The organism is Paenibacillus sp. 01T47, assembly GCF_056398245.1.
This window is the reverse complement of the sequence record NZ_JBFTPA010000001.1, coordinates 57,672-173,014: the sequence shown is the minus strand read 5'-3', so window position 1 is coordinate 173,014 and position 115,343 is coordinate 57,672. Positions and strand designations below refer to the sequence as shown.

Below are 115,343 nucleotides of genomic sequence, written 5' to 3'. Positions count from 1 at the left end.
ACCGGCTTATCCTTGTCCTCGGTTCTTACTGCAATAATATTTACCCAAGGAGAATCCTTTGGCTCAATAAAAATGGCATCCTTCGTTGGCACAAAACCCGCTTCTACCGCATAGTTGGTGTTGATTACTGCCGCCGTCAGATCGCCAAGCGCTTTCGGTATGAATGCTGCATCCAGCTCCTCAAATTTCAATTTGAGCTTGTTTTCTGCGATGTCGCGAACAGTCGCTTTAATGCCAACGCCTTCTTTTAACTTGATCAGTCCAGCGTTTTCAAATAGAATCAACGCGCGTGCGCCATTCGTCGGATCATTAGGCAGGCCGATGACATCGCCTTCCTTTATTTCAGAAACGTCTTTGATTTTTTTGGAGTAGAAGCCGATTGGAAAATTAAGCGTGTTTGCGATCTTCACCAAATCAAGGTTGTTATCCTTCTTGAATTGATCGAGATACGGCTCATGCTGGAATGCATTGGCATCAAGCTCGCCTTCCGCCAGCACTTTATTCGGCTGTACATAGTCATTGAATACAACAAGCTCAATATCGAGGTTATCCTTAGCCGCAACTTCCTGCACCTGTTTCCAAATCTCTTCCTCAACGCCTGCCGAAATGCCTACCTTAAGCTTCGCTTTCTCTCCTTCTCCCTCTGCACCGCTCAATTCTGATTTGTTGCCGCACGCGGCAAGCACAGCGGTTAATACCAGTGTCAGCATAATCAATACGATCTTTTGTTTCATATGATCTCCCCTGCTTCCTATTTGTTTTTCAAGCTGATTACATGTCTAGAAAAACAGAAAAGCTCTTATTCCACGATGCCGGCTGTTTGCGCCGTTCCGTGAAATAAGAGCTTTTAGTCGTCTAATCAGCTCGATTTCTTATAATTCCGATGAGCTTACTATAGATTTTATTTATTGCTTCTGTCAACGATTTTATTTGTCATTCAAGCGCTAGCTCTTCCATGGATGACCAATTCCAACGTGGAACGGCTGCCGCTCCGTTATTGCACCATGCTGCAGCCGCGCTAGCCATCTTACGATTTAGCCTGCACCTCATCCTTAATCCGCTGTACAACCTCAGCAATCGCTAGTGATCCGAGATCACCTTCGCCTCTTTTCCTGATGGCAACGCTGCCCGCGTTTTTCTCACTTTCACCGAGTACCAATGTGTAAGGCACCTTTTCAAGGCCAGCCTCGCGAATTTTATAACCCAGCTTCTCATTCCGTGTATCCACTTTAGTGCGAATGCCCGCTTCAGCGAGTGCTTCCTTCACCTGCAAGGCATAATCGATATATTTCTCCGAGACAGGCAGCAGCTTAACCTGAACAGGTGCGAGCCATAATGGGAATGCTCCTGAATAATGCTCTGTCAATATACCGATAAAACGATCAATCGATCCATATACCGCACGATGAATAACGACAGGGCGATGCTTCTGGTTGTCTTCGCCAATATAGGACAAATCAAATTTCTCAGGCATTTGGAAATCAAGCTGAATCGTGCCGCATTGCCAGCTCCGCTTCAAAGCATCGAGGATATGAAAGTCGATTTTTGGCCCATAAAATGCACCGTCGCCCTCATTTACGCGATATTGAATATTGCGGCTGTCCAGTACGCTGCGCAGTGATTGCTCCGCTTGATCCCATAGCTCCTCGGAACCCATTGAGTCCTCTGGTCTAGTCGACAGCTCAATTTTGAAATCAAAACCGAATACGCCGTAGATATGGTCGATCAATGCGATCGCATGGCTGATCTCTGCTTCAATCTGATCAGGCCGCACGAATATATGAGCATCATCCTGGCAAAACGTACGCACCCGCATCATGCCGTTCAGAGCACCCGAGTACTCATGGCGATGAACCTGGCCAAATTCCGACATCCGAATCGGAAGCTCTCTATACGAATGCAGACTGTTTTTGAAAATCAGCATATGCCCCGGGCAGTTCATCGGTTTTAGCGCATAAGCCGTGTCATCCACATTTGTAAAATACATATTGTCCTTATAATGATCCCAGTGACCCGATTGCTCCCACATCCGCTGGTTCATCATAAATGGCGTGCGTACTTCCTCATAATCCCGCTGCCACTGCTTCTCGCGAATCAGGCTCTCCAGCTCCGTACGAATTGTCATGCCGTTCGGCAGGTAGAACGGCATGCCCGGCGCCTCTTCTGAGAACATGAACAGCTCCAATTCCTTGCCCAGCTTGCGGTGATCACGCTTCTTCGCTTCCTCCAGCAGGTGCAAATGCTCATCAAGCTGCGCCTTTTTCGGGAACGACGTGCCATATATGCGCTGCAGCATTTTGTTGTCCGAATTGCCACGCCAGTAAGCGCCTGCTACACTTAGCAGCTTGAACGCCTTGATGCGTCCTGTGGAAGGTAAATGAGGACCGCGGCAAAGGTCAACAAACTCGCCTTGCTCATACAGCGAAATAATGGAATCGTCCGGCAAATCACGAATTAACTCCAGCTTGAGCGGCTCTTCCTCCTGTGCGAATAAAGCTGTCGCTTCCTCGCGACTCACTTCACGACGCGTAATAGGCAGGTTTTCTTGAATAACCTTGCTCATCTCCGCTTCTATCGCAGCAAGATCATCTGTAGACAACGGCTTCTCGATATCAATGTCATAGTAGAAGCCATCCTCAATAACAGGACCAATCCCAAGCTTCACAGTCTTTTCCCCATAGATACGCTTTATGGCTTGTGCCATCACATGCGCTGTACTGTGACGGTAAATCGCTAAACCATCAGCACCATCAAGCGTTATAATTTCAACGCTGCTGCTTGCTAGGATGGGCTCGTTCAGATCGACGAGCCTGCCATCGACTTTTCCCGCGACTGCATTTTTGCCAAGGCCAGTACTGATTGATTCCGCCAATTGCGCGGCGGTTGTCCCCCGTGGATACTCCTTAACTGTTCCATCCGGTAATGTAATTGCAATACTCATCATGCAGCCTCCGATCGAATGTAGTTGAACGCAAAAAAAACACATCTCTCCCACCAAGGGACGAGTGCGTTCAGCTCGTGGTTCCACCCTCATTCGATCTGCTGCTTTATATGACTGGCTATCCGCCAGACTTAAAGTTACAGCAAGATCCTTATTGAGCACCCGGTAACGAGGATGAATCGGTGTTATTTACAATCGCTTTGTGCAAACAGCGGGTTCAATAACACGGCTACAAAGGGGTAATTACACAATCGGTTGCTGGAGAAGCTCTCAGCCTTAGCCTCTCTCTCTGGACAGCTCGTATAAGGTAATCATGTCTTTGGTCAAAGCCTATTTATGGGTAAATTGTAATTCGAATGTTCCAATAAGTCAACTGCAGCCAAGTATTCATGGAAATAAGCATAATTTTTAGCATTTTTATTCGATCATTTTAGACGTGCCCAGTCACTTCCACATGCACCATCGGACAAAATATGCTTTAATATACCAAAGGAGCGTGATTCAATGGACATCAAATCGTTTCTATTTCCAAAAAACGAGGTCTCATACCTCATGACATCCTCTAATATGAAAGAAGCCATAGATAAATTAGAGGCTAGCCACTATACAGCCATTCCGATCTTGGACGACAATGGCTTATATTTCGGAACACTTTCCGAAGGGGATTTGTTATGGAAGTTGAAAGCCACACCCGGCCTCACCTTCGATACAATGCACGAAATTCCTGTCGTCTCCATCAAAAAACGGATGAAAGTCGAATGTGTCGCGATCAACGCCGATTTGGACGATATGCTGGCGCTGGCGGCCGATCAGAACTTCGTTCCCGTCGTAGACATCGATCGTGTCTTTCTTGGTATTATTCGCCGCAAAGATATCATCGAATACTATACCCGAAATATTTCTGATTAATTGGAAAAGCCAGATCATGCAAATCAAGAAGGCTGCCGTCGCCGGCAGCCTTTTATGATGAATTAGTGGTGAACACGCTTAAATGCTTTGTTTGGATAACGCTTCAAAATACGCTGCAACGACCTCACGAAATTCCAGAGCAGCTCGCGAAATATACCGATTCCTATGCCATAATAGCGCTATCTCCCGTACTAATTCGTGATTCTCTATTTGGAGATAATGGATTTGTTCCCGCGAATTCCTTGCCGTGCTGGGTATGAAGGCTATACCTATTTCGGCCTCTACAAGCATGCTAAGCCTTGCAGGTTCATCCCCCTCATACACATATTTTGGTACAAATCCAATCGATTCGCATAAAGAGTCAACTAAATCGCGCGTACCGTAACCTTTTTTCACTCCGACAAACCATTCATCCCTTAGCTCTGCCAAAGATACGCTGCTTCGATCTGCCAGCCGATGCCCCTTTGGAACAGCTACAAGGATCGGGTCGATAAACACGATTTGACATTCGATATCATCCCCTTCTATAGGAGGCGAGGACAAGCAAAAATCCACTTCTCCTCTATCCAGAAGCGTAACCATTTCCTGTGTGGTGAGCATTTGCACATGAAATTGAATATCAGGACGTTTTTTCCGAAACTCACGAAGGATATTGGGCAATTTGCTTGCAGTGGTCACTGCTAATTTGAGCGTGCTATGTTCCGGGCTGGATAAATCGCTAAGCTCCTGCTTCCCCTGCTCCAATTCAAACAATGCCCTTTCTGCACGGCGGAGGAATAGGCTGCCATACTCATTCAATCGCAAATTCCTCCCTATTCGATCGAATAAGGGAACCCCTAAATCCTCCTCCAAGCGCCCAATCGTTTTGCTTAGTGAAGACTGAGTAACGTGCAGATTGCGTGCAGCTTCGGTCATATGCTCCAAACGAGCTACCGTAAGAAAATATTGCAGTTGAAGAAGTTCCATTTTGCGCCCCCATTCATTCCCTCAAGTCAATGAGATTATAGCATCAAATGCGTTGGAATGAATAAATGATTTCAAGTACGATGACATTAATACGATTTGGGGGCGATTCAAAAATGAGTGTTCGCAGCAGGTGGTTAATGATCTCCGTTGGTCTAGGAATACTATTGAACCCATTAAATTCTTCGATGGTTTCAGTTGCTATTCCACGTCTGCAGCATGTATTCCAACTTGATTTTACAAGTGTTTCTTGGATTATTTTTTCCTTTTACATTGCAAGCAGCATCGCTCAGCCTATTATGGGAAAGGCCAGCGATTTATTCGGGCGCAGGAAGATCTTTCTTGCCGGCCTTGTTGTAGCCTTCGTTGCGTCATTACTAGCTCCGCTGTCACCAAACTTCGGATGGCTCATAGTGTTCCGCATTGTGCAAGCCATTGGAACAAGCATGATGGTTGCCGTTGGAATGGCTATTGTACGCATTCATATTACAGAGAAACAAGCGACTGCGCTGTCTGTTTTGTCCATCTTTCTATCGGGAGCGGCAGCCATAGGACCCTTTATTGGCGGGATCTTGATTCATTCGTGGGATTGGACGGCTATCTTTTTCGTCAATATTCCATTTGCGATAGCTAGCTTTCTATTAGCATGGAGAACTATTCCTATCGATGAACCGCAAATGCACGCTGCAAAGGACATGTCTTTTCGTATGTGGTTTGATTTGATAGATGCGTCAGGAATCCTGCTCTTTACAGTAGGTCTGGTTGCCCTGCTCGCTTCATTGCTCTCAGCCAAATCATCTGGACATGTCTCATTCAGAAATGTCGTTGCCTTGCTGGTCGGACTTGCTGCACTTGGGGCATTCGTTCGACATGAGTTAAAAGCGGCGTCACCTTTTATTCCACTGCGCACATTCGCCAAATATCCTGCGATGACTTGGGTTAATGTAGAATTCATGCTCGTTAACGTATTATATTACTCGCTCTTTTTCGGGCTACCATCCTATTTGCAAATGGTACGCCATGTCAGTGAGTTCCAAACCGGGATTCTCATGCTAAGCTTAGGCTTATGCTCGCTAGTTACTTCTCCAATCGCAGGACGATGGATCGATAAATCAGGACCAAGACCAGCATTGCTGGTATCTGCCATACTCATGACACTTGGGTCAGTGTGGCTCGTCACATTGAATCAAAATTCACCGGTTATTAGCGTATGTCTAGCTTTGGCTGCATTCGGTATTAGCAACGGGCTGAACAATGTAGGGATGCAAGCATCCTTGTTCCAAAGCTCTCCAAAAGAAATAATCGGTGTAGCATCCGGATTATTTAATACATCCAGATACTTTGGAACCATCCTCTCCTCATTGTTGATAGGTATCGTTATGGGCGATACGTTCAGCTTCGAGGGATTTCATGTGCTTGGAATTATCCTCACGGTCATTGCGTTGTCTTTGGTATTCCTGAACCGGCGGCGCCGGGACTCAATTCGATACGGAATCCATTAATTCGAAGAAATATTTTGATTCATGAGTCTGATAAAGCTTAAACCAAGCCTGTAATGTATTTGGCGCAAAAACATCCAACAACTGCAGTACATGCATCGTAAATTCCAGCGGGGCTATACCTGATGCAGTAACTAAGTTTCCATCTGTTACTGCAGGCTCCGTTTCATAATATTTTTCTCCCGTATAATTAGGACAAACCATTTTCAAATATTCGAGATCGTTGCTTGTATGTCTTCTTGAGTCGAGCGCTCCCATCTTTGCAAGTCCCATTGTAGCGCCACAAATCGCTGCAACTACTGTTCCTTCTTCTAATGCTTTTGAAGCTTTTTTCAATATAGGCTCGTGAATGGGTTCCATCCAAGTATCTCCGCCTGGAAGAACGAGTACATCCATACTTTCCAAACTACACTCTTCAATAGAAATAGCAGGCAGTATTTTCAATCCTCCCATTGTAGTAATAGGATTTTTATCAGCACCTACTGCAATGACCTCTAAAGACGCTAACTCCTTTTTAAAATATCTCCCTGAGTTAAGCTCAGCAGTTAAATAACCTACTTCCCAATCTGCCATCGTATCAAAAACATAAAGATATACTTTTTTTGTCTGCATAATAAACACTCCTTTTGTAATATCTGAATACCCCTATTATAAAAAAACTTCACTGACATCCTCCGTCAGTGAAGTTTTTTAAATTTGATAGAAATCAATTAAACGGTTGAAGAGCGCTCATGCAGGAAATCAGATGGAGAGCTGCCAACAATGCGCTTGAATATACGGTAAAAATACGAAACATCGTTATATCCTAAATAGTCGGCGATTTCACTAATCATCAGCTGCGATTCGGTCAGCATGTAGATCGCCGTCTTCATTCGCTGATTGTGTACATATTCGCTGATCGTCTGGTTCGTAACCGCCTTAAATAAAGTAGCCGCATAATTCGGTGTCGTATTAATGACATCCCCCAGCTCCTCCTTCGTCACCCTCTCGCGATAATGCGTCGAAATATATTGCTTCATGCTGTCAACACGCCGATGCTTGTCCGAGGAAATCATTCCGCGATCCTTCTCTTGATTGAGATAGACCAGCGCTTCCGTAAGCAGCGCCTCTGCCATGAGTTCATAATAAGGCGGTTTCTCCTTGTATTGTGTCCAAACTCCCCGCAGCCTCTCTTGTATCACTTCAAAGCGCCCGAGCCGTTGCTTTAACGGCTCCTCCAGCTGAAGCAGAGGGAGGCTGCACTCGGAAACGATTTTGCAAAAATTGACCACATACTTCGTGTGGACGACCGTTGGAATGCTTTTCCCATAGTATGGAATATGCCCCGGTATAAGGAGCAAATCTCCTTTTTCCAAAATCACCTTCTCCTCGTTCACCCAATATACACATTTCCCATAAGTCACTAACGAGAGATGAAAGGATAACATGCGCCCCTCACCTTCCTCGTACCAATCCGCCCCGTTGTCCTGATGCACATCCATAATTGCCAGCATAATGAACGCTCCTTAGAACCGTACTATTGTACATTCATTGTACTATAGTTCTTATCTCCTTTCGACTTTTCACGTTACAATGAAAAAAATAAGGAGGCCTACAACATGCTAAAAACAAAAATTATTTGTACAATGGGGCCCGCTTGCGACTCCGTTTCGACGATTAAAGAAATGATCCAAGCAGGGATGACTGTTGGTAGACTGAATATGGCTCACGGCGAATTAGAAGATCACGTTATGCGAATGAACAATATACGGCAGGCTGCACGCGAGCTGAACACTTTTGTTCCCATTATGATGGATATTAAAGGTCCTGAGGTGCGGATCGGCAAGCTGAAGGAAGCGTCCTGCGAGCTGGTTATCGGTGAAGATTTGATTCTCACGACGGAGGATGTACTCGGCGATGCAACTCGTCTTCCTGTAAACTATTCCGAGCTTCCGCTTGTCGTAAAAACAGGCGACCGGATTCTCATTGATGATGGACTTGTTGATCTGACGGTATTGTCGGTTGAAGGTAACGATATTCGTTGCAAAATCGTGAGCGGCGGCATATTGAAACCTCGCAAAGGCGTTAACCTGCCAGGCATCAAAACGACGCTGCCAGGCGTAACGGAGCGCGATGTCGTGCATATTCATTTTGGCATCAAACATAATGTTGAGATCATTGCTGCTTCCTTTGTAAGAAAAGCAGAGGACATCTTGGAAATCCGCAACATTCTTGAAGAAGCAAATGCAAGCCATGTACAAATCATTTCCAAAATTGAGAACGCTGAGGGCATGCAAAACCTTGATGCAATTATCGAAGCATCCGATGGCATTATGGTCGCGCGTGGTGATCTAGGCGTTGAGGTACCGATCGAAGACGTGCCGATGATGCAGCGTGAGATGATCAACAAATGTAATCTTGTAGGCAAGCCGGTTATTGTTGCTACACATATGCTCGAATCGATGCAGGTTAACCCGCGTCCAACTCGGGCTGAAGTAAGCGACGTAGCCAATGCGGTTATTCAAGGCGCTGACGTCGTGATGCTCTCCGGCGAGACAGCTGCTGGAAAATACCCTATCCCATCCGTACGGACAATGGCTTCCATCGCAAGAAAAGCGGAATCCATGATCGATTATAAAGAGCAATTCGATAAAAAGAGATCGCAGCAAAGCACGAACATTACGGAGGTAATTAGCCAAGGTGTCGTTAGCTCCTCGCTTGAGCTGAGCGCCAAAGCAATCCTTACTTCAACGGAAAGCGGCTTTACTGCTCGCATGGTATCCAAGTACCGTCCGATGTCACCAATTATCGCAATTACGCAGCATGATCATGTGCTTCCAAAAATTTGCTTGCTCTCCGGCGTTATTCCGGTTAAAGGCGATGCAGTAACAACAACAGACGAAATGTTCGAGTCCGCTATCCGCAATGCCAAGCTGACTGGACTTATTGATACAGGCGATATTATCGTGCTTTCCGCTGGCGTGCCAATCGGCCAAGCCGGGGCGACCAATCTTATCAAAGTAGCACAAGTATAAGTAAGTATTTCGCCAAAAATGGCATGATATCAAAAAGCTGCGCCGTCCGAGGACGATGCAGCTTTTTACTCATATAAATGCAGCCCGAATGACTCAACATAATGATCTTTCATGAAGCTTTACTTTCCTATGCCTTTTGGAGCATATTATAATAATAACAACACATCGTTTCTACACTTAGGAGGGAATGGGTATGAAAAAAGAACATACCGTTCATTTCAAAATTATGCATGGCTCGGCAACCAAAACGCTAACCGGACTCATGTACCTAGAAGAAAACACAAAACCAACTGTTCAAGATTATCAAGAAGTCCTGAAACAATGCGGACATGATGTACATATCGAGAATGAAGAGCAGTTTATTTTCCGCTCCAACAACCCAGCAGACGATTATTTGATCGACGTTCTTGAAAACTATAAGAAAAACGACAAAGATCTACATGCTGACCATCTCGCACAAAGCTTTGTAAAAAAGACGCCATTCCTATAGAAATATTACTAGAATAGGAGCAGAAAGGCTGTTTCGGGTCAAATGACCTCATGAAACAGCCTTTTTTTATCGTACAAAATAAACTGTTTACGACTTTGACAGCTGCTAAAGTACCTATTCCTTAATAAGCCTTTGGAAATATTTTCATGTTGAATTGGTTGTGTTATGCTTCTTCTAGGATTATAAAAGCTTAGAGTCAGCATGAAGCTATACCGTTCATGATCCATGAAAGTTGGTGATTCGTGAGTACAAATGAAAGTATCACCTTAGTTGTCATTACCCTCATTTCCGTGCCGCTTTTCCTGCTTGCCTTCATCGTCATTCGGCAATCGTTTAAGGATACTCGGGAAACTAAATTTATTTTGAAACATGGCGAATCCTTTGACGCGACTGTGAGTTCCATACAAAAAACCAATACGGAGATTAACGGTCATCCTGAGGTTTTTATCGGATTAACGATTCCAAGAGAGCATGCAGATCCCTATCGCGCCATCATTAAAACCGCCATTTATATGGTTAATATTCCTCAGTATCAGCCTGGCCACAAAGTAAAGGTGAAGGTGCTGGAGACTAACGGCAAAATTAAGGTCGCCTTGGAAGGCGCACATGTATTTTAACTTCCATGAAATAAGAAAGAGCGCCGCAATCGGCGCTCTTTCTTATTGTACTGCTGCTGCCTTTCGTTTCCGCAGCAATAGCGTAAGTGGGATAGAGCAGATAATAATAATCGTCCCCAGATGGAAAACATCCTGAACGCTTAGCGACAGCGCGATGGTTTTGGACGATACTCCGTCCTCCAAATGAGCAATCGTCTGCGCAGAGAGGATCGTGCTGAATAAACTAATCGATAACGCTGATGTCCCCTGCCTGATCCAGTTCATCACCGCAGAGGCATGACCGGAATTGACGCTTGGTACGGCAGACATCGCAGCGTTCGTCACGGGCATGTTGCTGAAGCCAATCCCCATATAACGAATAGCCACCCATACCGTAATAAATGCCGCGCTTGTCGCCACATTTGCATGGCTAAGCTCCCATGTGGCTAATCCCATTAGCAGCAAACCGATGAAGATTAGCCTCGATGGTCCTATTTTGCCATAAAGCCTGCCTACTGCAAGCGAGATTAATACCATCGCAAGTGTACCTGGAAGCATGACCATGCCGGTAGTAAAGCTCGACTCCCCTTTAATATTTTGCATGAAGATCGGAACGAGTAACGTACCTGCATATAAGGAAATCGTTATACAGCAGTTTAGTATGACTCCGTAAGTAAACCTCGGTATCTTCAGTACCCGCAAATTTAATAAAGGATTGCTGACTCGCAGTGTCCGCACCACAAAATAAGCAAGCACGACTAAACCAGCAGCGATCATTCCGAGAGTTTGCCAGCCCGCCCAGCCCCAATTATGCGCCTCGCTAAATGCGACCAGCAATGCGCTTGTTCCGATGAGAACTGCGCCAAACCCGATCCAATCCAGCTTAATCCCGGTGCTTAATCGATAATTAGGAATGTACTTCGCGGCAATAAGCACAGCAATAATGCCAATCGGAATGTTCATTAGAAATAATGATTTCCAGCCATAAATTTCAGCAAGCCATCCGCCTATCGTCGGCCCAAGCGCAGGAGCAAGCATCGCTGATACGCTCCAGAAGCTGACGGCAACAGCCTGTTTTGATTTCTCAATGGTCTGGTAAATGATTGTCATCGTAGTGGGCATAATAATTCCGCTGAAGAATCCTTGCAAAATCCGAAATGCAATAAGAGATTCAATACTCCAAGCGAAGGTACAAAGCGCAGACGTTAAAGTAAAACCGGCTAGTGCAATCACATATAATTTTTTGTAGCTCCACTTATCACCCATAAAACCGATAATCGGAGCAATAATACCTGTTGCCATCATAAAACCGGATAACATCCATTGCACCGTGTTTAAACTGGCATGAAAATCATCCATAAAGATAGGCAACGCCACATTTATCGTAGTTGTACTCAAAGAGGCCATGAAGTTACCGAAAAAAACGGCAATCATAATGGTCCAAAATGACGAAGCTGCTTTTTGCGAGGTATCCACATTCATGCTCCTATTCCTGTAATTGATCCAAAGCCTTCTGTACACGCTTCTCTGTTTCGGTAAGTTCATCTTTAAACTGCTCCATACGTTTAATTTTCATGTCGATCATCGTTTTTTCCTTATGGAGCACCTGTGATATTTCGAAAAGCTTCAATTTTCGCGCTTCGCGATCCTCACTCGTACGATATTCACTTTTCTGCTGCTCAATGAGCGATTGAAACTCCATATACTGCTGAAGCTCTGCAAGCGAGAAGCCGAGTACCTCTTTTACGAGCAGTATTTTGTTGATTTTCTCTATATTTTCCTCTGAATATAACCGAATACCGCCTTGCGTCCGCTCCGGTGCAGAGATTAGACCAAAATCCTCATAATACCGAATGGCGCGTTTCGTTAATCCAGTACGCTTGGCTACTTCTTCAATTTTTAACAAATCCAATGTCGAGCACCTCCGAATTTTCTACAATAAGCATACCCCTAGTAACAGTTAACGTCAACGTTAACTTTTGGAGAGCAATAGTGATGGAGCAGCAGTTGTGCAAATAACTTGCCGTTCATAAGCAAAAAAAACAATCTGAAACATAACTGCATGTTCCAAATTGTTTTTTGATCCCAGCTATATCGATGACTTGAACGCGCCATGCGGTAAGCAAGCGTGAACGCCTTTAATGCCATTCACAATTTGAGTAATCTTTAAGTCAACAACCGAGCTTCCAAGTGCGATCGCTTCCACTCGGTTTAAACCATATAATTCACCCATAAGATCAAGCATCCCATCCAGCGCCTCTACGGTGGCTTCATTTAAGTCTTCATGAAAGCCAAACGTAATCCAGCCTGAAGGTGTATTCGCTCTAGGATTCGTCAAAACGATGTTTTCCTTCACCGTTATCGTTACGTCAACCAAATCCATTGTAGACTCAATCGCCTGACAACTAATCTCCCCATCGCCTTGACGAGCGTGGCCATCTCCTATGGATAAATAACCTCCGTCTACAGAGATCGGCAAATATAGTTTGCTTCCTTTGACAAGCTCCTTGCAATCAATATTGCCGCCGCAGGCGCGAGGAGGAAAAGTGGAATGAATACCTGGACTATCAGGGGGCATCCCAATCACGCCCATAAAGGGTTGTAGCTCTACCGTAAACGATTTGTCATTAATGAGACAGGTTCCCCTCATCCATTCCTTGTCTAGCTTCCAATCGAGGGAAATCTCTTTATATTCGGTTAGCTTTAGCTTTTGATTTTGCCAATTTGGATATTGGCCTGCTGCTGTAAAGCCGTATGATCCTGGAATGATATCATTAAATCTAATCTCAAGGGTCATTCCTTTTTTTGCTTCTTTAATAAATAAGGGGCCAATTAATGCATGACCACTATCGATATCCTGTCTTCTTGAAAAAGGTTTATATCTATCTTGATTGCTTGTACCTGTACCCCAGCCTGCATCCAGCGTTTGAAAACGAATGGAATCACCTGATTCGATCGTAAGCAGCGGAGTCACTTCTGTTGTAAACGAGCCAATTAGGGAGCCTTGCGCCAATTCAATTTCGTGAACGGTCATGAATGATCCCTCCAAAAAAGCTAAATTGCCTTTCAAATTTATATTACCATAATTGGAAAATTAATAGTTATATGAAGTGAGTCCATCTCAATTTAGCTCATTGTTTGTCCTAACGGTTGGAACCTCCCCCATGGACTACATACAGTAAGATAGTATTATAAAATCGTTCTTTATCATAAGAAGAACGATTTTTTTTATTTTACAATAGAAGTAAGGCTAAGCGGGATGAAGATCATGCGCTTGCCAATATCTTTTTGATTTGAATAGGAGTGTGAACCAAAATACAGATATAGATTAATGATGTGTATGTTTTAGTGTTACAACCATTTAGGAAGTCCAAACCATGACGGAGCAGAAAAAAAGGGTTGAAAATAGCGGTTATTGGAGGCGGTTCCTCATACATTCCTGAGATTATTGAGGTTTTTATTAATAAATATGATGAAATGCCCATTCGTGGGCTGTGACTAGTTGATAGTGAAGAAGGCCGCCATGGGCTGGATATTTTTATGGTAGATGAATAAAAAGGATGGAATCTATTGAATATATTGTTGGCCTTTTGCGCTGTTCTGATGTTCATTATTCAGACGTTAGCTTTGAAACAAATGAGAAGCACGAATAACAATGAGGGATTATCCTCCTTTTTCAAACGGAGTTCGGCTTATACGGCGATAATTGCTATTGGCTTTTTTGTATCATGGCTCATGTCAGATTTGAATGGCATCCATACCGCTACGCTTGTGCTTGGAGTGTTTTATGGGCTTGTTTTTGTACTTACTGTTTTGTTCTATTCCTGCGCTATGAATACGGGACCGTTATCTTACTCTGCTTTTTATTTCTCAGCAAGCCTGCTTCTGCCTGTTGTTGCAAGTGTTGTACTTTGGAATGAGCCGATGACCGGCATGAAATTTATGGGTATTGCTCTTTTTATCCTATCCTTCTATTTCATCAATGTGTTTGGAAGCAAAGGGCAAGAAGCAGCAGGAATGAAATGGTTAGTTTATTGTCTTCTTGCCTTTATTTTAAATGGTACCTTGCCAATCATCATGAAATGGCAGCAGACGTTACTTGAGGGGCATGAGCTGATTCCCTTTATGTGTGTAGGATTTGGATCGGCGTTCTTATTTTCACTTAGCGGTATTCTTTTCACTGGGGGATTCCAAAGACAAAGCAAGGCAATTCCTACTGTACGACAGCTTCGTATTTTGACACTGTACATTGTAGCCATAGCAGGATCAACCGGTACTGGAAATGCGATAATAACGTATTTGTCAGGACGAATGTCAGGTCTTCATTTGTTTCCGCTCGTCAATGGAAGTATGATTGTGCTTCTAACGATACTCTCCGCTGTTTTATTTAAAGAGAAAATATCTCGTGGCGGCATCATCGGAATAGGCATTGGCTTGCTCGCCATCGTGTTTGTGAATATGTAAATAATAGTTATTGACAATCATAATGGCAAATCTTATTATTTAATTAAGTTTATTTATTAATCAATTTTAGAAGAGAGGTTGTCGTTTGTCCAAAGTATCAGCAAAGCAGAAACATGTAAGAATCATGAATCAAAATTTAATCATAGATGCGATTAGAAGAGATGAAAGCGCTACAAGAAGTGAGCTGTCAAAGCTGTTGAAGCTGAGTGTACCTAGCGTTTGCACGAACGCAGATCAATTGGTTAGGTTAGGCATTCTAAGGGAAACAGAGGATGGCTTCACAGGTGTGGGAAGAAAAGCAAGCCGTTTGCGGTTGAATGACAACTTTGGCTATATCATCTCCGTTGATCTAAGCAATCCTTGTATTACGGTGGGCATTTCAAATCTAAATCCAATCATTATTCAAGAAGTGAAATTCGATATTGAACAATATGACATCAACCAGTTAATGGAACTAATAATAAGCAAGATTGATGAACTTCTTGTTAAGAGCAGTGTATTAGTAAATCAATTGCTTGCTATATCTATCTCTATACCAGGTCAAGTGGATAATGATTTAGGTATCGTAAAGTGCGGATCGTATCTGGAGCGACTCGGCACTGTGAATTTCAGAGAACCGCTTCTAAATAAATTCGGTGTTAGAGTACTGGTACAAAAGGATATCAATTCTGCTGTTCTAGGTGAGATAAAATTTGGAGCTGCACAGGGACACGCAAATGCTGTGTTTGTAAGCGTTGACGTGGGTGTGGGTCTTGGTATTGTGCTTGGAGGATCGTTGTATCCGGGGAAATTTCATCTTGCAGGTGAAATAGAAAATTACATCGTGAACGTAGAGGCAGAGAATACGGAACGACAAGATGGGATATTTGAGAGCTCTCGGTTGCGCGATTTGGTTACAATAGAAGCTTTGGTCAGATCGGTTAGAGCAGAGCTGGAGGCTGGGGGCGAAAGCAGACTGCTTAAAGCTGTGAATGGCGACATTGCTAAGGTCGATTTTAATGACATTATAAAGGCGACATTAGAAGGAGATGCCCTTAGCGTTAAGCATGTGAAGCGCTGTGCAAAGATTATGGCTGCCTTCATAGCAAACATGCTATTTTTACTTGATTTGGATACCGTTATATTGGGTGGTGGGTTCGTCACCCTCGGTTCGGCTTACACCGATACAATACGGGATGAAGTTAGGCGTTTAGGGCTAGAAAATACGGCTATCGTGGATACGGCGCTCAAGACGAAAGCTGTTTTGATCGGCGGGATTGCCATTGGATTGGAGACTATGTTTAGTGAACTGCTGGAGGAGCAGGAGGCTTAAAGCCTCCTATCCCTTCAATTAGTTAATTAAGTTTATTAATCAATGATAAATTAGATTGTTCCTTGGGCGTTTAAAATGAACGCGTTCAAGTTTCAATATATGAATTCATTTTAAAAGGAGAGTTGAGTAATGAGGAAAAAGGTGGCAAGCAAGACAACAGCACTAGTACTTATCTTCGTAGTATTTGCAGCACTGATGGCAGCATGCGGGGGATCCAAACAAGAAGAGAATGGAGCATCCGAGAGTAAAACAAAAGAGATAACGCTTCGGGTAGCGACATCATTCGCTGGATCTGATCCATGGGTTCCAGCTTGGACGGAAGCTATTAAACAGTTTCAAGAGGAAAACAAGGGCATCAAAATTACGGATGAGTCAACGCCGGTCAATCAAGAAGCATTGCGTACGAAAGTGAAAGCGGATGCAGCAACTGGCAATCTAGCCGATGTCATGTTTTATTTCAATGGCAGCGAGACAGCTATTCTAACCGAATCGAAAGAAATTGTTTCCTGGGAAGATGAATTTGCTAAAGATCCAGATTGGGCGAAGCAATTCAATAGCGGGATCATCGAGAAGGTCAAGTATGAAGGCAAACTCTATTCTCTCCCCTATATCGGCTTCTATGAAGGCTTGTTCTGGAATAAAGAGTTATTCGACCAGTATCAACTCGAAGCTCCAACAACCTATGATGCTTTTATAAAAGCGATAGATACGTTTGCAGCTAATAATATTGTACCATTCGCTACATCGCTCACAACTCCATATCTGCAAGAAGCTTTGGTTCTTTCACAGGTTGGGCCAGAGGGACAACAAAAGGCTTACGATCCATCATGGGCGCCAGCTCTTACGATCTTCAAAGAGTTGAATGATAAGAAAGCGTTTCCTAAAGATGCACTCACGCTGGATGATGAAAAAGCGCAATCTTTATTTGCAGGCGGGAAAGCGGGAATGATGTTCAACGGTTCATGGACAGCTGCTGGTCTGAGTACAAATCCTGCTTTTCAAATTACACCATTTCCACTCGTACCGGGTGGTAAGGGTGAGAATATGATTGTATCTGGATTTGGTTCTGGTTGGTATATGAAGAAAAATACCGATCAAGCTAAATATGATGCAGCTCTAGCTTTTGTGAAATTCATGACATCTCCTGAAACGGCTGGCAAATTTGCAGCAATAGGTGGAACTTATGCAGTCGATACACAACAATCCAGCAGCACCGCACAGCTTCTCATTGACGGCAACAAGATGGTGAGTGAGGCAAAGGATTTCGTTATGCCAATCGATTCTTACGTTTCTAGGGAATCGTATACCGAGTTCTTAAAAGGTATTGCTTATGTGTCAGCAGGAAGAAAAACAGCCGAGGAAATTCTAGATGAAGCCACAAAATTAAACAACAGAAACAAGTAGTTCTTTCAACATGCCCCGGGATATCGGATTGCCGGCTCCCGGGCAAATGGCAGTATGTAATCCAAGCTATTGCTTATGAAGAGGAGGCGTTCAGTTGTGATATTCAGGGACAAGAGGTACATTGTGCTTTTCCTGGCGCCAACGATGCTATTATTATTCACCTTTCTTTTATATCCACTCGTACAATCCGTTTATTATAGCTTCACCGAATGGTATAACTTCTCAAATACGAAGAAGTTCATAGGATTCGGCAATTACAACCAGCTCATTCATGACCCCGTTGTTTGGATAGCGCTAAAAAACACGTTTATATTGGTGATCGGTGCCGTATTCCTGCAGGCTGGAGGAGGTTTGGTCCTTGCGCTGCTAACCGACAGCATCAAAAGAGGATTTAAATTTTTTAGAACGGTCTTTTTCTTTCCGATTGTTATCTCAGGTACGGCGATTGGCCTCATGTTCTCGCTCATTTACAACTACGACTATGGTCTCTTAAATGCCATTATGAGAGGGCTCGGTCTGTCTGAGCAAATATGGCTAACGGAGAAAAGCGCGATCTATTTGGTACTCATACCGATTCTATGGCAGTATGTTGGATTTTATTTTGTTATATTCCTGACCGGAATGTCGAAGATTCCAGAGGATATTTATGAATCAGCTATGCTGGACGGTATTACAGGAATAAGAAAATCCATCTATATTACACTTCCATTATTACGAGATGTCATTGCTTCTTGTCTTACGCTCGCCACGGCTGGAGCATTGAAGGTATTTGATGTCGTATATATCGTGACCAAGGGTGGTCCATTGAATTCCAGTGAGCTGCTCAGTACTTACATGTACACGAAGGCATTCAATGGGCAAAACGCAGGTTATGCCAGCACAATCGTCATTGCGATGATGATACTCGGTATTGTCATAACCGTTGTGTTAAATAAATTAGTTAAAAAAGAGGCTGTCAGCTACTGATGATAGACAACAAACAGCCCAATTGAGAAGGTGATATTTTAGATGGTTAACAGACTAGTAAAGCCTGGTGCGGTCAAGTTCGGCGTATATGCACTCCTGCTTTTATGGGCATGCACAACGATCATCCCACTATTATGGGTGCTGCTCAATAGCTTCAAAACGTCCGAAGAAATTTTAACGCAATCATTCGCTCTCCCACAAAGCTACTCTTTATTTAACTTTTTGAAGTTGAACGAATATGGCAACATTAACGTCGTTAAAGGCTTTATGAACAGTATGATCATTTCGGGATCCGTTGTATTAGGTGTTTCCCTTTTTGGCGGGTTGGCTTCTTTTGTACTAGCGAGATTTCAATTTTCATTTAAAGGGTATTTCACGTCTATATTTGTTATCTGTATGCTGCTGCCGCAGTTCGCTGTTATTATTCCGAATTTCGTTATCATCGAGAAGCTGGGTTTGAATGGAACCTATTTATCTGTTATTCTCCCACAAGTAGCTGGCAATTTGAGCTTTGCTATTCTAATGATAACAGGCTTCATGGCTTCTTTGCCTGGAGAACTAGAGGAAGCGGCGGTCATGGATGGGGCAACCATTTGGAAAATATATTATAAAATAACGCTGCCGCTTTGCTTCCCTATTTTCGCAACGGTGTCTATTATGGTCTTTCTTTGGTCATACAACGAGCTTTTGTTACCACTCGTCTACCTGCCAATAAGAGAGATGCAGCCTATATCTGTCCTCTTGTCGCTCGTATCGAATGCGTATGGTACAGATTATGGCGCTATGATGGCAGCCATCACGATTTCAATTGTACCACTACTTGTTTTGTACATGTTCTCACAAGAAACGGTTATTAAAGGGCTGACAGCAGGTGCAGTAAAGGGATAATGGTTTTGGGTTACCATACAGGAGGAGAGAGAAAAAATGTCTACACAACAACAAAAAAATATAATTGTCATTGCTGCACATCCGGATGAAGCGGAAATTTATGCGGGAGGAACCTCTGCTTTATTCGCAGAAATGGGGCACCGAGTGAAATTCGTTTCCTTAACCAATGGAGATTGCGGACACTACTCAATTAGCGGACAAGAGCTCGTGGATAGAAGAACGCAGGAGGCCTATGAGGCTGCTAGACGATTGGGTGTTCTTGACTATAGCATATTGAATATATCTGATGGCCGTCTGACGAATAGCTTTGAAGTGAGAGAAGAAGTTATTCGCCAAATTCGCAATTGGAAGGCCGATGTCGTCATTACCTTCCATCCTGAAGGTGCAGGACATGTAGATAATCGCAATGCAGGAAGAATTGTGAGAGATGCTGCGGATTTTATAGCGAAGGTACCTAATTCTGTGCCAGATGCCCCATATTTAGAGCAATCCCCTCTTTTCTTACTTATGCCGGACTACGGAAAGAGGCATGCTTACTCACCCGATCTGGTCGTCGATATTGGTTCTGTTATTGAGAAGAAGCTGCTTGGCTGTGATGCGCACGCTTCCCAATTCTATGAGTTTGCGCCATGGCAGCGTAATCTGCTAGATCAGGTTCCACAGACGTGGGATGCTAGGAAGGATTATATTTTGCAATATTGGAGCAGCTTTATTGAGGTTTCATCGGAGATGCTTCCGACGCTGGATCGACTATACGAAGATGGGAAGTCAGAAAAGACAAAGTATGCAGAGCCATTCGAGATTGCAGATTATGGCAGAAGACCGAGTGATACAGAGCTGAAGCAGTTGTTTCCCATGCTGAGTCAGTAAGAGGAAATACCTTGATATACCCCATGAACAGATCGTTGTTGCAGGGCAGCTGCAATACACGTAAATAGCATAAGCCAGCACCTATGAACTGCACCCCCATTGTTAGACACCATCTAACATTAGAGGTGCAGCTTTTCTATTTGGTTTCAATAGGATTCCAGCTTCTTTTGCCGTCATCCTCTAAGATCCCTAATGTCACATCTGCAATATCCTTGTCTTCAAGCAGCTTGGCGCGAACGAGGAACTTAATATCATCAGCTACCGCAAGCGTTAAACCAGGCTGCAGCTCCAAGTACGCCTCAACGTGGTAATAACGGCCCTCTTGCAGAATGCGCATTTGATAAATATCGGTTACGCTCTGTTCGGAAAAAATAATACGGGACACCTTGTCTGCTACTTCCTTCGGGGCAGAAACACCAATGAGTCCGATCATATTGTCGTATCCCACACGATAAGCAACACCAACCATTAACAGACCAATCAACAGGGTTGCAACGCCATCAACCGTTTTAAACGAGGTAAATGCAGCAATAATGACCGCGATCATCGCCAAGGCAGCTCCCGAAACGGCGACAAGATCCTCATAGAAAACTAATCGTGTAGCAGGAGCGGAACGCCCTACATTTTTGAAGGCAGCTGAGAAAATATCGAGACCTTTCCCCTCCGCTCCCGCTTCGTGTATAATTTCCTTCATTGCTTTGACTAATATAAGCCCGTCAATAACTAGATTAACAACCAGAACCCCAATGTTTAGCCAAAAACCTTCACTTGCAACTGGATGCAAAATGAGATGCCAGCCTTCACGAATCGTTTCATAAGCCATAATGGTAACCACGATGACGGCAATCATACAAAAAATATTGATGACACGCCCAAAGCCGGTTGGAAACCTCGGCGTCGGTTTTTTCTCGGCAAGAATGCTTCCGGCAAAAACAAACCCTTGGTTTATCGCATCTGCCAATGAATGCATGGCGGAAGCAAACATCGCGCCGCTGCCGCTGAAGGCCGCTGCGAACCCTTTTATGGCGGCGATAAACGCATTGCCGATCATCGCTACAGCGGAAGATTTATTCCCTTTCTTTATAAGCTGCATAAAACTCTGACGTTCTGCTTTAGGCTCCATTTTCTCCCCCGCTACATTTTATTTACCATTACCTTTCCACTATTGCCTGCTTTCAATCCCAGCACTGCTATTTTATGCTTACCCAATCAGGCAATAGGATAAACGGACAAAAGCTTTTCATTGTGTCAGAGACAACTTTCTTCTTGCGTTATCGATGTCCTTAAAATAATACCGTGCTTTCATTGGCGTACTTTAGGCCAGCGCTCTTGAAATCTTTTTTGCTCAAGCCGCTTCTCATAAATGGCGATTCGATCCTCGTATTCCAAGTAAAAAGGTGATGGTCTAACAATCATTTCTAGAACATCTTCTATCCCACAAGGAGCAGTTAACACGAGTTTGTCATGCTGATCTATTTTCAATCCTAGAGCTGTTACGGTCTCTGGAAATTTGGAAATGGCATCTGTGGAGCTGGAATACGGAGGATTGTTATTGATTACATGCATTCGAGCTTGGTTCTTAACGGACCAAGGTACGTGAGGGTTCATCTGATTTAATGTGTTTTCCAGCTGTTTCTCTATCTGCTCGTCTATGTTGGAAGGATCGAAATAAACGACATCAACATCGGCCAGCGGCGTTCGTTCCGTAAATCCGTGAAGGGTATCCCAAATTTTGCTGCGAACGAAACCTGCACATACCCACCAATCTGGAAGCTGGAGCGTGCTAACCTCTCGTAAGATGTTCATCATCCACTCATCTCTATACACAAGCTGTATAATATCCTCTTCACTGTTTATCAACATTGATCCACTCTCCTGATTTGTTCATTTCTTGTTCAATATGTATGTCCAAGCCTGCTATAGGCGAATAGCCGTCTACACTTGTCTCATCCGTCCTCACCATGAATGACCACTTAAAGCCCTCTCTCGGAAAGGTGAGCATGACATAGACGTTTTCGTTCTTATACTTTTTTTCTAATGCATGCTGCAATTGCAGCTTCGAGAACGACAACCCTCCAAGATACAAAGCAACAAGAATTAGTCCTGATAAAAATATACGCCTTCTTCTCCCAGTAGATGCCCCGATAATGAGAGCAGTGGTCAGCGTAATTAAAAGAACAGCGTCGTTTCTATTTACAATAAAGAAATCAGACTCCGTTTTAATAAAGGGATAAAAGGGAGCTACGCCATTGCCGATGAAATCTATAAATAAATGGCTAAAAACGCAGATAGACAATATCAGCCAAGCCTTTTTAAACGAAATTTTCTTCTGGAATGCATGATAACATGCAGCAAAAAACAAACCAATCACAGGTACGAGCCAAATGGAGTGGCCAAGCAGGTCTCCGTAAAGCTTCGAAATATCAGGAGAAATAGCAGCTGCACCGCCGAAAATCAAGAGAACCTTGCGATTCGCAGTGGATGCAGCCGCTTTCCCGCAAAATAAATAGGCCAAGCTGGCGCCTACAACAAAATGTAAAAAGACGTGTATGATATGACCTGAAATATTCTCCATATTCACCTTTCAATCAAATTATAAAATTTGATATATGATTCTCGAAGAAGCAGCCTACACTATCGGCAGTTCATAATGCTTGCACAACTCCCGAATGACCTCACCGACCAACGACTCGTTTTGAGGTTTACCTGGCTCTGCATTCATCATTACTGCAATACCGCTTTCTTGGCGCGGGTATCCAACCAGCTTGCTTTGAGAACCAACTCCCCAGCCTTGAGAAACGAAGCAGAGCTGCTCTCCAGCATCAGGAAGAAATACGCCTAAGCCTGCACCTTTGTCGCTCGCATAACCCGTAAGCATTATTCTAGCCATCGCTGGCCGCAAAATACCATTAGGATCGCCATTCCAAGCCTTCACGACCTCGCTTGCCATTACTATCAATTCAGAAGGCGTTGTCCATAAGCCTGCTCCCGATAAATTGGGATAGTACGCTCTCTTCCCTTCAACCACCTGTCCCCGTTTATCATGACCCATGGATGTGTTCAGTAACTCGTTTGCAATACCATCCCAGAAAATAGTTCGTTTTAAGCCAAGCGGCTTCATAACAAGCCGCTCCATAGCAGCAGAAAAGGCTTCTCCTGACACATCCTCAAGGATTTGCTCCAACACAGAATAACCTGCATCCGAGTAAGAGAATCGACTCTCTGGCAGGTGAGCAACCTCAACTGGTTTGGAATGATATTTCGTTGCTCCTAAGAGCAGCTCTCTAGGCGTAGGGAAAGGGTCTTGCTTCTGATAAGGTTCATAGCTCCCCCGTGCATCCACAATTCCCGATTGATGTGCCAGCAAACTGCGCAGCGTTACTTTCCTCTGCTGAGTGAACTGGTTTTCGGGCACCTGCCAGGAAACTAAGTAACGATTAACATCCTCCTCCAAGCTAAGCACGCCCTCTTGGACTAAACGAAGTACACCAATAGCTGTTACCATCTTGCTAATGGAGCAGGCAGGAAACAAAGTTTCCTCTGTCACCTTCTGCTGCATGCTCGCTTCAAGTACGCCATAGCTTCCTTGCCACACCATTTGTCCATGCTGAAGAACGGCAATTCCTAATCCCGGTATACCATTCAACTTCATTTTTTCTTCTATTTCCAAACTTATCATTGCCTCTTGGCACATAAGATCAGCTCCGTCACCAAACAAATTAGAATAATTTTTACCTCATTATTCCATTTCACTCTGTATGACGGGAAAAAGCAACAGCCAGTTGCAACATTTTTATGGCAGCCTATTATTTCTTCGATATCCGTCTAAAGAAATAAACACCCTCAACAATCAGCCCTGCCATAAAACCTCCTGCTACTGCTTCTAAAAATACGAGGAAACTAATTAGGTCCTCCCATCCAGTCAAACCTTTGGAATACATAGCCATCAGTATAAGACCAATTAGCATCCCAAGATTGGAGAACAGCCATAGCTTTCTCGCTCCAAGCCAGCCGATAAAACCGAATAAAAAAGATAATATGGCTGCGAGCAGCATAAATCGGAAAGCGTGCATGCCTGTGAAAGGCTGGCCTAATATAACAAAACGAATCAACCATAATAACAGGCTAACAAGCAAGGTGGATGCTCCAGCTAGTAGCCACCACCTGCCGCTTCTGTCAGCGGGAATCCAGTGCATCAACCATTGCCCCCTCTTGAATAAATGTTCTTTTTTACTTAAACGCATGAAGCGCTTACTTTGTTTCGTTCATTCTGGTTTGCCCAGCATGAATTCAGCAATAACTGCTCGCAGCAAAAAAGGAGTACCGTTCGCCGCTGCTATGAATTCATAGAGACGAGCTGTACTCCTTTTTGATCATGCGATTTGCTTGCTAAATGGCTGCGGTTTGAAGAGTCGTTTCCTTAGGAAGCTGAAAAACTACATTTTTTGCAAGCAGCTTATCCATTAATGCTTGAAAAGGAGCAACCGAGATCCAGTCGTGTATCATAATAATTTGTCCGCTTGTTGCTTGTAAATCATGATGTTGGTCCATAACGTCTGCCGGCTCAAAATCGAACGTATCCCAAGTACAATCCACATGCAGTCCGTTTTTTGGGGTGCCATTCTCGAAGGACGGCTGCTGATAGCCCAGCTCATCCAGTACACGCTGAATACCTTCGAAATGATCATCCTTCATTTCGTCTAACAAATGCTGCATAAATGGAAAACGAAACAGCTTGGAAGGCCTGATCGTTTCTGCTTTATTGTACAGCTCATCTATAATACGGTCGGTTCGCTCGATCTGCCCTCTTACGTCTTGTAAGCCGATAACAGAGAAATCTGCATGATCATAACCGCGATTCCCAATGATATGGCCTGCTTTAATCGCAGCTATCGCTTCCTCAGAACAGCTTTCCAATGCTTCGCCCACACAAAACCAAATCGCCCGAATCTCTTTTGCGTTCAGAAAATTTACCTTTTGCATAAAATCTTCAGCAGGACCTTCATCTATTGTGAGGTACACTGCTTTTTCAACCGCCAACATAGCAAGAAACCCCCGTTTAATTATTGCTGCCAACCTTTATCATCTATGTAGTATACCATAAGCATTCCTTTTCCTTTACTCTTCATTCCTAAAAGAACTTCATTTGTAGCTATATACAAAAATTACACACAGCAAACCGAATGTCAGAATGACACCCGGCTTTTTTTGCAAGTCATGTAATTTCAATAATTACCGATCAACTAAGAATGTTTTCTAGCTGAATTCAATTCATTGGCATTTTGATGCCATTCCTTGAGCATGCTTTGGTAAAAATGACTTTCCTGCGTGCTGAGTCCCTGCTTGTTGTCTTTAATAATTAAATTGCCGATATTCCGCTTCAAAATGATGCTCCGACGTCCTAACATGTCCATATAAGTCAAGTAAAATCACCCTCCAGATAATGTTTTCCAATCGGTCGTTTTAAGTATAACGAATACGACTCCTATTGAAAAACAGCAACCAGTGGCGTTATTTCTAATAAAGCTGACTAAGGCGGACTGAGCGGAAACGAGCAGCAGTCATTCGAAAACATCCTGCCATATCCTCCATATAACGTCCTGACCTCCTCAGATGGGATGTAAACACAACAAAAAACCACAGCCCATATTTGGCTGTGGTTTATCGCAATTATTAGGCTTTACCTAGGATCTCATCTATTTCGCTTTTCAGTAATAGATATCTGTGGACGCTGCGATTAATCGCAACCTTAGTGAGGTTATGCTTAAGCACATAAACCTTCATCTGGTCCTTAGTCAGGCCTAACAGGTCACCGGCCTCGGTAACGGTTAATACAACCTGCTTGCTCGTTGCGTTAAATGTTTTTTTTACTTTTTGATCCCAGTCTTCAAATACTACCTGCATATTTCCGACTCCTTTATCATAGTCAATGGTCTTTATTGACTGCACCTCTCAATTATAACACGAACAGCACTATAATCTTCGCCTGATAAAAATTTTATAGTAAATAAAAATATATTTCGGCCGTTCTACGGAGAAATCATCCCCATTAATCCATGTTCTTCATAAGTTTATACAAATAATCAACTGAACGCATCGCATATTCAAACTGATAAGGTTCTCCGTTCTTCAATAAAACAAGGCAAGGCACACTCGTAATTTTCCAAGCATTTCGCAGCTGGGGGGCGTAATTTATATTTATTTTATACAAGGTCGTCGGAACCTCAGCCGCTTCCACAATTTCCAGCATCCGCTCGGCGACCTTACAGGTTCCGCAAAACGGTGATGAAAAAAGCAGCGCATCCTTACCATTCCCTATCCGATTAAGCTTTAGCCAGTCTTCTTCTTGGATTTCTTGAATTGCCATCTGTCATCTTTCCTTTCTGCCGATAAAGACAGTCGTTCATTTGTTGCCGTATTTATATTGTAAAATGTTTTGGTGCTTTAGGAAAGACAAACTGAAGCGTACATGCACTTTATACTCCAAGCCATAAGCGAAATAAATGGTATAATTAGCTGATTCGTAAAATGATTTTATTCGTTAGGGAGACCACTTCGTCATGAAACCAATTGAACAAATGAACGTCGCAGAGTGGCACGCACTGTTTAAATCTCGTACCGAGTCTCTGTCTGACCTTACTCGAAATGCCGCATATGTACATCATGCAATTACAGCAATTAATCAGATAAAGCCTAAGCTTTCTTCTGCACAAAATAATCTATTTGAGCTGCATGCTCATCTTCATATTCTAATGCTGCTGCTTAATCTTATTCCCGATCAAAAGGGACATTCCGGCTCCTTTATCGGCTTCCATACACATGCTGCTATTTCAGATGTACAGCTTGCTATTGCTGAGCTCATGCAAAAAAAATCCGATCCTGCCGAAGGACCCGACTATTGGCAGTGCCTAGAAGAAACATTAATCTTTTTACGCAAGCTTATGCTCGCGGAATCAGGATCAAAGACATATTTCTCCGATCCTTATTTTTGGTTATGGCAATACTGGATTATCCCTAACCAGAACGATACGAGCCTCTGTCTAGAAGAGCTGGAGCAATTGGATACCGCACCTTCAAAGCTCGGCTCAGCGCTCTCCCGCTACCCTTTGCTGCTTGCCGAGGTGTGGATGAACTTCTTCTTACAACGCGACGAAGAGGCGTGGAGCAAACTAAATGAAATAAGCAGCGGTAACGAGCTTCGTCCAAGTGACTTATTCCATGTCTTATCCATGATGTCTGAAAAAGAGCAATGGCAGCGGTTATCGAATTGGTTAGTGGAAACGAAGCCATATGTAGAGAAAAGCCGAATTAACGCCTTGGAAATCTTTTATAGCTACTGGGACGGGGTAATTGAACATTATCCAGATGCGGAGCAGCTGATGTGGACGCCTCTCATTCAATCGCTTCCCTATGCTAGTTCTATTTACGAAGGAAAATTGCTCCGTCATGCCAAATGGCAGCAATGGATCGATTATCAGCTCAGCACGGGAACCGAGCCGCTTGACTATCGCGTTGGTGTGTTCGCCCCTATTGAGAAACATGCGCCGGAGCTGCTGCTGCCCTTTTATCATCAGGCTGTGGAAAGATATGTGCTGCTCAAAAATAGGCCTGGCTACAAAACCGCTGTGAAACTGCTCAAACGGCTGGCTAAGCTGTACAAGAAAAGGAAAGACGAGGAGCGCTGGGAAACGTTTATTGCAGCGTTCGCTTCTAGCCATAGCCGCCTTCGTGCGCTTCAGGAAGAGCTTCGGAAAGGAAAACTTATACCATGAGCAAGTTTACAAAAACAATTACGGTATACGCTAGTTTAACGACACATGGCGATGCTCTCTTATACGGAATGAGCGGCATGAGCGACTTCCTGCCCGGCGTAAGCTTGAAGCACAGCTTGTTCGCCTGGCATACGCCTTCCTTTTACGGCACAGAACTCGAAGTACAGCAGGTTGAAGGACTAGAGCTTGTATTGCTTCCAGCCGAGCAGGTTATTCCTTTTTTTGCGGAAAACACGGTGCTTGAGCACGTGGAATGGATATGGGAAGAGCAAGCCGGAATGCTTGTTGCGCTCGCCCCCTTGTTAGCAGCTGAAATAACAGCACATCGCTACATACCAAGTTTCTCGGCCTTCCGTTCTGGAAAGCTCCAATGGAGCTGGGATAGTGCTGTAATAAACGAACAAATTCAGAGCATGATCAGGAAAACTCAATCAGACGATAGCTTTAAGACGGGATTGCTTGCTGCTTTTTCTGCTGCTGTATTTGACGCTTACTATGGCACAGAAACGACTGCTGCTGATTTGCGCAGGGAATACCCGCTCCTCTTTGCCAAGGATGGCATAACCGCCGGACTGGATGCACAGGCATGGCTGATCGCCATTGGCTGGAAAGCCGATCAAGCTCCATTTCGGCCAATGCTTCAGCTTATCGAGCCCGTTGATGTGTATGACCCGTGGCAGCTCAAGCTTATTTTGCAGGACAAGCTCGATCAGGCGGTTATTGTACCCGTTAAATTGTCTGATACAGGCGAAGCTTACGGCTCGTGGCCTGCTTCTTGGTCTCCTTCTATTCGTGAGCGTTCCTCAGGCTGGCTGGAGCGTCTGCGTGCTTGCCTGCCAACAAACCTGCTTGCGGGCAAGCACGACGATATTTTAAACGTCCCCTTGAAAAATGATGCCGCTTGGCGGTTCCTTGCCGTAGATAGCCCCCGTTTATTAGACGCGGGCTGGCAGGTACTGCTTCCCGCTTGGTGGGAAACCGCCAGCCGTAAGAAACCACGCCTTCGCGCTAAGGTCAGCACAAGCAAACGAGAAGAGGGCTCTGGTGAATCTTTATTTGGACTGGATACACTAATCGAATTCGATTGGCGCATTGCCATTGGAGACACCGACCTGACTGAATCCGAGTTTAATGAGCTTGTTGCCCGGAATGAGCGGCTTGTTCGCTTCCGAGGACAGTGGGTATCGCTTGATCCCGCCTTGCTCGCGCAAATTCGCAAAGCGATGTCGGGCATTGACCGCGCCGAAGGTTTATCGTTTCAAGATGTTCTTCAGCTGCATCTTCTGGGAAGCGGCAACGAGCAAGGGGATGATCAGCCTGAGCAGGAAAACGAAGCAGAGCAAGAGCATCGTATTCAGCTGGAAGTTGAGCTGAACGAGCATTTGCTGACGCTGGTCAGCCAGCTAAACCAACGAACCGAGTGGCCTATGCTTGCTGTTCCTGCCGGGCTGCGTGCCGAGCTTCGACCTTATCAGCAGGAAGGCTACGCTTGGTTGTCCTTCTTACGTCGATTCGGACTTGGCGCATGCTTGGCCGATGACATGGGTCTTGGCAAAACGGTTCAGCTTATCGCCTATTTGCTCAATCTCAAAGAGAGCACAGCAGAGTCGGAGCAACAAATGCCATCGCTCATCATCTGCCCAACCTCTGTTCTGGGCAACTGGCAGAAGGAGATTAGCCGCTTTGCACCCTCGCTGCGCGTTATGCTTCATTACGGAAGCAAACGCCTCGTAGGAGAACATTTCCTTGAGGAAATGCGAAACGCCGATGTCATACTAACTTCATTCGCAACCGCTACTCTTGATCAGGACATGCTGAAGGATATTACTTTTGCAGCGATTTGCTTGGATGAGGCACAAAATATAAAGAACGCTCAAACGAAACAATCCGCAGCCGTTCGCAGCTTTACTGCGAAGCATCGTATCGCTTTGACGGGCACGCCGATCGAGAATCGTTTATCGGAGCTGTGGTCCATCTATGATTTCATGAATCCGGGGTTTCTGGGGAGCGCACACGGTTTTCAGCAGCGCTTCAGCAATCCTATTGAAAAGGAACGCAATGTTCAGCGCACCGCAGATTTGCAAAAGCTCGTTAAGCCATTCATGCTGCGGCGCAAGAAGAAGGACCCCGCGATCCAGCTTGATTTGCCGGACAAAAATGAAATGAAAACGTATATTCATCTCACAGCCGAGCAAGGCGCGCTTTATAATCAAACCGTTAATCAGCTTATGGATCGCATGCAAAAGCTTGAAGGCATCGAACGTAAAGGCACCATTTTATCGTCCATTATGCAGCTGAAGCAGCTATGCGACCATCCGATGCTGCTAACGAAAGAACCTTTGGTGGACAGCTCTGCGCCCGCTGGCGAGCAAATGGATACAGAGCGGATCATAAGCCGATCGGCTAAGCTTGAGCGGCTGCTCGCCATGGTGAGAGAACTGCGAGACGAAGGCGAACGCTGCCTTATTTTCACGCAATACCTCGGTATGGGGGAAATGCTTCAAAGCGTGCTGCAGCAGGAGCTGCAGGAGCCGATATTATATTTGAATGGCAGCACCTCCAAGCTGGCGCGTGACCGCATGATTGAGCGGTTCCAGTCGCAACAATTGCCGCCGGAAGAGCAGCCTAATGTGTTCATTCTGTCGATTAAGGCTGGCGGAGTTGGGCTAAACCTGACCGCTGCTAACCATGTATTCCATTTCGACCGTTGGTGGAATCCTGCTGTGGAGAACCAAGCAACCGACCGCGCGTACCGCATGGGCCAAACTCGCGACGTTCAGGTTCATAAATTCATCTCGCTTGGCACGCTGGAGGAACGCATCGATGAGATGCTCGAAAATAAGCAGCAGCTCAGTGAAAATGTCATCTCCAGTTCAGAGGGCTGGATCACGGAGCTATCAACTGATGAGCTGAAGGAGCTCTTCACTTTGCGTCAGGATTGGAGCGATTCATAAGGGACTCTTTTCCTTTTGACTTGCCGTGAAATAGCCCTTTGTGCTACACTGATGCTAATTTAAATGAACGGAGGGTTACGTGTGATAGACTATATCCGAGTTAGGTCTTTGCGCAGCTGCTAATTGAATAGCGCCAAAGCTCTGCCTGTGTGCAGGGGACTCAGGATAGGTCTGCCCATTTTGAAGGTAACCCATATAAACAGAATACGTCGACTATTGTAGGGAGCATCCCGACTCGCGTATTCGCCTTTAGAGCGGAATTTCCATACGTTTATTTCAGCGTATATGGAAGGCCATCAATCCATATTGATAAGGAATATTGGATTCCTTATGGATATTTTTACTGATACCCTCTTACCAATAACGGTGAACACAGGCAGAGCTGCCTGTGTTTTTTTATTTTTTAAATAACCGTTAAAAGGATGATGAATAATGGAACAACCAAAACAAAAGGCGATTATCGTCGGAGTTCAGCTTCAAAATCAAACCGACTTTGAATACTCCATGGAGGAGCTTCGCAATCTAGCTTCCGCTTGTTATATCGAGGTCGTTGATGAACTAAGCCAAAAAGCAGCACGCATTAACCCGTCTCACTATATTGGGACTGGAAAGATCCAAGAGCTGCTGGCCCTGCTCGAAGCGCATGACGCGCATGTCGTTATTTTCAATGATGAGCTCTCCCACTCTCAAATTCGTAATTTGGAAGCCGCTTTGGAGCGGACGGTCATTGACCGAACGATTCTCATTCTGGATATTTTTGCGGAGCGCGCCAAAACAAGAGAAGCCCAGCTGCAAGTCGAAGTCGCTCGGCTTCAATATATGCTTCCTAGGCTTGTCGGACTTCGCGCATCCTTGGGGCGGCAAGGCGGCGGAGCTGGTCTCAAGAACAGAGGCGCCGGTGAAACGAAGCTGGAGCTGGATCGCAGACGTATCGAAGAGCGGATCACCGCTTTGCAAGCCGAGCTTGAGAAGCTGGTAGCCCGCCGTCAAATTCAGCGGAAGCAGCGGCAGAAGAACGAGGTGCCTGTCGTCTGTCTCGTCGGTTATACGAATACGGGGAAATCCAGCTTGATGAATGCTTTGCTTGAGAAATACAATCCAGAGACAACCAAACAGGTATTTGCCAAGGATATGCTTTTTGCAACGCTGGAGACCTCGGTTCGCAGTATTGATTTGCCTGACAACAAATCATTCTTGCTCACAGATACGGTCGGCTTCGTAAGCCAGCTTCCCCATCACCTGGTGAAGGCCTTCCGCTCAACTTTAGAGGAAGTAACTGAAGCTGATTTGCTCGTACATGTCGTCGACTACGCCCATGACGATTATGAGCAGCTTGTTGCGGTTACGAATGAGACGTTAAAGGAGCTGGGGGCTTACAATCTCCCAACGATTTATGCATACAATAAATGTGATCTGACGGAGCATCCATATCCGGAAGTACGTGATAACAACGTCTACCTATCCGCCAAAAAGAATATTGGACTAAATGAGCTAATTCAGCTTATTCGCGATCATGTCTTCGACGACTATATGGAATGCGAGCTGTTGATTCCGTTCAACCAAGGGCGCTTGGTTGCTTACTTTAACGAGCATGCGCATGTGCATGCAACGGACTACGAAGCAGAAGGCACTCGGATGAAGCTGGAATGCCGGGTATCCGATTTTGAAAGGTACCGTAATGAAGTAACAGTGCTTTAAGAAAAAAGGAGGCTGTCCAAAAGGATAATAACCTTTTGCGACAGCCTCTTCTTATGTCGAAAATATCTAGTTGCTGCGATCCTGCGGGTGCGGCTCGACTGCAAGCATTGCCGCCTTTGCGTTCGCTTCAACCTGAGCCGGGTCCTTGCAGCCCGGAATGACAGCCGTTACGGCTGGGTGCTTCAAGCACCAAGCAAGCGCCCAGCTCGCCATATCGACACCTTGCGGTACCTCTTCACGCTGAATGTGTTCTACTTCCAGCAGCTTAAGCCGTGTGTTCTCTTTATCATGCCTGTGGCGTACATCGGTATCACCGAACACGGCACCCGGCTTATATTTGCCGCTCAAATAGCCGCTCGCCAGCGGAACACGTGCAAGCACGCCCAAATCCTGCTGCTCGCATGCTGGAAATACTCTTTCCTCCGGCTGACGGTCGAGACGATTATATACGACCTGAATGACGCGAGAATTCACCTTTGTTGAGGCTTCTGTCTGATGCAAATTGTCATTGCTGCCGATAGACGTCCCAAGAAAACGGATTTTCCCGGCTGCAATTTGCTTATCCAGAGTGGTCCACAGCACATCATTATCAAATGCTTGGTCTGGTCCTGAGTGGAACTGGTACAGGTCAATATAGTCCGTCTTTAGCGCCTTCAGTGAAGCATCAAGCTGAGCTACAACACCTTCAGCGTCAAATACGTCGGTACGCGTGAAGCGCTCGTGGAAATGATGGCCAAACTTTGTTGCTATGATCCAATCCTCGCGGTTGCGGCGGCTGATATAATCTCCAATGAGTGACTCTGAGAGGTGGTCACCGTAACATTCAGCGGTATCAATCAGATTGATGCCAAGCTCACGCCCTTTATCGAGAATCAAATCGACTTCGTTCTGCGAATACTCCCGGCCCCATTCTCCTCCAAACTGCCAGGTTCCGATGCCGATTACCGACACATTTAGTTCTGTGCTTCCGAGTCTTCTATACTTCAAGATCAACACTCCTTCTAAATGATGTAGCCTGTCCTTTTCATTTTAACATTTTAAACCATGAGTAAGAAATAGCATGCTTCCGTATTCTGTGCTACAATACTGAAATTGCTATGGCAATTTTATTAGGGAGGTTTACTGAATCACCATGCTTATTATTGGTATCGCTGGCGGCACCGGCTCGGGAAAAACTACGGTTGCACGCTCTGTCATTGAACGTCTTGGATCGGAAAAAGTAACTTTCATATCTCAGGATAACTACTATAAAACCTATTCGCATCTCAGCATGGCTGAACGTGAATTGATTAATTATGATCACCCTCTCTCTTTTGATATCGAGCTGCTCGCTCAAGATCTGCTGCTTCTAAAAGAAGGGAAAACCGTTTACGCGCCAGTCTATGACTTTGCCGCTTATGCTCCATCCACAACAGAAACGGTAGAGCTTAAGCCGAACAATATCGTAATATTGGAAGGACTTCATGTGCTCGCGGAAGAGAGCATTCGGAAGCTGCTCGACATCAAAGTATTCGTCGATACGGATCCCGATGTACGTATTCTCCGTCGTGTGCTTCGGGATATTGAGGAGCGCGGCCGGACGATCCAGTCCGTTCATGACCAGTACTTGAAGACGGTCAAGCCGATGCACGAGGCTTTTATCGAACCATCCAAAAAATATGCCGATCTAATCATTCCCGAAGGCGGACACAATGAGGTCGGTATTCAGTTGCTGTCCATACTGACTGAAAAATATATGACAGATCACGAGCCGCCGATTCTCGGCTAATTGCGCTCTAAACATAGGAAAGGGGCAGTCCCTCCGGTCATTTCAGACCATGAGGGACTGCCCCTTTTTTAGCAAATGTAAGTTTAAAGTGCCACTCGGCAGCTTCTCAGCAACAATAAGACTACTTTCTAGATCTATTTCAGCAAAATGAGCTAATTCGAAGATAATAAGACTATTTTCTAGATCTATTTTTTCGAGCAACCATTAAACAATCGAGTTTGTTTGGTTTCCGCGCTCATGATGCTTGTTTGCGAAAAACAGTACCGAAGCCGTCAGACATAAACAAAACAGAATCAAATAAAGGAATGGCGCGCCAAAATAATCGACAACCGCGCCGCCCATCGCATTGCCGACAATGCCGCCAAGTCCCCAGGTTACAGCCGCATATACCGTTTGCAGAGTCGCTTTCGTGCCCTCAGTCGCATAGCTTTGTACGATTTCAACAGCTGTGCCCGCGACAAAAGCGAACGCGATCCCATTTAACAGTTGAACCGCCAGCGTCAATGAAACGTTATCGAAGAAAAACATCGCGAAATATTGGATGCCATAGATCAAAGCCGCGACGCACAGCAGCTGATATCTGCCTATTCGCTTGCTTAGCTTCGTCGCCACCCAGAACATCGGCACCTCAATAATAGCGGCTATCGCAAATGCACTGCCGATCCAGCTCTTATCAAAGCCCATTTCCTTAAAGTATAATGGCAAAAAATTCATATTAATCGATGCAGACATCATCATCAGCATGCTAGTAGCGACAAAGATCATAAATGGTTTATTGCGAACAACCTCGCCCATTTGGCCGAATAACGTCACATTTCTTCGAGTAACCTTCGTTGCTGGAAGCAGCATGAGCGCCAAGCAGACGGTTATACTCACAATAAGATAATAAATAAAGATGTCGTTGTAGCCGTATTTTTCGTATAAAATGCCTGTAGCAAATGTACCTATCGCATAACTTAAAGCTCCCCATAATCTGACGCTGCCAAAGGAAAAACCTTTTTTGCTGGCGATTTCTACAGACATCGCGTCGCCTATCGGCCCGCCAGAGGATTGAAACCATGCAAAGAAAATAGACAAGAAAAGAATCCCCGCAAGTCCCTCCATAAGCTGAAATCCAAGCCCGAGTATCGGAGCAATGATGACGCAGATCATGATAATTTTGCGCGGATTGTTGATTCGGTCATTAATCATGCCCATCACGGGCTGGGCAATGACGCTGACCAGAGCCCATAAAGACAGGATGAGACCAACCGTTGTATGGCTAAAGCCGCGATCACTGAAATATAGACTGGTGTAAGGCATAACGACAGAAATGGCTAGATACCATAAAAAATAATAGGTTGCTAATGACTTCACCGGGTACGTACCTTCTCTCTACAGCTCTTCCTTAATCTCCGATTGCCAGCCGAGCTGCCTGCACATCTCATGCATATTGCGAATATCCCGTCTTGCTTCAATGCGGATTAACCCTAATTCCAATGCATGCTTAGCAGCCCACCGAAGCAAATATACGAGCGTATCCGCTTGCGCTTCCTTAGCCGCAAAGTCGAGTAGTACAAGCGTATCTTCTACGACACCAGCGCGTACGAAACCCCAATAGGAGCCTTCAAACTGCCATATGTGGAACAGCTCACGATTCTCTATAACACCGAATTCATGAATTGGATTCTCCAAATGCTCAAGCCATTCCAGCTCGGCATTGAATTGAAGCGTATATTGTGGAACGTTCCATGCTATGGTCTGAGCAGCTAGCGCAGACAGCTCCTCTTTATTTGCAAAGGGAGCCCAGCCCTCCGAAGGATAATCCAGCTCAGATGGAACCTCAACCGTTATTTTCCAAGGCTTGTAGCCTACTTCTAACCCAGCTGACTCCAGCATTTCGGGAATACCAACGCATCGTAATCCTCTTTGCTTAGCGGTTTGGATAAGTGCTCTTAAAGCCTCCGGGGTGCCTGTTGCAATATCATTGCTATGCATGACGACAATCGTCCCTTTATCTAGAACGGGTTCGACCTTTGCAATTATATCTTCCGAAGATACGCCCCTCCAATCTCCTGAATCGACGCCTTCAATGTCCCGGTAGCCGCCCCATTCATCCAGCCAATCCAAGTTTTCCTCGCGGAAAGAACAATAAGGAAAACGCATAAAGGTTGGGCAAGCAAGGCCTGTCGCATCCTGATAAGCCAGCTCGGTCAGCTTAAGCTGTTCCAAAAATACAGTTTTAGGCACCTGTGCCATCCGGCGATGATGATACGTATGCGGAGCAAGCACATGACCGCGTGAAAGTATCTCTCTAGCTTTATCTGGATATCGATCTATCCACTCGCCCGTAAAAAAGAAGGTGCCAATCGCTTCTTCTTCCTCTAGAACAGAAAGCCAAAGTTCAAGTGGCAGATCTGAAGGCCCGTCATCAAACGTAAATGCACATATCGGCTGGTCGTTATTTCCCTTCCAAAACGCTTCAGTTGTCATATGGCAACCCCTATTCTCTCGTTAGTTTCCTGTATTATAGTTGAGAATAAAAAAATGTTCCAATACTCTCCTCTCCTTATCTAATACAATCCTACTGTCTTACAAAAAAAACTCGTCCTGCTTAAAAAGCAAAAACGAGTTTCCTTCTATCTGCTCTATTGAACAGATAAAAGTATGCCAAAAAACGGGAATAAAACAGCTATGCAAGCAAAGGCAGCAAACATGCTGCGTTTCTCTTTTTTATAGCTGGGAAATAATAAGGAAAGTGCTGCAATTCCAATAACAATCATGCTGATATATACCAAACTCCAGTTCCACTGCAGCGACAAGTCTTGCAAATCGCCATGCAAAAAAGTAAATAACGGAGATGGAGAAGGCTGTTCGAACTCCCCTTCATGAGGCGGCTCCTGTACACCCATGTAGGCGGTTGTGATGAGGATGACAAGTGCAAGAAACGTTTCCGCTCGAAGCCACCATTGCAATCTACTTTTATGTCGACCATGATCTGTAATTTTTGATAGAAACCCATTCATAAAGCCTAGAAGAACAAGCGGCAAGAAAACAAGATGCTTAAGTAGAAGCGCTTGTCCATAATTGATTCCCCATGAGTTGATATAACCATCGACCAGGAGAAACATCATCATTATACCAGCCGCTACAATTAGGACGATGCTGCTGATCGACATTGGCGTAAACCATCGTACAAACGCCTTCCAGTTCCATTCCCCTTTTGTAAACCAAGCAACAATAAGAAGTGTACCAAGCCAAAGAGAGACTGCAGCGACATGAACGGATTGTGAAAGTACGCCCCAGAAAGGCGAGAAGCCTGCCGGATGGCTGGCCCAGCCATGAGCTAGAATACTGGCACACCATAAGAGTGCTAGAACCCATTTGGTCATTTTACCCTGCAAGCCTTTAAACTGTGTGATCATGTACATCACGGTACATATAATGAGATTCCACACCCAAGCATTGCCGTACGAATAATCTTTTACAACAATTAATAAAACTTGAATGAAGGGCATGTCCTGCGCAAAATCGCGTAAAACAAGCGCTGATCGAAGAATCGACATAAATGAAAAAAGCGGGATTGCCAATAAAGCATATTGAAATAAATCAGTGATGTTCTTTAATTGCGGTTTGGACTTCTCTGGAATGAATTGAAGCAATAGATAACCACCGGTCAAAGCAAAGGACAGATAAAGCAGCGTTTCAAACAAATAAATGTACAATATGATCAACTCCAAGCACAGGGTTCAACTCAAAAGCCATCATATCATAAATAAAAACAAATGAATGCATGCTCATATGATATTTGTTTGAAAAATAGGAATGCCTGAACTCGAGTACGTATTCCATAAACGAACAGCTCCTTCCTCGGAAGAGAAAAGAGCTGCCAGCTGCTATTGGATTATTCAAATATTAGCTTATTTAACCGCACCAGCTGTAATCCCGCTTGCGATTTGCCTTTGAAAAATAATATAAATAATAAGAACGGGAATAATGGTGATCAACAGCGCTGCGAACAACGGACCCCACTCTGTGCGATACTGCATCTCGGCTTGCATAACGCCAATTTCTACCGGCAGCGTATACTGGGTCGGATCATTAATAAGTATCGTACCCACGATATATTCGTTCCAGATGTTCAGGATATTGACGATGCCAACCGTGATCAAACCTGGCTGCGCCAGCGGAAGCATAACTCGGAAAAATGTCCCGTAATAAGAAGCGCCATCCACGATTGCTGCTTCCTCGAGCTCCTTCGGCAGCGACTTGAAAAAACCGACGAGCACAAAGATGCCGAAGGCCAGCAAGCTGGACGTATAAACAAATATCAATCCGAGCTTCGTATTAATTAGGCCGAGTGAATTCATTAAGAAAAACAACGGAATGAGCGCTAGTACAAACGGTACCATCATTGAGGAAATATAAAGCAGAAACAACGCATTGCTTCCTCTAAATTTATATCTAGCCAGCACATACGCTGTCGTTGCGGATAGCAGCAGCGCTAATATCGTTGATCCCGTCGTAATGACAAGGGAATTCACAAAATAAGTATCAAAGTGGTATTTGCTCCACACATACGAGAAATTGGACCAAATAAGCGGAATCTCCGGCAAAGCCCACGGTGCATTTAAGAAAAATTGTTCATTATTTTTTAGAGAATCAAGCAAGGTCCAAATGAGCGGGTACAATACCGATATGCCCCATAGGATCAAAATGGCATAGATGATTAGCTTGGCGATCGGATTTTTAATCTGTATATTCATCTCTTTATCCCCCTTAGCTCATCTCAACGGGATCATGACGCATAAGCCGTTGAAGTACGATTGTCGTAATTAAGGACAGGACCAGGATGATAAACCCTATCGAAGCGCCATACCCAAAGTGGAATTGCCGGAATGCCATTTGATACAAGTAGGAGCCCATAACCTGTGTACTGTTATCCGGTCCGCCTTCTGTCATAATCCATACGATTACGAAGGAACCGTTAAGCGTAGTCATCATGATGTTAAGAATGGACACTTTCATCTGCTCCCAAACGAGCGGAAGCGTGATGCTCCAGAACTGTTTCCATTCCCCTGCGCCCTCAATGCTTGCCGCTTCAAAATAGGAAGCAGGAATGCTTTGAATAGCTGCAATGAGAAGAATCATATAAAAGCCGATACCCGCCCAAATAGCCGGAGGCAGAAGCATCCATATCGTATGATCGGAAAAACCTAGCCACGTTATCGATACTTTTTCACTCGTGAATAATGACAAAAATGCATTCAAGAAGCCAATTTGCGGATTATATATGAAATTCCACAATACGCCAATAACAACGACGGAAATTACATTCGGAATGAAGAAAATCGACCGAAAAAATCCAGCCAGCTTAAAGCCAAACCTAGTGAGTGCTACTGCAAAAAACGTCGCGAGAAGCATAATTCCGATTACTTTGCCAGCAACAAGAAAATAGTCGTTGCCGATCGCTCTCCACACAATGGGATCATGGAACATCTCTTTGAAATTATCAAAACCAACAAACGTTTTTGTCTCCGACATGCCGGACCAGTCAAAAAATGAATAATACAAGCTTTGCACTACCGGATAGATTGTAAATACGCCGAAAAATAAAAGAGTTGGGATGATGAATGATGCGATAAATATATTTCTCTGCCATTTTACTGTCCCTGAGTTCATACCTTCCATCCCTCCGAGTAAATTCACAGAAAGTGATCGAGGCGTTATGCCTCGATCAATCTCTGCCGTCAATCTTTTGAAGGCTTATTATTTGCTAACCTTTTTCACCACGTCAGTTACCCGCTTAACCCACTCTTCAGGCGTAATTTTGCTAATCGTCAGTGCATCTGTTGCATCCATCATCGCTTTATCAACGTCAGCGTTGTAAGTGATTGTTGGGATTACAACCGTGTTAGGATCTGTCAAATATTTAGCAGCATCTTTAACATGGCTTGGCGCATTGGAGCTGCTGATGTCGCCTTTAATGTTGGAAGGCGCGCCGCTTAGCTCAGCCCATTGTGAAGCTTGATCTTTTGAGAAAATGAATTGCAAGAACGCTTTAGCTGCTTCTTTGTTTTTCGCTTTTTTCGCAATGGCAACTGTAGCTGTGGATGTATTCGCAACCACTTTACCGCCTGCTTCTTGCGTAATGGAAGGAATGAAACCAAAGTCAAAGCCAGCAGGAACGTCTTTAGCCATTTCATTAGGCAGCCAAAGACCATTCACAATGAAAGCATCTTTGTTTTGCAGGAACAGCATTTGTGAATCCGTGTGATTGATTTGGATAGAAGCTTTATCGATGTAATCCTTATCGCGCATTTCTACGATTTTGTTCAATGCAGCAAGAACAGCAGGGCTCTCAAAAGCTTCTACTTTGTTAGCTGCCATATCTTGAAGAATAGAGAAATCGTTGTTGTTTGCTGATACGATAGCTGGATACAGGAACGAGCCATTGATATAGTACGGGTATTTACCTGTGTGAATGAACGGCGTAATGCCGTCTGCTTTGATTTTTTCGCTTACAGCAAGGAACGATGGGAAGTCAGTTGGCTCAGCCCAGCCTTTTTCCTTGAAGAGCGCTTTGTTCCAGAAAACACCCCATGAGTTCAATACGAGTGGAATATTGTATACTTTACCGTCAAATTGTTGAGCAGGTTGAGCCAAAATGTCGCTGATTAGATCACCGTCAACGTTTTTGGCATCTTTCAGCCAATCCGTCAAATCTTCCAGCTGGCCGTCTTCAACCATTTGGCGATCGTTCAATACCGGACCATCGATGTATACGAAATCTGGCGGGTTGCCGCCGATCCAGCGCGGTCTATTTTGATCGTTAATTTTAGGTCCTGCGGATTCTTTAATGTTAAGCTCCGGATTTGCAGCTTGGAAATCAGCAATAACTTTTTTCCACCATTTATCGCCATACCCGCCCACAAAATATTGAATTTCGAAATCGCCTGTCAGCTTAACCGTCGTGTCGGTAGCAGCAGGTGCGTCCGTCGCTTCAGCAGCCGGCTCCTTTGTAGGTGCATTAGTAGCTGCTCCACCATTATTGCTATTCGAGCCACATCCAACTAACGATACGGCAGCCAAAATAACGGCGATACCAAGCGCTGCAATCTTTTTCTTCATAATCATTAAAGCAAACCCTCCCAAAAATGATGTTTTTCACACTGTACTTAGGGGCTCATCTTGCTGCTCCATCGTGTAATTTCATCATAAATTGGGAGGGCTATAATCTCTATTGAATATCTTCCATATATTCTTTATTATCTTCTCTTCCGTGCATATAAAGCTATTTTTCGAGTAATTTCGCTAAGATAGCGCTTATTTTTGCTGATTGCTCTTATTTTCTGCAAAAGACTGCAATTCATCTAATGCCGCTTTTGGCGTCATTTGCTCATATAGAACAGCTTCACCTAGCTTACGGGTATAATCAAGCACCGCTTGCCAAGCAGGCTCCTTCGCCGGATAAAACCTCGCTTTGCTTAACGCTTCCAAATCGCTTTTGATCACTTCGCTTTTCTCCGACAGCTTGGTGCCCACCGTCGTCGTAACGGGAAGAAACCCTTCGCGTTTAATCATTTCTTCATAAGCTCGATCTTCATAGAGGAAGTCAAGAAACTTGGACAACGCTTCTTTATTGGTATGATCGGTTTTGAAGGACACGAGCAGATCATGTACACCAAACGTAATTGGCGATGTACCATCCTTTACTGGAATCGGACCCTTTCCCCATTCCAGCTCCGGAAACTCTTTGGGGACGACTGCCGAGAAATAATTTCCTGATATCATCATAGCAAGATTGCCTCCGCCCATAATTCGCTGCTTCTCATCGCGAGTCGTTATGTTCGGCTCAGGCTCAGTCAAGCCTTTATCAAACAGCTCTTTAAAAAAAGACAATCCTTCCACATTGGTCGGTGAATTAATGGCCCATTTCCCATCTTTAATCCAATCTCCGCCCGAACCGAAAAATATATAAGACAAAGTAGCCTGCGTCTCATTGTCCGACAGGTCAATGCCGAAGCCATCTGCTGCGCCAAGCGCTTTAATTTTCATTGCGGCCTGCTCCAGCTCCGACCACGTTGTCGGAGGGGCAGCAATGCCCGCTTTGCGGAACAGCTCCTTGTTATAGTATAAATTCCGTGTAGTAGCAACGTATGGAATTGCGTATTGCACCCCGTCTATCTGATCCATATCTACTAAGTTCGGATACAGCCGATTCGCTAGTTCAGGCGATATAATATCATCCATATTATTTAACAAGCCATCCTTGGCGTAATGGGCATACACATTCGTATTCAGAAGATCGGGAGGCTGGTTTTTGCTAATCATCGTCGTATAGATTCCATCGAGTATATCCCAGTTGGCTACTTGCAGCTCTACATCAATGAGAGGGTTTTTCCTCTCAAACTCTTTTACCAGCTTCTCAAGCAGCGGCTTTGTTTCCGTACTATATTCGGAGGCGACATACCGAATCAACGCCCGCTCCTCCTTTGGAGTTGCAACGGGCTCCGGGTTCTCGTTCATGCACGAGGAGGAAACTGCTGTAACTAACAAGAGGCTGATAGCAACCATAAGAGGTTTAATTCCATACCGTTTTCGCTGCATATAGTTATATTATCCTTCCGAATAGGGATCTACTTACTCGTTATAAATGGGAATAACAGCTTCTGATTTTCCGTTGTGTACATATTTTCTTTTGTAATGACATTGGATTCGATATAAGTGATAGGCTCGGTCTTTTCTCCATCAATTAGCTTCAGCGCTGCTTTCACGCCAAGATAACCCATATTAAATGGCTTTTGTACAATAGAAGCTGTCATAATGCCCGACTCCAGCAATTGAACCTCATCACTGGTGCTATCAAATCCAATAAGATTAATAGCACCTGCCTTGTTATACTCCTTCAGCAGCCTTGCAACCCCCTGTGACGCGGTTTGATTGAGCGTAATAAATGTATTAATGCCGGAATCACTTCGAAGCAGCCGCTTGGCAATTTCATAGGCTTGATCCTCGGAATCATCTGCATAATAGGTTTCCATTGCACTCGCTTTGTAGCCCTTTAATGCAAGGCGCATTCCCTCCAGCCTCTCTTGCGAAATAATCGAGCTCGCGTAATCACTAATAACGGCAATATTCGGATCGCCGTCCGTTTCCTGAATGGAGGTTTGTCCTGCTAGTTGTCCTGCTTCTTTATGGTTGCTTGAAACAACGATAGGAGAGGGCTTCATACTCGGAGAATGATTAATAATGACCAGCTTGATGCCTGCAGCGCGCGCCTTGGCAAGAATAGCTGGCATTCGATTATCCATTACCATATCAATGACAATCGCTTGCGGCTTCCGCGCAATCGCATCCTCCAAGATTTGAATCTGAGCATTGGAATCGCCTTCAACAAGCGGACCTTCTACACTCAGGTTTAGCCCCGTTTCCTTAGCTGCTGCTTCCGCACCCTGATTGACTGCCTGCCAGAAATCAAGTCGAATATTTAAGGATTTCAAAATGACCGTAACATTTTTCTCCTCATGGTTAACACCAAAAAGCAGATTAAAGTTGAATACAAAATAGATGGCAATCATCGCAATTGCCACAACTAGCAACAGCGTAAATCGATGCTTTCGCATTATTTTGCTTCCCCCTTAATCGAGCTTCGGTATTACGATCGTAATACAGGTGCCCTCTTCAATTTCGCTGCGAATTTGAATGCCATACTCATGCCCAAAATAAAGCTTGATTCGCTCGTTTACATTGCGTATCCCGATGCCTTGGTTGGCGTTATCCTCCAAGTTGCTGTAGAGAAGCTTCCCAAGCTGTTCCGCTGACATCCCTTGGCCGTTATCCTCTACTTCAAAAATAATTTGATCGCCTGCCTGCCTTCCGCGTATCGTAATTAATCCATCATCCATGCCATACATGTTCCGAATGCCATGATAGATCGCATTTTCTACAAAAGGCTGAAGCAATATTTTTAACGTTTTATAATCAAGAATCGATTCGTCCATATCAATGACATAATTAAGCTCATCGTTATAGCGCATTTTCTGTATAAGCAAGTAGTTCGTAATATGCTCAATTTCCACTCGAATCGGAACCAGCTCTTTTTCCTTCGTAATGCTTGCGCGGAACAGCTTAGCTAAAGCAGATGTCATCAGAACGACCTCCTCATGCTGCTTCTGCTCAGCCATCCACACAATCGAATCGAGAGTGTTGTATAAAAAATGAGGATTGATTTGCGATTGAAGCAGCAGCAGCTCGCTCTTTCGCTTATTTTCCTGATTTAAAATCGTTTCCTCCATGAGAAACTTGGTTCGGCTGACCATTAAGTTAAAAGATCGACCCAGCTGTCCAATTTCATTCATTTGGCCAATTTCCGTCTGAATATTGAAGTTGCCCTTCTCTACTTGCTTCATGTCGGATTGCAATACTTTAATAGGCTTGGATAAGCGATGTGACAATCCTATAGAAATCAGCAGCGTAATGGCTAAGCCGCATAAGGAATAAAAAATAATGGAATTACGCAGACCCTCTTTGTTTGCAATTAAATCATCTGAATAAGCCACTCCGGCAATTCTCCAACCAAAGTTTGTGTCCTGCACGGAGTAAATGCGTTTGTCTCCACCCTCGTTCACGACGAAGGATTGGCCGCTTGGAGCCCGCAAAACTTCTGCAATACGCTCTGTACGCAGTTTGCTATCGATAAGCTGCTGCTGCGGATGATAAACGATATGACCTTCGTTATCCACGATGAAGAGGTAACCTTTTTTGCCGAGGTTAATATTTTCGCAAATGTCATTAATGACACTTAAGTTTAGATCAACGAGGAGTACGCCATCCGCCTTAATCCCATCTGTGCTCTTAAGCTCTCGACTCAGTGAAACGACCCAGCGGTATTCGTTTTCAATTAAGCTTTGCACATGAGGAGCAGAAACGACGGACCTGCCGCCTGCCGCTTTTGCCAGCTGATACCACTCTTGATCCTCTATCTTCGTATTGGGATTTAAGGTAGTTATTCGGCGGTCAGAAACAAATCGCCCATTGTATCCAAACACCATAATGGATGCAATGTCTTTGCGCGTATACAAGATCGCCTGGAACAAGTCGGAAATTTGCTTCTCGTACGTACGGCGGTTCTCTGCGCTGATGAAGTTATTGTCCGATATGTAATACTTGACGTCCTTATTCGTTAAAGCGAGCAGTGAAATATTTTCCATATTGTCGACATATGATTGAATATTTAAATTGACCTGCTTAATAATTTCCTCAATGTAGCCTTTCGAATTCCGCTCAACCGCAGCTACGGAAACTTGATAGCTTACTAGACTTGTTAATACGATAGCAGCCAAAATCAGCATAGAAAAAGCTAAAGATATATTGGATTGAATGCTTTTTAGCGGAAACAAAGGAAAGAACCGATCTTTGAGCATGTTAGGCTCCGCTCCCCTTTATTTGTTTCTCTCTGTAATCCTTTGGGGTTATACCTGTGTGCTTCTTAAATAAAATGCTAAAATAATTCGGGTCCTTGTAGCCCACCTGCTCCGCAATTTCATACAGCTTCATCGCCGAATTGTGAAGCAGCTCCTTCGCCTTGGCCACCCTTACACCGGTCAAATACTCAATAAACGTCTCTCCTGTATGCTGTTTGAACACGAGACTGAAGTAGCTTGAGCTCATGAGCACATGACGGCATAAGTCCTGCAACGACATCTTTTCATTCGCGTAATTTGTATCGATATACTCCACCGCGCGATGAATTTGCATGTTGGTCAAATAATTACGGTTATCCGCTATAGTAGAAATAACGGAGCTTACCATGTCCTTTAGCCAAATCTCAACCTCATCCAGCGTCTTGAATTTGAATACGTTCATCAGCTTCATTTGCTGCTCGAACGGTGATTCCTGCTCTCGAACGGCTAGCTCCTGTACAGAGTTCATCAGCGAGAGAACAACCTTTTGCATTTGCAGCATACAGGCTTCCACTGGAACAAGAGAGGTTTTCAGCTCCGCTACCCCTTGTTCAATCAATTGGTAGGCTTCTTGAATGGCGCCTGTCTTAACAGCAGCAGCCAGCTTACGGTCGAGGTCATGGCTCAGCGGCATATATCCGGAAGGTTTTCCTTCAATATCAATAATACTCAGCACTCTATTTTTACCTAGCAGAAAACGATAGTCCAGCACCGACAACGCACTCTTGTAAGATAACGGCAGCTGTTCAGCAAGCGTACATGTTCGTCCGATTCCTATCGTCACTGTAAATTTCAAATATTTCTCAATATGATAGCGGACCTCCTCAGCAAGCGAAAATCCTTGTTCATACAGGAGGCTTTCACTGTCATGTCCAAAAATGATGGCAACCATCCGCTCCTCACGGGTTCGGAAGGTCAGCACATGCTCTCGGTCCAGCGTTTCATTAAAAATATCATAAGCAGCGAATCGCAAAAATTCGACATCATGCTCATAGGAGGACAGTTCTCTGTCGCCAAAATCGTCGATATCTACGACCATGACCAAATATAGCGGTGATATCGGCGGCAGGTTGAAATAAGCAAAACGTTCTGCGATTTCCACTTTCCCTAAACCAACCGCAACTAAACGCTCTAGAAACCGCTCTCTAAGCAGCGGAAGACTGTGCTCCAGCTGGTTGTTTAGCCTGCCCAGATCTTCACGACGCTGCTTCTCTTCATCCATCTCTGCTTTAATTTGATCCAGGAGCTGACGTATTTCTTGCGCTGTAATCGGTTTCAGAATGAAATCAGAAATTTTAAGCCGAATCGCCTGCTGCGCATACTCAAATTCGTCATAGCCCGTTAATATAATCATTTTTATATACGGGAATTGAGCGGAAACTAAACCAGCCAGCTCTAATCCGTCCATAAACGGCATACTGATGTCTGAAATAACGAGCTCCGGCCTATCCAATTCTACGGCATCCCACGCTTCTCGACCGTTAGCGTAATCACCAATCAATTCGAAGCCATGCTCATTCCAATTGATTGTATTTTTTAATCCGATTCGGACAACCGCTTCATCATCGACAATAATTACTTTATACATCGAAGCCTCTCCAGTCTGTAAATGCCAATATACGAGCAGTAACAATAATCCAATTATGCATGAGAATACACCAGCTTACAATTCTTTGATTCAGGAAAATGTCGAAAAACCCGGCCGCAAGCGGTCCGGGTTCTCTTGGCTTAAGCGGCAGCAAAATCATGCTGCTCCTTCCACCATTTCATATACTACTTTGCTTTATTCATCCACCATACGTTTCTTGTATACGTACAAGCAGACAGCATACATCGCAATAATCCAAACAAAAATGATAGCTAAATGGGACAATACGTCTACCAGCCCCGCACCAGCCTCCACTTGTTTTGCTAATTCAATCAGCTGCAGGTTCGGCATGAACTTGGCAACGGTCAGGATTGGATACTGATCCATTAACGGTGTAATCAATGACCCAAAAGCAAAAATGACAAAAGCCGGCATGATCGCAACGGAGGCTTCCATCACCGATTTGGTTAGCAAACCGATGAACGTGCCTAAGCCCAAGTAAAAAACGGAAGATAAAAAAATTGCGATGATAATGACCAATAGGTTTTTCGGATGATAATCGGTAAGCAAAGCAGAGAGTATAATTATAACCGTGCTCGCAATAAAGCTTAGCAAGCTTTTGCCGCAAAAAATCTCGAAAATACTCGCCGGTGACAGCATGAGTCCGCGCAGTGTGTTTTTTTCTTTCTCTTCGGCGACTAAAGAAGACTGCACATAAGTAGCTACTAAAATTAAGGCCATATTGATGATCAAATAATGTACATCAATGGTATTCCCACCAACGCGCCCAAAAAAAGCAGCAAGGACTAAAGGAAGGATCAATGTCGTGGTTATATACATGTTTCGAGATACGTCTTTATAGTCTTTTTGCAAAATGGCCCTTACTCGCTTCATTGAAAATGTCATGATAGTTTCCTCCCAGTCACTTCTACAAAAATATCGCCTAATGTCGGAAAATTGGATTGAATGGATGCGATTTGGTTTTTGCTCATATAGTCAAATACCTTCTGCGCCCCATCAGACCCCTTTGGTACAATAACCGTTGACCCATCAGTTAGCTCCACTGTAATCGTTGCATCACTATGCTGCTCACGCAGCTTCTTTGGTTCATCGAGCAATTGAATCGTTCCATTGTTTAGGAAAGCAACGCGGTCACATAAAGTTTCGGCTTCATTCATATCATGTGTCGTTAAAAAAATGGTTGTGCCCTTGGCTTTCAATTGTAACAAGCCTTCATAAATATGCTTCGTATTCACAGGGTCAAGCGCTGATGTGGGCTCATCCAGAAACAAAAGCTCTGGTTCATGCAGAAAAGCCCGAGCGAGAATGACCCGTTGAAGCATGCCCTTGGATAATTTAGATACCATCTTCTTGCTCTCTTGCTCCAAATTCACCATCTGCAGCACGACATGAATCCGGCCTTCGGGTACATCGTATAAATCACAAAAAAACTTCAAATTATCGTAAACAGACAAGCGAGCATACAAAGACGTATTGTCGGTAATGATTCCAATTTTTTTGCGATACTTCTCTTCTCGTAATTTACTCGTGGGTACTCCAAATACACAGGCACTCCCCGAGGTCGGCTTCGACTGCGCTGTTAATATTTTGATGGTTGTTGTTTTGCCTGATCCGCTTGGTCCTAGAAATCCGAAAATCTCACCCTTCCTCACGTTAAAGGAAACGTCCTTTAACGCCCTGGAATTCGAAAATGATTTCTCTAATGAAGTCACTTCAATTATATTTTGCATGCCGCTCTCAACCTCCGTTGTTTTATCCGATCTACCTTCATCTTAGGTGAGAGGAGGGAGAGATGCATTATAATCGCATTGAATGGAGTATACAAAGGGGTGAATGATGCTTATTTCGGGCTGAATAGCGCAATAATCACGTGGTTTGGAGCAGCGGTTTCGGTGAATGGCGCTTATTTAAGCCCGATCATTTCCTTTAACTCAGCCATTTTTGTTTTTGACAGCGGTACGTTAGTCTTTAAATGATCATCAAGCACCAAGCTATAGCTATTGCGAGTGAAGGTGATGACTTCCCTTACCTTTTGCAAATTAACGATGTAAGAACGATGGCAACGAAAGAAACCATACGTCTGCAGTCTTTCTTCCAGCTCATTAATTTTGAAGGATGTTGGATACATCTCCCCTTTAATATAGAGATTCGTTTGTCCTTCACTGCTTTCGATATAATCAATTTCCGGAGGATTAAACAATATAATTTTGTCATTCATTCGTGTCGGAATTTTCTCGAATCTGACGTGCTGAACGAGAGGTTCATCATCTTCAAGCTCCTCATCACTTTCTGCATGCGAAGGCAAAGGTTCTTCCTTTTTATCCGCATTTTCTGGAGATATTGATTTTGGTTCTTCTTCTGTATCTTGAACATCAAAAGCTTTGAGTCCCTTCTCATCCAGTCGATAGACCCGGCTCGTCACACTAAGCGCTGTTTCCATATTCCCCGTGAGCACGAGAATCGCTTTGCCGCTCTCTCCGAGTCTATGCACCATCTTATGAAAAACAAGCTTCGTTTCGAGGTCGACATTCTGATCCGGCTCCTCAAAAATGTAAAGAGCAGGATTTTGAAATAATAAGCGTGCAAACTGAACCCGCCTTTTCTCTGACAGGCTCAGCTTCGTTAGGCGCTTATTGGCTTTCAGATCGAGCTTGACGATGCGGACAGCTTCATCGATGGATAGGCTTGAACCGTATAGCAGTTTAAAGAAACTAAAGTTTTCTTTGACCGTCAGCCGTTCATAAGAGCCATCTTGCAACAGCAGAAGACCTATCTGACTAAGAAAACCCTTCCTGTTATTTGCAAATGACAGCTCATTCACTTTAATTTCACCACTGGAAATCGGCAGTTTTCCTGTCAGCATCGCTAATAGCGTATTTCGGACATTCATGCTCGAATAAAGCGCGACCACTTCATGACATGCAATTTCGATATGAAAGGCAGGAAATACGAGTACGTTTTCGGTATATCTCTCTAACTCATTAATGGTAAGAACCGACACATGATCACCTAGCTTATCTATAGTTTAAAAGCCATATTTTTCATTTAACTTGTTTATTATACATGACCTAATCACTGCAATGAATGTAAAAAATCCACAACCAAGTGAGGTTGTGGATTGCGTTTAACGATTTAAATGAAAATATGCTACCCGCTTCTCCTTGTAAAATTTTCAGCAGCTTCGAATGTTTAATATCGAGCATGTCTTACTCCTACTCATGCGGCTATTGGAAATCCAAGAGAAAATATAGCACCGCCGCCCTTGTGGTTATCGGCAGTAATGAGGCCCCCGCATCGTTCCACAATCGCTCGCGATATAGCTAGGCCGAGGCCAGACTCCCCGTCCTTGCCTTTCACAAAACGATGAAATAAATAAGGAAGCAGCTCATCCGGAATGCCGCCGCCATCATCGGACACCGATATTTCTATGCGGCCTTTCTTAGCCGAAGCATGAATATAAATATTTTTGTCCGCATGTCGAATCGCGTTTGTAACAACATTAAGCATCGCCTGAAGAAGCTTGTCTTGGTCTGCTCGTACAATCAGCTGTTCATGCTCATCATAGCTTGGATGCAGAGTAATTCCTTTTTTGACGAGCATAGGGTTTACACGTTCAATCGTCTCAGCGAGCAAATCCTTTAAACACACCAACGAGGACTGATAAATATCCTCCTCGCTGTCCAGCTTCGCTAACAACGTCATTTCGGTCACCAGATTTTTTAGCCTGTCACTTTCGCTTAAAATAATGTCCAAGCCTTTATAAACACCTTCACCTTCAAACACTCCGTCTCTAATGCCTTCCGCATAACCCGCAATGGACATTAAAGGTGATTTCAGCTCATGTGAAGCATTTTGGAAAAACTGCTTTTGCGCACGGTTAAAGCGATTAAGCTCGTCAGCCATTTCAAAAACGACCTGTGCAACAGAACCAAGCTCCCCCCCTGCCTTTACGCGTTTCACCTTGGAAAACTGGCGGCTCTTCACCTTTGTCAATTCTTCCTTTAATTTCATGAGCGGCTTGATTAGCTTTCTCGTGATCAAATGGCTGAGCAGCAGCATGAGCATTCCGCCCAAACCGAATACAAGAAGCAAACGTTTCAGCAGCGCCTGTTCAATTTCTTTGATTTTGCTGACCGGCGTAAAGAGCGTCAAAGTACCCTGCGGAATGGCGTTTACTTCTACAAGAAACCCTTTATCCGTACCATCTACTACCTTACCAACGCTCGTAATGGCTGCTGTCTCCGTGCTCGATGCTTTACCGGCCTGCAAAGATTGCATCGGCAATACCTCTTGCATAATATTTCCTTGGGCATCCGTCACGACGGCTTCAATGGATGGGTTAATTGACAATGCACTGGCAGAAAGAGTCACCCGGCTATCTTTCGCTGATTGGGTCAGCATTTCTGTCTTCATAGTAGCGGACAGCGTTGCGCTTGCCATCTTCAGTTCTTCCTTCTGCGCAACCATAAAGTGATCTAATAACACATAGTGAATTAAGAGCGCTGTGATCGATAGAACAAGCACAAGCGCGATGCCAAATGCGAGATTAATTTGATGAACGAGCTTCATATTAATACACACCCCGATCCGTTCTCATTCGATAGCCATGACCCCATACTGACTCTATTGGTAAATGCTCTATTTTTTTTCGTATTCGTTTAATAAGATGATCGACTGCACGATCGCTGCCGAAATAATCGTCGCCCCAGACGAGTGTGAGCAGATCAGCTCTAGCAAAAGCACGATTCGGCTGCTCAATAAACACCTTGAGCATCGTGAATTCCTTGCTCGTCATGTCCACTTCCTCGCCTTGCCAGAATACACGTCTTTCCTCCAGCATCAATTGAAGCTCACCAAGCTCCAACCGTGACAATGGCGTTGCAGCATTCGCCGTGTTTTCTTCGGCTTGGTTAATTTTATACCAGCGTTGGAGCTGCCGCTTTATGCGTGCCATCAGCTCCCGAGGACTAAATGGCTTAACTAAATAATCGTCGCTCCCAAGCTCTAAGCCTAATATTTTATCAACCTCTGTATCTTTGGCTGAAATCATAATAATGGGCACTTCTGCCTCATTCCGAATTCGCCTGCATAGCTCATAGCCATCCATTCCCGGCAGCATAATATCGAGCACCCACAGATCCGGAGGATTAGTTTGCCACAGCTCCCATGCGTCCTCTGCATTTTCCAAACCGATTGTCTGGTAATTTTCCTTCTGCAAATAAATCTCGACTAAATTACGTATATGAAAGTCATCATCCACAACGGCGATGCGATAATTGCTGTTCACCTTCACTAACCCCCTGAACATTTCTTCTATAAGTATACCAAGCCCACAATCGCAATGGGGTCGTGCCATCGTTTTTCCACAAATACACCAATGTTCTGACACAGCCTTCTTGTAGAGTAAGACGAGTAAGACAAACCCATTAGGAGCGTGAAACCATGAACCATAAGTTGATTATTTCCAGAGTTGTCCTTTCATCTGCTTTATTAATGTCCGCTGTTGCAGGCCCTGCCATCTCGAATGCAGCGTCTAAAGCGCCAGCACCTGAAAAATTCTCAATGCTGCAAAACGTAACAGCAAGCACTTCCATCTCCGCAGATGCAACGACTGGTGTAGCTGTGGTCAACAGCTTTACTAATCCGCTCGACTTAGCCAAAAAGTATGCACCTGACACACTAGCGGACTGGCAGGATACATTAGACCAATATGAGAAAACGATCGGCAGCACGATGAAAAACCTCATTTCATCTGTTGAAGCAATACCAGCAATTTCAGATGGCAAGGAGACGATTTCGATTTCTAAATCGGAGAATGTCGGAACTTTATCAATGAGCACTGCTGCAGTGAAAATCTCAGATTCCACTAAACTAAATATTGCACCAGCTGATGTCGTTCAGCTTGATAAGAATACAGGTACGGCAGTTCAAATGACTGAAGCGACTATTAGCGAAGCCGACAGCGCTGACATGGCGTTTATTAGAGCAGAGATTAAGCTGGCGCAAGCGGTTCAAGCTGAAGATGCTGCTGCTATTAAGCAATCACTGAGCGAGCTTTTTGTACAATACAAACAGCAAATCGCTGAATGGAAAGCAGAGAAGTAAAACCTATAAAAAAGGAAACAAGCTCACCTCCTTGATGAGGTGAGCTTGTTTCTTTTTCGCATATGCTTACGCATCTAACAGTAGAAAATTACTGTTTCTAAGCTTTGCAGCATAATTTAAAGTGAAGTCTTAGCCAAGGATGTGTATGCCATGAAACGTAATCAGCAAGCTTCCCGAAAGCTCGATAAGCCTAATTTTCTTGTGATCCTGGTGGATGAGGAACGTTATCCCCCTGTATATGAGAACGCCGAAATAAAAAAATGGCGCAAAAAAAATCTAATCGCACAGGAGCTGTTGAAAGAAAACTCTATGGAGTTCCATAGGCACTACATCGGGAGCTCCGCATGCTGCCCAAGCCGGGCAACCTTATTTACCGGACATTACCCGTCGCTCCACGGCGTCAGCCAAACGGTTGGAATCGCCAAAGAGTCTTTCGATTCCGATGTGCATTGGCTGGATAAAAACACCGTTCCTACGATGGGCGACTATTTCCGCGAAGCCGGCTATCAGACGCACTACAAAGGGAAATGGCATATAACCAATGCAGATATTATCGTCCCTGGCACCCACAACAGCATACCAAGCTTTAATCCTTTGACAGGCGTACCTGACAGAGAGCGAACCGACTTATATTACCAAGCTAATCGCTTAGATGACTTCGGCTTCTCTGACTGGATTGGTCCGGAGCCAAATGGAAAAAATCCGCGTAATTCCGCCTCCTCTGCAGGTTTTGGAATAAGCGGACGCGATGTGGTTTATGGTGAGGAAACCGTGATGCTGCTTGAAAACCTTGATCGTCAAAAAAGCAATGATAAAAATGCCAAGCCATGGTTAGTCATTGCTTCCTTCGTTAACCCGCACGATATTGTTTTGTACGGTGCGCTCACCGCGCATCTGCCCGCCTTCCGTTTCGAAGTGGAGCCTACGGTACCATCCGTTTCCCCGCCGCCAACGATGAACGAATCGCTGCTTACGAAACCACGCTGCCAAGCAAGCTATCGCGATACTTACCCTAAGGCGCTGCAGCCGATCATCGACAATCCATTTTACCGTCAGCTTTATTACCAGCTGCAAAAAAATGCCGATCAGCAAATGTTAAAAGTATACGAGGCGCTTGCTCGCTCATCATTTTATGACAATACGATCGTTATTTTCACCTCAGACCATGGTGATTTGCTCGGATCTCACGGAAATCTTCATCAAAAATGGTACTGTGCCTATGAAGAGTTTCTGCATGTGCCTTTCCTTATTCATAATAAACATCTTTTTCCGCATAATAAAAATGTGGATACCCTTACAAGCCATGTTGATTTGCTGCCTACTATGCTTGGACTTGCGAATGCGGACATCCATACCGTTCAATGCTGCTTGCAAAAGAGATTCAGCGAAGCCCGCCCTTTTGTTGGGCGCGACCTCACTCCTATCATTTTGGAACAAAAACCGGCGGTAACCGGTGATAGTCCTGTATATTTCATGACCGATGACGACGTGACACGCGGCCAGCACCAAGTAAATCCACTCGGGGAAGCCTATGCATCCGTTGTTCAGCCTAATCATATTGAGTCTGTCCTCATGACGATCATTACCGATGGCAAGAAACAATTGTGGAAATACTCCCGTTACTATGACAACGTGCAATTTTGGAGCCAACCAGGCGTACAAGATGTAACCTTTTTGCAAGCTGATGCTGCGAAAGGTGAACAGTACCCGCTGTGGGCGACACAAGTGAAAACGGAGCCGGCTCCTGAGGAATTTGAGCTGTACAACTTAACCGAAGATCCTCTAGAAAATCGCAATCTTGCGAATCCAGCCTATGCCACGCAGCATACGAAAGAAATTGAAACATGGATGATGGAGCTGCTAAATGAGCAGCGCATGCAAAAACGTCTTGTCCCAGCGGATACGGGCATCACTTAAAGCCATGAATCAAATCAAGCCTTGCAGGCGAATAATCGCCTGTGCGCGATCAACAACTTCCAGTTTGCTATAGAGATTGCTGATGTAGTTGCGTGCTGTACCTTCGGCTATGAACAACGCATCAGCAATTTCTCGATTGTTCAGTCCGCGTATAATAAGCTGTGCCAACTTTTTCTCGCGATCTGTCAGCTGGATGTGGCGCTGGCTCGGATTTTGCCATTGCTCGTGATCTTCTGTAAACCTGTTCATCCTCTCAGCCAGTTTGGCTGCAACCGCGGCTGGAAGAATAAACTGCCCGGATATCGTATCACGAATCGCGGCAATCATTTTATCGATGTCCATATCCTTCAGCATATAGCCGCTTGCCCCATGCGCCATGCCCTCTACAATATAATCCGCGTCTATGAATGTCGTTAAAAACAAAATAAAAATGTTGGGCGAGCTCTGCTTTATTCGTTTTAAAGCGGTGATTCCATCCATAATCGGCATTTGAATGTCCAGCAGCATAAGGTGTGGCTGAAGCGTCTCTGCCATTTCACACGCCTCTTCCCCATTTTTAGCTACGCCAACGATCTCGAAATCATCTTCTAAGTCCAGTATGGTTCGAAGTCCTTCCCGTGTCAGCATCTGATCATCGGCAATTACAATCGTTATCTTATTCATTCCCTCTCTCCATTCAATCGTATCTTGTAGGGCAAATCGATCTTTAACAGACAGCCTTGATTTGGCCATGATTCAATAGAGAGGCTTCCGCCCAGCTGTTCCACTCGCTCTTTCATCGCCTTTAACCCAAATCCGAGCGCAATCTCAGGGGCTCCAATTCCGCAATCCTCAAGCCTGAACTGCAAATAGGTGCCGACGGTTTGCAAACTAAAGCGGAATTCCTTGCTCCCCCCATGCCGGATGCCATTGGTTAAGCCTTCTTGGAGCGCATGATAGATCGCCTTCTTATGCGCTGTCGACAGCTTCGGCAAAGGCTGAATCGCTGCATGAACTTCTACTTCCATATTGCGCTCTGTATCTTGAATGAGCCGATTCAGCATTTGTCCGAGGTCAGCGAACTTGTCCTCCTTCAACATATGGACAGAGCCGCGGATCTCATTCAAGCTATGCCTTGCTAGATCCTGCGCTTCTTTCAGCCGCTGCATGCCGCCCTCCATGTCCTTGTGCAGCAGACGTTTTCCAGCTTCAATCTGAAGGATCGTCGAGGTAAGTGAATGACCGACAATATCATGAATATCATGGGCAATGCGGCTCCGTTCCTCATAAACAGAAGCTTCGGCAAGCGCAGCAGACGTCTCTTGCATCGATCTCTCAAGACTGCGAGTCCGCTCGACGACTTGTGCCTCTAAGTTGTTTTTAAGATATTGTATCCCCGAATAAAGCTTAGCGTTTTCTATGGAAATGGCGCACTGGGAGCCGAGCAGCTTCAGAACATCAAGCCGCTGAGGTGTGAAGACGCTCGTCGTTAGCTTATTCTCCATATAAAGCAAGCAAATCAGCTTATTCTGATGCATGATAGGCAGACATAAAACCGACTTTAATCCATTATTTTTAACATACGGATTTCGGACGAACATCCCTTCATGGGCTGCATCATGTAGGACAACTTCCTCTTTCGTTCGTGCTGCATAGCCAATAATCGCCGCTGAGGCGATTTCCGATTCCTCCGCAAGGGGCACGGTTTCAATGTGAAGCTCCTCTGCTGTTCCATACGCCTCAACAACCCAATTGTCTTCGTGACCAAAAATAAGTACGCCATATTCCGCGCCAGCATTATGAAGCATGATACGCATCAGCGTATCGAGCAAACGATTCATTTCCATTTCGCCCGATAATGCTTGCGCGGACATGACTGCTGAGAGATAATCCACACTTTCAAGGCCCGACTCCCGTCTAATGTGGAGCAGATGCCCATATTTTTGTTCCAGATCAGCCGCTTTCGCAGCCGCCCCCCATTCAATATAAGCTTCATACGCTTCCGTCATATAGATTTTCGCGAGCTGCTGCCTGCCTTGACGAAGGGCGAATTTTGCAAGGCATTCTGCTGCTATTGCAAGATCATGTATATATCCATAAGCACGCGCTGCCTCAATCGACTGCTCAAACAGCTCCTCCGCTTGACGGCTCTTTCGTGTAATCCGCGCCATTTCAGCTTTAATGAGCAAATATTTATGCTTATAGTTTTCTGGGCAACGCGAAGTGAGCAGTTTCATTCTTTTCATATGTTTCTTAATAGTTGTCAAAAATTCTTTTTGCTCCTGTACGGAAACATCCTCATAAAGCTGTGCCAGCACTAACGATTCATAAAAATATTGTACAGTGCTCTCATAGTTATCATTACGCAAAGAAATAATTGCGGCTGCTCTCTTCAAAGCCTCATTTGCTTCCTGATACTGACCAAAAAAATAGCCAGGCAAATAATGAAGCGTGCAAACCAGCTCTTGAATCGTATTAAATTGATCTCCGTGCACCGATCCGGCAAAATCCTCGCTAAAGATATCCGTTTCCATAAATGGATCATTCGGCGCGCGATATCCCGTTAAACGGACAAGGAGAGTAGCAAGCAAAACGGCTTGCTTCCAATGAAGCGTATTATTATGGCGCAAAAAATCGCCTGAATGCGCAATTAACCGGTTATAAATATCACTAAGCGGATGACCATATTGCAGCAGAGTTGCACAATTAATTAATACACTTTGATTGCTGTGCCACAGATCTCCCGATTCCAGTCCAACTTTCCCAGCATGCTCGGTAAAGGTTTTCAGCATCATCGGATCAAATTTGCGCCAGCTGTCGTAACAAAGGGTGAATGAAGTAAGCGTCTTAACATGCAGTATAGGGTACGGCTTCGATAATTCACAGGCGAGCATACCCCATTCGAATGCCTCTTTATAATGCCGAAACTGAAAATTCAGGAACATGGCATAACCGACAAAACCGATTGAAGACTCCGGGGCCATGCCGTAATCCAGTGTCATTTCGACCATGGTAAACGTAGTAGCAAGCCAGCCTTTTTGATTTACAAAAAAACTGGCATTACTCGTATAGACCATCGCGGTCATAGCCGCTTTCCGTACTTCATCTGTCATTGGCGGTAGTTGCTGCAGCGATGCTATCGAATGTTTCTTAATTTTCCTTCTGAGCTTTAACCACTGCACAGTCAATTCGAATGTGTTTGGCTCAAAACGAGGGTGAATATCCAATAGCTCCAACGTTTGACGGCCTAAAGAAAGGACCTCGTCGTAATTGTCATTCGTTGCCTCTAATTGAATTTTCATGGTCCAAACGAGCGCTTTATCTAAATTAGTCTCCGCTTTGCTGATCAACAAATTAAATAAATCATGTGCTTTCGCAAAATGACCGCATAAATATTCCGCTTCGGCGCGTTCTCTGAATATTCGGAAGGCAAGCGAGTAGCTATTTTTCCAACATTCCTCTTCGATAAGGGCAGCAGCATGACGCAAATAGCCTAGTGATGTCTCATATGCGGTCGATTGTTTCGCTTTCAAGGCCGCCTTTAAGTTCAGCTCGGCGAGTTCCAGCTTCTGCTCTAGACGTTCTATTTGTTTCCATGCCTGATTGAAATGATTGACGGCTTCGAATACATTTGCATCTTCAGTGAATGCTACACGGTCCGCAAGCAGCGATCCGATTCTCCAATGCAATGCGGGAAGCTCATCCTCGGATACAAGATGATAGGCAGCCTGCTGAATGCGATCATGCTGAAATTGATAAAATTTTCCGTTTCCGAGCTTAACTGGCTGCAATAATTGTTCACGCTCGGCTTTCTCCAGCACTTCTTCCAGCTCCTGCAAGGGTAGATTCGTAATGGAAACAAGCATATCTACATCAAAGCTGGTGCCAAGAACAGCTGCCCGCCCAAGCACATAAACCATCTGATCCGGGAAAAGCTTCATCTTATCCGATATATAATCAGCCGTATTGGCCGGAACGTTCCTTTCAGCAATTAGCTGCAAATCCCACTGCCAGCGCCTGCTCGATTCATCAAACATAACTTGCTCATCATCAACCAGATCCTGAATAAATTGCTTTAGAAAAAAAGGATTGCCTTCCGTCTTATGGAGCAATACAGCAGCCAGCTCATCGGTTTCAGCAGCTTCGCAGCCCATGGTGTCGCTTAGAAGGCTGGTTAAATCAGCGGCTTCCAAAGCCTCCAGATGAATACGGCTGTTCTTTGTGTTGTGCTCTTCAAAATGATTCTCCAAACGGCTCAGCGGATGCAGTGGCGTGATTTCTCCATCTCGATAAGCCAAGATGACGAGTAAATGATTGATGTCCCTATCCTCTAGTAGATAAACAAGATATTGAAGCGATTCTTCATCGGCCCATTGAAGATCATCAAAGAACAAAACCAACGGGCAGTCCCGGTGAAGGAATAGATGAATAAAACGGCTCAAAATAAGGTGAAAACGGCGCTGCGCTTCCACTGGTGGCAATGAAAGTACCGCTGGCTGCTCTCCAATCAGCAGCTCCAGCTTTGGAACCAATTCAATCAACAGCTGTCCATACCCATTTAGGGCATCTATAATGCGCAGCTTCCAAACCTCTGCCTGCAGCTTGCTCTCCATGAGCATCAGGCTAACCAGTTCATCAATGGCTTGAATCCATACGTCGTAGGGTTTTGCCGTTTGTTGCGGATTGAATTTGCCCGTAACAAAATAAACTTCAAGCGGCATCGATTTTCTAAGCGTTTCATTCACAAAGGACGTTTTTCCTATTCCTCCGTTGCCGCTAACCCAGATAACCTCCGCAGCGCTTAACGACGCTCGCTGCAGTGCATCTTGCAAGCATTGCTGCTCAGAGCGTCTGCCGTAATACTGGCTTGAAGTCCTCCAAAGATCGGAAATATCACGGCTTGCCAGTGCAAAGGCTTCTACTTCTCCTGATAACTGGAATTGATTCAGACATTCTTCCAAGTCCGACTTCAACCCGAATGCACTGATATACCTCGCATCAGGCATCTTCTCCATACACTTGCTTACAATAGCAGATACCATCTCGGGTATAGAGGGATACCTCTTATGCAGAGGTTCAGGCGTGCTGGCAATATGCCGATATATAACATCCATTACATCTTGTGATTCAAAAGGAAGGCTTCCCGACATCCATTCGTATAAGGTGACGCCGAGCGAATAGAAATCAGAGCGGTAATCGGGGATCATTCCCGTTCTGCCCGTCTGTTCTGGAGAGATATAGGACAAAATGAAGTCAGGCCTGCCTGTTGTTAAGGGAAGCGGACTCTTGTTAAGTTCAGTTGAACACATTCGAATATCAATAAGCTTCACTTCATAGGTATCGGGATTAGCGATGAGATGAAAGGGGGTTATTTCATTGAGTATTATTTTTTCACGATGTATTTGCATCAGGCTATCTGCTGCCGATACTGCGATGGCCAGCAACGCTTCATGCATAAAAGGGTTATCGCGCGTGCGCAATACTCGATCTAGCGTACTGCCTCCGATATCCTGCAAAATCAGAACAGGTCTGTCTGCTAACATTTCCAGACTGTACGCTTCTAACGTTCCTCGTCCGCCGAGCTTAACGAGCAACTCATACTCATGCTGAAATGCAGCAACCACGTTTGGTCCTGGATAGATGTCACATGTGGTTTTGGCGATAACCGCAATGTTATCCGCTTGGCGAATCATTCTATATAGGTTTATATCATCATAACTGCCTATTTCATCGATCATTTGATAACCTGATATCTCAATCAAGAAGCCGCACTCCCCAGTTGCTAGATATGGAAAGAATTCATTATTTAAATATAGGTAATTATTAAAGGAAGCCCCGAAGAAATTTAACTTCATTATAGCATTGGCTCTTCTACTATGAATACCGCGTTCGTGCTTGGAATAAAAAAACAGACCATCCGATGGAAAGTCTGCTCGTTACATTCACTTAAACATCCGTTTTCGATGATTGCTCCCAATTTTATACCAATATTTAGTATGTTCATCCTTGAACAGTCGAATGCCTACCAATCGGAAAGGTGTCCAAATCTCTCGAAACATGATATACTCAGCCATTGTTTTCACCTCAAAAATAATTCCTATTATCTATTTACCTTTAGCATTTCTATCATTTACATGATACTAATTACCTATAAACAGTATAATCCAAATTCTCCCTTTTATATAGTGAGAGTTGTCATTTTTTTGTCATATGACAACAATCTGTCAGGATACACTTAAAAAATGGGCTGTCCCAACCGTAGATTAATCTACTTTTGAGACAGCCCATTAGTATGATAGAGATATAAAAGATGATCCAATTGCTTAGCAAGCTATACGGATATGACAATTCCAAAATATTTACGTAATGCTTCCGCATATTCCTCTTGTGTAGAAGGTGTGACTACCTGAACGCCCTCTGCCGTAAATATACGAAACTCTTCGCCTGCGATCGTATTTCTTCCTTCAACTGTCCGAATGGCCGCCATCGGCGTGCTCACAAAAATCGAATCTTGTGCATGCTCGCACCAGTAGGAAGTCATAATGAAATCCTGCGGCAGCTGAGGTTCCTCGGTAAAGGTATAAAGGCGGCTCCATTCCCCCTTCTTCCTTTCCAGCAGCACCCAGCCAAAAAAGGCATCCCGCTCCAGCTGATACGCTTCATCCTTTTGCTCATGGACGACATTTTCAGCCAAAAGAATCGGGTTTCGCGGTGCAATACCGCCTACTCCCACATCGCATAAATACGGCTTTCCTTCAGCTACTACCTGTAAAATATGATGCCTGCGTTTTGGCGGTGTCTGTGTTTCATCACGCCAGAACCGGGCAAAATAGTTCGTTACGTTAAAGCCGAGCTCGGCTAACAACCAACCAAACAGTGCATTCAACTCAAAGCAATAGCCACCGCGATGCTTAGTAACGATTTTATTGAACAGGTCGGGAATTTCCAATGATAGCGGAACCCGATTTATAATATCTAAGTTTTCGTAGGGAACAGTATGTACATGGCAGTTCTGGAGCTCCGTGAGTGTTGCCAAACTGTTGTCGATCGGGCCGTTATAACCTATACGTTCAAGATACGCCAATACTTCAGGTTTCCATTGCTTGTGGTCAACTACCATTTTATCTACCCCTCGCTGTTCGTAGACTTGTTATTTATTTCATCATATCTTCCTGCATCGACTAATGGCAAGACAAGCGCTACAATTAAAGAAAATCAGTAAAATTATTGTATTCAAAATAAATCATATACAGGAGGCTATTTATTTTGGGGACAAAAGATAACTTTACAGGCAAAGCCACGATTTACTCCGAATACCGTTCCAATTATCCAATGACTTATATTAACTACCTTATTCAGAGCAATAACCTATCACCGGATCATACTGTAGCTGATATTGGTTCCGGCACTGGAATACTTACGAAGCAGCTGCTGGATCAAGATTTAAAGGTCATTGCCATTGAACCTAATGAGGATATGAGATCCACTGCAGAAAAAGAATTAAATCATTATGCTAAGTTTACCTCTATAAATGGCGCTGCTGAGCATACGCCGCTGCAAGGCCAAAGTATTGATTTAATTACGGTTGCCCAAGCCTTTCATTGGTTTGACAAGGAGCAGTTTAAGCTGGAGTGCCAACGAATACTAAAACCAGATGCTAACGTTGCCTTAGTGTGGAATAGCAGAGATGCTTCAAGCGAGCTCGTTATTGAAAACGCAGCGATCTGCCAAAAGTATTGCCCTGCATTTAAAGGATTTAGCGGCGGTATCGATAAGACTCCTGACGTGTATGAGCAGTTTTTCCGCAACGGCAGCTATGAATTTAAAGTATTTGAATACCATTTGGAGTTTGATTTAGACCGTTTTATTGGACGTAATTTATCCGGCTCCTATGCGCCAAAAGAGACTGACGAACAGTATGAAGCATTTATTCATTCCCTCTCCGAGCTGTATGCAAAATACAGCAAAAACGATGTGCTTATCATGCCGAATCTGACACGCAGCTATATGGGTAACGTCTAATTCGAGTAATAACGTACTGCTATATAGCTGAAAGGGCTGTCCCAAAAGTAGAAATCTACATTTGGAACAGCCCTTGTTTTATTTATGGAGGCTTAGACAAAACAAATAACTAAGTGAATCACGCTGCCTACAAGGTGCTCCTTTGTTGGAATGGTTACTAAACATATCGCTAACGAACCCAGCAGCTCTTATTTAAGCCATTTGGAATGATTTGAATTTGTAACGAACTCCAGCGTCGCTATTTTGAGAAAAACAGCTCCTAACCCCTCATACAGCATGCCATAACGTTAATCAGGTTCGTTAAAATTTAAAAGATGCCGTTTTCTGCCTAATAAGCATATTACGATTCGTTAGAGAAGTAATCAACCGAAATTATCTGCTTACTAAATTTGAGAAACCATAAAAAATTGAGTAAACTATAGGTAATAAAGGAGGCGTATGCTTATGGCCGATTTGGCAGCAAACATGGAAATTGGAATTAGTACTTTTTTGGAAACAACACCGGACCCGGTGACAGGAGTAATCATGAGCCATGCTGAACGTCTGCGCAACGCGGTTGAGGAGATTGTGCTCGCAGATCAAGTTGGACTAGATGTTTATGGTATTGGAGAGCATCACCGTGCTGATTACGCTGGTACTGCGCCTGCGGTTGTACTGGCAGCAGCAGCTCCTATGACCAAAAATATTAGACTCACCAGCGCCGTTACCGTTCTGTCCTCAGACGACCCGGTTCGTGTATTTCAACAGTTTTCCACACTCGATGGCCTCTCGAACGGCAGAGCCGAAATTATGGCAGGGCGGGGATCATTTATTGAATCCTTCCCGCTATTTGGGTACAGCTTAGAAGATTATGATGAATTGTTTGAAGAGAAGCTAGAGCTGCTTCTTGCTATTAGAGATTCTGAAAAGGTTAATTGGCGCGGTGGACATCGTCCTGCTATTCATAATCTACCTGTATACCCGCGGCCAGTTCAGAGCCCGCTTCCCGTTTGGATCGCAAGCGGCGGCAACGCACAATCTGCGATTCGCGCAGGTCTGCTCGGCCTTCCTATCGCCTTCGCTATTATTGGCGGAATGCCTGAAAATTTTGCGCCGCTGGTCGATCTTTACAAAGAAGCAGCTGCAAAAGCTGGCCATGATCCTAGCAAGCTGCAAATCGCCACACATTCCCACGGTTTTGTTGGCGAAACAACGGAGCAAGCAGCCGATTTATTTTTCCCGCCAACTCAGGCCCAGATGAATGTCATTGGTCGTGAACGCGGCTGGGGGCAGCATTACAGTCGTGCAGCTTATGACTCTGCCCGCAGCCTTCGAGGCGCTCTATATGTGGGTGATTCTGAATATGTTGCAGAGAAGATTCTTTTGCTGCGCAAAAATCTAGGCGTTACTCGGTTCTTCCTGCATGTGAATGTAGGTACGATGCCGCACCGCGAGGTACTTCGAGCTATTGAACTGCTCGGCACCAAGGTCGCCCCAATTGTACGCAAGGAGCTTGCAAGAAGCGAAGGAAAGCAATAAAGAAGATAGCCATTATCAAAAAATTGAAGTGTGCGGGCCTGAGATGGCCCGTGCACTTCTTTTTTAGGTTGGGTAAATCTTCTAATAAAAGGAAAAATGAAAAAGACAGAGAAATAGTACACAATCCGTCACTTAAGGAGCTTGTGTATGAATCATCTTTCTCGCAAACAAATACAGCAAATTCAGCATATGTTTCCCTCATTCGCCCATCTTCCTGCTGAGAGCTGGGAAGCTGCACAGCTATTATCCATTAATCCGGCTACCTCGCATTCCATTCGCGAAGGCCATATTTTGCAGCATGCTATGTTTATTGTCAGCGGTCAAATTCGAGTGTTTAAGCTAAGTCAAACAGGCAGAGAAATTACTTTATACCGAGTGCATAGCGGTCAGTGCTGCGTCCTTATGATGGCAAGCATATTGGGTGAGACTGAATACGAAGCATCGGTAGCCATAGAGGAGGAAACGGACGTGTTGCTGCTGCCCGTTTCCGTATTTCGAGACTGGATGAACACAATCAAACCCATTCGGCAATATATTTATAAACAATTTATTGATCGAATGACGAATGTGACAAAGCTGCTGGAAAATGTCGCTTTCCAGCCTCTATCTTATCGCATTGCGGACTATTTAATTTCGGAATCTGTGAAGGGAGATTGCTTGCGGCTTACTCATGAACAACTAGCTATAGAAATTGGGACATCACGCGAGGTCATTACCCGTATTTTAAAAAGCTTTGCGGAGCAAGGAGCGATTGCATTAAGCAGAGGAAAGATCACCATATTGGATCGCGCCATCTTAAACCGTATAATAGAACAGCATTTGTGACAATGTCACTGAGATTTGAATCGCTCTCCCCTACAATTAATAAGGAATCAATCTTATTTAACGGGAGGGTACAGGATGACCCATTATTACGATCGTACGAATTTAAGCCGGATTCCAGAGCTGATTAAGCTCGTTCCGCAGGCTGCAGGTTCCTTTTTAGCTTTTGAAAAAGACGTTTATTATGCTTCTGATGCCATACCTGCAAAAATGAAAGAGCTCATTGCTGTAGCCGTTGCTCATGTGACCGGTTGCCCCTATTGCATTGATGTGCATGTGAAGAAATGCAAGGAGCTAGGAGGCACGCGAGAGGAAATAGTAGAGGCCGTTTTGGTTGCAGCATCCACAAGAGCAGGCGCCATTCTCAGCCATGCGACCCATGCCTTAATCTCATTTGAAGAAGCCGATGACAAACGATCACGCAAGGAAGCAGAACAATCATCCTCAGCGTCGGACTGTTTCTGTTAAGTTTATTTCTTCAAAATAAAAAGCAGCAGCCCCCATTTCTTATCGTGGGGGCTGCGTCATATTCTATTAATCCAGAAACGGGCTAACCGTTATGCTTTCGACACTAATCTCACCATTTCCGCCTGTGAGCCTAATGATATTATCATCACCTGGCTCTAGCTGAACGGTAATACTAGCAAGACCGCTATAGTCCAGCAGACTTCCTGTCGACAGTGCATTAAGCAAGGAATAATCATGACCATTCACGGTCAGGTTTAGTTTGGCGAGTCGCTCTGCTGTTGCATAACGAATATGAATGGCCGCTCTTCCGCCTTTTTCTCCGTCGATAGGTTGAAACTCACAATAAGAGCCCGCAATATCTAAGCGATTAACGACACTTTCTCCTTGCTCATTTGTTTCAACAACCGCTCCTCCGTCCACACGGCTGGCAGAGTAGGTTTTCTGATTTGTGTTAGGAGCCGGAGCATCACCTACAGGCTTGACGCCTTCTTTGGTTTGAACGACGGTCTGGATCGTTCCATCTTCATTAAAATACAAATAATCAATACACATGCTTCTTAAATTGCCTTGGCCCGAAATTTCCTGATTGTGATAAAACAAATACCACTGCCCCTTAAACTCCGCCACAGAACCGTGAGTAGTTGAGCAGCCAGTCGGCTCTAGAAAAACACCTCTATATGTCCATGGTCCAAGCGGATGTTTGCTGGTAGCATATCTCATGCGATTGTTTCCATCTAAATTATCGGCGTAGGTCAGATAGTAGAGGTCAGCCCTTTTGAAAACCCAAGCCGCTTCATGAAAATCCTCAAGTCCTTCCATCTCGCGCATTTCACCGTTAATGGACATCATATCGTCGTTCAGCTCGCCGCCTTCGCATCTGCTGCCCCCGCCGTAATACATATAAGCACGTCCATCATCATCAACGAGCACGCACGGATCAATGAGTGCAAATCCGCCCAGTCCCGAGATATAACCTCGATCCTTAAAACCGCTTCCTGGTTTTTGACTGGTTGCCACACCGATTTTCCATGTATCATTCCAATTTGACCCGCTGGGATGAGGGTAATAGAAATAATAGGTTCCGTTTCTGAAGGCGCAATCGGGCGCCCACATGAAGCCGCCTTCCGGCCTGCCCCATGCTACATCGTCCGAACGAAGAATTTCACCCTCATCCAACCAGTTCACCATATCGGAAGAGGAGTACACATGGTATCGATCCATTAAATCACAGCCTCTTGCCGGATCCATATCATGTGAAGCATAAATATAAACCTTGCCGTCCTCCCAAACATGAGCAGAAGGGTCAGCCGTATATATTGTAGTTATTATCGGATTTTGAGATGTTAGCTTCACACGTTCATGTTCTACTGGAATACCTTCATTTTTTATCATGTTCATCTATTCCTCGCTCTCCAGCCTGTATTTTATAAACTTAATCAAATGATTAGCTTACTCCAGCATAACTCGACTTACCTATACGTCACCATGAGACGATATTAAACAATCTAGTCGATTTGAATAGCATCTTCATATGCCACGTTCATTACATTTGTTTTAAAAAGCCAAATAAAAAAAGAGCACCATCAACGGTGCCCTCCAAAAAAATCAATAACTATATTCCGACACGGATCTTAAACGGTCGTATACTTCCCGCGGCAGCGTATTCCCTTCAGCTTCAAAAGCAAGCCATACCGCTCCGACAACCGGCTCAATCTCAAGCTTAACTAATGATGCATCTGGAGCACAGCTTTTGACAGCTTGTTCGATATACGGGTGAATAAAACTTGCCTCTCCCCTAGTGAGTACGCTGCCAGCAAGGACAACATCGAACTTGTCCGCCTCCATCCTCAGACGTTGAATGACAGCCCGCGCCGACTTGCCCAGCTCCTCCCCCTGCACTCGCAAAATCGTTAATGCAACCTCATCTCCCTGTTCTGCTGCTTGAAACAGCAGCTTCACCGTTCTAAGCGGAGGTGTTTTATCGTGATTCAAATAATCATTGAACATGCTCTCCACACTGTCGTAGCCTTGGTCCTGCAGCAGAAGGTTCGTCAATATAGTCGGCCGCTCGCGCCCATCCCAAGCCCGGATAACTGAGCGGAAAGCTTCAATGCCTAAGTCGCTGCCACCGCCGAAATCTCCGTAAGCATAAGAGAAGCCTCCGCACTGATAAAACTCATTCCGAGAGTTGACGCCCGCGCTGTTCGTTCCGGCACCACAAATCAGTACAACGCCATACGGCTGATCCGTTCCCGCTCGAAGAGCTATCGCTGTATCGCAATTCACTTCATGCTTCGCAAATCCCAGCTCAGCGATCATGGGTCTCAATATTTCATAATCCGCTTCCCTGTCAGCACCAGCCAATCCAAAATAAGCGAACTGAATGTCACTGCGTACTACATTTGCTTCGCGTAATGCCATTTCAACCGATTCGCGTATGTTGCGTTTGGCCGCCTCATAATCAACCTGATGATTGCCGTTCCCGCTATTCCCTTTTCCTACAATTCTGCCCGACTCATCTGTAATTAGCGTGTACGTCTTGCTGCCGCCGCCATCTACACCCAAGTAATATTTCAACGGATACACTCCCTTGATTTCATGTTTGTTATTGCCTCAAAGAAGTTGTCTCCCGAATAACTAGCTCTGGGCTCAATTGAACAGTGACATTTCTTTTGGCTGCACCGCTTATGCTCTTCAGCAGCAGTTCAACCCCCATCCTACCAATTTGCGCGGCCGGCTGGCGCATCGTCGTCAGCTTCGGGTGAAACTCCGTGGCAAGAATCTGATCATCAAATCCAATGATCGAAATTTGCTGAGGTATTCGAATTCCTTCAATTATAAAAGCATTCATAGCGCCGAGCGCCATATTATCATCGGACGCGAATACCGCAGTCGGCAGTCTGCCAGCGTCCATCCAGCCCCGAGCAATTCGATAACCCGTAGATATTTCAAAATCTCCGCGCTCCACACAGAAGGGTGTTATGCCCGCTTCTTCCAATGCGGCATGGTATCCTCGTTCACGCTCTCGACTGCTCAGAAACAGCTCTGGACCACTAATATGCGCGATATCCCTGTGCCCCAAATCGATTAAATGTTTGGTTGCTTCATATCCACCATAAAAATTGTCTACGATGACAGAGGTAGCAGGCGAATTCATCTGCTGATTATCGAGCATGACAAATGGAATTCGGTTTCTCTTAAGCTCTAGTACGTATTCATCCTCACGTATGGGTGACAATAAGATGACGCCATCGACACGTCCTTCCTGAAATAATGATCGATGGATGTGATCGTCCTCTTCTGTTGAAATCGATAATGCAAGAAAATAGCCATTTTCCGCAAGCCGATCATTAACCTCCTTCACGACCGCATCGAGAAACGAGTCATGCAAAGTTGTTAACGCTAGTCCGATTATGCCTGTTTTTCCTCGAGCAAGACTCCTTGCAGACGCATTAGGGTGATAATCAAGCTCCTTCATAGCCTGAAGAACCCGCTCCCGGTTGCTCTTTCTGACACTTGGCAAATTGTTTAATACCCTTGATACCGTCACAATGGATAATCCTGATTTTTTGGCAACGTCCACAATGCTTACCTTCATAAGAACGCCTTCCTCAGACTAGTAGTATAAAATGGAGGGGAGCAGCCTCAATCGCCCCTCCCCTTAACCCATTACTTATTCACTCTTGCCAAAAGATCCTTCAGCTTTTGTTCAATGACTGGCAGTACATCCTCAACCTTCTGCTTTCCGTTCTCTACACCTGAAAGTTCATTGATGAACAGCTCATTGATTTGAGAGTAATTGGAAATCAGATGATTGTACGATTCAAAGCCGTATTTATAAGCGCCCTCGAATACTTGCTTAATGCCTGCTGGATCGATGCCTTCAAAGTTGCTGTAATACTTTTCTGCAGCTGCTTGGTTGACCGGAGGATTGCCTCCGCTAAGCTCGATCGATTTCTCCTGAATTTCAGTTGTAACCAAGAACTTAATCCACTCCGCAGCTTCCTTCGGATGTTTCGAATCCTTAAGTACAAATAATGGATCCACGTAAAGCACGCTTCGCACATCGCCTTTTGGACTTACTGGAACCGCAGCAACACCTACTTTAAAGTTGAAATCTGCAGCGGCAGCAAGGCTCCATGAACCAACCACAGACATTGCGATTTTACCCGATAAGAACGGATCACCGAATTGCCCGGATACAGATTGGGAGAATGCTGGCGTTGGTGACACTTTCAAATCATGAATGAGACCATAAAGAGTTTTGTAAGCATCAATCACATCAGGCTTAGTCAGATTGATCTCTGTAGGTTTGCCGCCATTTGTCCATGTATCATCGGAATAAACATTCGCACCGAAGTATTGAGGACGTTGGTCGCGCTCACCAAATCCAAAGTCGACGCCATATTGAGCTTCCTCCAAATTTTCAGAGTCTACGGTCAGCTTCTTCGCATATTCGACCATTTTGTCGAATGTCCAGCTTTTATCCTCGTAATCAGTTGGAGGGTAAGGAAGTCCCGCTTTATCAAAAAGATCCTTGTTGTACAGCATGACGGTCACGTAACTGTTTAACGGAATACCATAGGTTTTACCATCAACCTTGTAGATGTTCATTACATCTTCCGGAATATTGTAGTCCGCTGCTTTGAAGTCTTCAAAATAAGGGGTCATATCCATCAGCATATCTTTGTTGTAATATTCCATAAAACCGCCATAGCCCCAGTGAGAGGTTACGTCCGGTGCATTTTTCGCAGCAATGGACGATTGAAGCTTGGAATCAAACTGTTCATAAGGTGCTTTAGTTACTTTTACTTTGATGTTCGGATGTTTTGCTTCGAACTCAGGAATCAGCTTCTCTACAAACGTTCTGTCCGGCGAGTCAATCGTATAATGCGTGATCGTTACCTGTTTTTCTTTGCCGGAACCCTCGTTTCCGCCGTTTGAGCAAGCGGTTGCAAACATCGATAATGCGAGAATAGCGGTAATGGATAACCATTTCTTGTTCTTCATTCTAATTTCCCCCTTGGTTTTATTAGATTCCATACAAGCAAGTTAAAACGCTTAAAAACTATTTAATGCCTGTAAGTACGATTCCCTCAACGAATCTCTTCTGTGCTACCGCAAACAACACGATAATTGGCAGTACGGAAAGAATCGAAGCGGCCATCAGTAAATTCCAAGGCGCTAAACGAAACTTCGATGACAGCATAGCAGCCATCCCTACTGGAAGCGTGAAGTTCTCCTGCGAATCTAAGTAAAGTACAGGGGTGAGCAGGTCATTCCAACTCCAAATGAATGAAAATATAGCAACCGTAGCGAGTGCCGGTCCTGCTAAAGGCAGCGTAATATTCCAGTACAGTCTGAACTCACTGCAGCCGTCAATCCGGCCGGCGTTATAAAGCTCGTCAGGCAGCGTAGAGAAAAACTGTCGCAATAAAAAAATCATATAAGCTGACCCAAAGAAAGCGGGCAGAATAAGCGGCAATAACGAATCATGCAGTCCAAGATTCATAAATAATAGGAACTGCGGAATCATGATCGCTGGATAAGGAAGCATCAGCGTGCTGAGCACTAGCATGAACATAAGCCCGCTGCCTTTTCCCTTATATCTAGCAAATCCAAAGGCAACGAATGATGAAGACAGCACCGTTCCAATAACTGTGAATATGCCAACAATCAAGCTGTTCTTATATTGCTGCCCGAATTTAATTTCGGTATTGGTAAACAATTCACGGAAATTTTCCCACGCAAACACTTTTGGAATAATTGTTGGGGGAAACATAAGCATTTCTTTCGTCGTCTTCAGGGATGTCGAGAGCATAAACCAAACTGGTGAGAGCATCGTAATTGTTACCGCTAATAAAATAAGAAATCCGACAATTTGCGAAAGCTTTAGCTTTCTTTTGACAATAATTCGCTTTGAGCTCGCGTCATGGGTCACTTCACTCATTTACTGCCCCCTCCTTCGTAGTAAACGTAACGTTTCGACGTCCTCATGATAAAGTAGGTGACAACGAGTACTGCAACGAGAAGGATCCAGGCCATGGTAGACGCGTATCCGTAGCGGAAATTTTTGAACGCATTGATGTAAATGTTGTACACATAAAACCATGTAGAGTAGTTCGGCCCACCACGCGTGATGGTATAGGCCTGTGTAAACACTTGGAAGGATTCAATGACACCGATGATAAGCTGGAACAGAAAAACGGGCGAAATCATTGGAAAGGTTACATTCCAAAATGTTTTCCACCGGCCAGCACCGTCGAGCCTTGCTGCCTCCAGCAGATGAGCCGGCACGCCTTGGAGCCCCGCTAAGAAAATGAGCATGCCTGCACCGAGTCCCCAGAACGACATAATGATGAGCGCCCACAAAGCGTAATTCTCATCCAGGAACCAGTGGATGGGGTCAATTCCGAAAAAAGATAATCCATAGTTGAACAATCCCGCCTGTGGATTAAACACCCAAAACCATAACAAGGCCATGGATACGCCTGAAATCATACTTGGAAAATACATCGCTGTTCGGAAAAAACCGTTAAAAGGAATTTTCTGATTAATCAAGATTGCAAACATAAGTGATAAAAACAACGTAATAGGAACACTAATAAGCGTGTACTTGAGCGTAACCATTATCGAATTATAAAACTGTTCATCCTGAAAGAGCTCTTTGAAATTGTTTAATCCCACGAAAACAGGCGGGTTAATAATATCGTAGTCTGTGAAGCTGTAGTACAATGATGCGCCTACTGGATATAAAGCAAATATGAGAAAACCAATAATCCATGGCGAAATAAATAAATAAAAGTGTTTGTTTTCCCGTCTCTGAAATTTGCTGTTCTTCAGTAAAACCGCCCCCTTCCATTTGGTTTCCTATTCCTTTTGGCCTTAAAAGAAGCAAATTTAAAAAACTCTTAATCGCTCTCTTGTATGTCCCCTTTTTCCCACCATTACTTTGCTTCTGCATTTCTTCGAAATCGCTTTTCAAATCACCTCTTTTTCTCTCTGTTATTGCTTTTCATTCACGAAAGTTAAACCGCTTTAATATTCAACATGAGTTTATACCGACATTCAAAATATGTCAATTAATATTTTTTTTGTTTATTATGGATTATAGATTCCCTTTACTTAGTACAAAAACGTACGATTTCTGTTTTTGTCTTTACTTGTCTCTTATAAGTATCAAACGTAAATTTTGTCGTATATTTTGTTTAAACGTTTAAACTTTATTGTGTGAAAGCGCTATTCAATTATCGGGTTTTATTTTAATATAGGCAGAAGTTATTTGAAAACTCGTGTTTAAATGAGATAATAAATATGAATGCGACTGTTTATCATAATACACGGCAACTCCATATCGAGGGCTTAATATCATAGAAGAAATGAGATGAAGTGGAATGAATAAGGAAATTAAAATCTTGGCTATTTCGGGGAGTCTTCGTCAAAACTCCTCAAATACATCGCTAATGAAGGCTGTCATCGGATTAGCCCCCGCAAACATGGAATTTACTATCTATGGCGGGTTAGGCGACCTTCCGCATTTCAACCCTGACATGGATCTAGATGAAGGACCGGTGCCTGTCAGAGAGCTAAGAGCACTTCTTGAGGAAACGGATGGCGTGCTTATATGTACACCCGAATATGGGAACGGTGTGCCTGGCGTTTTGAAAAACGCGTTGGACTGGCTTGTATCCACAACGGCGTTTATGAATAAACCTACAGCGGTAATTAGTGCCTCACCTACTCCAATGGGCGGGGACAAAGCTCATGCTTCACTTCTGCTTACCCTTAAAATGATTAATGCTGATATTGTTGAGGGCGGGACATTAATTATTCCACATATTACTTTGAAGCTTAATAAAGAAGGCATGATTACCGATTCCCAATTAAAGCAGGAGTTAATAACCGCGCTTCAATCACTTGAGCAGGCTTGCTACTAAACTTAATAGCGACGCAGCCAAAATAAATAGAAAGAGCCCGCGCAATTACTATACAAATAGTAATTGCGCGGGCTCTTTTGCTCATTATTCTTAAACTTAACGCCCTCTAGGCGCTCCCGTCGATTTCCTCACCATTAACTCCGGATCAAACTCCATGATCGTATTTCTTTTTGGAGAATCCTTGATTAGCTTCAGCAAAATATCCACACCCTGCCGCCCAATTTTCTCAAATGGCAAACGGATGGTTGTCAGCGCAGGATGGAATTCTTCCGCATAGATCTGATCATCGAAACCTACGACGGATACATCTTGAGGAATGCGAACCCCTTCGTTTTTGAACGCGTCCATTACGCCTAGGGCCATAAAGTCATCTGCTGCGAATACCGCCGTAGGCAGCTTGCCTGCATCGATCCAGCGCTTGGCAATGGCGTAGCCTGAAGGAATATCAAACGATCCTTGCTCCACTTCAAAAGGCTGCAAACCTGCTTCTTCGAGCGCGAACAGAAACCCTCTCTCACGCTCACGGCTGCTTAGAAACGGATCTGGCCCGCTAATATGAGCGATTTCGGTATGTCCAAGGTCGATGAGATGTTTGGTTGCATCATATCCGCCTTTGAAATTATTAACAATAACAGAAGGAACCGTCGGATTGCGCTGCTGGTTATCAAGGATGACAAAAGGAATTTTCCGCTTCTTCAGCTCCATCACATATATATCTGCATTAATTGGCGAGAGCAAAATAACTCCATCTACACGGTCCTCTTGAAACATCGAACGATCGAATGAATCCTCGTCCCCCTGCGAGATGGAGAGTGCCAGGAAATAGCCCTGCTCTGCCAAGCTATCATTAATTTCTTTGACTACAGCGTCAAGAACAGTATCATGCAATGTCGTCAAAGTTAGACCGATAATACCGGTTTTGCCGCTTGCAAGACTACGGGCTGAGGCGTTCGGATGATAGTCCAGGTCCTTCATGGCCTGCAACACTTTTTCTTTATTTTTCTGGCGCACAGATGTCGACTTATTAAGAACTCGGGATACCGTTACAACCGACAATCCTGACTTCTTGGCAACATCGAATATACTAACCTTCATTGATGAACCGCTCCTGTTAAACGCAATTTACATAAACATAACACATTTACCACTAGATTTCACATAAGTTGAGACTTTATTAGAGTAAATTTATGTTTTATTCCATTGACAGGTCTATATTCTGGTTTTGACCGTAAAAGGCACCTCGCATCCCTGCTCAATTGTGGATCTGCATATAAAAGCTTTGCATTAATTGAATAGAAAAAAAAGAACCGTCACGTGGAAGGACGGTCCTTTTGTAAAATCTATTTTGCTCCTACTATGAATGGTTTAATTGGTGAAGCAAGCCGTTTAGCATTTCATCTGTGAACGCCCCTTGGCTGAAGGACACCAAGCTGCGAAGAGGCATAAATTTCATCATCGCGGCCATCATGTCTGCCATTTCGTTATCCTCAGACATCAAGATTCCCATTCCTGCTTGAACCTGCTGCATAATGCCTTGCACGATTGGACCCTTCTCCGTATCGCTTATTAAGTCACCGAGAAGGCTATTGCGATGATACACAACTTTCAGAGGGACAGTGGATTGAACGCGCAGCGTCTCGCCTAGGACAATATCCTCCGATGAACGCCCAATAAGAACAGCAAAGTCTCCGCTCTCGACATGCCAGTCTTTTAGAGCAACATTGTAATAAGCGAAAGATCGTTTATCCAGCGTAAACGTTATCTTCTTTTGCTCTCCAGGCTGCAGCTCCACCTTGGCAAACCCTTTCAGCTCTTTCTCCGGCCGAATCACGGTGCTCTCGACATCTTGAATGTACAGCTGAACGATTTCTTTGCCGGAGCGTGTTCCTGTGTTCTTAACCGTGACGTGAACATTTACCGTCTCTGTATCATTTATTTCCTTGCTGTCTATCAACAGGTTTGTGTACTCGAATGTTGTATAGCTCAGACCATGCCCAAACGGGAACATCGGCTTAACGCTCTTCGAATCATAGTAGCGATATCCGACAAAAATGCCTTCCCGATATTCCGCATGATCTGCCTCGCCTGGATAAAATAAAAATGATGGATTGTCGCTTAGCTTAGCAGGAAATGTCTCTGCCAGCTTCCCGGATGGATTCGCTTCTCCGAACAGCAGATCAGCAATCGCACCACCAACCGCTTGCCCCCCTAAGTAAGCCTCCAAAATGGCTCCCACCTCGTCAGCCCAAGGCATCTCGATAGCCGAACCATTCATAAGGACAACAACGACGTTGCTTTGCACGCTCGCTACAGCCTTAATCACTTGATTCTGATTACCCGGCATATTTAGATGTTTTCTATCGTACCCCTCAGATTCATAACGGTCGGGAAGACCTGCAAATACAACGGCCACATCGGCTTTGCTAGCGGCCTTCTTCGCTTCTTCCACGAGTGCATCATCACTATTATCGTTATCTAGCGAGTAACCCTCAGCATATACAATGAATGACGAGTCTCCAGCCAGCTGCTTTATTTCCTGCAGCGGATTATCGAGCGCAGTCGGCACGATATGCGAGCTGCCGCCGCCTTGAAATCTAGGCTTTTGAGCGAATGCGCCAATGACCGCCACTTTTTTCCCTTTGCTAAGCGGCAGCAGCTGTTGTTCATTTTTCAAAAGCACCATACATTCACCAGCAACCGTGCGAGCTAGCTGATGATGCTCTCCCACATTGTAGGAGGCGTTCTCTTTTTTCTGATCAACGCTCATAAAGATAATCCGAAGCAGTCTTGCAACAGCTTGATCGAGCAATTCCACGGATAGCCTGCCGCTTTGAACGGCCTCTATTATTTTTTTGTCGCCACTGCCGTTGCTGGAAGGCATTTCTAGCTCAAGCCCCGCTGCAAGCGCATCTACTCGCTCATCTACCGCACCCCAGTCGGAGACAACAAAGCCTTCATGGCCCCATTCTTCCTTCAAAATATCCGTTAACAAAAATTCGTTTTCCGAAGCATACGTTCCGTTTACCTTGTTGTAGGCGCTCATGACCGTCCATGGCTTTCCTTTTTTCACCGCCCCCTCGAAGCTTGCCAAATAAATTTCACGCATCGTCCGCTCGTCGACAACCGCATCGACTGACATCCGGCGGTGTTCTTGATTGTTGAGTGCAAAATGCTTGAGTGAAGTGCCAACACCTTGGCTTTGTACCCCTTGAATATGGCTTGCCGCCATTTCCGAGGATAGGAAAGGATCTTCAGAAAAGTATTCAAAGTTCCGTCCGCATAGCGGCGTCCGCTTGATGTTCGCGCCTGGCCCAAGTAAAACAGCCACATCCTCCGCTTGGCATTCCTCGCCAAGAGCCACCCCTACCTTTCCAACTAATTCACGGTCCCAAGAGCCGGCAAGCCCCGCCGCTGATGGAAAACAGGTAGCAGGAACGCTATCAAAAATACCTACATGGTCAGAAGAACCCTTTTGCTTACGCAGCCCATGAGGTCCATCCGTTACCATTACAGAAGGAATATGAAGTCGTTCAACACCCTTTAGATGCCAGAAATCGAGCCCCGAGCACATACCTGCTTTTTCTTCTAAAGTCATTTGGTCAATAAGCGCTTGAATATCAATTTTCATTTAAAATCCTCCTCTATTATGTTTCTCATTACACCTATGTTTAGACGCCTTAAGCTCTGAATACAGCATTAGGACTCTCATGCCTAGCCGTACTAAATAGAATGCTGCCCGCGATAAATAGGACAATAAATGCAGGATGCTCGCCGAAGTTTTCAAAAAACTGCCCAAACAAGGAGTGTTCCTCGTTATATATCGCTTTGGACAAGCTCAAATCAGCAAAACTAAAAACGATCATGACTGCGACCCACAAGAGCACAAATCCCCAAATAAAGAGACGCATTCCTTTCGATGTCATATCCATACTCCTATTCGAAAAATGTACATTACAGCAAGCGCTTACATTTATTCAAAAAAGATAGAAGCTGCGACTAAACCATTACTTCCAGCATGGTCATGCCTCATTTTCAAATTCCCCCTCATCCCCATTGTTGCATCCCAATACGTTGATTATAAAATGCCAATTCCACAAAATATGGTATAAATTTCAGAAAAATAGTATTTTAATGAGGTGTCGTGAAAAGAGAAAAAAAAGGAGCTCCTTTAAAAGGGCTCCTTGAATGCCAGAATAGCGATTATACTTTTCGTACCGTTTGAAGCTGCATTAATCTCCGAAATTTAATATAAGAAACGACTCGCCATGGGATGACGTAAAAGAACGCTAAAATCATAAACAAAGCAGCCAGCGTTTGAGGTTCGATTGTGGACATGTAATGGTGAAGCTCGAAACGAATGGCAATCACAACGAGAAAAGCGACGATGAATCCCCAGTTCTTCTTAGCGTATATAAGATGATCATCACGAATTTCATAGTTTGTAGTCCATATTAGAGGAATCGAGAGGATAATACCTATAGCCGCAGCAATCAAAAATTCGTAAAATGGCGCATGGACGTTGGAATTAAATATCAACAGCAGGCCCGGCAGCATAAATAGAATAGGGTACAACAGCCTTTTGCCGTCTCCTCGAATGGGGCGGTAAAAGCTCCTTGTTCGTCTCCACAGCACGAGGGCAGCAATGGCAATGACAAACACATAAAATGAACGATTATTTCAACACCGCTTTCTAAAAATTAAATATTGAATTTCCATAATTTATATTATACCTACTCGAATGAAATACCTGCAATACGATTCCTTTGGATATAAAGGGATCACTATGTGAAGTATATGCTGCATGCATATTTTCCGCCAATTATATATATTTAATATATACAATTTCTGAATGCATTACTCATGATTTGGCTATGTAAAAGGGACTATTGTCTATCTCTTTTGCGCTATAATACTTTAGGTCTCGAGTTGTCTTCTGTTAGAACCTTTGTCGAAACGATTGTATTAAACATAAATATATTTAATATATAGTTTAGGTACTGCCGTATGCGCATTAGCGAAGCCGCCTAAGAAGGAGGGAATGGAAAAGGCGCTATGACGATGGTATTACCCAATCAGATGAGACGAGGTGTAAGATCGTGATTCGAAAACTTACTGTCACATGTCTGGCTATCGTATGTACGCTGTCTTTAACGCTTGGCGCTTCAGCACCAGCTGCAGCAACTGCGGAATCCAAATCCGGCAAAAGCTCTATTAGCTGGCCAAACAAGCAAGCGCTTCCATCCTTTGCAACCCCCCAAAAACTAGATGTAGCTGATGTTTATGATGCACCAGGGGACATTAAGCTTCTGCTTGCAACGCTGCAGGGTATCGTTAACCGTGAGGAGCCTCGAATCTATCTGCTGGAAAATCAAGAAGAAGGCAAACTGACCTGGCTAAAAGATTTGAAGGTTCCCTACAATGTGCATGCAGATTACTGGGATATCGTCAAAAAATATAAAAAAGAAGTGAAAGGCATCATTGTTTACGATCCGAAGGTTGCTGATACCGTCAATGTAGCGACTACTCTTGCTGGGTTAAAGGATGCCGTTGTCGCTAGCCCTGCTCTCGCCGCGCAGTTGAAAGCAGCACCATTTAACCTAAAAGTGCTCGATGATTTACAAGGCAAATTCAAAGACCGTTTGGATGCTTACACATGGCAATATGAGAATCTATGGGCCAAATCGACACATCGGATGTTAGTCGGATTAAGCCCTGACACATCCGTTAGAATACCTCCCGGACTCCCTGAATCGTTCAAGACCATTGCAGAAGACACCACGCAGGAGCGCGATGGCAAAAATAAAAATACGTATGAGCTGGATTTGACGGGCAATTTGGGCAAAGAATCCGTATTTCTTCGCTTCGAGGACGCTTTCCCTCAGGATGGCTGGGGATCCGCCGTTCATGAAGTAACCGTGAAGGCAGACGGGCAAACAATCGCGCAGTTTATTCCAGGTACGCCTGAGGAAGAGGCGTTTCTGTACGACCGTCAAAGCTCTCAAGTATCAACAGGTCAAGGAGGACACCGATTCGCAGACAATGGCCGATACTTCGTCTATAAGTTTACGCCGCCTGCAGGTACAAAGCAGTTAACTGCCTCCGTCCTTATGTGGAATCAATTTAAGGTATCGGCAGGCAATATCCAGCCGCCAACCTCAGACCAGAAGGAGCCTTACGGCTACCTCCGTGATTATGCAGTTGCGAACAAAGCAATGGTGTTCTGGCTTGATTCCAACGTGCCGGAACAGAAAGCGCTTTTCGAAAAAATCTTATCAGGCGTCAAGCCAGGCACCCCTTACTTAGGCTGGTTTAATAATGACGTTGAAGGCGAATTCAGCTCCGTAGAAATTACATCCAATTACAGTGTCTACGTGCTTGCGGCCGACTGGTTCAGCAACTTAACGGTTTTCTCGGGTACAAAGGCAAAGACAGTCAAAGCCAAAACGCCTAAGGCGCCTAAGCTTGCAAATAAAATCTACGTCACGTATACCTTCAGCGAGGGCGACAACTTCCAGTACAATCAGCATAGAATGCGTATCCTATGGGATGACCCCGCTCGCGGAAAAGTACCGATCAACTGGACATCAAGCCCGCTTCTTTATGACGGCGCACCCGCTATTCTGAACTATTTCCAAAAGACAGCAACAGAGAATGACCTCATCATTGCTGGTCCTTCTGGGTCAGGATACTTCTACCCGGAAGCATGGCCGGAAGCCACATTCTCTGATTTCCTTAAGCAGTCTTATACGTATATGAAGCAAACAGGAATGACCGTTCCGTATGTGCTGAATCGTGTGAACAGCGAGAATGTTCCGCTCAGCGCATCAAAGGCAGCTGCCTATGAGAAGTTTTACAAGGCAAAAGGACTATTCCTCAGCTGGGAAGATCATTACGGTGTCGAAATCATAAACGGTACACTGCCCGTATCCACGATTCAAGGCATAAGTACCGCACAAGACGGGAAAAACATTTTGGCAGCAGCCAAAGCAAAATGGGATGGCAAATCACCATTATTCGTATCACTCGGGCTGCTCGCATGGAGCATGACACCTTCTGATGTAGTGGCAATAACAGAATCGCTCGGACCGGAATATCAAGCTGTAAGGGCTGACCACTACTTCTCACTTATCCGCGATTACAATAAACTGCCGGCCAAATCGCAGCTAGCGGAGGACGAAGACGAGGATTAGGTTAAAATAATTTAAAGTGTACGTGGCTTTTGTTAAAAGTGGAACCAAAAAAAACTCTGACCATAAGGTCAGAGTTTTTATTTCTATTTCATTCATATTAGTTTAAGAAAAATTGAATCGTACGATCCGACGAACCCGGCAAATGCTCATGCCCAAAGTCCGGATAGATGACTAACTGCTTAGGAGCAGTTATTTTGTTATAAGCTGCAAACTGTGTGGAAGGCGGACAAATGGTATCCATGAGGCCAACAAACATCAATACTTCGCCGCGAATGCGGTTTGCAAGAAATTGAAGATCGATATAACCTAGCTTCTCAAAAATTTCATCCTCGCGCTCATGCAGCGGATCAAAATAACGGAAGAAGGTGCGAAGCTCCTGATACGCGTCCTTCGCCAAATCCATCTCCCACGTGCGTTTATAATCGCAAAGGAATGGGAACACAGGAGCAAGCTTCTTCACTCTCGGTTCAAGCGCCGCACAAGCAATCGTAAGCGCTCCGCCCTGCGAACCGCCAGCTGCATAAACACGTTCTGGATCAACCTCAGGCAAGCCCAGTGCGATGCCCGCCAATTGTGCAGTATCCAAATAGATATGACGGAACAACAGATTGTCCGGATGGTCATCTAATCCCCGAATAATATGACCCTGATGTGTATTTCCCTTCACATTGCCGGAATCCTCAGACTCCCCGCCTTGACCACGGCAATCCATAGCTAGAACGGAGAAGCCTAATGCGGCATAAGCCAGCTTGTCACTCCAATCGCCTGCATTTCCCGTATAGCCATGGAATAATACGACTGCGGGATGCGGCTCTGCAATATGTTTTGGCCGAACATATTTTGCATGGATACGAGCCCCGCGAACGCCCGTAAAGTAGAGATCGAAGCATTCCGCGTTCGGAGTCTGAAATGAGCTTGGAACGAGCTTAATTTGCGGATCTACAGCACGCATCTCAGCGATCGCACGATCCCAATAAGCATCAAAATCAGCAGGGCGAGGATTAATTCCTTGGTACTCTTTTAACTTCTCAAGCGGCATGTCAACTAACGGCATTTACACTCATTCCTCTCAAATATTATATGTTTATGCGACTGTTAACCGGCAGATTACGAATCATCCACCACTGCAGGCGCAATGGGTAGTTTGATTGTTATCGTTGTACCTATAAATTCCTCACTCTTAATATCCAATTCTAATTGCTCGCCATAATAAATGCGCAGCCGCTGATATACATTTACCAAACCTACACCACTGGTACGCTTCATTGTTCCTTTGGTCTGAGCTGGCATCGGCTCAGTCGCCATGCTTAACGAATCTTTTACCTGTCTTAACTCTTCCTCGCTCATGCCTATTCCGTTGTCTGATATAGATAGAATCAACCGGTGGTCTATAAATTCAACACATATGCCAATTTCACCATTACCATAAAGGTCTTCTATGCCGTGCTGAAGTGCATTTTCGATAATTGGCTGCAAAATGAACTTTAAGACCGGCATTCTCATCGTCGACTCTTCCAGCTGCCAATTGACGGTAAACTTGTTTTGGAATCGCAGCTCCTGAATGGTCAAATAATTACGGGTATGCTCAATTTCTTCAGTAAGCGGCACAACTTCGTTGCCGGTATTTATCGTAAACCTAAATATTTTAGCTAAGGAGTTCACCATTGTACTAACCTCAGTCGCACCATATTGCCTCGCTCGCATATTGATGGCTTCCAAAGTGTTATAGAGAAAATGAGGATTAATTTGCTGCTGCAGCATGCCGAGCTCAGCCTTCATCCTAGATGTAACTAATATTTTCTCGCGGATTTGCTTATTAATATTCTCTTCCATCAATTCATGGATCTGCTTGATCATCTGATTAAAGCTTGCGACGAGCTGGCTAATCTCATCTCTCGGATTTGCTCCCTGCTCCAGCTGAATCGGCAACACCTCCTCCTTCTCTACAGCTTGCTTCAGCCTTTCAATCGGCTTGACCAGCATGGACGATACACTCCACATTACCGCCAATATAATTATGATAATCAGGAGAATGAGCAAAATAAAGCGATGAAACATACTGTTGATTTTTAAATACATATCATCAATCGTCATAAAAATAAACGTCGACCAGCCCAAGCTCCCTATCTGACGATGTACAATGACCTGATTGCTGCTTTCCACCTGATCGATTAAGACATCCTCCACCTTCTCCAAATCGCCATTCCACTGATGGGCCGCCGCTTCCCTGAACCCTTGTGAGGACGTATTGGAATAAATAAATTTACCGGAACGATCGAGCATGACGAAGCTCTGTTTGCGATCCGAGGTCACATAGGAGAATGCATCTTCCTTGAGAACAACCTGAAGAAAAGCATCCGTCGACTTCCCCGGGGACGCCGAGGGAACTGACAGCTTCTTAATCAGCATCAAGGACGGATGCCCATAGACATCATCAAGCCCAGTTACCCAAACCATTTGTTCAGGTTGTAAACCCTCCAGCAATTCAGAATCAATTGATGATAGCTTAAATAAAGTCAAATTGTTAAAGAATGCCGACGAGTAACGTGCAACTCCCCCTATATCATATAAGACAAAATAAGAAAGATCACTTAACCCAGGATAGCTTGCCACTGTAAAATCATCAATATTTTCCATATAAGAGTAAGGTGATATCAGGTTCGTCAATCGGCTGTCTGTAGACAACCGATTCGTTAAGTTCTCGTAACGCTCCATTCGATCACGCAGCTCTATAATAAGGTGGTCAGAAGATTCGACTGATAAATCCACTGCTTTGTTAAAGACGTAATTATACATCATGAACAAATGCATGCCGATTGCCATTAACACTGGAATAAGAACGGACGATACGAGCAAAAGCAGTATTTTGCCCCGAATAGACAATCTCGAAAACTTACCTTCGGAGAACTTTTCCTCAGGTATACTCCGAAGATCTAGCTCATTTCCCTTCTTCCATACGATTCTAGCAAGCACTTGGAATGGGTACATAATCATATTGGCAAACTTAAAGGCAATCAGAAGGCTGATCACCAATGTACACATGAAGAAACCAATGTATGCGTTGATATAATTCTGGCTCCATAACGAATCGCTTCTTATCCGTTCGAAGAAAACAATATTTAGCCCGTATGGGGAAACAGGTGTCGCTCTCACTCTATAATTGCCTTCAATGTGCTGCTCCCACTCGTTGAATCCGTTTTCAATTCGATGCACCGCTGTCTCTAGGGCGTCCTCGCTTGGCAAGTTTGACCACAGCGTCTGACGATTCTCATCTAGTACGCTTACGTAGCCGTTCCCTATGCTTTCCGAGGGAAGCTCAGCCGAGAAAATACGTTCATCTAATACAATAACGGACAGCACGTTTAAGTAATTTACACCATTATTAATAATTAAATGCCCTTCTATGTGCTTAAAAAATTGATCGAGTCGCAGCCACGTATCCGCTGAAATCTCAGCCTTCTTTGCTGTGAGGACATCCGTGAACATGCCGACTGGAATGTAAGTCGGCATGCTGTAATACCGGGTAAATGAATCGAGCAAGCCTGCACTTCTTAGCTCATCGATCCACGGAATTTGGCTGCCCGGAATAAACTCTTTGGTAGTGAAAGATTTGCCGAAGTTTTGCTGGTTAATATTTTCCCCGATGAAATAAATTTGATCGACAGAGCCTGGAGGTAAGTGCAGCTGCTCCAGACGAGAATTGAGCTCGCTCCTTTCTATCGCTTCTTCTTCACGCGAACGAAGGCTCAAAAACGAACGTGCGTAATTCGTAAAGTCCAACGATTCAATCTGCAATGCCAAGGAATTCATTTCATTGAGCTTCGATACGATTTGACTCTCAACATGATTGGAAAGATTTTGTTCGGACGACCGCTGAATCTCGGAACCAACATCCCGCGTATTCCAATAACTTATGCCGATTAACGTGCATTCTGAAAGCACTGTCAGCAGAAAGGCAATGACTACGAGTCGGTTACGGTGGTAACGAAATCTCATAATGATGCGTCCTTGTCATCTATGTGATAAGAAGTATTGCGATATTCAATCGGAGATTGCTGTGTATACTTTTTGAAAACCAAAGTAAAATACCTAGGATTCTCGTAGCCTACCATTTCTCCGACCTCATGCACTTTATGGTTGGTTAGTTTTAATAAAGTTTTCGCCTTCTCGATTCGGTACACCGTTAAATAATCAATGTACTTTTGTCCAGTAAGCTCTTTGAACAGAAAGCTCAAATAACTGGCATTCAAATGAACATGTTTGGCGACGTCATCCAATGTGATCGTCCGATCAAAGTTCTCTTCAATAAAAAGTTTTGCTTCTTGTATGAGACGTTTGCCGTTAACCTGCTCGACGTACTTACGCGGGATGGCCTCTTCTTGCATTGATGTTTTTGTTTCAAGGCTATTGCGGTCATCCTTCGTTTGAAACAATAATCTCGCTCCCTGGTACGACAACCGAATATGTTCAGGTTTCGAGATGACCTTTCCAATGGTGTACGACAAATGCGATTTAAATAATCCGCGAAAACGTCTTAAGCCATGAAGTAAACGATCAAGCTGATCGGCCAATTCTCCCGCGCCTTCCCTCAGCGCCAATACGGCACCAGGCTCAGAAACAATTAACGAGCATTGTCCTTCTTGATCCACATAATGATAACCGAGGCCTTTCTCATCCCATAAATCCTGCAGCAGATTGTCCAAGGTAAAGACGATTAAGTTCCAATCCTTGTCGCCAACACCTCTAGGTTTATTCGGATATTCTGAAAAACGAAGCAGACATACCGCATAGTCCCCGTTCTCCTCCAGCATGACTTCAGCCGATGCGCTTTCCAGCTCGATAGCCTCTTCTGTCATCTCGCTTTGCAGAATATCCCTTAAAAACTTCTTTCGCAAATGATTCGCGGACAGCTTTGCCTTCCTCTCAAGCGTGAGCGTTTTAGCTTGCTGCTCTTTCTCTTGGCTAATGAGACGAACCGCTTTCGCCAAAATTTTCTCGTATTCATCGAAATCAAGCGGCTTAAGCAAGTAATCAAGCGCTCCATGTTTCATACACGACTTCGCGTATTCAAAATCATCATAACCCGACAAAATAATAATTTTCGTGTGGGGATACAGAGCGGCCACTTTTTCTACCAACTCCAGCCCATCCATAAGAGGCATCCGAATGTCCGTTACCACGATATCCACCGGTTCATTTATTAAAGACTTTAGAGCAAAAAGTCCATTCTCGCAATCTTCTGATACTTCGATCTGAAGTGCCGAATAGTCAATGCTCCTAAGCCCTTGCCTAATTTCGTATTCATCGTCCACGATCATAAGTTTGTATCGATTGCTAGTCATTCGCAATCCCCCTCTGAGGATAACAATCTACTCCATTATATAATATAAGGGTGGGGAAAATACGAAGAAAATCTCTATTAGTCACTATTCAGATTTTCCACATATGCTTATGTCGCTAACGTAGTCATTCATTCGGAGATTCGCATCCTCCAATCGCTCGACTGGTCTTCCATCAATAAACAATCCATCAACCAAGACATCTTTAACCACATGGCTCGCGTCATACCCATGAAAGAGAGACGGCACTTCCTTAGACAGGTAAATGTTTCGGAATAGTATATTATTGATATGGCCTGGTTCGCTGTCTACCGACCAACGGTCTTTGAAGATCAGACACGCCATGGCATACTGGCGTTCATCTTCGATCCTCATATTCTCGAATCGAACCCTCTCAATAGTGCCGGAGTCTCCTACAATAATACAGAGGGAGCCCAGCTCCTCCGTCCATGTAGCTGTACTATGCACAATGTCGCAATCTTCGAATACGACGTCCTGAATATTTGTTCTCGTCTCCCCCGTAATACCGAAGCAGCGCACCTTATCATTCCATACCGTACATTGGCGAACGGTAATATTTCGTCCCCCAACCGCAGGAGGAGCAGCCATTGCCTTGACGACGACCGCATCATCGCCCGTACGGATTAGACAGTTTGCTACATGTATATCCTGACTATTAACAATATCAATCCCGTCACTGTTCTCCCGGTAACCGATTAAAGTAATGTCATTTATGGTGCAATCGCTCGATTTGGATAGATGAATCGTCCAATGCGATGTTCCGACAATTGTTAAACCCTCAATCTGAATACGTTTGCTTTCATTAATAAATATTGCCTTTCGAGCATGCCAATCCAGCTGGGATAAATCAATAATGCCTCGTCCTCGTATTTGTATATCTTCGGTGTGTTCCGCGACAATAAAGTCCTGATAAACCTTCTTTTTTGCCCAGTCGCTCTCGACCATCGGGACTTCATCTTCCGGAACAAACACCTGAAGGACAGCACCTCCTGCGATATAAAGTGTCTGCCCCTTCGCAAGCTCCAGCTTGCTGACCCTGTGCAAACCCGGCCCGTAATAAATGACATCTGGGTTGCCAGCGTGGGGTACATTTCGTTCTTCGGCATGTACCGTTATGAACAAAGGACAATCCTGATTTTCATTCGTCTCAATAAACAACTTACAAGGGCCGTTTATCGGAATATGGACTTCCTGCTCCAGCGTTTTTGGAGACAGCCCAAGCGAAAATGGGTGAATAGATGCGCTGTGAACTGGCCTTGCGCTACGTGCAACAAGCGTGATTTTGCCCGGTTCACCTACATAAGATAACGAAGCAAATGAAGCAGGCCCACCGCTGGTGACGGGAGCAGCATATACAGGGATAGCATGCACGCCGACGCATAACTCCCAGTCCCTGGATAGCACAAGTCCGTCGGGATCAGCTCCATATGCGTCCTCACCTTGTCGCTTTAACCTTTCTTCACTCACCGCGTAATGGATCCCCTTAGGGGCGGGATCTATCCGAATGGATGCATAATCCCCTTTATAAACAATCGTCTCTTCCATATCAATCTCTCCTCGTCGTCCATTCATGCCTCTAATTGTTTTTTGTGCTCCACTTGAGGCTTTCCATCAGTGCTAAGGATGGATAAGAAAATAGGTCGCTCATTAGGATGAGTATTTGGCATGTGTAACGATAGCAACAGCTGCCCCTGCAGCGTATGAAACAGCATGCCATGACCTCCATCTTTCTCGAATAATAGCTCTGGCTCCTGCAACCACGGACCCAAAATATGACCCGTAACCGATTGTGCTATTCCAATGGCATAACCCTGCTTGCCGTGACTAGACCACATCATTAATAATTGTCCGGCGTCAGACCGAAACAAGAAAGGCCCATCCGTTACGAAATTCCCTTTTCCTTCGGCTTCTACTGGCCAATACGCTTGTGATGCCTTGAATAATAAAACGGGTTTACCCAGCGCCCTATCGAGTTCATGCGTCAAGCGCATGGCGTGTATTTCTCCATCCTTGACCTGTGTCCACTCATGACAAAACACGATCCACGGAACACCGTCATCGTCCACAAATAACGTACCGTCTAAACACTCCCATTCCGGAGGTGTTATCGGTCCATCGCCATGCGGAACAAATGGCCCTAAGGGATGGTCCGCGACCAGTATCTGTGTAGCTCTGCACTTATTAAGCGCCTTAAAGCTCGCAAACATATAGTACCTATCACGATAGAGATGTACCTCTGGTGCCCAATAGTGATGATCGGACCAGAAATCTGTAGGTGGTCGGAATACGGGAAAAGGACCTACCCAGTCGATTAAATTGCTGCTCGTATACGCATCGAATCCGTTTGCTTTGCCATTCCAAGCGGTGTCGCCGTTCGTACCATACATGTAATAGCAGCCATTGCTGCTGTCCGTCCATACAAAAGGATCGCGCAGATGAATTTCACCTAATCGCATGACTCCCTCCTATTTCACATGCACATTTTCTGCATATTGGTTTATTGTAAAATGCGGATCATCTACGGCCTTTACTTTCTTCCCATTAATCTTGATATTGTCGAAAATAACATCCGAGATCATACGGTCTTTGCTCCAGCCCTGAACTTTAATTTCGTTCGTTCCATCCGAATAAGAAGTAATATCCTTGTATCGGATCCCTTTAATTGATCCGGGCCATGCCCAGTTCCCCTGTATAGCACCAAAGTAAAATGTTGTGTCCATCTGAATATTAATCAGCCTTTTTGCTTTCTCTACTCTAATATTCTCGAATGAAATATCACTGAATTCCGTGCCATGCAGCGCAAAAATATTAATTGCAGAACGATCTGTCAACCCATCTGGATGATCACGATCGTCAAAATTATATAACACGTCAATATTGTTAAAATGAATATTTTTAAAATAAGCGGCTACTGTCTCTGCGCCAATACCGATTGCGTTATTGCCATCCGCCCAAAGCTGAGCGTTCTTATAAGTGATATTGTATACAGGAAGCGCTTTAGCAGGATCTTCCTCTTGCGACAATCCCTTAATGGCTAACGAGTCATCAGCGGAATGGATAAAGGAACCGTCAAAGACGATATCATGACTGCTTACAATATTAAACCCGTCTGAGCTGGCATACCTTGGACTTACAGCTTTATAGTTAATGACTTCAACGTCGCTGTTGCCATGCATCGATGACGTCCAACTATTCGTATCTCGATTGACAATAATATCTCTAACCGTGGACTTGGTGACGTAGTTCAGTGCTAATGCGATATCATCATATTCATCTTGGGTTCTGTAATCATTAAGAATAATACCCCTGCCTCTTATCGTAATATTCGTTGCATGATCGGCTCGGAACCTGCCTCTCACAACCGCACCGCCGCTAATATACAAGGTTTGGTTTGATTTGATCATGGTTGGTGGCGTCCCATATTCCCCTAAGTCATGAAAACCAGGACCAAAGTAGATAACATTAGGATCTGTAGGGTCGGGAATATCCGTCTCAGGAGCCTCAGCAAATAGATGCAATACTTTACCCTGATAATTGCCGTCCAGCACTAAAGAAACGTTGGCTGGACCATTTAGCTTGAACGTAATGGTGTTTCCACTGCGTTCGCCTTTAATCCCAAGCGATCTAGGCACTAGCTCAAAGGACGAAAATTCGAAATTCGGTGTTACCGCAATCGTACTGCTGGTTGGAATATCGAAATATCCGTAAGAGACCGGTTTATTCCAGCTGTTATTGCCTGCGTTGTATAAATCAATATCGCTCTCTCCAGCTTTCACTGTGAAGTCGTCCGAACGGTAGTTCACAGGTAAGTCAACCGGCGCTGCGTAGGTTTGAACTGGTTTTTCTTCTACGTTCTCCTGCGCCTGCGCACATCCAGCTAACGTCTGGATGAGTATGGCTGCCATCATAACCTGAAGCAGAATTAATCTAATAACACGCTTTGGATTCCTATTTCCTTTCATCTAAATCCCCCCAATGCTTAATGCTCTGATCATCCTTTGACAGCCGAGGATACGACTCCTTCTACCAAATAACGCTGCCCTAAGAAGAACACAATGATAATGGGCAATACGAACAGAACCAAGCCAGCGCTCTGTACCTGCGTCATCGTAATTTCCTTCTGCCCGGGAAAAACATAACCGATCGAGAACAAAGCTGTAGCCAGCGGGTATTTATCATTTTGCAGAAACATGAAAGGTGTAATATAATCATTGCCCCATGATCCGTTAAAAGCGAGGATCGATACCGTTGCAATGACTGGGAGCGATATCGGCAAAAAGATATTCCAGAAAATACGATAGGTCGAACAACCATCAATTCTGGCTGCTTCCTCTAAATCTTTAGGAAATGTCGCAAAAAATTGGCGATACAAAAAGATGCTGAACGCACTTCCGCCCAAAGCCCAAAAAAACCAAGGCCAAAAGGTATTAATAAAGCCAATTTTGAAGAAAATGACGTACGTCGGGATCTGAGTAACGATACCTGGCAGCATCATCGTGGAAAGCATCAGTAGAAATAAAACATTTTTCCCCGGTCCCCGAAGCCTTGCGAATCCATAACCGACCAAGGCGCTTGTTATCGTAGGTATGACCACAGAAATAACGGTAATGATGATTGAGTTTTTAGCGTAACTCCAATAATCAATGAAGGTTAATGCATACTTGTAATTTTCGAAGTGCAGGCTGGTTGGCCAGAATGTTGAAGCTGATCCTACCACTTGCAAAGAGTTTGTCACAAGCCAGTAAAGCGGGATGACAAAAAGAATGGAAAGCAAGACCAGCAATGTATAGGTAACAATTCTGAATGACGTATTCTTTACACCTGCGTTTACCATCTTACTTTCCCTCCTGATCAACTTCGTAGAATACCCATAGCTTGCTCGAAGAGAAAACTACGACAGTTAGAACCAATATCATAATGAAAAGAACCCAGAGCAGCGCAAGCCCATATCCAAAACGGCCATAAGCGAATATTTGTTGAAATGCATGTACCGAATAAACATAGTTAGGCCGGATTGGTGTCGACAATAGGCTGTTTGAGTTAGCCGCAAGAAGGATAGGCTGCACGAATATTTGCAAAGAGCCGATGATACTCATTATGAATTGAAAGAACAATACCGGTGTAACAAGAGGAATCGTAATTTTCGTAAAGCGTTGGAACGTCTTGGCTCCGTCGATGGCCGCAGCCTCGTACAAGTCTTTTGACACGCCTTTTAATCCTGCCAAATAGATGAGAATACCTCCACCCACACCCCATAGAAGCATAATGATAAGCGGATAGATGGCGTAGTCGTAGCCGAGCCAATCTATAGGCTCCATCCCAATTTCAATCAATAGGTTATTAATTACGCCTTCATCTACAAACAGGGATCTCCACATCGTTCCTACAGCTACCACGGGAATTATAGATGGAATAAAAAACAGCGTGCGATAGAGCCCAATTCGCTTAATATTCTGGTTTAATAGCACAGCGAGCAAGAAGCCTAACACGATGCTGGTTGGAACCATAATTACCGTGAAAAACAAGGTTCGGCCAAGCGAATACATCGCATCGTTATCCGTAAATACTTTGCGGTAATTGTCTAGTCCAACGAAGGTCAACCGATCCATATTAAATCCTGCATAATTGGTAAAGCTCAAATATAGTCCGTATAACAGTGGAATAAGACCTAAGAAAATAAAAACAACGAACCACGGAGAAATAAAAATATAAAATTCAACGGCTTCTTTGAAGCTTTTCTTGCGGAATCGTCCCCGCTTGGTTTGAAAGGCTGCTGCCGTTCCGGGGTTGGCTAATTGACTCATGGAAGCCTCCTTGCTTTACGTCGTATGTGAATCATTAAAAAAAGAGCTGCCGGAGAATGATCTGCTCCGGCAACCCTATAACGCTTCTTACTCTGGGCTGACGAGTTGCTTGCCTTCCGTAATGAGTGTGTTTAGCTCTTCAGTCATTTTTTTCGTAGCGCCATCCACCGTATCTTTGTCGAAATACACTGGAGTGAAATATTTATCAAATATCGAGTTAACCGCTTGATAATTGAGGTATGGATTATACGGCAAGCTGCCGTCCGTATACTGCAGTTCATTCTGGATAAAGTCGTAATTCATTTTGTCGAATTCATTAGATTGCGGAAGCATAGCCGCAAATGTCTTCGTGCCTGGCAAGCCGTATCCTGCTTTTGCGCGATCTTCTGCAGGCTTACCGCCAAAGAACCATTCGAACACTTCCCATGCCTCTTTTGGATGCTTCGTGTTTTTGTAAATAATTGCACCTGTACCTGCGCCGGTCGGCGAAATTCGTTTTCCTCCTTCAACTACCGGTGCAGGAGCTACGCCAAATTCACCTAATCGGTCCTTCGTAAGCTCATTTGTCTTTAGGAACCCAGAGAACCAATATCCCGCGATAATAATAGCTGCCTTGTTGTCCACAAACAATTGCCCGCCCCAATCTGTTTCTTGGTGCAGGGGACTAGGTCCTACTCCCGACTTCGCAGTATCTACCCAGAATTGAAGCAAGTCCTTCATCTGCGGTGTCGATAAATCTGCTGTGCTGAAATCACTGCTGAACATGCTTCCGCCTTGCTGAAGCAGCTGAAGGTTTAAAAGATCCTGGTTTGCAACGGTTCCGCCGTTGAAATAAACGAGCCCATATTGGCTCACTTTCTTACCATTTTTGACCGTCAGCTTTTGTCCTAACTCCACAAGCTCCTCCCATGTCATCGCCTCCGTACTGCTAGGCAATGGCACTCCGGCCGCTTCGAACATTTTTTTATTGTAATAAATCGTATAGTCTGGCGACCAATCTTTAGGGAAGCCATACAGCGATCCGGTGCCATGCAATCCAGTCACAGTATCGTATTTAAATTGATTTACGACAGGAAGAAAATCATCTGTTTTGAATACGCTGCTTTGATTGAAGTTTGTAGTCAAATCAAGCGCCATCCCTTTCAGAACATAACCAGGAAGCTCGGTAACAGAGTTCGTACGAATGATATCTGGCCCGTTACCAGCCGCCATCATTGCCATGAGCTTGTTGTAATCAGCGGATACGATCTCCACCTTGATGTTGGGATGAGACTTCTCGAATTCCGCAACCATCTCGCTTGTAAACTCGCTGTCGTACATCGTGTGCCTAATAACGACTGGTTCCCCATTCGTCGCCGGTTGTACGGAGGATGCTCCGGTATTTGTATTTTCATTTCCGGTTGACGATGTGTTGTTCTTCGACGTAGCGTTTTTGTCATTCGCATTGTTTCCCCCACATGCGCTGACGAGCAGCAAGCCGGATATTAAGAGTACAGATAGACAAGCCGACCACAACGTTCTTTTCATTAGAATCCCCCTAGACGTAATAAATACGAAATAAGTAGTAGTACTATCTACTCTTCAAATTATAGGATTGATCCCCTTAGGCAACAACGTCGTATCTTTTTTGATTCGTTCACTTTTATTTAGGATTTTCCAATCCCTTGTTAAGCGTATCGTTTCCGAGTATACAAAAAAGCGACCCCGAAAGGTCGCTTACTTGCATATTGGCTATATTTTCACTCTGTAATTAATTCATAGGCGGAAATTCCTTTGATCCGCCGCGACACTAGTATGGAAACAACATAAGACAACATAACAATTCCGAAACAAAGCGCAATAACAAGAGGCAATTTAATAATAAACTGAACATTGTGAATTCCCGCTCCAGAGAGCAGAAGGGTCAGCATGGAATTGGTATACAGTCTGCCCAACACACCACCAATAACAACCCCTATAATGACAATCGGTACAAAGCTGAGCATGATTTGCGTCATTAGCTGGCTCGTCGTATATCCTGTTGCTTTAAATATTCCGAGCTCCCTCTTGCGCTTGAGAATCATCGTTTTAATAACAAGATAAAGAATGAGAACGACCACCAATACAGTAATCGCGAGAACAAGCACCATAACAGCAAACACCGCGGAAATATAGACGCTGCTTTGGCTGTTTATCGTCTCATCTACATCAACAAATTCCACTACTGAGCTTCCGTATTGCACTTTACTATTTTTGATAAAGCTCGCATTATCGATGCCATTTAAATAAACGTTGAGCATCTTGCCTGTATAATCTGGAATGAGGTGCCGAACACCTTCCAAAGTGACAGATGATATTTGCCCCATATTGCTAATAGACTGACTCAGACCGGTAATTAAAAAAGAATAACTGGCTTCCCCTATATCTACTTTGACCGTATCGCCAATGTTTTTTTCAAGCAGCTGCGATACTGCCCACGAAACGACAATTTCGTTATCATATTGCGGATATCGTCCCTCATACACCATTTGGTTTTCCAACCCGCTGTAATCATCCGAAATCGTCATAGCAAACGGTTTATCGTCAACCTTCGCTATTAAATAGTCCAGCAATACCGTTTTTTCAACACCATCCATTTGCTGAATGGATTCAAACAGCGCCTCACTATCTACGTCCTCTTTAGCCTGAACATTGACATTCGAGGTTTCTGCACCAACGAGGTGAATAAAGGCTGTTTTATCTGTTGCTATATTGTAATAAAGAACGATAGCAAAAACAGAGGCAAAGGTAACGGCGGCAACGATAAATGTAATCATAATGTTCTGCCTGATGTTCATCACGATGGTTTTGCAAGCAAGCACAAAGCTTAATCCACCCTTGGCTTGATCTAGGGGGAAACGGTTTTTCTTAAAGCTATGAGTCACAATGCCTCCCCGCAGCGCCGCTATTGGATGCAGCTTTCTAATACGAATTGAAGCTAGAAGTGTTACGGTCACGACAAGTATAACTACAATTAGAATACTGGCTAGATTAATTACAGCATTAAAGCTTTGATTCCATAGCAGTCCGGACAGCGTAGAAATAATGCCTCCGAATACAGGCATAACGGTGTAAGTGACCGCCATCCCCATAATGCTTGCCAATAAGGTAATGATCATAAACTGCATCATAATAGATAAAATAATTTGCTGACTCGTATAGCCCACTGCTTTGAGAACACCAATATTAACAAGGCCATCCTCAATACTATTGGTCACACGGAACTTAATAACAAGCAATGACACCACAACAATAACCGCCGCAAAAGCAACCATAATCATAGCGACCAGATTGATCGTCATCGTACTTATGCCCTTCATCGTCATCACGTCTAATGAAGAATAAAAAGAGCTAGCCTCATTATGGGAAAAGGGAAATTGCTCTTCGTAATCTTTAAGCAATTGAATCGATTGCTCGCTGTTTTTTAACTTGACAGATAAGAAGGTGCCTTCCTCTTTGGGGCTGAGCTGGCTGAACAGCTGTTCATATTCCGTATCCGGCAAAAAATATTTCATCAACGTTATGTTGGTGGTGCCAAGCATCGTTGTCTCAAAAAAACCTGCAACCCGGTAACGATATTCCTTGTCCTGATAGGTAAAGGCGAAGCTGTCAGCCAGCTTATACCCGCCGCTTACTTTAAAGCTGTAAGGGAGGTATATATCCGGCTCAGAGCTCAAGGCTATCTGCTCAATTAGCTTTAATGGTGCAATCGTGCGATCAGTATCCGCATTAAGGATAACAGCGGCATGGCTCATGTCACTATCCCCATAACGAAATTTTGCTGAACTCATCAACACCATGTTTTCGAGCTCAAACTCACTCACATCAGAATAGTTTTTCAAAAAGTCGCCCTTGGCATTCGTATAACTTGCACTGTCCATGATGATGTTCAAGTGGGGATCATGTAGTTCCGCCACCTTATCATCAAAAAACGTATTAATTTTGAAAATAACCGTCATTCCCACATTAAGCAGCAGCGCTGCGATAAATATCAAAATAAAAAGGGAAAATGCCGCGCTTTTGCCTTTTCTGATGTTGGCCCAGGCTAGGTTGACGATGTTCATCTCACCACCCCATTTCAGCCAAAAATGCTTTTAGCTGCTCATGCCGTTTATGGTTATTTTCCACATGGAACGAACTAAGCTGCAAATCCCCGAAAATAACGCCATCACGCAGGTAAAGGATTCTATTCCCTCTTAATGCGGTTTTCATATCATGTGTAACCATAACAATGCTTTGTCCGCTCTTATTAACCTCCGTCATGACATCCAGCACACTGTCGCTAGCAGCGGAATTAAGCGCGCCGGTTGGTTCATCTGCAAACACAATTTTGGGATCATTGATCAACGCGCGCACGATGCCAGCACGCTGCGCCTCTCCTCCGGAGAGCTGCTCCGGAAATTTGCCCCATGAGGTTTCATTTAATCCCACTTGGGCAAGCAGTTTTTTTGCTTTGGCTACGATAGCCCGCTTGTTTTTGCTAACGAGCAGACCGCTTGCCAGCGCATTATCCAGCACGCTCATATTGTCGAGCAAATACACCTTTTGGAATACAAAGCCGCAATTGTTCCTTCGGAAAATCGCCAGCTGATCGTTATTTAGCTTCGAAATCTTTTTCTCCTCAAAATAAATTTCGCCTAATGTCGGTTTATCCATTCCAGAAAGCGCGTAGAGCAGTGTCGATTTGCCTGAGCCCGAGCTTCCCATAATAACGGTAAAGTCACCCTCCATTAAACTAATGTCAAGGTTTTTTAGCACATGCTGCTGATTTCCCCCGCTTGAGAACGTTTTGCACAATTTTTCGGTTCTTAACATTTGGCTTGGCATAAATTAAATCTCCTTTATACTGCAGTTGTATGATTGCTTCGCTCTAGCCCTAAGCAAAAAAGACTGTAATGTAGCTTACAGTCCTATCATACAAAACCAATTCTTAGTTAAGCTTTGTTCAATCCTTAGCCAATTCTTAATTCTTTAAGCTAACTTAATTTTTAACGTCACGCTAAAACCATCTTCACGGTTATGGCAGGCTATATCGCCCTGCATGCTTTGCATCAAGTACTCGGATATGTATAGCCCAAGCCCTGATCCACTTCGTCCCTCAGCATTATTTCCTCGATAAAATTTATTGAACAAGAGCGGCAACTCGTCAGGATGAATACCTTTTCCATAATCCATAATGCTTATTTCCAAATAGGTGTGTTTTATTGCGGATAAAATGGTAACTGAGGTGCCCGCATACTTATAAGAATTGCTCAAAATATTATCAAATACCTGTTGTAAACGCGATACATCCGTTAAGATTAGGCATGCAGGAATGGGCGCAAAGCTGATTTGATCATCATAATTCACGTTAGCGATAATACCGTTTAAAACACTGCTTTCTTCCTCCGTCACCGTTACTTTCAGCTCATTAAGCTCCTCTAAAGTCGCCGTGAACATATCGCTCACCAATAGGTTAATCTGCTCTGCCTTTGAATAAATCGTCGTTAATTGCTTCGTTACTTTCTCATCGTCAGCTCGAAGCAGCATCAATTCGCTCACCGCTTTAATCGAGGCGACTGGTGTCTTAATGTCATGACTTAAGCTGGCTACAAGCTCCTTCTTGCTGCGGTTTGCCTCATATTCACTTTGCCTGGCTAGAGCCAGTTCCTCGCGCATAATGTCGAAGCTTTCTGTAAAGGCGCCAAACGGGTTGTTTTGACCCATTTTCAAAGGAATATCCAGATTCCCTCTCGCCACGTTAACTGCAAAGCTTTGCAGCTTATGAAATGGTTTGAAAACCTTATAATTTAAAAATAAAACATAGATGACACTCAGCAGCGCAAACATGGTAAAAGTGATAAAGAGCACGATAATAAGCTGCCGTTTCATTTGCTGAATTACTTTTTTATCATCGTTTAGCACAATAAGCTTGCCAACTAAAGTACCCTCTACCACGACATCTGTTATCGTATCTCTATTTTTAATTGCATCATTAATGGTAGGAGATTGCCCCTCGAATGTTTGAAAGCGTACTTGGCCATGAGTATCGATAACGCTGAATGACTGCTTTATCGTGCTGAAATTCGCTTGATCGATTTGCCCCCAGTGGCTCTCAAGCTTTTTTAACACCTCATTTAAAGCTACCATATCCACTTCGGTATCCGTCTTGCTATTCATAACGAGCCAAGAAGCTGCACTGCCTGTTGCAAATACAAAGAGGATAGTGATGAACAGCCACTTTATTCTCATAGCTTGTGATCTTCCAGGACGTATCCCGTCCCCCATACCGTTTTAATATATTGCGGCTGGTTGGGATTCGGTTCGACTTTCTCGCGCAAGTGGCGAATATGTACATTAAGAGTTCCATCTCCGGCAAAGGAGTCACCCCACACCTTGTCAAACAGCTCTTCTTTTGAAATGACTCTGTTTTTATTTTTCACCAAGTAACAGAGCAATTTATATTCCATCGTTTTGAGCTTCATATCTACACCGTTCACACGAACGCGGCAAAGATTGCAATCAATTTTCACTTCACCAAACTCTAGCATTTCGGTTGGGCTTTGATTCCCGTATCTTTTGAGGACAGCCTTCACTTTCGCAAGCAGCACACTCAGCGTATAAGGCTTCTGGATATAATCGTCGCCGCCTATGTTAAGGGCTATAAGAATATAGTCATCACTGGACCGAGCGCTAATAAACAGAATCGGAATTTGTGTCGTTTGTCTAAGCTTCTTGCATAAATCAAACCCGGAAGTATGACCAAGATTAATGTCGAGCAGGATAACCGACGCTTCATTTTCCCGTAAAAAGAGCTCACATTCCTCTGCACTTGACACGTATGCTGATTTGACCTCAAACATATTAAAATATTCACTCGTCGTTTCTGCAAGAACCGTCTCGTCATCCACAATTAAGCAATCATAGTTCATATGCGTTCTCCATTAGTTGATAGAATAGTAAACATCAGTCACTTCCATAATATACTATGAAAAAGGAAGTTTAAACGTAAATAAACCAAAAACACCCTATCGCGCAGCACGCAAGCGGCTCCTCGTTAGGGTGTTTTAATGTTCGTTGATTATATTATTACTGATATTCACGTTGTATAATCGATACATTTTCCTTATGGCAATATTCCGTAAAGGTGGATAAGAAGGCATGCTCACGATAGAGTGCAGCAAGAGCAGTCTCGTTATTTGCCATAACCGCCTCACAAAGGCGGTTTAGGTAATCCGATGCCATAGCCAAACGTCTCTTCATCTCTGACGAGTCGGCTGTCGCTTTTCCGTGACCCGGTATAAGCAAGCGAACGGAATGCGTTGCAAAAATACGGCCAGCCTTCTCAAGGGTGGAATTATACGCCTTCGCACTTTGATAAATAAAAGGCAGCTCGAAATCGGATAAATAGTCTCCTGCAATCATGATTCCTAACGGCTCGACGATCGTTATTAATCCATCCTCCGTATGACCCGGCGCAAGATAGAAAGTCATTATCGTATCTCCTACGTGCAGTTGCTGTCCATCCTCTTTGATTATGATATCGAGGTTTGGGAATGCGATAGGATAGTTTCTTACAATATAGTTTTTACGATCAAACTCTCGAATCATTTCAAGCTTCTCTTCTTTTTGCGGATGATGCTGCAGCCCGAAACTGCCAATGGTTGTGGCATCAGGGAAAGCTTGATAACCAATAATATGATCAAAATCTCCGTGCGTAAATAATAGATACAAAGCTCGATCACCTTTAATCTCATTTACATACTCTTTTATCGCCTCAACTTCTCCCGCCAACCAGTTCGGATCTACGATGAGTACCATTTCCTCTGTCTGAATGACCGTCGCTGTCGTTTGATATAACTCACTTTGGAACACGGTTACCTGTTCATTTTTGTATTGAATCAAAAGTATCTCTCCTTTAGGTCTCGCCGAGAAGCTTCTTAAACGAAGCTTCTATTTCATCTTGGTCAAGCGATCCGATAATGTAATCAATGATTTCCCCGTCCGTATTCACAAAGCACAGAGCTGGGAAGCCATCTCCGCCGTAGTACTTGTATACATCCCCCGTTTTATCCAGGAGAACCGGGTATGTAATTTGATGCTGCTCCACATAGTTTTTTACCTCTGATAATTCATCACGATTCGTAACATTTATACCGTATACATTAATTTTATCCTTATACTTTTCATGCAAAGCGACCATTTTTGGGGCATCCTCATTACAGTAAGGGCATCATGAAGTAAAGATGGATAAAACCGTTGGTTTCTCCGCAAAATCAACCGCCACTTCTTCCCCTGTACTGAGCTCCGACAAGGCGATACTTGATAATTCGGTTTTGAGTTTGTTGAGATAGCTATACCCAAGATAGACCATCAAGCTAAACGCCGCAATAATAATTGTGCCTGTCGTAATTTTAACTATTTTCTTCATTTACACATGATCCTTCCATTGATCATTGGGATGCTGGTTGAAAGTGGATATTCATTCTATCTTACGATGATTTTCACATGCTATCTACTTTTTTTCTACACGAGCATCATAAGACAATACAAAAGTGCCGCCCTCTCTTTTATTTAGAAAAAGAGGGACAGCACGATATTCGTTGCCTTATAAGACATCCTTCAACTGACCACGACTGTGGCCGTCTAGCATCTTCCAATCACGAACTTCACATCTTTTGCCGTTGATGTCGGTAAGAATAATTCGATTATCACTCGGGTATTGCATATGCTCATGCAAGTTCCGCATGACGATGCGGGTCGGTCCCAAATTCGTTTGCAGCTCCCAAATCCACATGTCGGCTTTTTGCTTAATGGAATCAATATGAGTTACAAGCGGAAGGAAATACCGAAGCTTCAGCTCTTTAACCATTTCGGTTCGGCTTTCTTTATCCAGCTGCTCAATATCCTGAATAACGCCGATTTCTTCACCCTTGGCATCGCGGACTGATATATACTGGGTCGTGTATTGGAAAGGAAATATACGAAAGAGTGTGATTTCTTCATAGGCCTTTCCTTCTACAACGCCTTGAAAAACGCCGCCTTGGCTGCGGGAAAATGAGACCGCATTGGGTTCCAATAGATTAATCTCAAAAGGGTCCTTCGTGTTTATTTCAACACCAATGTCATTGGAATCAATCATGCATTTTCTACCCCCTTGATCTTGGACATTTCCTTTTGCGCCTCAACCAGCTTGTAGTATGCACCCTCGGAAGCCAGCAGCTCCTCATGTGTTCCTACTTCAACAATTTTGCCGTGATCCAGCACAACAAGCCGATCTGCATTGCGCAAAGTCGACAATCGATGGGCAATCGCAAACGTTGTTCTTCCTTTAACCAGACGCGATATCGCTTCTTGAATTTGACGCTCCGTCACCGTATCTACGGAGGCCGTTGCTTCGTCCAGAATTAGAATTCGCGGATCATGAATAATGGCGCGAGCAATAGATACCCGCTGCTTTTCTCCACCAGACAGCTTATGGCCGCGTTCACCAACTCTCGTGTCGTAGCCATCCGGCAGCTGAACGATGAAATCATGTGCATTAGCGATTTTGGCTGCGCGCATAATTTCCAGCTCTGTAGCGTCCGGTTTAGAGTAAGCAATATTTTCTGCTATCGTCCCGTCAAACAGAAACGTCTCCTGCAGCACGACGCCAATCTGCTTACGCAGGTCGTTCTGGCTAATATTGCGGATGTTCGTGCCGTCGATCGTAATCGTACCCTCATCCGAATCATAAAATCGGCAAATCATGTTAATAAACGTCGATTTTCCCGCACCGGAATGTCCGACTAATCCGATCATCTCGCCTGCGGCTACCTTTAAGTCTACGCTTTTGAGCACAGGGTGATGCTTTTCGTATCCATAAGTCACCTTTTTGAATTCAACCTCGCCTTTTACGCGGCCAATTTGTGCTGGGTTTACAGTATCGGGCACATCAGACGGGGTATCCATAATTTCAAATACGCGATCGGCTGCCGAAATCGCATGCGTTGCCCAGTTGATCATTTGGCTTACCCACTGCAATGGTCCAAGAAGCATGCCCAAATAGGTAACTAGAGCGATCAAGGTACCGATAGATAGATTGCCCTGAAGCACGGTTTTGCCGCCAAAATACCAAATCAATAAGGTACCTGCTCCAGCGACTAAAGCGAAGACGGGGAACATGCCCTGCCACAGACCTTCAATTCGAATATTATGCCGAACGAGCTCCTTATTCGCTGTCGTATAACGTGACATTTCCGTCTTTTCCTGACCAAACGCCTTAACCACACGAATACCTTGCAAAGAATCGCCAACTAAAGCATTTAATCTGAAAATAGACCTCCACTGCTGATACCACCGCCGACCGATCATCGGCCATAATACACTGGACAAAATAATCATAAGCGGCATAGGCAGCATGGCGAGCAGCGTTAATTTCCAATCAAAGCTAAACATAATGATGAAAATCGCAATGACACGCAGCGACTCACCCGAAACCCATATGACACCATCGGTCATGAATTGCCGCATCGCCTCTGAATCATTGTTTACCCGTCCAATGAACTGCGAGGATTGCCTTCGGTCAAAGAAGGATAACGACAATCTCATCAAGGCATTATAGACATCGTGCCGAAGATCGCCCATTAATTTAGAGCCGATCCACACGCCAATAATACCGCGCACGGTCTGCATGAGGGTGACTACCAGCGATGTCGCTGCAAGGCCGATAACAATCCACAAAAGCGTGGAGCCCATATCCTTCGGAGTCAGCACATCATCCACAATCATTTTGGTCAAAAATGGCGGGATAAGCTCAACCAATGTTGTGAAAATCAACATAATCGCTGCTGCAACCATTTGCAGCTTGTAAGGTTTCGCATAGCTCAGCATTCGAAACAGAACCTTGCCGTTGTTTTTACAAACGGGACAAGCTTGAGAATCGTCCGGCAGCGGATTGCGGCATTTTGGACAGTTTCTCGGGAATTCTTTCTCAGAAACCGTTGGTCGCTCTTCGCCTTTTGCCACTGCACCCATTAATTTAGAGGCGTATCCAAATATAGAAGTAAGCGATGCTGTGTAGCGTATAAGGATAATCGGACCGTTCTTGGTATCCGCTAGCAATGAGCCGCCGCCTACTCCGCCAACAGCCCGGGCATCTGTAATATCCGAAAATGCGAGTTTAGTCACCAACAACCCATCCGAACTCCACACCGATACTTCCTTTTCAGTCAGGACCAGCCATTCTTCCCCAAACTGACCATCATTCATTAAATCTGATACGGCATGAAACAGCGTTTTCTCTCTAAGTTGTGCTTCTATCGCTTTAGGAAGCTTATTCATAAAGGTCATATTCTTCCCCCTTTCGTTACCAACCTATTTACTCACATATTTTCATATGGGTAAAGATGGAAAATAACTATAACTGTTTATTACTGCCGGGCTGTCTTTATTACAGTACAAACAAAAACCCACAACCTTATTCGGTCGTGGGTTAGTATTCATACTATAGCTCTAAGCATATAAACACTTACTGCTCAGAGCTCCTTATTGCGTAATTATATGCTCTCATCAGCGATTTATAACCAAGAGCCACAATAATCAGAACGAGAATTCCTGCTGCTATTGCTACCGCGAATCCCGTTCGCGCACCAAAGTGATCCACGACCCAGCCGGCTGCAGATGATCCTAAAGCAACCCCGATTCCCATGCCTGTAATAGCCCAAGTCATTCCTTCCGTCACTTTGGATTCGGGCACAATTTTCTCCACCAAGCCCATCGTAACAATAATAGTAGGAGCTACCGATATCCCAGCGAAAAATACAGCAACTGCTAGCTTCGTTATATTATCTACAATTAATAGCGGAAGCATCGTTGCCATGGTAACCGCGGCAGCCCACAAAAACTGGCGATAAAGCGGAGTTCTCAGCCTAAGTGCACCATAAACCAAGCCAGCTAAGCACGAACCTAAAGCATAAACGGAAAGCACAATGCTAGCAGCTGCAGTATTTCCTTGATTTTCTGCAAAAGCTACACTAACAATATCCACGGTGCCAAAAATAGTGCCTAACGCAATGAGCGCAAACACCAACACCCGCAATGAGCCAATCTTAATAACCGAACCTTTATGATCTGAATGAAGGGGACGCACAGCAGGTTCTGTACTCTTTTGCATCGTAAACAGGATGACCCCTATGGCTAAAAAAACGATGGCTAGAAGCGGACCCGCTTCGGGAAACAGCATAACGCTTAAACCGACCGAAATGATTGGGCCAATGATAAAGCAAAGCTCATCCATTACAGATTCAAAAGCAAACACCGTTTGCAGCTTCGGGGAGCCCCGGTACAGCTCAGCCCAGCGCGCACGAACCATTGCCGGCATACTAGGCATGCAGCCTGCAATTAAGGCAAACAGGAATAGCGTCCAATCCGGCGCTTCATATCTTGTGCATAGCAGCAAGAAAACGATAGATACTACACTAATCCCTGTAAATGGGAGCAGAATACGGGATTGCCCCAACCGATCTACCATACGGGAAATTTGTGGAGCCATTAAGGCCGTTGATAAAGCAAAGGTAGCTGCCACAGCACCTGCTAGCCAGTATTCGCCGCGCAGCTGCGACAACATGGTCACGATGCCAATGCCCATCATCGATATAGGCATACGAGCAACAAAACCTGCAGCTGAAAACCCTTTTGCTCCGGCAGCTTTAAATATCTCGTGGTACGAATTAGCCATGATGCACCTCCAAGCAGTAAGCGACTCGTACAACATTGTTCATTCCTTTTCTCCCCTCATATGAAAAACTTTTTATTTAGACTCTGTTTGATTTGGGAGTCGAAATATGAATTGACATACGCCGTGTATGTGAATAATATAAATACATACGGCGCGTATGTCAATGATTAAAAAAAGAATGCAAGCAGGAGGAAACATGGTTCGCAAAACGAGATCAGAAATGATTGCAGAAACTCGAATCAAACTAGTGAATGCCGCTAGAGAAGCATTTGGCACGATTGGGTATGCAAACACATCGATGGATGAGCTTACAGCTTCCGCGGGGTTAACGCGCGGTGCGTTATATCATCATTTTGGCGACAAAAAAGGGTTATTAGAAGCAGTTGTCAACGAAATAGATGCTGAAATGGATAGCAGATTAGCCGAAATTTCAGATACAGCCGAAGGAAATTGGGAAGGGTTCGTCGGTCGCTGCCACGCATATCTTGCCATGGCGCTTGAGCCGGAAATTCAACGAATCGTACTTAGAGATGCACCCTCGGCTCTCGGAAATGCTTATTCGCAATCATCTCAGTCCCAATGTCTCGCAACGATGGCTGATATGCTTCATCGTTTAATGATAGATCAAGTGATAAAGACGACAGATCACGAAGCTTTAGCGCGGTTATTAAATGGAGCGCTAATTAATACTGCGTTTTGGCTGGCCAACGCCGAAAACGCCGAGGATGACTTGAGTAAGGCTTTGCAGAGTCTTTCCCTCGTGTTAAACGGCTTGCTTCTGAAGGATCGTTCATAACATATAAAAGCGTGATGCACCTCAAATGTGCGAATGAAGTCCTTATTGCTTTCATCAAATGGTTGGAATAGCATTAAATTATTTGTGGTTATCATCTTCACAACATCCGAAATGCTGGAGGAGGATCATATGAAGTTACGTTTCGAGGGCCAGATTGCGGAGCTAATGCCTGGCGCACAGCTGCTCATAAAGGAGCTGGGAATTGACTTGCAAGAGGACGGGCTGCCCGTTCACATCGAAGCATCCGAAGGTGAACTGGAAGTTGGCCTTGAACAGGACAAGGCTTATATTCGTTATGGACAAAAACATCAATTTTTCCGCGGACTTGGCTTGCTCATTCAACATAGCCGCAAGAGCAGCACATTCCATATTCGTGAGAAGCAGCAGTTCGATCAAATTGGACCTATGTTTGATCTTTCCCGCAACGCGGTGCTTACTTTAGAGGGCTTTAAATCCATGCTGAATAAGATGGCTTTAATGGGAATGAACACAGTCATGCTGTACATGGAGGATACATACGAAATTGAAGGCGAACCGTATTTTGGCTACATGCGGGGCCGCTATACGCAAGCGGAGCTGAAGGAAATTGACGATTATGCCGACCTATTCGGCATCGAAGCTTTCCCAAGCATACAAACACTCGCGCATTTGGAGGAATTTCTAAAATGGGAGCCGATCAAGCATTACCGCGATACGAAAGGCGCCTTGCTCGTCGGTGACGAACGGACAGATAAGCTAATCGAAAAAATGATTGATGCTGCCAGCTCTCCGTTCCGCAGTCGCAAGCTTCATATCGGAATGGACGAAGCAGAGGAACTTGGCCGCGGCAAATACTTGGACTTGAATGGTTACGAAAGCCGTTTTACTATTATGACTTCACATTTGGAGAAGGTACTCGAGGTCGCTCGCAGCCGCGGCTTGAAACCAATGATGTGGAGCGATATGTTCCTCAAGCTCGCTTCCGGGAATGGCGATGAGTATTACGATAAAGATACCTCCATTCCAGAGGAGATGGCAAGCCGCATTCCCAAAGATGTCGATATGGTGTATTGGGATTATGTACATTTGGAAGCTGAGGATTACGAGAGGGTTATCGCTAATCATCGGCCGCTCGGCTGTAATTTAGTATTCGCAGGAGCCGTTTGGATTTTCAACACATTCGGCGTGAATTACGGCTTATCGCTGAACGCTTCAGATGTTGCGCTGCAAGTGTGCAAACAGCAAGGCATCCGCGAAGTATATGCGACCATGTGGGGCGACGACGGCAATGAGGGAAATCCATTCGCAGCGTTGCTTGGTCTTCAGCTTTATGCGGAGCACGCTTACTCCGAACAAAAACCAACGCAAGAACAGCTGGCAGAACGAGTTAAGTTTTGTACTGGAATAGAAGCAGAAGCTTTCATGCAGTTGAAGGATCTCGACGAAATTCCAGGATCGGAGCCAAACAACAGCAAGCAAAGCAACCCTTCGAAGTTTCTACTATACCAAGATGTGCTGCTCGGGATGTTCGACAATCAAATTGAAGAGCTGGATCTGGACAGTCACTATGCCAACTTAGAGCTGCAAATTCATAATAAACGCGATAAGGATGCTGCGCTTGATTATTTATTCGAGATGCCTGAGAAGCTGTGCGCCGTATTGAAGCTAAAGAGCGAAATCGGCATTACGCTTAAGCAAGCCTATGATTCAAAGGATAATGATAAACTGAGACACCTAGCCATGAATGAGCTGACCGCTATTGCAGAGGCAGTACGTGAGCTTCGATTAGCACATCGCTCGCAGTGGCTGCGCATGTTCAAACCATTTGGTTGGGAAGTCATCGACATTCGTTATGGCGGAATTATTAGTCGCTTGGATACTGCGTCCGTTAGAATTATGGACTATGTAGAGGGACAGATTGCGAGGATCGAAGAGCTGGAACAGGAACGGTTGGTGTACAGCACAGTAAACCGCTTCAACCACAAAGGAGTAGGCTGGTGCAGCTATTATTATCGGATGGCATCGCCAAACGTCTTCTTCCATGTTTTGAACCCTTTCTAATTGAACTGAATGAATAATTAGACTAAAAGCCCGTGAACGGATGATGACTACACAATCATCGCCGTCACGGGCTTGTTTAATATGAAATGTATAAGCTCCAGCGTATACGAAAGCCTGCCCTAACCCTCTTGCGTCAAATTCGCGCTTGCCAAGAGCTCTTTAAAAGAGGTTATCTGCGGCGTCTTAGAACCGTAATAGAACGGGTTCGTAAAGGCGAGCAGCATTCCCGCTTCATCGCGAATATCAAAGCGATACCAGTTATACGCGCCTTCTTCCCAAGGTATAATCCATTCCAGCGCCGCTGGCGCTTCTCCCGCAGCCGCCGCAGAAACTTCCTTCACTGATTCAGCAATACCGTTGTGAATTAAGGTTACTCGAGCGAACACATCACTCGCTACACTTAATGTGCAGTTCACTTCATGGGATGCAGCAATGCTTTTCCCCAAACTAAACGCATCATTCAAATCACAGCCGAATCGGTAATCGTGGCCGCTGACTTGAATCGACGCTTCAAGCACGGGTCCGCGCGACACATAAACATGCCCGTTTTTCACGCCTTCTAATACGTTGTCTGCACTCAAATCATCACACCATACATAGGTGGATGGGTCGCCAATTAAAGAAGGAATAGGGCTATCTTCATATTTATCTGTAGGCAGCATATGTGAGTCAGAACCGCCAATTCCCGTAATACGATAACCTTCATTCCAGCTTGCCGTCCAAAGCTGCAATGCCTTCTCGGTAGCTACAGTGTTTGGAGAAAAGGTCGGATCATTCCATATTTCCATGGAGTGTAATCCCTTTAGCTGCGTCTCCCCATATAGCCATGCCCAAGGTGCCAGCATCGGATGATTGATGGAGCAGACCGCTCCGAGCTCCGCCGCTTCCTTCATTAATCGGTCCATTCCCTGCTGCGTCGTCAAGCCACCGTCTTGTGCAGTCGCTCTCCAATCGATCCATTTCCTTAGACCAAGTGCATTCCAGTGCCCGTCACCAGCTGTGACTTCTACGCCGGGAATAACAAGTGCCTCTCCTTTCGCCCATGATGTAGACAGTACATTGTGATCCGTCGCTACAAAGAAATCCAGACCCTGTTTTACCGCTTGCTCACGGTTCATAAGCTGTGTCATTTTACCATCGGACAATATTGTATGTGTGTGGAAATCACCTTTGTAATAGCGGCTCCCCGTCTTCCACACCTTCGCCCAGTCGTAGTTGTCCATCGTGACGCCAGCATCCAAATTGCCAGTGCTCCAATATTCACGCCCGCCCTGCAGCTGAGTCGATTCATATTCCGCCGGCAGAGCGCCATGTCCAAACTCCCATTCTGCTTCGAACATTCTGCCCTCTTCATTTGAAACCTCAAGCCTCCATACGCCTTGAACAATGGGACCGGGCATCGCTATGGGACTCGTAAATTCTACCTGCTTATGAACGACGATTAGCCGTTCGTTTCCACCATCTAGGAAGCAGAAGCGAATATTGTTCTCCGCATCGAATAAATGCAATCTTCCCCACGAGTTTTCCTTCTCATACGTAAAGCGAATCGCAAGCCAGTCGTACTCTTCTTCAACCGCAATCGGAAAATAGCTGTTATTCTGCTCCAGCTTAACGGCAATTTGTCCTTTATTCATGGTTATTCACCTTCCATATCCTATAATTCTGTAACTATCCAAGCGTGCCTATTATTATAATTCCTGTGGTAATTGCGATCGACATCACAATCCGCATTTTCCCCTGCTGCTCTTTCAGGACTAAAATCCCGAGCAGCGTACCAAAGACGGTGCCGATCTCGCGTATTGGAGATAAATGAGACAGCGGGTCTAAATTCATAGCAAATAAAAATAACAAGTAAGAGCCTGCTCTCTTACTCCATTTACTCGTACCAGTAACCTTTTATTCCTTTTTCCATCCGCATAAGTGCCTCAAGGTAAAAGTAGTCTCCCCAGATCATAAAATCATCCGGCGCTGTATTGCCTCTTACATAATAAGAGCCATGCTTTAATAACCCTTCTGCCTCTTCTCCCATCGTGGAGTAATGACGAACAAGTGAGGTCATCGACAAATTCAGCTTCCGTTCAAATTCAGCGCGATCTGGATCATTATCGTCCAGATGACTCATTAACTCCAGCAAGCCCGCGGCTGTAATCGCAGAAGCAGAGCTGTCTCGGTACGTCCCTTCCTCGACCTGAACATCAAAGTCCCAGTAAGCTACATCATCCTCTGGCAGCTTTGAGAGGAAATAGGCTGCCATCCGTTTCGCTGTATCCAAATACGCCATATTCCCGGTGTAGCGATAGGCAAGTGAAAAGCCATAAATACCCCATGCTTGGCCGCGAGCCCATGTCGATCCGTTGGTGTACCCTTGATGTGTTGCGCCGCCTAGCGCCTCACCGGTTTCTTCATTAAAAACGAAGGTATGATAGGAGCTGTCGTCACCTCGCACAAGGTAGCGGCGGCTTTGATCTGCCTGCTTAATGGCAACCTTATAATAACGCTCATCGCCTGTTTGTTGATAAGCCCAAAATAACAATGGAAGATTCAAGAGGCAATCAATAATCATGCGCCCGCCATGCTTCTCGTCTCCAGCCAGTCCCCAAGCTTGAATGTATTGCCCTTTTTCTCTAAAGCGGCGCAAAAGCACGTCTGCCGCCTGTAATGTCAGCTCTCTTGCTTCCCCATCCCGCTCCAAAATCCACTGTGCTTGCGAGGATAAGGTGTATAAGAAACCAATGTCATGATGATCAAGCACAATATGCTCTTCCATACGATGCTTGAAGCTCTTTACCGTGAGCCGAGCAGCATCACGGTAAGCTTCATCTCCGGAATATTCGTAGCATAACCACAGCATTCCACTCCAAAATCCGTTTGTCCAATCCTCATTGTCATTGAGTTCATACTTGTTATTGACACTGACATGCGGGAAGCGAACCCCAAAACGCTGGATGTTCTTTTTCGTCTTCTCCATTGCATCTTCAATTGCCGATTTCCACATGTCCTTCCATCCTCTCAGCTACCGATATATCTGATCCAGCATTCTCTTCACGATAGCGGCTGCTTCCGCACGGGTCGCTAAAGCCGCAGGGTTAAATCTTTGCTGCTTGTCCCCTTGCAGCAGTCTATTATTTACCGCTGCTGCTGCTTCCTTTACACTCCATGGTGCAATATTTTGGGAATCCGAAAAAATATGAAGTTGAGCAGTATCTGCCCCGGTCATCCAGTCTGGTTGAATCTTACTCATGACGCGAGCAATCAGCACCGCCAATTCTTGGCGCGTAATGGTTTGCTCTGGCTTAAACGAGCCGTCTGCATAACCGTTCATCAGTCCAGCCTCATGCACTCGAATGATATCATTCTCGTACCAACTGCCCTGCATGTCGCTTGCATCGGTGTACGTTAGATTTGAACCTTTCACACCAAGATCCAACATTCGAGAGATTATAGCAGCCATCTCTGCGCGAGTAATTTCCGCCTGAGGTGCGAAGGTATCTGCATTTCTTCCTTGCATAATAAACTTAGATGCCAAGTATTGCGCATCATCCTTGACCCAGTGCTTCCCAAGATCCGCAAATGTCTTGTTTGCTTCAACCAACAGGTAGGTTTCTCCTGGCAGACCGTCAAAGGTTGCTTCTACACCGCTCCCAACTGCTATTAGCTTCATTGGAACTGGAACAAGCGCTTTGCGCTCCTTGTCATAACGCAGCCCCGCCAAATGAGCCGGAATTGCTTTCGTTTCTATCGTCCATTTCATTTCTAGCTTTCCAGCATTAATCAAGCTGCTGTACATTCGCTGCAAGGAGTCCGCCTCCACTACAACTTGGTCTGTGATATAAACGAGTGAAGCACCTAATTTTTTGGCATGGTCTGTAATCGTTGTAACTGCGTCTTCAGCAATAGGCTCCATTCCGATTCGTAAGCCATTGACCACTTCAACATTATCCATCTGCTTTAGTGGAAGAGTAATAAACATATTGGTCCCGCTCACAATTAGCATAGCTTCACGGTTCCACTCCAGCAGCTTCGAAATGGCAGCGGATGAGAGCTGAACGCTTTGGGCTCCATTCGGTATTGAAACTAAAATCTGCCCAGCCGCCAATTGCTCGTCTGTACTGACCATTTTTAATTCGCCGCCAAGCATGCCTTGAACCCGTTCTTTTATCGTTATCTCATTTGAACCTGAACCTCCAGGTGCCGGGCTCGGCGTTGGATCAGGAGTCGGTGTTGGTGTCGGATCAGGCTTTGGCGTTGGCTCCGGATCTGGTTTTACTTCCGCCGCCTCAATTACAATAGTCGCCGTCGCTTGATACCCTCCATCGACAGAAGCTGCAATAATCTCCACCTTGCCGGGCAGCACGCCTGTAACAACGGCTTGTCCATTATTAACTTGCAGCGTTGCTAAGGCACGATGCTCATCGCTCATAGTCCAAACGATTTGTTTGTTTTTTGCATGATCTGGTTTCACAGCCGCTTCAAGCTTCACTTGCTTACCCTGCTTTAGCGTTGCTTCTGGTGGTGTAACAGTAATCTCCGTCACCTTTGCACCCTCAGATGCCTTCATCTTCACTTCCAAATATGGCGCAAACGCAGCGTTTTCTTTACTCTTGATCTGTGTATTCAAGCCTTTCACGCCTGGCTGCTCAATCAATGCTAAACTTAAACGCTGATCACGCAGCAGCTCCGCTTTTACGGTGTCTGCCAGCTCATATTCACGCCATTTATCAACCTTTTGGAAAGCAATTGTGGAGATGGCATCACCATAAGCCGGTTGATTGCCCCACACCATCTCGGTCTCTTTCCAAGAATCGTCCTCAACGCGGTGAACACCGATCAAATTAGAATCGTATTTGGCATCGCCATCATTTATTTTTCCGTAGACCTTCAGCTTTACAGACTCCATATCACCAGAGATGCAGCTGAGGTCAAACTTCATGAAGGATCGTTGTGTATATCCCTCGCCATATTCACGCACTTCAACATAATCTTTGGAGCCATTATTCACATTGGCATGATTTGCTCCACTACGAACGAAGGTATCCTCCATCACCGGAATTTTAAAAATTTTACCTTCTTCCGGCTGCATGGCTTCCATATTGATCGTCTGGCTCGGATCAACCTTCAACGTAATCGTATGGACTTTTCCTGCTGATCCTTGCGTATGGATTGCCAAGCGAGTATACGGGAAAGTTTGCACGACCTGAATGCTCGGATCTTGTGCAATGATCTGCAATCCTATTTTACCGAGGTCAACCGTTACCACGCCCTGCTTCTGTGTAGGCTCAGCAATCGCAATGGTAAGCTCACTGCCTTTCTCCTTCATCATCATGGAAATAGGTTTATCGGTCTTCACATACTGGAAAGCAGACGCCTGCCAGAAATTCAAACCTGTAACCTGCTGCTTCGTTTCTTTTACAGCATGAACCTTCTCCGTTTTAGCCAGTACTTGAATGTCGGGATTCGCTTCATATGCAGCTGTTTGCTCCGGCGTCTTGCCTGGAAGCAGCACATATTCATAAGTGCCAGCTGTCGGCAATATGCCATGCTCAATGGCAAGGCTTAAATAATTGCGCTTCACTACATCCGCTGGGCCACCCTTATTAATTTCGCTCCACGCTCCCTCGCGCGCTTCACGTTTGCCTGTTACTTTTTCTCCCGAAGGGAATACGTATCCGATATCAGAACCGGCCGCATTGCCCTCCATATGAGCCCATTTCACATCCGTCATTTGCTCCTGCCAGCCTAAGCTTGTTGGCATTTCATGACCGTTCACAATAAGCTTATTGGTACCCGCTTCGGTCAGCTGACGGTTCTCAACGATCGTTTCAGTCATGCTCGCCGTGTTGTTAACAATATCAGAGCCTATTGCAACCATTTCATCATCAAACAAAAACCATGATTTTTTCCCTTGCAAGGAGCTCCCTGTACTGCCTGCAAGCGAGAATTCCATACCCACAGCCCCATAGTAATCATCGATCACTGAGCCGCCAACCCAGTCCTTTCCATTCATATAATTGCCCCATTCTGCGGGCTCTCTGTAAGAACGATCCGTTGTTGTTCCGGGCAGCCTATAGCTATCAATCGTTGGCCAATAATGATCACTAAACTGCTTCAAGTCGCTATTGTACACATTTGTCATTCCGATTCCGGTGTACCAGCCCTTCTTATTCTCGCCATTGCCATATTCAAACGCTGCAATGCGATCCGAGAACATACTGATAGAAAGCCCGAAGTCAGGACGAAGCTGAACCGCACGATCCATACCTGCGAACATTTGCGTATGCACAAGCTCGCCACGAGGAGCAACGCTGTCATCCTGCATTAATTGCTTTAATAAGTGAAGTTCATATAATGGCAATCCATCGTAATAGTTTTCAAATGTCGTGTCAGAACGTACCCATTCCTTCACCATACTTTTGGTTTCATCTGCTATGGCTGGCGGCGCAGACTGAGCCAGTCGCAGAAGTGTCATTATAATGGAGCGCCCTGTAATATGATCAGAATCGGCTGCACGAGAAATGCTGCGACCTTTGACCGAGTCCAGAATCGCACCTTTATATAAAAGCGGTTCAAAAGAATCTTTTACCCAGTTATAAACATTGCTTGCACTCGGGTCTGAAATCACCCACTCTGAATCTGCAAAAATATAAAACAGATCAGCCATTCTTCCGAGCAATACCGCACCATAACCGCCAGTATACGCTATGTTTGTATGTTGAACGAGGGAACCATCCTCATAAAGCCCATCCCCCTTCTTCACATACAAGAACTCATCCGCAATCGAATCTCGTCCCTGCATGACTTTAGCGGCATGTTGACCTACAATGCCACGCAGCGTCACAACGAGTGCTTTATCAAGCAGGTTTGCTCCTGTCTCAATTGTTGCTGAGTTCGCTACACGTTTCTTTGGGTCGGGCACGAACTTATCAATCGCTTCAATATATTTCGCAATCAAATCTGGCGGTATTACATCATACATGAGCGATAGGATATTCATAATTTCCTGCGGTGTTCCGATCTCCCAATCCCACCAGTTTCCTGTAATCTTCTTGCTGGAATTGTATTGATACTTCAGCATCCATTCCATCGCCTGAATAATATCGTTTTTTAAGTCT

93 protein-coding genes and 3 pseudogenes (2 of these 96 cut by a window edge) are annotated in these 115,343 nt (G+C 44.6%); 26 read left to right on the top strand and 70 right to left on the bottom strand.

Annotation, left to right across the window (positions count from 1 at the left end):
• On the bottom strand, positions 1-734 hold the 5' portion of the coding sequence (locus AC1DOV_RS00710) for a MetQ/NlpA family ABC transporter substrate-binding protein (protein ID WP_441881102.1). It extends 91 nt beyond the left edge of the window; only the first 734 of its 825 coding nucleotides appear in the window; it begins with the start codon at positions 732-734; the stop codon falls past the left edge of the window.
• Positions 735-1,027: 293 nt separating this feature from the next.
• Positions 1,028-2,941: a threonine--tRNA ligase gene (gene thrS, locus AC1DOV_RS00705; protein ID WP_477549214.1), complete on the bottom strand. Its 1,914-nt coding sequence runs from the start codon at positions 2,939-2,941 to the stop codon at positions 1,028-1,030.
• A 504-nt stretch (positions 2,942-3,445) separates the two neighbouring features.
• On the opposite strand from thrS, the gene AC1DOV_RS00700 reads away from it, so the two are divergent.
• The gene (locus AC1DOV_RS00700) at positions 3,446-3,850 is read left to right on the top strand and encodes a CBS domain-containing protein (protein ID WP_441881104.1); all 405 of its coding nucleotides are present in this window, start codon (positions 3,446-3,448) and stop codon (positions 3,848-3,850) included.
• A gap of 78 nt (positions 3,851-3,928) precedes the next feature.
• On the opposite strand, the gene AC1DOV_RS00695 is transcribed toward AC1DOV_RS00700, so the two are convergent.
• The gene (locus AC1DOV_RS00695) at positions 3,929-4,816 is read right to left on the bottom strand and encodes a LysR family transcriptional regulator (protein WP_441881105.1); all 888 of its coding nucleotides are present in this window, start codon (positions 4,814-4,816) and stop codon (positions 3,929-3,931) included.
• Between the two features lie 113 nt (positions 4,817-4,929).
• On the opposite strand from AC1DOV_RS00695, the gene AC1DOV_RS00690 reads away from it, so the two are divergent.
• A complete protein-coding gene (locus AC1DOV_RS00690; RefSeq protein WP_477510728.1) occupies positions 4,930-6,315 on the top strand; it encodes an MFS transporter in 1,386 nt (461 codons plus the stop codon).
• Here AC1DOV_RS00690 and AC1DOV_RS00685 read toward each other — a convergent pair.
• Both AC1DOV_RS00685 and AC1DOV_RS00680 read right to left on the bottom strand, forming a co-directional pair.
• Positions 6,292-6,924: a type 1 glutamine amidotransferase family protein gene (locus AC1DOV_RS00685; protein ID WP_477510727.1), complete on the bottom strand. Its 633-nt coding sequence runs from the start codon at positions 6,922-6,924 to the stop codon at positions 6,292-6,294. The genes AC1DOV_RS00690 and AC1DOV_RS00685 overlap by 24 nt on opposite strands.
• A 98-nt stretch (positions 6,925-7,022) precedes the next feature.
• Positions 7,023-7,805, bottom strand: a complete 783-nt coding sequence (locus tag AC1DOV_RS00680; RefSeq protein WP_477510726.1) for an AraC family transcriptional regulator — start codon at positions 7,803-7,805, stop codon at positions 7,023-7,025.
• A 105-nt stretch (positions 7,806-7,910) separates the two neighbouring features.
• Here AC1DOV_RS00680 and pyk point away from each other — a divergent pair, with 105 nt between their 5' ends.
• The 3 genes from pyk (at position 7,911) to AC1DOV_RS00665 (ending at position 10,433) form a co-directional block, all read left to right on the top strand.
• Complete coding sequence (pyk, locus tag AC1DOV_RS00675; RefSeq protein WP_477510725.1) at positions 7,911-9,326, top strand: pyruvate kinase; 1,416 nt, start codon at positions 7,911-7,913, stop codon at positions 9,324-9,326.
• 193 nt (positions 9,327-9,519) lie between these two features.
• Positions 9,520-9,816 carry a hypothetical protein gene (locus AC1DOV_RS00670; RefSeq protein ID WP_076268563.1) on the top strand — a complete coding sequence of 99 codons (297 nt, stop codon included), beginning with the start codon at positions 9,520-9,522 and terminating at the stop codon, positions 9,814-9,816.
• Positions 9,817-10,058: 242 nt separating this feature from the next.
• Positions 10,059-10,433, top strand: a complete 375-nt coding sequence (locus AC1DOV_RS00665; protein WP_477548896.1) for a hypothetical protein — start codon at positions 10,059-10,061, stop codon at positions 10,431-10,433.
• A 42-nt stretch (positions 10,434-10,475) separates the two neighbouring features.
• Here AC1DOV_RS00665 and AC1DOV_RS00660 read toward each other — a convergent pair whose 3' ends face one another.
• The 3 genes from AC1DOV_RS00660 to AC1DOV_RS00650 form a co-directional block, all read right to left on the bottom strand.
• Positions 10,476-11,888, bottom strand: coding sequence for an MDR family MFS transporter (locus AC1DOV_RS00660; RefSeq protein WP_430055893.1), 1,413 nt, complete (start codon positions 11,886-11,888; stop codon positions 10,476-10,478).
• A 10-nt stretch (positions 11,889-11,898) separates the two neighbouring features.
• Positions 11,899-12,324 carry a MerR family transcriptional regulator gene (locus tag AC1DOV_RS00655; RefSeq protein ID WP_441881109.1) on the bottom strand — a complete coding sequence of 142 codons (426 nt, stop codon included), beginning with the start codon at positions 12,322-12,324 and terminating at the stop codon, positions 11,899-11,901.
• A 177-nt stretch (positions 12,325-12,501) separates the two neighbouring features.
• On the bottom strand, positions 12,502-13,446 hold the full coding sequence (locus AC1DOV_RS00650) for an acetamidase/formamidase family protein (protein WP_477548895.1): 945 nt from the start codon (positions 13,444-13,446) through the stop codon (positions 12,502-12,504).
• A gap of 365 nt (positions 13,447-13,811) precedes the next feature.
• Between AC1DOV_RS00650 and AC1DOV_RS00645 the strand changes: the two are divergent.
• From AC1DOV_RS00645 to AC1DOV_RS00615, 7 genes and pseudogenes are all read left to right on the top strand, one after another.
• A pseudogene (locus AC1DOV_RS00645) lies at positions 13,812-13,907 on the top strand (family 4 glycosyl hydrolase); the annotation flags it as partial.
• Between the two features lie 75 nt (positions 13,908-13,982).
• A complete protein-coding gene (locus tag AC1DOV_RS00640) occupies positions 13,983-14,876 on the top strand; it encodes a hypothetical protein (RefSeq protein WP_477548894.1) in 894 nt (297 codons plus the stop codon).
• An 85-nt stretch (positions 14,877-14,961) separates the two neighbouring features.
• Positions 14,962-16,188 carry an ROK family protein gene (locus tag AC1DOV_RS00635; RefSeq protein WP_477548893.1) on the top strand — a complete coding sequence of 409 codons (1,227 nt, stop codon included), beginning with the start codon at positions 14,962-14,964 and terminating at the stop codon, positions 16,186-16,188.
• Between the two features lie 129 nt (positions 16,189-16,317).
• Positions 16,318-17,592, top strand: coding sequence for an ABC transporter substrate-binding protein (locus AC1DOV_RS00630; RefSeq protein WP_477548892.1), 1,275 nt, complete (start codon positions 16,318-16,320; stop codon positions 17,590-17,592).
• A 96-nt stretch (positions 17,593-17,688) separates the two neighbouring features.
• On the top strand, positions 17,689-18,558 hold the full coding sequence (locus tag AC1DOV_RS00625; RefSeq protein WP_256710918.1) for a carbohydrate ABC transporter permease: 870 nt from the start codon (positions 17,689-17,691) through the stop codon (positions 18,556-18,558).
• A gap of 42 nt (positions 18,559-18,600) precedes the next feature.
• The gene (locus AC1DOV_RS00620; RefSeq protein ID WP_441881115.1) at positions 18,601-19,446 is read left to right on the top strand and encodes a carbohydrate ABC transporter permease; all 846 of its coding nucleotides are present in this window, start codon (positions 18,601-18,603) and stop codon (positions 19,444-19,446) included.
• Positions 19,447-19,482: 36 nt separating this feature from the next.
• Positions 19,483-20,316: a PIG-L deacetylase family protein gene (locus AC1DOV_RS00615; protein ID WP_477548891.1), complete on the top strand. Its 834-nt coding sequence runs from the start codon at positions 19,483-19,485 to the stop codon at positions 20,314-20,316.
• A gap of 136 nt (positions 20,317-20,452) precedes the next feature.
• Here the strand turns inward: AC1DOV_RS00615 and AC1DOV_RS00610 are convergent, their stop codons facing one another.
• The 9 genes from AC1DOV_RS00610 to AC1DOV_RS00570 form a co-directional block, all read right to left on the bottom strand.
• Positions 20,453-21,439: a cation diffusion facilitator family transporter gene (locus AC1DOV_RS00610; protein WP_477548890.1), complete on the bottom strand. Its 987-nt coding sequence runs from the start codon at positions 21,437-21,439 to the stop codon at positions 20,453-20,455.
• 179 nt (positions 21,440-21,618) lie between these two features.
• Positions 21,619-22,179: a nucleotidyltransferase family protein gene (locus AC1DOV_RS00605; protein WP_441881118.1), complete on the bottom strand. Its 561-nt coding sequence runs from the start codon at positions 22,177-22,179 to the stop codon at positions 21,619-21,621.
• Positions 22,163-22,891 (bottom strand): metal-dependent hydrolase, encoded by a 729-nt coding sequence (locus AC1DOV_RS00600; protein ID WP_477548889.1) that lies wholly within the window; start codon positions 22,889-22,891, stop codon positions 22,163-22,165. The genes AC1DOV_RS00605 and AC1DOV_RS00600 overlap by 17 nt, the downstream gene beginning before the upstream one ends.
• 54 nt (positions 22,892-22,945) lie before the next feature.
• Positions 22,946-23,986, bottom strand: a complete 1,041-nt coding sequence (locus AC1DOV_RS00595) for a serine hydrolase domain-containing protein (RefSeq protein ID WP_477548888.1) — start codon at positions 23,984-23,986, stop codon at positions 22,946-22,948.
• 136 nt (positions 23,987-24,122) lie between these two features.
• Positions 24,123-24,515 carry a hypothetical protein gene (locus tag AC1DOV_RS00590; RefSeq protein ID WP_477548887.1) on the bottom strand — a complete coding sequence of 131 codons (393 nt, stop codon included), beginning with the start codon at positions 24,513-24,515 and terminating at the stop codon, positions 24,123-24,125.
• Positions 24,516-24,705: 190 nt separating this feature from the next.
• Positions 24,706-25,359, bottom strand: a complete 654-nt coding sequence (locus tag AC1DOV_RS00585; RefSeq protein WP_477548886.1) for a polysaccharide deacetylase family protein — start codon at positions 25,357-25,359, stop codon at positions 24,706-24,708.
• A 200-nt stretch (positions 25,360-25,559) separates the two neighbouring features.
• Positions 25,560-25,739, bottom strand: a complete 180-nt coding sequence (locus AC1DOV_RS00580; RefSeq protein ID WP_076268579.1) for a hypothetical protein — start codon at positions 25,737-25,739, stop codon at positions 25,560-25,562.
• 250 nt (positions 25,740-25,989) lie between these two features.
• Entirely contained in the window at positions 25,990-26,220 is a 231-nt protein-coding gene (locus AC1DOV_RS00575; RefSeq protein ID WP_053373130.1) for a hypothetical protein, read from the bottom strand.
• Between the two features lie 145 nt (positions 26,221-26,365).
• Entirely contained in the window at positions 26,366-26,683 is a 318-nt protein-coding gene (locus tag AC1DOV_RS00570; protein ID WP_083682069.1) for a thioredoxin family protein, read from the bottom strand.
• Positions 26,684-26,876: 193 nt separating this feature from the next.
• Between AC1DOV_RS00570 and AC1DOV_RS00565 the strand changes: the two genes are divergently transcribed.
• From AC1DOV_RS00565 to hflX, 3 genes are all read left to right on the top strand, one after another.
• A complete protein-coding gene (locus AC1DOV_RS00565) occupies positions 26,877-28,088 on the top strand; it encodes an SWIM zinc finger family protein (protein ID WP_477548885.1) in 1,212 nt (403 codons plus the stop codon).
• A complete protein-coding gene (locus tag AC1DOV_RS00560; protein WP_477548884.1) occupies positions 28,085-31,042 on the top strand; it encodes a DEAD/DEAH box helicase in 2,958 nt (985 codons plus the stop codon). The genes AC1DOV_RS00565 and AC1DOV_RS00560 overlap by 4 nt, the downstream gene beginning before the upstream one ends.
• A 432-nt stretch (positions 31,043-31,474) precedes the next feature.
• Entirely contained in the window at positions 31,475-32,740 is a 1,266-nt protein-coding gene (hflX, locus tag AC1DOV_RS00555; protein ID WP_441881125.1) for a GTPase HflX, read from the top strand.
• A 66-nt stretch (positions 32,741-32,806) separates the two neighbouring features.
• Here the strand turns inward: hflX and AC1DOV_RS00550 are convergent, their stop codons facing one another.
• Complete coding sequence (locus AC1DOV_RS00550; protein WP_441959073.1) at positions 32,807-33,727, bottom strand: aldo/keto reductase; 921 nt, start codon at positions 33,725-33,727, stop codon at positions 32,807-32,809.
• Between the two features lie 145 nt (positions 33,728-33,872).
• Between AC1DOV_RS00550 and udk the strand changes: the two genes are divergently transcribed.
• Positions 33,873-34,508, top strand: a complete 636-nt coding sequence (gene udk / locus AC1DOV_RS00545; protein ID WP_076268584.1) for a uridine kinase — start codon at positions 33,873-33,875, stop codon at positions 34,506-34,508.
• A gap of 204 nt (positions 34,509-34,712) precedes the next feature.
• Here udk and AC1DOV_RS00540 read toward each other — a convergent pair whose 3' ends face one another.
• From AC1DOV_RS00540 to AC1DOV_RS00465, 16 genes are all read right to left on the bottom strand, one after another.
• Positions 34,713-35,864, bottom strand: coding sequence for an MFS transporter (locus AC1DOV_RS00540; protein ID WP_477512397.1), 1,152 nt, complete (start codon positions 35,862-35,864; stop codon positions 34,713-34,715).
• 18 nt (positions 35,865-35,882) lie between these two features.
• A complete protein-coding gene (locus tag AC1DOV_RS00535) occupies positions 35,883-36,980 on the bottom strand; it encodes a polysaccharide deacetylase family protein (RefSeq protein ID WP_477548883.1) in 1,098 nt (365 codons plus the stop codon).
• A 155-nt stretch (positions 36,981-37,135) separates the two neighbouring features.
• Positions 37,136-38,212, bottom strand: a complete 1,077-nt coding sequence (locus tag AC1DOV_RS00530) for a copper resistance D family protein (RefSeq protein WP_441881129.1) — start codon at positions 38,210-38,212, stop codon at positions 37,136-37,138.
• A gap of 195 nt (positions 38,213-38,407) precedes the next feature.
• Positions 38,408-39,253 carry a carbohydrate ABC transporter permease gene (locus tag AC1DOV_RS00525; RefSeq protein WP_076268588.1) on the bottom strand — a complete coding sequence of 282 codons (846 nt, stop codon included), beginning with the start codon at positions 39,251-39,253 and terminating at the stop codon, positions 38,408-38,410.
• A 13-nt stretch (positions 39,254-39,266) separates the two neighbouring features.
• Positions 39,267-40,169: a carbohydrate ABC transporter permease gene (locus AC1DOV_RS00520; protein ID WP_054026051.1), complete on the bottom strand. Its 903-nt coding sequence runs from the start codon at positions 40,167-40,169 to the stop codon at positions 39,267-39,269.
• 87 nt (positions 40,170-40,256) lie between these two features.
• Positions 40,257-41,624, bottom strand: coding sequence for an ABC transporter substrate-binding protein (locus AC1DOV_RS00515; protein WP_083682071.1), 1,368 nt, complete (start codon positions 41,622-41,624; stop codon positions 40,257-40,259).
• Between the two features lie 189 nt (positions 41,625-41,813).
• A complete protein-coding gene (locus AC1DOV_RS00510; RefSeq protein WP_477548882.1) occupies positions 41,814-43,097 on the bottom strand; it encodes an extracellular solute-binding protein in 1,284 nt (427 codons plus the stop codon).
• Positions 43,098-43,126: 29 nt separating this feature from the next.
• Positions 43,127-44,113: a substrate-binding domain-containing protein gene (locus tag AC1DOV_RS00505; protein ID WP_477548881.1), complete on the bottom strand. Its 987-nt coding sequence runs from the start codon at positions 44,111-44,113 to the stop codon at positions 43,127-43,129.
• 15 nt (positions 44,114-44,128) lie between these two features.
• Positions 44,129-45,913: a cache domain-containing sensor histidine kinase gene (locus tag AC1DOV_RS00500; protein WP_477548880.1), complete on the bottom strand. Its 1,785-nt coding sequence runs from the start codon at positions 45,911-45,913 to the stop codon at positions 44,129-44,131.
• Between the two features lies 1 nt (position 45,914).
• Entirely contained in the window at positions 45,915-47,540 is a 1,626-nt protein-coding gene (locus AC1DOV_RS00495; RefSeq protein ID WP_477548879.1) for a response regulator transcription factor, read from the bottom strand.
• A complete protein-coding gene (locus AC1DOV_RS00490) occupies positions 47,533-47,700 on the bottom strand; it encodes a hypothetical protein (RefSeq protein ID WP_477548878.1) in 168 nt (55 codons plus the stop codon). Before AC1DOV_RS00490 ends, AC1DOV_RS00495 begins: the two co-directional genes overlap by 8 nt.
• A 35-nt stretch (positions 47,701-47,735) precedes the next feature.
• Positions 47,736-48,446: an ABC transporter permease gene (locus tag AC1DOV_RS00485; protein WP_477512405.1), complete on the bottom strand. Its 711-nt coding sequence runs from the start codon at positions 48,444-48,446 to the stop codon at positions 47,736-47,738.
• On the bottom strand, positions 48,443-49,291 hold the full coding sequence (locus tag AC1DOV_RS00480; RefSeq protein WP_441881135.1) for an ABC transporter ATP-binding protein: 849 nt from the start codon (positions 49,289-49,291) through the stop codon (positions 48,443-48,445). Before AC1DOV_RS00480 ends, AC1DOV_RS00485 begins: the two co-directional genes overlap by 4 nt.
• A gap of 173 nt (positions 49,292-49,464) precedes the next feature.
• Positions 49,465-50,562 carry a LytTR family transcriptional regulator DNA-binding domain-containing protein gene (locus AC1DOV_RS00475; protein ID WP_477548877.1) on the bottom strand — a complete coding sequence of 366 codons (1,098 nt, stop codon included), beginning with the start codon at positions 50,560-50,562 and terminating at the stop codon, positions 49,465-49,467.
• 215 nt (positions 50,563-50,777) lie between these two features.
• Positions 50,778-52,130 carry a sensor histidine kinase gene (locus tag AC1DOV_RS00470; protein WP_441881204.1) on the bottom strand — a complete coding sequence of 451 codons (1,353 nt, stop codon included), beginning with the start codon at positions 52,128-52,130 and terminating at the stop codon, positions 50,778-50,780.
• Position 52,131: 1 nt separating this feature from the next.
• Entirely contained in the window at positions 52,132-52,848 is a 717-nt protein-coding gene (locus AC1DOV_RS00465; RefSeq protein ID WP_339206184.1) for a response regulator transcription factor, read from the bottom strand.
• Positions 52,849-53,003: 155 nt separating this feature from the next.
• Between AC1DOV_RS00465 and AC1DOV_RS00460 the strand changes: the two genes are divergently transcribed.
• Positions 53,004-53,666, top strand: a complete 663-nt coding sequence (locus AC1DOV_RS00460; RefSeq protein ID WP_441881137.1) for a hypothetical protein — start codon at positions 53,004-53,006, stop codon at positions 53,664-53,666.
• A 150-nt stretch (positions 53,667-53,816) separates the two neighbouring features.
• Complete coding sequence (locus AC1DOV_RS00455) at positions 53,817-55,583, top strand: sulfatase family protein (RefSeq protein ID WP_477548876.1); 1,767 nt, start codon at positions 53,817-53,819, stop codon at positions 55,581-55,583.
• 9 nt (positions 55,584-55,592) lie between these two features.
• On the opposite strand, the gene AC1DOV_RS00450 is transcribed toward AC1DOV_RS00455, so the two are convergent.
• From AC1DOV_RS00450 to AC1DOV_RS00440, 3 genes are all read right to left on the bottom strand, one after another.
• Positions 55,593-56,246, bottom strand: a complete 654-nt coding sequence (locus AC1DOV_RS00450; RefSeq protein ID WP_430055984.1) for a response regulator transcription factor — start codon at positions 56,244-56,246, stop codon at positions 55,593-55,595.
• Positions 56,243-61,324: an AAA family ATPase gene (locus tag AC1DOV_RS00445; RefSeq protein WP_477548875.1), complete on the bottom strand. Its 5,082-nt coding sequence runs from the start codon at positions 61,322-61,324 to the stop codon at positions 56,243-56,245. The genes AC1DOV_RS00450 and AC1DOV_RS00445 overlap by 4 nt, the downstream gene beginning before the upstream one ends.
• A gap of 569 nt (positions 61,325-61,893) precedes the next feature.
• Positions 61,894-62,682, bottom strand: coding sequence for an arylamine N-acetyltransferase family protein (locus AC1DOV_RS00440; protein WP_477548874.1), 789 nt, complete (start codon positions 62,680-62,682; stop codon positions 61,894-61,896).
• 146 nt (positions 62,683-62,828) lie between these two features.
• On the opposite strand from AC1DOV_RS00440, the gene AC1DOV_RS00435 reads away from it, so the two are divergent.
• The 4 genes from AC1DOV_RS00435 to AC1DOV_RS00420 all read left to right on the top strand — a co-directional run bounded on the left by AC1DOV_RS00435 (position 62,829) and on the right by AC1DOV_RS00420 (position 66,392).
• Positions 62,829-63,584 (top strand): class I SAM-dependent methyltransferase, encoded by a 756-nt coding sequence (locus AC1DOV_RS00435; RefSeq protein ID WP_477548873.1) that lies wholly within the window; start codon positions 62,829-62,831, stop codon positions 63,582-63,584.
• Positions 63,585-64,049: 465 nt separating this feature from the next.
• Positions 64,050-65,102 (top strand): LLM class flavin-dependent oxidoreductase, encoded by a 1,053-nt coding sequence (locus AC1DOV_RS00430; RefSeq protein WP_441881205.1) that lies wholly within the window; start codon positions 64,050-64,052, stop codon positions 65,100-65,102.
• A 147-nt stretch (positions 65,103-65,249) separates the two neighbouring features.
• A complete protein-coding gene (locus tag AC1DOV_RS00425) occupies positions 65,250-65,927 on the top strand; it encodes a Crp/Fnr family transcriptional regulator (RefSeq protein WP_477548872.1) in 678 nt (225 codons plus the stop codon).
• Between the two features lie 75 nt (positions 65,928-66,002).
• Entirely contained in the window at positions 66,003-66,392 is a 390-nt protein-coding gene (locus AC1DOV_RS00420; RefSeq protein WP_477548871.1) for a carboxymuconolactone decarboxylase family protein, read from the top strand.
• 66 nt (positions 66,393-66,458) lie between these two features.
• On the opposite strand, the gene AC1DOV_RS00415 is transcribed toward AC1DOV_RS00420, so the two are convergent.
• From AC1DOV_RS00415 to AC1DOV_RS00390, 6 genes are all read right to left on the bottom strand, one after another.
• The gene (locus AC1DOV_RS00415) at positions 66,459-67,790 is read right to left on the bottom strand and encodes a family 43 glycosylhydrolase (protein ID WP_477548870.1); all 1,332 of its coding nucleotides are present in this window, start codon (positions 67,788-67,790) and stop codon (positions 66,459-66,461) included.
• Positions 67,791-67,997: 207 nt separating this feature from the next.
• Positions 67,998-68,969: an N-acetylglucosamine kinase gene (locus AC1DOV_RS00410; protein WP_477548869.1), complete on the bottom strand. Its 972-nt coding sequence runs from the start codon at positions 68,967-68,969 to the stop codon at positions 67,998-68,000.
• Between the two features lie 28 nt (positions 68,970-68,997).
• Positions 68,998-69,990 carry a LacI family DNA-binding transcriptional regulator gene (locus AC1DOV_RS00405; RefSeq protein ID WP_441881146.1) on the bottom strand — a complete coding sequence of 331 codons (993 nt, stop codon included), beginning with the start codon at positions 69,988-69,990 and terminating at the stop codon, positions 68,998-69,000.
• 71 nt (positions 69,991-70,061) lie between these two features.
• The gene (locus tag AC1DOV_RS00400) at positions 70,062-71,402 is read right to left on the bottom strand and encodes an ABC transporter substrate-binding protein (protein ID WP_339206163.1); all 1,341 of its coding nucleotides are present in this window, start codon (positions 71,400-71,402) and stop codon (positions 70,062-70,064) included.
• A 58-nt stretch (positions 71,403-71,460) separates the two neighbouring features.
• The gene (locus AC1DOV_RS00395) at positions 71,461-72,342 is read right to left on the bottom strand and encodes a carbohydrate ABC transporter permease (protein WP_076268609.1); all 882 of its coding nucleotides are present in this window, start codon (positions 72,340-72,342) and stop codon (positions 71,461-71,463) included.
• Positions 72,339-73,235 (bottom strand): carbohydrate ABC transporter permease, encoded by an 897-nt coding sequence (locus AC1DOV_RS00390; protein ID WP_076268610.1) that lies wholly within the window; start codon positions 73,233-73,235, stop codon positions 72,339-72,341. The genes AC1DOV_RS00395 and AC1DOV_RS00390 overlap by 4 nt, the downstream gene beginning before the upstream one ends.
• 551 nt (positions 73,236-73,786) lie before the next feature.
• Between AC1DOV_RS00390 and AC1DOV_RS00385 the strand changes: the two genes are divergently transcribed.
• Positions 73,787-74,329, top strand: coding sequence for an NADPH-dependent FMN reductase (locus AC1DOV_RS00385; RefSeq protein ID WP_441881149.1), 543 nt, complete (start codon positions 73,787-73,789; stop codon positions 74,327-74,329).
• 96 nt (positions 74,330-74,425) lie between these two features.
• Here AC1DOV_RS00385 and AC1DOV_RS00380 read toward each other — a convergent pair whose 3' ends face one another.
• From AC1DOV_RS00380 to AC1DOV_RS00365, 4 genes are all read right to left on the bottom strand, one after another.
• Positions 74,426-75,424 carry a LacI family DNA-binding transcriptional regulator gene (locus AC1DOV_RS00380; protein ID WP_339206155.1) on the bottom strand — a complete coding sequence of 333 codons (999 nt, stop codon included), beginning with the start codon at positions 75,422-75,424 and terminating at the stop codon, positions 74,426-74,428.
• Positions 75,425-75,683: 259 nt separating this feature from the next.
• Positions 75,684-77,957, bottom strand: coding sequence for a glycoside hydrolase family 3 C-terminal domain-containing protein (locus tag AC1DOV_RS00375; RefSeq protein ID WP_477548868.1), 2,274 nt, complete (start codon positions 77,955-77,957; stop codon positions 75,684-75,686).
• A gap of 49 nt (positions 77,958-78,006) precedes the next feature.
• Positions 78,007-78,252, bottom strand: coding sequence for a hypothetical protein (locus AC1DOV_RS00370; RefSeq protein ID WP_477548867.1), 246 nt, complete (start codon positions 78,250-78,252; stop codon positions 78,007-78,009).
• Positions 78,253-78,529: 277 nt separating this feature from the next.
• Complete coding sequence (locus AC1DOV_RS00365) at positions 78,530-78,988, bottom strand: CcdC family protein (RefSeq protein WP_477548866.1); 459 nt, start codon at positions 78,986-78,988, stop codon at positions 78,530-78,532.
• A gap of 437 nt (positions 78,989-79,425) precedes the next feature.
• Between AC1DOV_RS00365 and AC1DOV_RS00360 the strand changes: the two genes are divergently transcribed.
• Complete coding sequence (locus tag AC1DOV_RS00360; protein WP_477548865.1) at positions 79,426-81,519, top strand: GxGYxYP domain-containing protein; 2,094 nt, start codon at positions 79,426-79,428, stop codon at positions 81,517-81,519.
• Positions 81,520-81,616: 97 nt separating this feature from the next.
• On the opposite strand, the gene AC1DOV_RS00355 is transcribed toward AC1DOV_RS00360, so the two are convergent.
• The 19 genes and pseudogenes from AC1DOV_RS00355 to AC1DOV_RS00265 form a co-directional block, all read right to left on the bottom strand.
• On the bottom strand, positions 81,617-82,573 hold the full coding sequence (locus AC1DOV_RS00355) for an alpha/beta fold hydrolase (protein WP_477548864.1): 957 nt from the start codon (positions 82,571-82,573) through the stop codon (positions 81,617-81,619).
• A 53-nt stretch (positions 82,574-82,626) separates the two neighbouring features.
• Positions 82,627-85,515: a sensor histidine kinase gene (locus AC1DOV_RS00350; RefSeq protein ID WP_477548863.1), complete on the bottom strand. Its 2,889-nt coding sequence runs from the start codon at positions 85,513-85,515 to the stop codon at positions 82,627-82,629.
• The gene (locus AC1DOV_RS00345) at positions 85,512-86,861 is read right to left on the bottom strand and encodes a response regulator transcription factor (protein ID WP_477548862.1); all 1,350 of its coding nucleotides are present in this window, start codon (positions 86,859-86,861) and stop codon (positions 85,512-85,514) included. The genes AC1DOV_RS00350 and AC1DOV_RS00345 overlap by 4 nt, the downstream gene beginning before the upstream one ends.
• An 84-nt stretch (positions 86,862-86,945) precedes the next feature.
• Positions 86,946-88,424, bottom strand: a complete 1,479-nt coding sequence (locus tag AC1DOV_RS00340) for a glycosyl hydrolase family 28 protein (RefSeq protein ID WP_477548861.1) — start codon at positions 88,422-88,424, stop codon at positions 86,946-86,948.
• 23 nt (positions 88,425-88,447) lie between these two features.
• Positions 88,448-89,335 carry a glycoside hydrolase family 43 protein gene (locus tag AC1DOV_RS00335; protein WP_477548860.1) on the bottom strand — a complete coding sequence of 296 codons (888 nt, stop codon included), beginning with the start codon at positions 89,333-89,335 and terminating at the stop codon, positions 88,448-88,450.
• Positions 89,336-89,344: 9 nt separating this feature from the next.
• On the bottom strand, positions 89,345-90,841 hold the full coding sequence (locus AC1DOV_RS00330; RefSeq protein ID WP_477548859.1) for a glycosyl hydrolase family 28 protein: 1,497 nt from the start codon (positions 90,839-90,841) through the stop codon (positions 89,345-89,347).
• 29 nt (positions 90,842-90,870) lie between these two features.
• The gene (locus AC1DOV_RS00325; protein ID WP_477548858.1) at positions 90,871-91,713 is read right to left on the bottom strand and encodes a carbohydrate ABC transporter permease; all 843 of its coding nucleotides are present in this window, start codon (positions 91,711-91,713) and stop codon (positions 90,871-90,873) included.
• Between the two features lies 1 nt (position 91,714).
• Complete coding sequence (locus AC1DOV_RS00320) at positions 91,715-92,683, bottom strand: carbohydrate ABC transporter permease (protein ID WP_430056046.1); 969 nt, start codon at positions 92,681-92,683, stop codon at positions 91,715-91,717.
• An 87-nt stretch (positions 92,684-92,770) separates the two neighbouring features.
• The gene (locus AC1DOV_RS00315; RefSeq protein WP_477548857.1) at positions 92,771-94,210 is read right to left on the bottom strand and encodes an ABC transporter substrate-binding protein; all 1,440 of its coding nucleotides are present in this window, start codon (positions 94,208-94,210) and stop codon (positions 92,771-92,773) included.
• Between the two features lie 212 nt (positions 94,211-94,422).
• A complete protein-coding gene (locus tag AC1DOV_RS00310) occupies positions 94,423-96,765 on the bottom strand; it encodes an FtsX-like permease family protein (RefSeq protein ID WP_477548856.1) in 2,343 nt (780 codons plus the stop codon).
• Between the two features lies 1 nt (position 96,766).
• Positions 96,767-97,528, bottom strand: coding sequence for an ABC transporter ATP-binding protein (locus tag AC1DOV_RS00305; protein WP_477548855.1), 762 nt, complete (start codon positions 97,526-97,528; stop codon positions 96,767-96,769).
• Positions 97,529-97,672: 144 nt separating this feature from the next.
• Positions 97,673-98,932, bottom strand: coding sequence for a HAMP domain-containing sensor histidine kinase (locus tag AC1DOV_RS00300; protein ID WP_477548854.1), 1,260 nt, complete (start codon positions 98,930-98,932; stop codon positions 97,673-97,675).
• The gene (locus AC1DOV_RS00295; RefSeq protein WP_477548853.1) at positions 98,929-99,612 is read right to left on the bottom strand and encodes a response regulator transcription factor; all 684 of its coding nucleotides are present in this window, start codon (positions 99,610-99,612) and stop codon (positions 98,929-98,931) included. The genes AC1DOV_RS00300 and AC1DOV_RS00295 overlap by 4 nt, the downstream gene beginning before the upstream one ends.
• A 157-nt stretch (positions 99,613-99,769) precedes the next feature.
• Positions 99,770-100,585: an MBL fold metallo-hydrolase gene (locus tag AC1DOV_RS00290; RefSeq protein WP_477512701.1), complete on the bottom strand. Its 816-nt coding sequence runs from the start codon at positions 100,583-100,585 to the stop codon at positions 99,770-99,772.
• Positions 100,586-100,598: 13 nt separating this feature from the next.
• Positions 100,599-100,901, bottom strand: a pseudogene (locus tag AC1DOV_RS00285) (TlpA family protein disulfide reductase); the annotation flags it as partial.
• Positions 100,902-100,913: 12 nt separating this feature from the next.
• Entirely contained in the window at positions 100,914-101,111 is a 198-nt protein-coding gene (locus tag AC1DOV_RS00280; RefSeq protein WP_477548852.1) for a hypothetical protein, read from the bottom strand.
• A 177-nt stretch (positions 101,112-101,288) separates the two neighbouring features.
• Positions 101,289-101,822: a DUF1854 domain-containing protein gene (locus AC1DOV_RS00275; protein WP_441881160.1), complete on the bottom strand. Its 534-nt coding sequence runs from the start codon at positions 101,820-101,822 to the stop codon at positions 101,289-101,291.
• Positions 101,819-104,011 (bottom strand): ABC transporter ATP-binding protein, encoded by a 2,193-nt coding sequence (locus AC1DOV_RS00270; RefSeq protein WP_441881161.1) that lies wholly within the window; start codon positions 104,009-104,011, stop codon positions 101,819-101,821. Before AC1DOV_RS00270 ends, AC1DOV_RS00275 begins: the two co-directional genes overlap by 4 nt.
• A 178-nt stretch (positions 104,012-104,189) precedes the next feature.
• Positions 104,190-105,398 (bottom strand): MFS transporter, encoded by a 1,209-nt coding sequence (locus tag AC1DOV_RS00265; protein ID WP_477548851.1) that lies wholly within the window; start codon positions 105,396-105,398, stop codon positions 104,190-104,192.
• Positions 105,399-105,594: 196 nt separating this feature from the next.
• On the opposite strand from AC1DOV_RS00265, the gene AC1DOV_RS00260 reads away from it, so the two are divergent.
• Positions 105,595-106,194 (top strand): TetR/AcrR family transcriptional regulator, encoded by a 600-nt coding sequence (locus AC1DOV_RS00260; RefSeq protein WP_441881209.1) that lies wholly within the window; start codon positions 105,595-105,597, stop codon positions 106,192-106,194.
• Between the two features lie 129 nt (positions 106,195-106,323).
• On the top strand, positions 106,324-108,234 hold the full coding sequence (locus AC1DOV_RS00255; protein ID WP_477548850.1) for a family 20 glycosylhydrolase: 1,911 nt from the start codon (positions 106,324-106,326) through the stop codon (positions 108,232-108,234).
• A gap of 119 nt (positions 108,235-108,353) precedes the next feature.
• Here the strand turns inward: AC1DOV_RS00255 and AC1DOV_RS00250 are convergent, their stop codons facing one another.
• The 4 genes and pseudogenes from AC1DOV_RS00250 to AC1DOV_RS00235 form a co-directional block, all read right to left on the bottom strand.
• On the bottom strand, positions 108,354-109,868 hold the full coding sequence (locus AC1DOV_RS00250; protein ID WP_477548849.1) for a CehA/McbA family metallohydrolase: 1,515 nt from the start codon (positions 109,866-109,868) through the stop codon (positions 108,354-108,356).
• 34 nt (positions 109,869-109,902) lie between these two features.
• Positions 109,903-110,094, bottom strand: a pseudogene (locus AC1DOV_RS00245) (DMT family transporter); the annotation flags it as partial.
• A gap of 16 nt (positions 110,095-110,110) precedes the next feature.
• On the bottom strand, positions 110,111-111,229 hold the full coding sequence (locus AC1DOV_RS00240; RefSeq protein WP_477548848.1) for a glycoside hydrolase family 88 protein: 1,119 nt from the start codon (positions 111,227-111,229) through the stop codon (positions 110,111-110,113).
• 18 nt (positions 111,230-111,247) lie between these two features.
• Positions 111,248-115,343 carry the 3' portion of a polysaccharide lyase family 8 super-sandwich domain-containing protein gene (locus AC1DOV_RS00235; protein WP_477548847.1) on the bottom strand. The gene runs 1,187 nt beyond the window's last position, so the window shows 4,096 of its 5,283 coding nt (coding positions 1,188-5,283); its start codon lies off the right edge, out of view — the gene reads right to left on this strand; it ends in the stop codon at positions 111,248-111,250.

Bases quoted from the DNA above. Each gene is read 5' to 3' on its own strand.
- AC1DOV_RS00565 (WP_477548885.1), top strand. From the start codon at position 26,877: ATGAAACCAATTGAACAAATGAACGTCGCAGAGTGGCACGCACTGTTT.
- AC1DOV_RS00700 (WP_441881104.1), top strand. From the start codon at position 3,446: ATGGACATCAAATCGTTTCTATTTCCAAAAAACGAGGTCTCATACCTC.
- AC1DOV_RS00520 (WP_054026051.1), bottom strand. From the start codon at position 40,169: ATGAACTCAGGGACAGTAAAATGGCAGAGAAATATATTTATCGCATCA.
- AC1DOV_RS00320 (WP_430056046.1), bottom strand. From the start codon at position 92,683: ATGAGTCAATTAGCCAACCCCGGAACGGCAGCAGCCTTTCAAACCAAG.
- AC1DOV_RS00610 (WP_477548890.1), bottom strand. From the start codon at position 21,439: ATGGAGCCTAAAGCAGAACGTCAGAGTTTTATGCAGCTTATAAAGAAA.
- AC1DOV_RS00690 (WP_477510728.1), top strand. From the start codon at position 4,930: ATGAGTGTTCGCAGCAGGTGGTTAATGATCTCCGTTGGTCTAGGAATA.
- AC1DOV_RS00515 (WP_083682071.1), bottom strand. From the start codon at position 41,624: ATGATTATGAAGAAAAAGATTGCAGCGCTTGGTATCGCCGTTATTTTG.
- AC1DOV_RS00375 (WP_477548868.1), bottom strand. From the start codon at position 77,957: ATGAAAATTGATATTCAAGCGCTTATTGACCAAATGACTTTAGAAGAA.
- AC1DOV_RS00510 (WP_477548882.1), bottom strand. From the start codon at position 43,097: ATGCAGCGAAAACGGTATGGAATTAAACCTCTTATGGTTGCTATCAGC.
- AC1DOV_RS00650 (WP_477548895.1), bottom strand. From the start codon at position 13,446: ATGACCGTTCACGAAATTGAATTGGCGCAAGGCTCCCTAATTGGCTCG.
- AC1DOV_RS00315 (WP_477548857.1), bottom strand. From the start codon at position 94,210: ATGAAAAGAACGTTGTGGTCGGCTTGTCTATCTGTACTCTTAATATCC.
- AC1DOV_RS00415 (WP_477548870.1), bottom strand. From the start codon at position 67,790: ATGAACATGATAAAAAATGAAGGTATTCCAGTAGAACATGAACGTGTG.
- AC1DOV_RS00685 (WP_477510727.1), bottom strand. From the start codon at position 6,924: ATGCAGACAAAAAAAGTATATCTTTATGTTTTTGATACGATGGCAGAT.
- AC1DOV_RS00680 (WP_477510726.1), bottom strand. From the start codon at position 7,805: ATGCTGGCAATTATGGATGTGCATCAGGACAACGGGGCGGATTGGTAC.
- AC1DOV_RS00470 (WP_441881204.1), bottom strand. From the start codon at position 52,130: ATGAAGCTCGTTCATCAAATTAATCTCGCATTTGGCATCGCGCTTGTG.
- AC1DOV_RS00420 (WP_477548871.1), top strand. From the start codon at position 66,003: ATGACCCATTATTACGATCGTACGAATTTAAGCCGGATTCCAGAGCTG.
- AC1DOV_RS00480 (WP_441881135.1), bottom strand. From the start codon at position 49,291: ATGCAAAATATAATTGAAGTGACTTCATTAGAGAAATCATTTTCGAAT.
- AC1DOV_RS00380 (WP_339206155.1), bottom strand. From the start codon at position 75,424: ATGAAGGTTAGTATATTCGATGTTGCCAAGAAGTCAGGATTGTCGGTT.
- AC1DOV_RS00255 (WP_477548850.1), top strand. From the start codon at position 106,324: ATGAAGTTACGTTTCGAGGGCCAGATTGCGGAGCTAATGCCTGGCGCA.
- AC1DOV_RS00300 (WP_477548854.1), bottom strand. From the start codon at position 98,932: ATGAGAATAAAGTGGCTGTTCATCACTATCCTCTTTGTATTTGCAACA.
- AC1DOV_RS00400 (WP_339206163.1), bottom strand. From the start codon at position 71,402: ATGAAGAACAAGAAATGGTTATCCATTACCGCTATTCTCGCATTATCG.
- AC1DOV_RS00305 (WP_477548855.1), bottom strand. From the start codon at position 97,528: ATGCCAAGCCAAATGTTAAGAACCGAAAAATTGTGCAAAACGTTCTCA.
- AC1DOV_RS00570 (WP_083682069.1), bottom strand. From the start codon at position 26,683: ATGGCAATTCAAGAAATCCAAGAAGAAGACTGGCTAAAGCTTAATCGG.
- hflX (WP_441881125.1), top strand. From the start codon at position 31,475: ATGGAACAACCAAAACAAAAGGCGATTATCGTCGGAGTTCAGCTTCAA.
- AC1DOV_RS00265 (WP_477548851.1), bottom strand. From the start codon at position 105,398: ATGGCTAATTCGTACCACGAGATATTTAAAGCTGCCGGAGCAAAAGGG.
- AC1DOV_RS00585 (WP_477548886.1), bottom strand. From the start codon at position 25,359: ATGTTGGCGGTTGAAAAAGCAGTGTACCTCACAATAGATGAAGGTCCT.
- AC1DOV_RS00600 (WP_477548889.1), bottom strand. From the start codon at position 22,891: ATGGAGAATATTTCAGGTCATATCATACACGTCTTTTTACATTTTGTT.
- AC1DOV_RS00270 (WP_441881161.1), bottom strand. From the start codon at position 104,011: ATGACCTTTATGAATAAGCTTCCTAAAGCGATAGAAGCACAACTTAGA.
- AC1DOV_RS00620 (WP_441881115.1), top strand. From the start codon at position 18,601: ATGGTTAACAGACTAGTAAAGCCTGGTGCGGTCAAGTTCGGCGTATAT.
- AC1DOV_RS00505 (WP_477548881.1), bottom strand. From the start codon at position 44,113: ATGCGAAAGCATCGATTTACGCTGTTGCTAGTTGTGGCAATTGCGATG.
- AC1DOV_RS00280 (WP_477548852.1), bottom strand. From the start codon at position 101,111: ATGAAGAAAATAGTTAAAATTACGACAGGCACAATTATTATTGCGGCG.
- AC1DOV_RS00430 (WP_441881205.1), top strand. From the start codon at position 64,050: ATGGAAATTGGAATTAGTACTTTTTTGGAAACAACACCGGACCCGGTG.
- udk (WP_076268584.1), top strand. From the start codon at position 33,873: ATGCTTATTATTGGTATCGCTGGCGGCACCGGCTCGGGAAAAACTACG.
- AC1DOV_RS00240 (WP_477548848.1), bottom strand. From the start codon at position 111,229: ATGTGGAAATCGGCAATTGAAGATGCAATGGAGAAGACGAAAAAGAAC.
- AC1DOV_RS00455 (WP_477548876.1), top strand. From the start codon at position 53,817: ATGAAACGTAATCAGCAAGCTTCCCGAAAGCTCGATAAGCCTAATTTT.
- AC1DOV_RS00490 (WP_477548878.1), bottom strand. From the start codon at position 47,700: ATGATTTTGCTGCCGCTTAAGCCAAGAGAACCCGGACCGCTTGCGGCC.
- thrS (WP_477549214.1), bottom strand. From the start codon at position 2,941: ATGAGTATTGCAATTACATTACCGGATGGAACAGTTAAGGAGTATCCA.
- AC1DOV_RS00310 (WP_477548856.1), bottom strand. From the start codon at position 96,765: ATGAACATCGTCAACCTAGCCTGGGCCAACATCAGAAAAGGCAAAAGC.
- AC1DOV_RS00325 (WP_477548858.1), bottom strand. From the start codon at position 91,713: ATGGTAAACGCAGGTGTAAAGAATACGTCATTCAGAATTGTTACCTAT.
- AC1DOV_RS00405 (WP_441881146.1), bottom strand. From the start codon at position 69,990: ATGAAGGTAAGCATTGTGGACGTTGCCAAAAAATCAGGATTATCCATT.
- AC1DOV_RS00370 (WP_477548867.1), bottom strand. From the start codon at position 78,252: ATGACATCGAAAGGAATGCGTCTCTTTATTTGGGGATTTGTGCTCTTG.
- AC1DOV_RS00560 (WP_477548884.1), top strand. From the start codon at position 28,085: ATGAGCAAGTTTACAAAAACAATTACGGTATACGCTAGTTTAACGACA.
- AC1DOV_RS00485 (WP_477512405.1), bottom strand. From the start codon at position 48,446: ATGACATTTTCAATGAAGCGAGTAAGGGCCATTTTGCAAAAAGACTAT.
- AC1DOV_RS00275 (WP_441881160.1), bottom strand. From the start codon at position 101,822: ATGATTGATTCCAATGACATTGGTGTTGAAATAAACACGAAGGACCCT.
- AC1DOV_RS00385 (WP_441881149.1), top strand. From the start codon at position 73,787: ATGAATAAGGAAATTAAAATCTTGGCTATTTCGGGGAGTCTTCGTCAA.
- AC1DOV_RS00460 (WP_441881137.1), top strand. From the start codon at position 53,004: ATGAACCATAAGTTGATTATTTCCAGAGTTGTCCTTTCATCTGCTTTA.
- AC1DOV_RS00440 (WP_477548874.1), bottom strand. From the start codon at position 62,682: ATGGTAGTTGACCACAAGCAATGGAAACCTGAAGTATTGGCGTATCTT.
- AC1DOV_RS00695 (WP_441881105.1), bottom strand. From the start codon at position 4,816: ATGGAACTTCTTCAACTGCAATATTTTCTTACGGTAGCTCGTTTGGAG.
- AC1DOV_RS00250 (WP_477548849.1), bottom strand. From the start codon at position 109,868: ATGAATAAAGGACAAATTGCCGTTAAGCTGGAGCAGAATAACAGCTAT.
- AC1DOV_RS00330 (WP_477548859.1), bottom strand. From the start codon at position 90,841: ATGAAAGGAAATAGGAATCCAAAGCGTGTTATTAGATTAATTCTGCTT.
- AC1DOV_RS00670 (WP_076268563.1), top strand. From the start codon at position 9,520: ATGAAAAAAGAACATACCGTTCATTTCAAAATTATGCATGGCTCGGCA.
- AC1DOV_RS00395 (WP_076268609.1), bottom strand. From the start codon at position 72,342: ATGAGTGAAGTGACCCATGACGCGAGCTCAAAGCGAATTATTGTCAAA.
- AC1DOV_RS00350 (WP_477548863.1), bottom strand. From the start codon at position 85,515: ATGAGATTTCGTTACCACCGTAACCGACTCGTAGTCATTGCCTTTCTG.
- AC1DOV_RS00500 (WP_477548880.1), bottom strand. From the start codon at position 45,913: ATGCTCAAAGATCGGTTCTTTCCTTTGTTTCCGCTAAAAAGCATTCAA.
- AC1DOV_RS00495 (WP_477548879.1), bottom strand. From the start codon at position 47,540: ATGTATAAAGTAATTATTGTCGATGATGAAGCGGTTGTCCGAATCGGA.
- AC1DOV_RS00345 (WP_477548862.1), bottom strand. From the start codon at position 86,861: ATGACTAGCAATCGATACAAACTTATGATCGTGGACGATGAATACGAA.
- AC1DOV_RS00525 (WP_076268588.1), bottom strand. From the start codon at position 39,253: ATGAATATACAGATTAAAAATCCGATCGCCAAGCTAATCATCTATGCC.
- AC1DOV_RS00575 (WP_053373130.1), bottom strand. From the start codon at position 26,220: ATGCAGGTAGTATTTGAAGACTGGGATCAAAAAGTAAAAAAAACATTT.
- AC1DOV_RS00535 (WP_477548883.1), bottom strand. From the start codon at position 36,980: ATGACAACTGAAGCGTTTTGGAAGGGAAATAACGACCAGCCGATATGT.
- AC1DOV_RS00295 (WP_477548853.1), bottom strand. From the start codon at position 99,612: ATGAACTATGATTGCTTAATTGTGGATGACGAGACGGTTCTTGCAGAA.
- AC1DOV_RS00355 (WP_477548864.1), bottom strand. From the start codon at position 82,573: ATGCCGTTAGTTGACATGCCGCTTGAGAAGTTAAAAGAGTACCAAGGA.
- AC1DOV_RS00260 (WP_441881209.1), top strand. From the start codon at position 105,595: ATGGTTCGCAAAACGAGATCAGAAATGATTGCAGAAACTCGAATCAAA.
- AC1DOV_RS00450 (WP_430055984.1), bottom strand. From the start codon at position 56,246: ATGAATAAGATAACGATTGTAATTGCCGATGATCAGATGCTGACACGG.
- AC1DOV_RS00340 (WP_477548861.1), bottom strand. From the start codon at position 88,424: ATGGAAGAGACGATTGTTTATAAAGGGGATTATGCATCCATTCGGATA.
- AC1DOV_RS00605 (WP_441881118.1), bottom strand. From the start codon at position 22,179: ATGTTGATAAACAGTGAAGAGGATATTATACAGCTTGTGTATAGAGAT.
- AC1DOV_RS00630 (WP_477548892.1), top strand. From the start codon at position 16,318: ATGAGGAAAAAGGTGGCAAGCAAGACAACAGCACTAGTACTTATCTTC.
- AC1DOV_RS00335 (WP_477548860.1), bottom strand. From the start codon at position 89,335: ATGCGATTAGGTGAAATTCATCTGCGCGATCCTTTTGTATGGACGGAC.
- pyk (WP_477510725.1), top strand. From the start codon at position 7,911: ATGCTAAAAACAAAAATTATTTGTACAATGGGGCCCGCTTGCGACTCC.
- AC1DOV_RS00425 (WP_477548872.1), top strand. From the start codon at position 65,250: ATGAATCATCTTTCTCGCAAACAAATACAGCAAATTCAGCATATGTTT.
- AC1DOV_RS00615 (WP_477548891.1), top strand. From the start codon at position 19,483: ATGTCTACACAACAACAAAAAAATATAATTGTCATTGCTGCACATCCG.